106 protein-coding genes, 2 pseudogenes and 1 riboswitch (1 of these 109 running past the window's edge) are annotated in these 115,343 nt (G+C 54.2%); of the genes and pseudogenes, 47 read left to right on the top strand and 61 right to left on the bottom strand.

Features of this window, described 5'->3' with window-relative positions:
- Both hcp and hcr read left to right on the top strand, forming a co-directional pair.
- Nucleotides 1-1,168: the 3' portion of a hydroxylamine reductase gene (hcp, locus tag ABIB59_RS05100; RefSeq protein ID WP_103245785.1), read on the top strand. The gene continues 485 nt to the left of window position 1, outside the view; the window shows 1,168 of its 1,653 coding nt (coding positions 486-1,653); its start codon lies off the left edge, out of view; its stop codon occupies nt 1,166-1,168.
- Between the two features lie 10 nt (nt 1,169-1,178).
- The gene (hcr, locus tag ABIB59_RS05095) at nt 1,179-2,147 is read left to right on the top strand and encodes an NADH oxidoreductase (RefSeq protein ID WP_071196075.1); all 969 of its coding nucleotides are present in this window, start codon (nt 1,179-1,181) and stop codon (nt 2,145-2,147) included.
- Nucleotides 2,148-2,205: 58 nt separating this feature from the next.
- Here the strand turns inward: hcr and ABIB59_RS05090 are convergent, their stop codons facing one another.
- Entirely contained in the window at nt 2,206-2,637 is a 432-nt protein-coding gene (locus ABIB59_RS05090) for a DoxX family protein (protein ID WP_354034285.1), read from the bottom strand.
- A 152-nt stretch (nt 2,638-2,789) separates the two neighbouring features.
- Between ABIB59_RS05090 and poxB the strand changes: the two genes are divergently transcribed.
- The 4 genes from poxB (at nt 2,790) to ABIB59_RS05070 (ending at nt 8,220) form a co-directional block, all read left to right on the top strand.
- Entirely contained in the window at nt 2,790-4,508 is a 1,719-nt protein-coding gene (poxB, locus tag ABIB59_RS05085) for a ubiquinone-dependent pyruvate dehydrogenase (RefSeq protein ID WP_354034283.1), read from the top strand.
- A 153-nt stretch (nt 4,509-4,661) separates the two neighbouring features.
- Nucleotides 4,662-5,663, top strand: a complete 1,002-nt coding sequence (ltaE, locus tag ABIB59_RS05080; RefSeq protein ID WP_354034281.1) for a low-specificity L-threonine aldolase — start codon at nt 4,662-4,664, stop codon at nt 5,661-5,663.
- Between the two features lie 10 nt (nt 5,664-5,673).
- Entirely contained in the window at nt 5,674-7,110 is a 1,437-nt protein-coding gene (locus tag ABIB59_RS05075; RefSeq protein ID WP_354034279.1) for a DUF2867 domain-containing protein, read from the top strand.
- Between the two features lie 96 nt (nt 7,111-7,206).
- On the top strand, nt 7,207-8,220 hold the full coding sequence (locus ABIB59_RS05070) for a 3-beta-hydroxysteroid dehydrogenase (RefSeq protein WP_354034277.1): 1,014 nt from the start codon (nt 7,207-7,209) through the stop codon (nt 8,218-8,220).
- Nucleotides 8,221-8,242: 22 nt separating this feature from the next.
- On the opposite strand, the gene ABIB59_RS05065 is transcribed toward ABIB59_RS05070, so the two are convergent.
- Nucleotides 8,243-9,073 carry an N-acetylmuramoyl-L-alanine amidase gene (locus tag ABIB59_RS05065; RefSeq protein WP_354034275.1) on the bottom strand — a complete coding sequence of 277 codons (831 nt, stop codon included), beginning with the start codon at nt 9,071-9,073 and terminating at the stop codon, nt 8,243-8,245.
- Nucleotides 9,070-9,393: a heavy metal-binding domain-containing protein gene (locus ABIB59_RS05060; protein ID WP_354034273.1), complete on the bottom strand. Its 324-nt coding sequence runs from the start codon at nt 9,391-9,393 to the stop codon at nt 9,070-9,072. Before ABIB59_RS05060 ends, ABIB59_RS05065 begins: the two co-directional genes overlap by 4 nt.
- 103 nt (nt 9,394-9,496) lie before the next feature.
- Here ABIB59_RS05060 and ABIB59_RS05055 point away from each other — a divergent pair, with 103 nt between their 5' ends.
- From ABIB59_RS05055 to artJ, 6 genes are all read left to right on the top strand, one after another.
- On the top strand, nt 9,497-10,012 hold the full coding sequence (locus tag ABIB59_RS05055) for a lipoprotein (RefSeq protein ID WP_317077418.1): 516 nt from the start codon (nt 9,497-9,499) through the stop codon (nt 10,010-10,012).
- Between the two features lie 220 nt (nt 10,013-10,232).
- Nucleotides 10,233-10,961 carry an arginine ABC transporter ATP-binding protein ArtP gene (gene artP, locus ABIB59_RS05050; RefSeq protein WP_039078509.1) on the top strand — a complete coding sequence of 243 codons (729 nt, stop codon included), beginning with the start codon at nt 10,233-10,235 and terminating at the stop codon, nt 10,959-10,961.
- A gap of 18 nt (nt 10,962-10,979) precedes the next feature.
- Nucleotides 10,980-11,711, top strand: coding sequence for an arginine ABC transporter substrate-binding protein ArtI (artI, locus tag ABIB59_RS05045; RefSeq protein ID WP_071196069.1), 732 nt, complete (start codon nt 10,980-10,982; stop codon nt 11,709-11,711).
- 6 nt (nt 11,712-11,717) lie between these two features.
- Complete coding sequence (artQ, locus tag ABIB59_RS05040; RefSeq protein WP_039078507.1) at nt 11,718-12,434, top strand: arginine ABC transporter permease ArtQ; 717 nt, start codon at nt 11,718-11,720, stop codon at nt 12,432-12,434.
- Entirely contained in the window at nt 12,434-13,102 is a 669-nt protein-coding gene (gene artM, locus ABIB59_RS05035; protein ID WP_039078506.1) for an arginine ABC transporter permease ArtM, read from the top strand. The genes artQ and artM overlap by 1 nt, the downstream gene beginning before the upstream one ends.
- A 188-nt stretch (nt 13,103-13,290) precedes the next feature.
- A complete protein-coding gene (gene artJ, locus ABIB59_RS05030) occupies nt 13,291-14,022 on the top strand; it encodes an arginine ABC transporter substrate-binding protein ArtJ (protein WP_039078505.1) in 732 nt (243 codons plus the stop codon).
- Nucleotides 14,023-14,069: 47 nt separating this feature from the next.
- On the opposite strand, the gene ABIB59_RS05025 is transcribed toward artJ, so the two are convergent.
- The gene (locus ABIB59_RS05025; RefSeq protein WP_110295651.1) at nt 14,070-15,551 is read right to left on the bottom strand and encodes a sensor histidine kinase; all 1,482 of its coding nucleotides are present in this window, start codon (nt 15,549-15,551) and stop codon (nt 14,070-14,072) included.
- Entirely contained in the window at nt 15,548-16,267 is a 720-nt protein-coding gene (locus ABIB59_RS05020; RefSeq protein WP_039078503.1) for a response regulator, read from the bottom strand. Before ABIB59_RS05020 ends, ABIB59_RS05025 begins: the two co-directional genes overlap by 4 nt.
- Before the next feature lie 190 nt (nt 16,268-16,457).
- Between ABIB59_RS05020 and ABIB59_RS05015 the strand changes: the two genes are divergently transcribed.
- Nucleotides 16,458-16,712, top strand: coding sequence for a hypothetical protein (locus ABIB59_RS05015; RefSeq protein WP_039078502.1), 255 nt, complete (start codon nt 16,458-16,460; stop codon nt 16,710-16,712).
- Between the two features lie 65 nt (nt 16,713-16,777).
- Here ABIB59_RS05015 and ABIB59_RS05010 read toward each other — a convergent pair whose 3' ends face one another.
- The 10 genes from ABIB59_RS05010 to nfsA all read right to left on the bottom strand — a co-directional run bounded on the left by ABIB59_RS05010 (nt 16,778) and on the right by nfsA (nt 26,053).
- Nucleotides 16,778-17,377 carry a hypothetical protein gene (locus tag ABIB59_RS05010; RefSeq protein ID WP_317077420.1) on the bottom strand — a complete coding sequence of 200 codons (600 nt, stop codon included), beginning with the start codon at nt 17,375-17,377 and terminating at the stop codon, nt 16,778-16,780.
- 27 nt (nt 17,378-17,404) lie between these two features.
- Entirely contained in the window at nt 17,405-18,541 is a 1,137-nt protein-coding gene (gene rlmC / locus ABIB59_RS05005) for a 23S rRNA (uracil(747)-C(5))-methyltransferase RlmC (protein WP_354034267.1), read from the bottom strand.
- Nucleotides 18,542-18,581: 40 nt separating this feature from the next.
- On the bottom strand, nt 18,582-19,055 hold the full coding sequence (locus ABIB59_RS05000; protein ID WP_039078499.1) for a YbjO family protein: 474 nt from the start codon (nt 19,053-19,055) through the stop codon (nt 18,582-18,584).
- Nucleotides 19,056-19,126: 71 nt separating this feature from the next.
- Nucleotides 19,127-19,975 carry a putrescine ABC transporter permease PotI gene (gene potI / locus ABIB59_RS04995; protein WP_071196065.1) on the bottom strand — a complete coding sequence of 283 codons (849 nt, stop codon included), beginning with the start codon at nt 19,973-19,975 and terminating at the stop codon, nt 19,127-19,129.
- Nucleotides 19,972-20,925, bottom strand: coding sequence for a putrescine ABC transporter permease PotH (potH, locus tag ABIB59_RS04990; protein ID WP_039078497.1), 954 nt, complete (start codon nt 20,923-20,925; stop codon nt 19,972-19,974). Before potH ends, potI begins: the two co-directional genes overlap by 4 nt.
- A gap of 9 nt (nt 20,926-20,934) precedes the next feature.
- A complete protein-coding gene (potG, locus tag ABIB59_RS04985) occupies nt 20,935-22,068 on the bottom strand; it encodes a putrescine ABC transporter ATP-binding subunit PotG (protein WP_039078496.1) in 1,134 nt (377 codons plus the stop codon).
- A gap of 139 nt (nt 22,069-22,207) precedes the next feature.
- The gene (gene potF / locus ABIB59_RS04980; RefSeq protein ID WP_039078495.1) at nt 22,208-23,317 is read right to left on the bottom strand and encodes a spermidine/putrescine ABC transporter substrate-binding protein PotF; all 1,110 of its coding nucleotides are present in this window, start codon (nt 23,315-23,317) and stop codon (nt 22,208-22,210) included.
- Between the two features lie 346 nt (nt 23,318-23,663).
- Nucleotides 23,664-24,143 carry a type III secretion system chaperone family protein gene (locus ABIB59_RS04975; RefSeq protein WP_039078494.1) on the bottom strand — a complete coding sequence of 160 codons (480 nt, stop codon included), beginning with the start codon at nt 24,141-24,143 and terminating at the stop codon, nt 23,664-23,666.
- An 86-nt stretch (nt 24,144-24,229) separates the two neighbouring features.
- Entirely contained in the window at nt 24,230-25,132 is a 903-nt protein-coding gene (gene rimK / locus ABIB59_RS04970) for a 30S ribosomal protein S6--L-glutamate ligase (protein WP_039078493.1), read from the bottom strand.
- Between the two features lie 198 nt (nt 25,133-25,330).
- Complete coding sequence (gene nfsA / locus ABIB59_RS04965; RefSeq protein WP_354034264.1) at nt 25,331-26,053, bottom strand: oxygen-insensitive NADPH nitroreductase; 723 nt, start codon at nt 26,051-26,053, stop codon at nt 25,331-25,333.
- Between the two features lie 172 nt (nt 26,054-26,225).
- Between nfsA and ABIB59_RS04960 the strand changes: the two genes are divergently transcribed.
- Nucleotides 26,226-26,489, top strand: coding sequence for a GrxA family glutaredoxin (locus tag ABIB59_RS04960; RefSeq protein WP_354034262.1), 264 nt, complete (start codon nt 26,226-26,228; stop codon nt 26,487-26,489).
- A gap of 28 nt (nt 26,490-26,517) precedes the next feature.
- On the opposite strand, the gene ABIB59_RS04955 is transcribed toward ABIB59_RS04960, so the two are convergent.
- Nucleotides 26,518-26,886: an inner membrane protein YbjM gene (locus tag ABIB59_RS04955; protein WP_071196063.1), complete on the bottom strand. Its 369-nt coding sequence runs from the start codon at nt 26,884-26,886 to the stop codon at nt 26,518-26,520.
- Nucleotides 26,887-27,163: 277 nt separating this feature from the next.
- On the opposite strand from ABIB59_RS04955, the gene ABIB59_RS04950 reads away from it, so the two are divergent.
- Nucleotides 27,164-28,849 carry an aspartate:alanine antiporter gene (locus ABIB59_RS04950; RefSeq protein ID WP_039078489.1) on the top strand — a complete coding sequence of 562 codons (1,686 nt, stop codon included), beginning with the start codon at nt 27,164-27,166 and terminating at the stop codon, nt 28,847-28,849.
- Between the two features lie 443 nt (nt 28,850-29,292).
- Here the strand turns inward: ABIB59_RS04950 and ABIB59_RS04945 are convergent, their stop codons facing one another.
- From ABIB59_RS04945 to ABIB59_RS04915, 7 genes and pseudogenes are all read right to left on the bottom strand, one after another.
- Nucleotides 29,293-29,928 carry an Ssp6 family T6SS pore-forming effector gene (locus tag ABIB59_RS04945; protein WP_108701748.1) on the bottom strand — a complete coding sequence of 212 codons (636 nt, stop codon included), beginning with the start codon at nt 29,926-29,928 and terminating at the stop codon, nt 29,293-29,295.
- Nucleotides 29,929-30,164: 236 nt separating this feature from the next.
- Nucleotides 30,165-30,383, bottom strand: coding sequence for a DNA-binding transcriptional regulator (locus ABIB59_RS04940; protein WP_354034259.1), 219 nt, complete (start codon nt 30,381-30,383; stop codon nt 30,165-30,167).
- Between the two features lie 66 nt (nt 30,384-30,449).
- Nucleotides 30,450-31,592 (bottom strand): phage late control D family protein, encoded by a 1,143-nt coding sequence (locus tag ABIB59_RS04935; RefSeq protein ID WP_354034257.1) that lies wholly within the window; start codon nt 31,590-31,592, stop codon nt 30,450-30,452.
- Entirely contained in the window at nt 31,592-32,071 is a 480-nt protein-coding gene (locus ABIB59_RS04930) for a phage tail protein (protein ID WP_354034255.1), read from the bottom strand. Before ABIB59_RS04930 ends, ABIB59_RS04935 begins: the two co-directional genes overlap by 1 nt.
- Nucleotides 32,072-32,075: 4 nt before the next feature.
- Nucleotides 32,076-32,303 (bottom strand): annotated as a pseudogene (locus ABIB59_RS04925) (hypothetical protein); the annotation flags it as partial.
- Nucleotides 32,282-32,374: pseudogene (locus ABIB59_RS04920) on the bottom strand (phage regulatory CII family protein); the annotation flags it as partial. The pseudogenes ABIB59_RS04920 and ABIB59_RS04925, both read right to left, overlap by 22 nt.
- Before the next feature lie 32 nt (nt 32,375-32,406).
- Entirely contained in the window at nt 32,407-32,628 is a 222-nt protein-coding gene (locus tag ABIB59_RS04915; protein WP_320910294.1) for a MerR family transcriptional regulator, read from the bottom strand.
- A gap of 95 nt (nt 32,629-32,723) precedes the next feature.
- Here ABIB59_RS04915 and ABIB59_RS04910 point away from each other — a divergent pair, with 95 nt between their 5' ends.
- The 5 genes from ABIB59_RS04910 (at nt 32,724) to ABIB59_RS04890 (ending at nt 37,122) form a co-directional block, all read left to right on the top strand.
- Entirely contained in the window at nt 32,724-33,320 is a 597-nt protein-coding gene (locus tag ABIB59_RS04910) for a phage repressor protein CI (protein WP_354034253.1), read from the top strand.
- Between the two features lie 77 nt (nt 33,321-33,397).
- Nucleotides 33,398-34,582, top strand: a complete 1,185-nt coding sequence (locus ABIB59_RS04905; protein ID WP_354034251.1) for a T6SS phospholipase effector Tle1-like catalytic domain-containing protein — start codon at nt 33,398-33,400, stop codon at nt 34,580-34,582.
- A 132-nt stretch (nt 34,583-34,714) separates the two neighbouring features.
- A complete protein-coding gene (locus ABIB59_RS04900) occupies nt 34,715-35,734 on the top strand; it encodes a phage integrase (protein WP_354034249.1) in 1,020 nt (339 codons plus the stop codon).
- Between the two features lie 165 nt (nt 35,735-35,899).
- Entirely contained in the window at nt 35,900-36,367 is a 468-nt protein-coding gene (locus ABIB59_RS04895; RefSeq protein WP_354034247.1) for a Panacea domain-containing protein, read from the top strand.
- A gap of 5 nt (nt 36,368-36,372) precedes the next feature.
- The gene (locus tag ABIB59_RS04890) at nt 36,373-37,122 is read left to right on the top strand and encodes a UU032 domain-containing protein (RefSeq protein ID WP_354034245.1); all 750 of its coding nucleotides are present in this window, start codon (nt 36,373-36,375) and stop codon (nt 37,120-37,122) included.
- Between the two features lie 163 nt (nt 37,123-37,285).
- Here the strand turns inward: ABIB59_RS04890 and ABIB59_RS04885 are convergent, their stop codons facing one another.
- The gene (locus tag ABIB59_RS04885; protein WP_039078488.1) at nt 37,286-37,828 is read right to left on the bottom strand and encodes a TetR/AcrR family transcriptional regulator; all 543 of its coding nucleotides are present in this window, start codon (nt 37,826-37,828) and stop codon (nt 37,286-37,288) included.
- 80 nt (nt 37,829-37,908) lie between these two features.
- On the opposite strand from ABIB59_RS04885, the gene ABIB59_RS04880 reads away from it, so the two are divergent.
- Complete coding sequence (locus ABIB59_RS04880) at nt 37,909-39,111, top strand: MFS transporter (protein ID WP_354034243.1); 1,203 nt, start codon at nt 37,909-37,911, stop codon at nt 39,109-39,111.
- Between the two features lie 99 nt (nt 39,112-39,210).
- Entirely contained in the window at nt 39,211-39,468 is a 258-nt protein-coding gene (locus tag ABIB59_RS04875) for a hypothetical protein (RefSeq protein WP_039078486.1), read from the top strand.
- A 36-nt stretch (nt 39,469-39,504) separates the two neighbouring features.
- On the opposite strand, the gene ABIB59_RS04870 is transcribed toward ABIB59_RS04875, so the two are convergent.
- The 4 genes from ABIB59_RS04870 to ABIB59_RS04855 all read right to left on the bottom strand — a co-directional run bounded on the left by ABIB59_RS04870 (nt 39,505) and on the right by ABIB59_RS04855 (nt 45,679).
- Nucleotides 39,505-42,573: an efflux RND transporter permease subunit gene (locus tag ABIB59_RS04870; protein WP_354034241.1), complete on the bottom strand. Its 3,069-nt coding sequence runs from the start codon at nt 42,571-42,573 to the stop codon at nt 39,505-39,507.
- A complete protein-coding gene (locus ABIB59_RS04865; RefSeq protein ID WP_125125059.1) occupies nt 42,570-43,721 on the bottom strand; it encodes an efflux RND transporter periplasmic adaptor subunit in 1,152 nt (383 codons plus the stop codon). The genes ABIB59_RS04870 and ABIB59_RS04865 overlap by 4 nt, the downstream gene beginning before the upstream one ends.
- A 90-nt stretch (nt 43,722-43,811) precedes the next feature.
- Entirely contained in the window at nt 43,812-44,987 is a 1,176-nt protein-coding gene (locus ABIB59_RS04860; RefSeq protein ID WP_039078483.1) for a sensor histidine kinase, read from the bottom strand.
- Nucleotides 44,984-45,679 carry a response regulator gene (locus tag ABIB59_RS04855; protein WP_079498308.1) on the bottom strand — a complete coding sequence of 232 codons (696 nt, stop codon included), beginning with the start codon at nt 45,677-45,679 and terminating at the stop codon, nt 44,984-44,986. The genes ABIB59_RS04860 and ABIB59_RS04855 overlap by 4 nt, the downstream gene beginning before the upstream one ends.
- A 277-nt stretch (nt 45,680-45,956) precedes the next feature.
- Here ABIB59_RS04855 and ABIB59_RS04850 point away from each other — a divergent pair, with 277 nt between their 5' ends.
- Together ABIB59_RS04850 and ABIB59_RS04845 are read left to right on the top strand one after the other, a co-directional pair.
- Entirely contained in the window at nt 45,957-46,745 is a 789-nt protein-coding gene (locus tag ABIB59_RS04850) for a MipA/OmpV family protein (RefSeq protein WP_420488976.1), read from the top strand.
- Between the two features lie 65 nt (nt 46,746-46,810).
- On the top strand, nt 46,811-47,146 hold the full coding sequence (locus tag ABIB59_RS04845; protein WP_354034238.1) for a helix-turn-helix transcriptional regulator: 336 nt from the start codon (nt 46,811-46,813) through the stop codon (nt 47,144-47,146).
- 146 nt (nt 47,147-47,292) lie between these two features.
- Here ABIB59_RS04845 and ABIB59_RS04840 read toward each other — a convergent pair whose 3' ends face one another.
- Together ABIB59_RS04840 and ABIB59_RS04835 are read right to left on the bottom strand one after the other, a co-directional pair.
- Nucleotides 47,293-48,075 carry a DsbA family protein gene (locus tag ABIB59_RS04840; RefSeq protein ID WP_354034236.1) on the bottom strand — a complete coding sequence of 261 codons (783 nt, stop codon included), beginning with the start codon at nt 48,073-48,075 and terminating at the stop codon, nt 47,293-47,295.
- A 253-nt stretch (nt 48,076-48,328) separates the two neighbouring features.
- Nucleotides 48,329-49,561 (bottom strand): MFS transporter, encoded by a 1,233-nt coding sequence (locus ABIB59_RS04835; RefSeq protein ID WP_354034234.1) that lies wholly within the window; start codon nt 49,559-49,561, stop codon nt 48,329-48,331.
- A gap of 279 nt (nt 49,562-49,840) precedes the next feature.
- Here ABIB59_RS04835 and ybjG point away from each other — a divergent pair, with 279 nt between their 5' ends.
- On the top strand, nt 49,841-50,449 hold the full coding sequence (gene ybjG, locus ABIB59_RS04830) for an undecaprenyl-diphosphate phosphatase (RefSeq protein ID WP_108701753.1): 609 nt from the start codon (nt 49,841-49,843) through the stop codon (nt 50,447-50,449).
- 65 nt (nt 50,450-50,514) lie between these two features.
- Nucleotides 50,515-51,273: a DNA-binding transcriptional repressor DeoR gene (gene deoR / locus ABIB59_RS04825; RefSeq protein ID WP_039078476.1), complete on the top strand. Its 759-nt coding sequence runs from the start codon at nt 50,515-50,517 to the stop codon at nt 51,271-51,273.
- A 31-nt stretch (nt 51,274-51,304) separates the two neighbouring features.
- Here the strand turns inward: deoR and dacC are convergent, their stop codons facing one another.
- Nucleotides 51,305-52,504, bottom strand: a complete 1,200-nt coding sequence (gene dacC / locus ABIB59_RS04820; protein WP_071196090.1) for a serine-type D-Ala-D-Ala carboxypeptidase — start codon at nt 52,502-52,504, stop codon at nt 51,305-51,307.
- A 229-nt stretch (nt 52,505-52,733) separates the two neighbouring features.
- Here dacC and ABIB59_RS04815 point away from each other — a divergent pair, with 229 nt between their 5' ends.
- Entirely contained in the window at nt 52,734-53,360 is a 627-nt protein-coding gene (locus tag ABIB59_RS04815; protein ID WP_039078475.1) for a glutathione S-transferase family protein, read from the top strand.
- Between the two features lie 20 nt (nt 53,361-53,380).
- Here the strand turns inward: ABIB59_RS04815 and ABIB59_RS04810 are convergent, their stop codons facing one another.
- The 9 genes from ABIB59_RS04810 to ABIB59_RS04770 all read right to left on the bottom strand — a co-directional run bounded on the left by ABIB59_RS04810 (nt 53,381) and on the right by ABIB59_RS04770 (nt 64,735).
- Nucleotides 53,381-54,496, bottom strand: coding sequence for a PQQ-dependent sugar dehydrogenase (locus ABIB59_RS04810; protein WP_354034231.1), 1,116 nt, complete (start codon nt 54,494-54,496; stop codon nt 53,381-53,383).
- Nucleotides 54,497-54,604: 108 nt separating this feature from the next.
- Nucleotides 54,605-54,988, bottom strand: coding sequence for a biofilm formation regulator BssR (locus ABIB59_RS04805; RefSeq protein WP_039077160.1), 384 nt, complete (start codon nt 54,986-54,988; stop codon nt 54,605-54,607).
- 124 nt (nt 54,989-55,112) lie between these two features.
- Nucleotides 55,113-56,912 (bottom strand): allophanate hydrolase, encoded by a 1,800-nt coding sequence (atzF, locus tag ABIB59_RS04800; protein ID WP_354034229.1) that lies wholly within the window; start codon nt 56,910-56,912, stop codon nt 55,113-55,115.
- The gene (uca, locus tag ABIB59_RS04795) at nt 56,909-60,511 is read right to left on the bottom strand and encodes an urea carboxylase (protein WP_354034227.1); all 3,603 of its coding nucleotides are present in this window, start codon (nt 60,509-60,511) and stop codon (nt 56,909-56,911) included. The genes atzF and uca overlap by 4 nt, the downstream gene beginning before the upstream one ends.
- Before the next feature lie 177 nt (nt 60,512-60,688).
- Nucleotides 60,689-61,324, bottom strand: a complete 636-nt coding sequence (locus tag ABIB59_RS04790) for an urea amidolyase associated protein UAAP2 (RefSeq protein WP_499014316.1) — start codon at nt 61,322-61,324, stop codon at nt 60,689-60,691.
- A gap of 8 nt (nt 61,325-61,332) precedes the next feature.
- Nucleotides 61,333-62,061 carry an urea amidolyase associated protein UAAP1 gene (locus ABIB59_RS04785; RefSeq protein WP_039077164.1) on the bottom strand — a complete coding sequence of 243 codons (729 nt, stop codon included), beginning with the start codon at nt 62,059-62,061 and terminating at the stop codon, nt 61,333-61,335.
- 4 nt (nt 62,062-62,065) lie between these two features.
- Nucleotides 62,066-62,842 (bottom strand): ABC transporter ATP-binding protein, encoded by a 777-nt coding sequence (locus tag ABIB59_RS04780; RefSeq protein ID WP_039077165.1) that lies wholly within the window; start codon nt 62,840-62,842, stop codon nt 62,066-62,068.
- Nucleotides 62,839-63,654 carry an ABC transporter permease gene (locus ABIB59_RS04775; RefSeq protein ID WP_039077166.1) on the bottom strand — a complete coding sequence of 272 codons (816 nt, stop codon included), beginning with the start codon at nt 63,652-63,654 and terminating at the stop codon, nt 62,839-62,841. The genes ABIB59_RS04780 and ABIB59_RS04775 overlap by 4 nt, the downstream gene beginning before the upstream one ends.
- Nucleotides 63,655-63,676: 22 nt before the next feature.
- Nucleotides 63,677-64,735, bottom strand: coding sequence for a putative urea ABC transporter substrate-binding protein (locus tag ABIB59_RS04770; protein ID WP_039077167.1), 1,059 nt, complete (start codon nt 64,733-64,735; stop codon nt 63,677-63,679).
- Between the two features lie 57 nt (nt 64,736-64,792).
- Nucleotides 64,793-64,891, bottom strand: a riboswitch (guanidine-I (ykkC/yxkD leader).
- Between the two features lie 223 nt (nt 64,892-65,114).
- Here ABIB59_RS04770 and ABIB59_RS04765 point away from each other — a divergent pair.
- The 3 genes from ABIB59_RS04765 to rimO all read left to right on the top strand — a co-directional run bounded on the left by ABIB59_RS04765 (nt 65,115) and on the right by rimO (nt 68,092).
- Complete coding sequence (locus ABIB59_RS04765; protein WP_317085957.1) at nt 65,115-65,738, top strand: glutathione S-transferase family protein; 624 nt, start codon at nt 65,115-65,117, stop codon at nt 65,736-65,738.
- Nucleotides 65,739-66,250: 512 nt separating this feature from the next.
- Entirely contained in the window at nt 66,251-66,610 is a 360-nt protein-coding gene (locus ABIB59_RS04760) for a hypothetical protein (protein ID WP_071196050.1), read from the top strand.
- A 156-nt stretch (nt 66,611-66,766) separates the two neighbouring features.
- A complete protein-coding gene (gene rimO, locus ABIB59_RS04755) occupies nt 66,767-68,092 on the top strand; it encodes a 30S ribosomal protein S12 methylthiotransferase RimO (RefSeq protein WP_039077169.1) in 1,326 nt (441 codons plus the stop codon).
- A 37-nt stretch (nt 68,093-68,129) separates the two neighbouring features.
- Here the strand turns inward: rimO and ABIB59_RS04750 are convergent, their stop codons facing one another.
- Both ABIB59_RS04750 and ABIB59_RS04745 read right to left on the bottom strand, forming a co-directional pair.
- Nucleotides 68,130-69,470: an MFS transporter gene (locus ABIB59_RS04750; protein WP_335256277.1), complete on the bottom strand. Its 1,341-nt coding sequence runs from the start codon at nt 69,468-69,470 to the stop codon at nt 68,130-68,132.
- Between the two features lie 39 nt (nt 69,471-69,509).
- Nucleotides 69,510-70,463 carry a 2-hydroxyacid dehydrogenase gene (locus ABIB59_RS04745; protein ID WP_317077478.1) on the bottom strand — a complete coding sequence of 318 codons (954 nt, stop codon included), beginning with the start codon at nt 70,461-70,463 and terminating at the stop codon, nt 69,510-69,512.
- Nucleotides 70,464-70,560: 97 nt separating this feature from the next.
- Between ABIB59_RS04745 and ABIB59_RS04740 the strand changes: the two genes are divergently transcribed.
- Nucleotides 70,561-71,448, top strand: coding sequence for a LysR family transcriptional regulator (locus ABIB59_RS04740; RefSeq protein ID WP_039077172.1), 888 nt, complete (start codon nt 70,561-70,563; stop codon nt 71,446-71,448).
- Here the strand turns inward: ABIB59_RS04740 and gsiD are convergent.
- Genes gsiD through iaaA form a run of 5 tightly spaced genes read right to left on the bottom strand, consistent with a single transcriptional unit; the run spans nt 71,438 to nt 77,714 of the window.
- Entirely contained in the window at nt 71,438-72,349 is a 912-nt protein-coding gene (gene gsiD, locus ABIB59_RS04735) for a glutathione ABC transporter permease GsiD (RefSeq protein ID WP_039077173.1), read from the bottom strand. The genes ABIB59_RS04740 and gsiD overlap by 11 nt on opposite strands.
- A gap of 2 nt (nt 72,350-72,351) precedes the next feature.
- Nucleotides 72,352-73,272: a glutathione ABC transporter permease GsiC gene (gene gsiC, locus ABIB59_RS04730; RefSeq protein WP_039077174.1), complete on the bottom strand. Its 921-nt coding sequence runs from the start codon at nt 73,270-73,272 to the stop codon at nt 72,352-72,354.
- Nucleotides 73,273-73,319: 47 nt separating this feature from the next.
- Nucleotides 73,320-74,858 carry a glutathione ABC transporter substrate-binding protein GsiB gene (gene gsiB, locus ABIB59_RS04725; protein ID WP_039077175.1) on the bottom strand — a complete coding sequence of 513 codons (1,539 nt, stop codon included), beginning with the start codon at nt 74,856-74,858 and terminating at the stop codon, nt 73,320-73,322.
- A gap of 32 nt (nt 74,859-74,890) precedes the next feature.
- Nucleotides 74,891-76,762 (bottom strand): glutathione ABC transporter ATP-binding protein GsiA, encoded by a 1,872-nt coding sequence (gene gsiA, locus ABIB59_RS04720; RefSeq protein WP_079498290.1) that lies wholly within the window; start codon nt 76,760-76,762, stop codon nt 74,891-74,893.
- 10 nt (nt 76,763-76,772) lie between these two features.
- Nucleotides 76,773-77,714 carry a beta-aspartyl-peptidase gene (iaaA, locus tag ABIB59_RS04715; protein WP_354034220.1) on the bottom strand — a complete coding sequence of 314 codons (942 nt, stop codon included), beginning with the start codon at nt 77,712-77,714 and terminating at the stop codon, nt 76,773-76,775.
- Between the two features lie 203 nt (nt 77,715-77,917).
- Here iaaA and moeA point away from each other — a divergent pair, with 203 nt between their 5' ends.
- Together moeA and moeB are read left to right on the top strand one after the other, a co-directional pair.
- On the top strand, nt 77,918-79,150 hold the full coding sequence (gene moeA, locus ABIB59_RS04710; RefSeq protein WP_110295672.1) for a molybdopterin molybdotransferase MoeA: 1,233 nt from the start codon (nt 77,918-77,920) through the stop codon (nt 79,148-79,150).
- A gap of 1 nt (nt 79,151) precedes the next feature.
- A complete protein-coding gene (moeB, locus tag ABIB59_RS04705; RefSeq protein ID WP_107222918.1) occupies nt 79,152-79,922 on the top strand; it encodes a molybdopterin-synthase adenylyltransferase MoeB in 771 nt (256 codons plus the stop codon).
- 644 nt (nt 79,923-80,566) lie between these two features.
- Here the strand turns inward: moeB and fsa are convergent.
- Complete coding sequence (fsa, locus tag ABIB59_RS04700) at nt 80,567-81,229, bottom strand: fructose-6-phosphate aldolase (RefSeq protein ID WP_354034218.1); 663 nt, start codon at nt 81,227-81,229, stop codon at nt 80,567-80,569.
- A gap of 134 nt (nt 81,230-81,363) precedes the next feature.
- On the opposite strand from fsa, the gene ABIB59_RS04695 reads away from it, so the two are divergent.
- From ABIB59_RS04695 to ABIB59_RS04680, 4 genes are all read left to right on the top strand, one after another.
- The gene (locus ABIB59_RS04695) at nt 81,364-82,263 is read left to right on the top strand and encodes a glycyl-radical enzyme activating protein (protein ID WP_354034216.1); all 900 of its coding nucleotides are present in this window, start codon (nt 81,364-81,366) and stop codon (nt 82,261-82,263) included.
- Nucleotides 82,264-82,267: 4 nt separating this feature from the next.
- Nucleotides 82,268-84,700 (top strand): formate C-acetyltransferase/glycerol dehydratase family glycyl radical enzyme, encoded by a 2,433-nt coding sequence (locus ABIB59_RS04690; RefSeq protein WP_354034214.1) that lies wholly within the window; start codon nt 82,268-82,270, stop codon nt 84,698-84,700.
- A 192-nt stretch (nt 84,701-84,892) separates the two neighbouring features.
- Entirely contained in the window at nt 84,893-85,705 is an 813-nt protein-coding gene (locus tag ABIB59_RS04685; protein ID WP_071195624.1) for a Cof-type HAD-IIB family hydrolase, read from the top strand.
- 167 nt (nt 85,706-85,872) lie between these two features.
- Nucleotides 85,873-87,129, top strand: coding sequence for a DUF1479 domain-containing protein (locus ABIB59_RS04680; protein ID WP_039077184.1), 1,257 nt, complete (start codon nt 85,873-85,875; stop codon nt 87,127-87,129).
- Here ABIB59_RS04680 and ABIB59_RS04675 read toward each other — a convergent pair.
- Nucleotides 87,126-88,199, bottom strand: coding sequence for a LacI family DNA-binding transcriptional regulator (locus ABIB59_RS04675; protein ID WP_354034212.1), 1,074 nt, complete (start codon nt 88,197-88,199; stop codon nt 87,126-87,128). The two genes, ABIB59_RS04680 and ABIB59_RS04675, sit on opposite strands and share 4 nt — an antisense overlap.
- Nucleotides 88,200-88,497: 298 nt before the next feature.
- On the opposite strand from ABIB59_RS04675, the gene ABIB59_RS04670 reads away from it, so the two are divergent.
- Nucleotides 88,498-89,802, top strand: coding sequence for an MFS transporter (locus ABIB59_RS04670; protein WP_039077185.1), 1,305 nt, complete (start codon nt 88,498-88,500; stop codon nt 89,800-89,802).
- A 15-nt stretch (nt 89,803-89,817) separates the two neighbouring features.
- Nucleotides 89,818-92,181, top strand: coding sequence for a glycoside hydrolase family 31 protein (locus ABIB59_RS04665; protein ID WP_354034209.1), 2,364 nt, complete (start codon nt 89,818-89,820; stop codon nt 92,179-92,181).
- A 58-nt stretch (nt 92,182-92,239) separates the two neighbouring features.
- Here the strand turns inward: ABIB59_RS04665 and ABIB59_RS04660 are convergent, their stop codons facing one another.
- Both ABIB59_RS04660 and ABIB59_RS04655 read right to left on the bottom strand, forming a co-directional pair.
- Nucleotides 92,240-94,231, bottom strand: coding sequence for a M48 family metalloprotease (locus tag ABIB59_RS04660; RefSeq protein WP_354034208.1), 1,992 nt, complete (start codon nt 94,229-94,231; stop codon nt 92,240-92,242).
- A gap of 155 nt (nt 94,232-94,386) precedes the next feature.
- Entirely contained in the window at nt 94,387-95,979 is a 1,593-nt protein-coding gene (locus ABIB59_RS04655; RefSeq protein ID WP_354034206.1) for an ABC-F family ATPase, read from the bottom strand.
- A 216-nt stretch (nt 95,980-96,195) separates the two neighbouring features.
- Between ABIB59_RS04655 and ldtB the strand changes: the two genes are divergently transcribed.
- Nucleotides 96,196-97,116, top strand: coding sequence for a L,D-transpeptidase (gene ldtB / locus ABIB59_RS04650; RefSeq protein ID WP_039077189.1), 921 nt, complete (start codon nt 96,196-96,198; stop codon nt 97,114-97,116).
- A gap of 44 nt (nt 97,117-97,160) precedes the next feature.
- Here ldtB and ABIB59_RS04645 read toward each other — a convergent pair whose 3' ends face one another.
- The 9 genes from ABIB59_RS04645 to mntR form a co-directional block, all read right to left on the bottom strand.
- Nucleotides 97,161-97,877, bottom strand: coding sequence for a GntR family transcriptional regulator (locus ABIB59_RS04645; RefSeq protein WP_039077190.1), 717 nt, complete (start codon nt 97,875-97,877; stop codon nt 97,161-97,163).
- A gap of 15 nt (nt 97,878-97,892) precedes the next feature.
- Complete coding sequence (locus tag ABIB59_RS04640) at nt 97,893-99,215, bottom strand: PTS sugar transporter subunit IIC (protein ID WP_071195620.1); 1,323 nt, start codon at nt 99,213-99,215, stop codon at nt 97,893-97,895.
- Between the two features lie 41 nt (nt 99,216-99,256).
- A complete protein-coding gene (locus tag ABIB59_RS04635; RefSeq protein ID WP_110295679.1) occupies nt 99,257-100,633 on the bottom strand; it encodes a glycoside hydrolase family 1 protein in 1,377 nt (458 codons plus the stop codon).
- Between the two features lie 177 nt (nt 100,634-100,810).
- Complete coding sequence (locus tag ABIB59_RS04630) at nt 100,811-101,851, bottom strand: aldo/keto reductase (RefSeq protein ID WP_039077193.1); 1,041 nt, start codon at nt 101,849-101,851, stop codon at nt 100,811-100,813.
- Between the two features lie 103 nt (nt 101,852-101,954).
- Nucleotides 101,955-103,478: an efflux transporter outer membrane subunit gene (locus ABIB59_RS04625; RefSeq protein ID WP_039077194.1), complete on the bottom strand. Its 1,524-nt coding sequence runs from the start codon at nt 103,476-103,478 to the stop codon at nt 101,955-101,957.
- Nucleotide 103,479: 1 nt separating this feature from the next.
- Nucleotides 103,480-105,051, bottom strand: a complete 1,572-nt coding sequence (locus ABIB59_RS04620; protein WP_071195617.1) for a DHA2 family efflux MFS transporter permease subunit — start codon at nt 105,049-105,051, stop codon at nt 103,480-103,482.
- Nucleotides 105,048-106,151, bottom strand: a complete 1,104-nt coding sequence (locus ABIB59_RS04615) for an HlyD family secretion protein (RefSeq protein ID WP_103245799.1) — start codon at nt 106,149-106,151, stop codon at nt 105,048-105,050. Before ABIB59_RS04615 ends, ABIB59_RS04620 begins: the two co-directional genes overlap by 4 nt.
- A 100-nt stretch (nt 106,152-106,251) precedes the next feature.
- A complete protein-coding gene (locus ABIB59_RS04610; protein ID WP_354034204.1) occupies nt 106,252-107,361 on the bottom strand; it encodes an anion transporter in 1,110 nt (369 codons plus the stop codon).
- The gene (gene mntR, locus ABIB59_RS04605) at nt 107,358-107,828 is read right to left on the bottom strand and encodes a manganese-binding transcriptional regulator MntR (RefSeq protein ID WP_039077198.1); all 471 of its coding nucleotides are present in this window, start codon (nt 107,826-107,828) and stop codon (nt 107,358-107,360) included. Before mntR ends, ABIB59_RS04610 begins: the two co-directional genes overlap by 4 nt.
- Before the next feature lie 192 nt (nt 107,829-108,020).
- On the opposite strand from mntR, the gene mntS reads away from it, so the two are divergent.
- Nucleotides 108,021-108,149, top strand: a complete 129-nt coding sequence (gene mntS / locus ABIB59_RS04600) for a manganase accumulation protein MntS (protein WP_039077199.1) — start codon at nt 108,021-108,023, stop codon at nt 108,147-108,149.
- 277 nt (nt 108,150-108,426) lie between these two features.
- Nucleotides 108,427-110,010 (top strand): phosphoethanolamine transferase, encoded by a 1,584-nt coding sequence (locus tag ABIB59_RS04595; RefSeq protein WP_039077200.1) that lies wholly within the window; start codon nt 108,427-108,429, stop codon nt 110,008-110,010.
- A 66-nt stretch (nt 110,011-110,076) separates the two neighbouring features.
- Here the strand turns inward: ABIB59_RS04595 and ompX are convergent, their stop codons facing one another.
- Nucleotides 110,077-110,589 (bottom strand): outer membrane protein OmpX, encoded by a 513-nt coding sequence (gene ompX, locus ABIB59_RS04590; RefSeq protein ID WP_039077201.1) that lies wholly within the window; start codon nt 110,587-110,589, stop codon nt 110,077-110,079.
- Nucleotides 110,590-110,942: 353 nt separating this feature from the next.
- On the opposite strand from ompX, the gene rhtA reads away from it, so the two are divergent.
- From rhtA to glnQ, 5 genes are all read left to right on the top strand, one after another.
- Entirely contained in the window at nt 110,943-111,830 is an 888-nt protein-coding gene (gene rhtA / locus ABIB59_RS04585) for a threonine/homoserine exporter RhtA (protein ID WP_317085949.1), read from the top strand.
- 297 nt (nt 111,831-112,127) lie between these two features.
- Entirely contained in the window at nt 112,128-112,631 is a 504-nt protein-coding gene (gene dps / locus ABIB59_RS04580; RefSeq protein WP_039077203.1) for a DNA starvation/stationary phase protection protein Dps, read from the top strand.
- 374 nt (nt 112,632-113,005) lie between these two features.
- Nucleotides 113,006-113,749, top strand: a complete 744-nt coding sequence (gene glnH / locus ABIB59_RS04575) for a glutamine ABC transporter substrate-binding protein GlnH (protein WP_039077204.1) — start codon at nt 113,006-113,008, stop codon at nt 113,747-113,749.
- A 137-nt stretch (nt 113,750-113,886) separates the two neighbouring features.
- Nucleotides 113,887-114,546 (top strand): glutamine ABC transporter permease GlnP, encoded by a 660-nt coding sequence (gene glnP / locus ABIB59_RS04570; RefSeq protein WP_354034202.1) that lies wholly within the window; start codon nt 113,887-113,889, stop codon nt 114,544-114,546.
- A complete protein-coding gene (gene glnQ, locus ABIB59_RS04565) occupies nt 114,543-115,265 on the top strand; it encodes a glutamine ABC transporter ATP-binding protein GlnQ (RefSeq protein WP_039077206.1) in 723 nt (240 codons plus the stop codon). Before glnP ends, glnQ begins: the two co-directional genes overlap by 4 nt.
- Nucleotides 115,266-115,343: the final 78 nt, after the last annotated feature.

Raw genomic sequence — 115,343 nt, 5'->3', positions numbered from 1 at the left:
CGCAGCCTATATGGAGCATGCCCACGTACTCGGCCAGTACGACAACGAGATTTACGCCCAGTACCATAAAATTATGGCGTGGCTGGGTACCTGGCCTGCTGATATGAATGCCCTGCTCAACTGCTCGATGGAAATCGGTCAGATGAACTTTAAAGTGATGAGCATCCTGGATGCGGGCGAAACCAGCGCCTACGGTCACCCGACGCCGACTCAGGTCAACGTAAAAGCGGTTGCCGGTAAATGCATCCTGATTTCCGGTCACGATCTGAAAGACCTGCATAACCTGCTGCAGCAGACCGAAGGCACGGGTGTTAACGTCTATACCCATGGCGAAATGCTGCCAGCCCACGGCTACCCGGAACTGCGTAAATATAAACATCTGGTAGGTAACTACGGCAGCGGCTGGCAGAACCAGCAGGTTGAATTTGCCCGCTTCCCGGGCCCCATCGTAATGACATCTAACTGCATCATCGACCCGACTGTCGGTTCCTATGATGACCGTATCTGGACGCGCAGCATCGTCGGCTGGCCGGGTGTCAATCATCTGGAAGGCGATGACTTCACCCGCGTTATCGATCAGGCACAACAACTGGCAGGCTTCCCGTACAGCGAAATCGAGCACCTGATCACCGTTGGTTTTGGCCGTCAGACGCTGCTCGGGGCAGCCGATACCCTGATTGATTTGGTGAGCCGTGAAAAACTGCGTCACATCTTCCTGCTTGGCGGCTGTGATGGCGCGCGTGGTGAACGTAACTACTTTACCGACTTCGCCACCAGCGTACCGGATGACTGCCTGATCCTGACCCTGGCGTGCGGTAAATACCGCTTTAACAAGCTGGACTTCGGCAATATCGAAGGCCTGCCGCGTCTGGTGGATGCCGGTCAGTGTAACGACGCCTACTCGGCCATTATTCTTGCCGTCACGCTGGCGGAAAAACTGGGCTGTGGCGTGAACGACCTGCCGCTGTCACTGGTGCTTTCCTGGTTTGAACAGAAAGCGATTGTGATTCTGCTGACTCTCCTCTCACTCGGCGTCACCAATATAGTGACCGGCCCAACGGCGCCTGGCTTCCTGACGCCAGATCTGCTGGCAGTACTGAATGAGAAATTCGGTCTGCGTTCAATCACGACCGTAGAGCAGGATATGCAGCAGTTACTGGGCGCGTAAGGAGTAGAGAATGACGATGCCAACCCCGCAGTGTCCGTGGCGTATGCAGGTTCACCACATCCAACAAGAAACACCGGATGTCTGGACGCTGTCGCTGTTATGCCACGATTATTACCCGTACCGCGCAGGACAATATGCGCTGGTCAGTATTCGCAACAGCGCTGAGCAGATGCGTGCCTATACGATCTCCTCCACGCCGGGCGTCAGCGAATACATCACGCTGACCATCCGTCGTCTTGATGGCGGTCTGGGCTCAGAGTGGCTGACGCGAGACGTCAAACGCGGCGATTATCTCTGGCTGTCTGATGCGCAAGGGGAGTTCACCTGCGATAACAAAGCCAGTGATAAATTACTCTTGCTGGCGGCGGGCTGTGGGGTAACACCGATCATGTCGATGCGCCGCTGGCTGGCAAAATACCGTCCACAGGTTGATGTGCAGGTTATTTTTAGCGTGCGCTCACCCCAGGATGTGATTTTTGCCGATGAGTGGAAAAACTACCCGGTTACCCTGGTGGCGGAAAACAACGCCACGGCTGGCTTCCTTGCCGGTCGCCTGACGCAAGAGATCCTGCGCAGCGTCCCGGACCTTGCTGCCCGTACCGTCATGACCTGTGGGCCAGCGCCTTATATGGACCAGGTTGAGAAAGACGTTAAAGCTCTGGGTGTGACGCAGTTCTTTAATGAGAAGTTCTTCACCCCGGTGGCAGAAGCGGCAACCAGCGGTCTGACATTCACCAAACTACAGCCGGCGAAAACGTTCTACGGTCCGGTTGGCACTACGTTGCTGGAAGCATTCGAAAGTAACAAGGTGCCGGTCAATGCGGCCTGTCGTGCGGGTGTCTGCGGGTCTTGCAAAACGAAAGTGATGTCCGGTAAGTACAGCGTCACCAGCACCATGACATTAACACCACAGGAAATTGCTGAGGGTTATGTTCTGGCCTGCTCCTGCCACCCGGAAAGCGATCTGGTACTGGCATAACCGCCAGTCCCCTATTAAGCAAAAGCCCTTCCTTTTCAGGAAGGGCTTTTTTTAAACCTTAACGCCACTCGGCTGGCGCAACGGAGTAACGCCCCGCGCCCAGGAAGGCCAGTGCCAGTGCGGCAACAAAGAAATAGACCAGGCTTTCGATCGCCCATGCGCCCGTCTTATCCAACATTGCCGTGTTGTTAATACCCACCATCAACCAGGCAACGACCATTGTGAATGCCAGCACCAGCGCTGCCGGACGGACCAGAATGCCCAGAATGATCAGGGCCGGGCAAACCACTTCGCCAATCAGCACACCGTAAGCGATAAAGCCAGGCAATCCTTTCGCCACCAGCATGCCCGCGATGCCATCAATACCGCCGATGAGCTTGTGCAATCCGTGGAACAACATCAATCCACCGACAGTCAAACGCAGCAATAAACGACCAAAGTCTTCGTGCGCTAACATCTTATTAACAGAACCTAACAGAGATTTAACCATTTGAAATGATTCCTATTTTTATTCGACTGTATGCAGATTATTCCTAATCCAAAAATAAATAAAGCCCTAACTAATAAGGGGCAATTTACGCACAAATAATGACATTTCATCGACTACGCTTGTAGACGGAACAATAAGATGGAGGCGTAACGATGAAACAGACTGTAGCCGCTTATATCGCCAGAACACTTGAGCAGGCAGGGGTGAAACGCATCTGGGGTGTAACCGGAGATTCGTTAAACGGATTAAGCGACAGCCTTAACCGCATGGGCACCATTGACTGGATGTCCACGCGCCATGAAGAAGTTGCTGCATTTGCGGCGGGCGCGGAAGCGCAACTCACCGGTGAGCTGGCCGTCTGTGCTGGCTCCTGCGGGCCTGGCAACCTGCATCTGATTAACGGGCTGTTCGACTGCCATCGCAACCACGTACCTGTGCTGGCGATTGCCGCTCACATTCCTTCAAGCGAAATCGGCAGCGGCTACTTTCAGGAGACCCATCCGCAGGAGTTGTTCCGCGAATGCAGCCACTATTGTGAGCTGGTTTCGACCCCCGAACAGATCCCGCAGGTGCTGGCCATCGCCATGCGCAAAGCCATACTTAACCGTGGTGTTTCCGTTGTCGTCATACCCGGAGATGTGGCGTTGAAACCGGCACCAGAGAGCGCCAGCAGCCACTGGTATCCGGCCCCACAACCAGTGGTAGTACCCGCTGAGGAAGAGTTGAAAAAACTGGCGCAGTTGCTGCGCTACTCCAGCAACATCGCCCTGATGTGCGGCAGTGGCTGTGCGGGCGCACATAGTGCGTTGATCGAGTTTGCCGGTAAGTTGAAAGCGCCTGTCGTGCATGCCATGCGCGGTAAAGAGCATGTAGAGTATGACAACCCGTACGATGTTGGCATGACCGGGTTGATTGGCTTCTCGTCGGGTTTTCACACCATGATGAATGCCGATACGTTAATCCTGCTCGGTACCCAGTTCCCCTATCGGGCGTTTTATCCCACGGATGCCAAAATCATTCAAATTGATATCAATCCAGGCAGCATTGGCGCCCACAGCAAGGTAGATATGGCGCTGGTGGGTGATATCAATGCCACCCTCACCGCCCTGCTTCCGCTGCTGGAAGAAAAAACCGATCGCCGTTTTCTGGACAAAGCGCTGGAGCACTATCGCGATGCGCGTAAGGGGCTGGACGATCTGGCAAAACCCAGTGAGAAAGCCATCCACCCGCAATATCTGGCGCAACAGATCAGCCATTTCGCCAGCGACGACGCCATCTTCACATGCGATGTAGGCACACCGACCGTCTGGGCTGCACGTTATCTGAAAATGAACGGTAAGCGCCGCCTGCTGGGGTCGTTCAACCACGGTTCGATGGCCAATGCGATGCCCCAGGCACTGGGGGCGAAAGCAACCCACCCACAACGGCAGGTTGTGGCGATGTGCGGCGATGGTGGTTTCAGCATGCTGATGGGGGATTTTCTCTCGGTGGTGCAAATGAAGCTGCCTGTCAAAATCATCGTTTTTAACAATAGCGTGCTTGGCTTTGTGGCGATGGAGATGAAAGCTGGCGGGTATCTCACCGATGGCACGGAACTGCACGATACCAATTTTGCCCGCATTGCCGAAGCATGCGGGATTACCGGTATCCGGGTGGAAAAATCCGCCGATGTGGATGAGGCTCTCCAACGGGCTTTCTCCATTGATGGCCCGGTGCTGGTGGATGTGGTGGTCGCCAAAGAAGAGCTGGCCATCCCACCGCAGATCAAACTGGAACAGGCCAAAGGCTTTAGCCTTTATATGCTGCGCGCCATTATCAACGGACGTGGCGATGAGGTGATGGAACTGGCGAAAACGAACTGGCTCAGGTAAAACATCCTTTTTGCCTCAACACAAAATCCTTCATGATGCATCAGGATGGCACATCGTCTAACCCCAGACGCGGAGATAATAATGCGACGGGGGTTAGCGGGCGCAGCCTGCACAGAGGCAGCCTGAGGGATGACGTGTAAATAAGGAAGTGCCATGATCGATTTACGCAGTGATACCGTCACCCGCCCGGGGCGCGCCATGCTGGAACATATGCTGGCAGCGCCCGTCGGGGATGATGTTTACGGGGATGACCCGACCGTCAATGAACTGCAGCATTACGCGGCTGCGCTGGGCGGTAAGGAAGCCGCGCTGTTTCTGCCTACAGGTACCCAGGCAAACCTGGTAGCATTGCTCAGCCACTGCGAGCGCGGCGAAGAGTACATTGTCGGCCAGGCCGCACATAATTACCTGTACGAAGCCGGCGGCGCTGCCGTTCTGGGCAGTATCCAGCCGCAGCCTATCGACGCCGCACCGGATGGCAGCCTGCCGCTCGATAAAGTGGCCATGAAAATCAAGCCGGACGATATCCACTTTGCCCGCACCCGCCTGTTAAGCCTGGAAAACACCCACAACGGTAAAGTCCTGCCGCGCGACTACCTGCGACAGGCGTGGGAGTTCACCCGCCAGCGCAACCTTGCGCTGCACGTTGATGGCGCGCGTATTTTCAATGCCGTGGTGGAATATGGCTGTACGTTGCGCAACATCACCCAATACTGCGACTCGTTTACTATTTGCCTCTCTAAAGGTCTTGGCACGCCCGTCGGGTCACTGCTGGTGGGAAGCAAGGATTACATCAGGCGCGCTACCCGCTGGCGTAAAATGACCGGTGGCGGCATGCGTCAGGCGGGAATACTGGCGGCAGCCGGTCTCTATGCGCTTGAGCACAATGTCCAGCGGCTGAAAGACGATCATGATAACGCGGCCTGGCTGGCGGCACAGTTGCGTGAAATTGGCGCCGACGTGATGCGCAATGACACCAATATGTTGTTTGTCCGCGTAGGGGAAGAAAACGCGGCGGCGCTCGGAGCCTTTATGCGTGAGCGCGATGTGCTGATTAACGCTTCGCCGATTGTGCGCCTGGTGACCCATCTGGACGTCAGCCGCGATCAGCTTGCCGATGTTGTTTCTCACTGGCAGGCGTTTTTGCAGCGTTAAGGAGCAGGGTGTGCCGCAACGAACTCTGGTGCTCGGGGCCAGTGGCTACATTGGTCAGCACCTGATCCAGGCGTTAAGTCAGCAGGGGCATGAGATTCTCGCTGTGGCACGCCATCTTACTCGCCTGCAAAAACAGCAGTTGCCGGGGGTAAGTTGCCATGAAACGGATCTTATCTGGCCAGACAATCTCCCGGCGCTGTTTGAGGGGATCGATACCCTCTACTTCCTGGTGCATAGCATGGGCGAGAGCGGCGACTTTATCGCCCAGGAGCGACAAATTGCCCTCAACGTGCGCGATACGCTGCGGCAATGTCCGGTCCGGCAGGTGATTTTTCTCAGCTCACTGCAGGCCAAAGGATCCAGTGACTCCAGCCACCTGATTGCCCGCCAGCTCACCGGCGATATCCTGCGCGACGCGGATGTTCCTGTTACGGAATTGCGCGCCGGGATTATTGTTGGCGCAGGCTCGGCCGCGTTTGAAGTGATGCGCGATATGGTTTATAACCTGCCAGTGCTGACGCCGCCGCTGTGGGTGCGTTCACGAACCACGCCCATTGCGCTGGAGAATCTGCTCCACTACCTGCTGGAGTTACGCCATCATCCGTCGCAAGAGCACCGCGTTTTTGAGGCTGCCGGCCCGGAAACGCTGAGTTACCAGCAACAGTTTGAACACTTTATGGCGGTCAGTGGCGTTACCCGTCCGTTGATCCCTGTCCCTCTGCCCACCCGGCTTATCTCGGTCTGGTTTTTACAGGTCATCACGTCCGTGCCACCGACTATTGCGCGCGCGCTGATTCAGGGGTTAAAGCACGATCTGCTGGCTGACGATGGCCCCCTTCGCCAGCTCATCCCCCAGCCACTGATCACTTTCGACGAAGCGGTTCGTCGTACACTTCGCGAAGAAGAGAAATTGGTGAATTCCAGCGACTGGGGATATTCCCCGCAGGCATTTGCACGCTGGCGTCCGCAATACGGCTATTTCCCCAAACAGGCGGGCTTTACCGTTGAAACCGCCGCCAGCCTGGAGGCGCTGTGGGCGGTGGTTAACCAGATCGGCGGTAAAGAGCGTTACTTTTTTGGCAATGTTCTCTGGCAAACCCGTGCCGCGCTGGATCATCTGATCGGCCATCGTCTGGCGAAAGGCCGTCCGCAGCGTCCGTTTTTGCAGCCAGGCGACCAGGTTGATAGCTGGAAAGTGATCATCGCCGAGCCGCAAGAGCAATTAGCACTGCTGTTCGGGATGAAAGCGCCGGGGCTGGGTCGCCTGAGCTTTACCCTCACCGACAAAGGTCAATACCGTCTGCTGGATGTGCGCGCCTGGTGGCATCCGCACGGTATGCCAGGGCTGCTCTACTGGCTGCTGATGATCCCCGCGCATCTGTTTATTTTTCGGGGCATGGCGCGGCGAATTGCGCGACTGGCAGAACAAAACGCAGAAAAAAAGTAAATTCAGACATTATTCTTTCATGTTTCCCATTGCATACCGCCCTGTTTCACGGAAGAATGCGCACGCAATGATTGCGGGTCACTATAGTGGATTGCTATGAAGGTTCTGGTCACAGGCGCAACCAGCGGTTTAGGCCGAAACGCCGTCGAATATTTGCGTCAAAAAGGCATTAGCGTACGCGCAACGGGCCGCAACAAAGCCATGGGCGAGTTGCTGACAAAAATGGGCGCTGAGTTTATTCACGCCGATCTGACCGAGCTGGTCTCTTCGCAGGCCAAAGTGATGCTCGCCGGGGTGGATACCCTGTGGCACTGTTCCAGTTTTACCTCTCCCTGGGGTACACAGGCAGCCTTTGACCTGGCGAACGTCCGGGCAACCCGCCGCCTCGGCGAATGGGCCGTGGCCTGGGGCGTGCGTAACTTCATTCATATTTCATCGCCATCACTCTATTTCGATTATCACCACCATCACGACATTCGTGAGGATTTCCGTCCGGCGCGCTTAGCTAACGAGTTCGCCCGTAGTAAAGCCGCCAGCGAAGAGGTGATTCAACTGCTTGCGCAGGCCAACCCCAATACCCGTTTTACAGTTTTACGCCCGCAGAGTCTGTTCGGCCCGCACGATAAAGTCTTTATCCCCCGCCTGGCGCAGATGATGCACCACTACCGCAGCATCTTACTGCCGCGCGGTGGGCAAGCACTGGTCGATATGACCTACTATGAAAACGCGGTGCATGCGATGTGGCTGGCAAGCCAGCCCGTTTGTGATGCGCTGCCGTCCGGGCGAGCGTACAACATCACTAACGGCGAGCCGCGCACTCTGCGTAGCATCGTGCAAAAATTAATTGACGATTTGGGGATGGACTGCCGCATCCGCTCGGTGCCTTATGCGATGCTGGATATGATCGCACGCAGCATGGAACGTTTCGGCGACAAATCAGCGAAAGAGCCTTCGTTCACCCATTATGGGGTATCCAAGCTGAATTTCGATTTCACGCTGGATATCCAAAGAGCGAAGAACGAGCTGGGGTATGAACCTATTGTCTCTGTCGATGAGGGCATTGCCCGCACGGCTTACTGGCTGCGGGATCACGGGAAGTTGCCGCGCTAAACGGCCCTTCCCTCAAGCGTCCTCATCCCTGACCATATTTTTCCAGCAGCGCCTCGGCAATCGCCTGGCTTTCCGCATCGGCCATGCCATTCCATAATGCCGGGCGGAAATGCATCTGGAAGGCCATAATCACCCTTTTCTGCTGGGCGGCGCTCATCTCCGGTTTGACCTCATAACCGTAGCGCGCCAGCAGATCGAGCAGTGAGGCCGTCTCTACCGCTTCATACGGCGCGCGACCATTCAGATAGAATGCCACACGCGCGGCATCGGGCCATGCCCCTACCCCCTGTGACGCCAGTTCACGCCACGGGAAAAGTGGCCCCGGATCATCTTTGCGCTGCGGGGCGATATCCGAATGCGCCACCACGTTCTGTGGCTGGATGTGATAACGACTGACAATGTCTTTCATCAGCGGAACCAGCGCGGCAATCTGTTCAGGCTCAAAGGGGGTAAATCGCTTCACCCCTGCCACGTTTTGCCAGCCACGGTTTTCCAGCTCAATACCGATAGAGGTATCATTGATTCGCGTAGCGTTGCGCCAGTAGCTGATCCCCGCATGCCAGGCCAGCTCACTTTCCGGCACCAGTTGCCAGATACGCGGCTTACCATGATGGACAGGCGGGTGCGCCGGAATCAAATAGTGCGAACTCACCTGCTTATCGGTGAGCGTCGCCAGCGAAACATCAAAGTCATCCGCCGTGTAGTGCACCACCAGTACTTTGATACGCGGATACGCCGCCTGCGCCTGACGGCGGGTATCAAGCTGAAAACCGTCTTTATCGACGATCCCCTTCTCACCCGCACAACCCACCAGAAGTAGCGCTAACAACAGTAAGGATAAAAAGCGGCTCATCTGCGTGTTTTCACCGCCGTACCGCTCACGCTCACCATCAGCATGCTGCTGTCTTTGCCCACCGTTTCATAATCGATATCGATACCCACGACGGCATTCGCGCCCAGCGCTTTTGCCTGCTCGCCCATCTCGCGAAACGCAATTTCACGCGCCTTGCGCAGCTCTTTTTCATACGCGCCTGAACGGCCCCCCACGATGTCGCGAATACCGGCGAAAAAGTCGCGAAAAATATTGGCCCCCAGAATCGCTTCGCCGGTGACGACGCCGCAGTATTCGACAATCGGCTGGCCTTCGAGGGTGGGTGTTGTTGAAAATTGCATCAGCGTCTCCTTTTGATACTCAGTGCGTTATAAAGCACATTATCGGAGCAATACACTATTCTTGAAAGGTGGTTATATCCGAAGAGAAAATAAGGAAATCAATATGCGCTACTCTGCTTTGACTCTCGTTTTACCGTGCGCGCTGCTGCTCAGCGCCTGTACCACGGTTACACCAGCGTTTAAGGATATCGGAACCCGCAGCGGCCCTTGTATCGAAGGCGGCCCCGATACTGTTGCACAACAATTTTACGATTATCGCATTGAGCACCGCAGTAATGATTTTTCCGCACTGCGTCCGTACCTGAGCGACGATCTGGCGGCTTCGCTCACCGCGGCCAGTAAAGATAATCGCAATACCACGCTCCTGAAATCCGATCCCTTCTCCAGCAGAACCGTCATGCCGGAGAAAGCAAGCGTTGCCAGTGCCTCAACGATCCCGAACACCGATGCGCGAAACATTCCACTGCGGGTCACCCTGACTCAGGGCTCCCAAAGCTGGCAGGATGAAGTGCTGATGATCCGTGAAGGTCGGTGCTGGGCTGTGGATGATGTGCGCTACCTCGGTGGCGCGGCGCATGCTCCGGCCGGGACATTGCGCCAGTCTGTTGAGCATCGCTGACAAGATGCCCATGAAAGTGGGAAATATGCATTAATCCCCGCAAAATGTCTGGCATTCCAGCGTGAATGCCGACATTTATGCCTGCTTCCATCACGCCCCGGTATTTTGTGCTAACTTTATGTGTGAACGCGGTTTATATTTAAGTTTTAACGCACAAATATTGCATAACTATTCTGCGAACGTTACTATTTGCGGCCTCAATTGCTATTAGATTGCCTCGATGAGTATAAAATTAAACGGCATTAACTGCTTCTATGGTGCGCACCAGGCGCTCTTTGACATTACGCTTGACTGCCCGCAGGGTGAAACACTTGTGCTGCTTGGCCCGAGTGGCGCGGGTAAGAGCTCATTATTACGCGTATTGAACCTGCTTGAGATGCCGCGCTCCGGTCAGTTAAGCATCGCAGGCAATCACTTCGATTTTGCCAAAGCCCCTTCTGACAAAGCGATTCGCGATTTGCGTCAGAACGTGGGTATGGTGTTTCAGCAATACAATCTTTGGCCGCACTTAACGGTAGCCCAGAACCTGATTGAAGCCCCGTGCCGCGTGCTGGGTCTGAGTAAAGATGAGGCGCTCGCCCGTGCGGACAAACTGCTGGAACGTTTACGTCTTAAGCCCTACAGCGATCGTTATCCGCTGCATCTTTCCGGCGGCCAACAGCAGCGTGTGGCGATTGCCCGCGCTCTGATGATGGAGCCACAGGTTCTGCTGTTTGATGAACCGACAGCCGCGCTGGATCCGGAAATTACCGCGCAAATCGTCAGCATCATTCGTGAACTGGCAGAAACCGGTATTACGCAGGTTATCGTGACCCATGAAGTGGAAGTGGCGCGCAAAACCGCCAGCCGCGTGGTCTATATGGAAAACGGTCATATTATCGAACAAGGGGATGCGAGCTGCTTTGCTTCGCCGCAGACCGACGCGTTTAAATATTATTTATCTCACTGAGTTCTCGGGGAAATGACAATGAAAAAAGTATTGATCGCCGCGCTACTTGCAAGCGTCAGCCTGTCTGCTTCCGCAGCACAGACTATCCGTTTCGCCACCGAAGCAAGCTACCCTCCGTTTGAATCTACCGACGCCAACAACAAAATCGTTGGTTTCGATGTGGACCTGGCAAACGCGCTGTGTAAAGAGATTGATGCCACCTGTACCTTCACCAACCAGGCGTTCGATAGCCTGATCCCCAGCCTGAAATTCCGTCGTTTCGACGCGGTAATGGCCGGTATGGACATCACCCCGGAGCGTGAGAAACAGGTTCTGTTTACCACTCCATACTATGACAACTCAGCGCTGTTCGTGGGTCAAACCGGTAAGTACACCAGCATCGATGCCCTGAAAGGCAAGAAAGTGGGCGTGCAGAACGGCACTACTCACCAGAAATTCATCAACGATAAGCACCCGGAAATCACCACCGTTCCGTACGACAGCTATCAGAATGCCAAGCTGGATCTGCAGAATGGCCGTATCGATGCCGTATTTGGTGACACCGCAGTTGTCACAGAATGGCTGAAATCGAACGATAAACTGGCCGCCGTTGGCGACAAAGTGACCGATAAAGAGTACTTCGGCACGGGCCTGGGTATCGCCGTTCGTCAGGGCAACACCGAGTTGCAGCAGAAATTCAACACTGCGCTGGAAAAAGTGAAGAAAGATGGCACCTACGAAACCATCTACAACAAATGGTTCCAGAAGTAATCCTTGATGAATGAAATTTTTCCATTAGCAAGCGCCGCCGGGATGACCGTCGGCCTTGCCGTTTGCGCACTGATCATCGGCCTGGTTCTGGCGATGATCTTTGCGGTATGGGAGTCAGCCAAATGGCGTCCCGTTGCGTGGGCTGGCTCGGCGCTGGTCACTATTTTGCGCGGCTTACCAGAAATTCTGGTCGTGCTGTTTATCTATTTCGGCTCATCACAGCTACTGTTAATTCTTTCTGACGGTTTCACCCTCAATCTGGGGTTCGTGCAACTCCCGATACAGGTGCAGATCGAGAACTTTGATGTCAGCCCGTTCTTCTGCGGCGTGATCGCCCTGTCATTGCTGTACTCCGCCTACGCGTCACAGACCTTACGTGGCGCGTTAAAAGCGGTACCGCAAGGTCAGTGGGAATCGGGCCAGGCGCTGGGGCTGTCAAAAAGCGCCATTTTCTTCCGTCTGGTCATGCCGCAAATGTGGCGTCACGCGTTGCCGGGCCTTGGCAACCAGTGGCTGGTACTGTTGAAAGATACCGCGCTGGTATCGCTTATCAGCGTTAATGACCTGATGTTGCAAACCAAAAGTATCGCCACCCGTACCCAGGAGCCATTTACCTGGTACATTGTGGCGGCAGCGATTTATCTGGTGGTCACTCTGCTCAGTCAGTGGATCCTTAAGCGTATCGATCTGCGCGCCACACGCTTTGAACGGAGACCAGACTGATGCTTGAGTACTTACCCGAGCTGCTGAAAGGCCTGCACACCAGCCTGACGCTCACCGTGGCATCGCTGATTGCCGCGTTGGTTCTGTCGTTGCTCTTTACCATTGTGCTGACGCTAAAGACGCCCGTTCTGTCATGGATAGTCCGTGGCTATATCACGCTGTTTACCGGTACCCCGCTGCTGGTGCAGATCTTCCTGATTTACTACGGTCCGGGCCAGTTCCCGGTGCTGCAGGAATATCCGGTTATCTGGCACCTACTGTCGGAACCCTGGCTGTGTGCCTTGCTGGCGCTCTCCCTGAACAGCGCGGCCTATACCACGCTGCTGTTTTACGGGGCGATCCGCGCCATTCCGCAAGGTCAGTGGCAGTCCTGTAGCGCGCTGGGGATGAGCAAGAAAGACACGCTGGCGATTCTGTTGCCGTATGCATTCAAACGCGCCTTATCGTCCTATTCGAACGAAGTGGTGCTGGTGTTCAAGAGTACATCGCTGGCCTATACCATTACGCTGATGGAAGTGATGGGGCACGGCCAGTTGCTGTACGGACGCACCTACGATGTGATGGTATTTGGTGCTGCCGGGGCGATTTATCTTATCGTTAACGGCCTGCTGACCCTGATGATGCGTCTGATTGAGCGTAAAGCGCTGGCCTTTGAGCGTCGCAACTAAAACCACACAAAATGCATAAATAGTAAACAAGAGAGCGAGCAACTTATTAATTGCTCGCTTTTTTTATGTGAAAAATAAAATAACTAATCAAATATATTGCATATAAATTCATTAAATGGCATTGTTAGCCCCATGCCTCAGACACGGCAACCGCAAAACAATAAGATTGACAGACAGGAGCTCCAAAAATGAAAAAACTGATTCTGGCCGCATTACTTGCCTCTTTCGCTGCTGGCGCAACCGCCGCGGATAAAATTAATTTCGGTGTCTCTGCTACCTACCCGCCGTTTGAATCCATGGATGCGAATAACAAGATTGTGGGCTTTGATATCGACCTGGCAAACGCGCTCTGTACCCAGATGAAAGCAGAGTGTACTTTCACCAACCATGCCTTTGACAGCCTGATCCCGTCCCTGAAATTCAAAAAATATGACGCGGTTATCTCCGGCATGGATATCACGCCTGAGCGCAGCAAACAGGTCTCCTTCACCGAGCCGTACTACGCCAACTCCGCCGTGGTTATCGCCAAAAAAGATGCGTATAAAACCTTCGATGACCTGAAAGGCAAACGTATCGGTATGGAAAACGGCACCACGCACCAGAAATACCTGCAGGACAAACACCCGGAAGTGAAAACCGTAGCTTATGACAGCTACCAGAACGCGATTATCGACCTGAAAAATGGCCGTATCGATGGCGTGTTCGGTGATACCGCGGTGGTCAACGAGTGGCTGAAAACCAACCCGCAACTGGGTGTTGCGACTCCGAAAGTGACCGATCCGCAGTATTTCGGCACAGGCCTTGGTATCGCGGTACGCCCGGATAACAAAGCCCTGCTGGAAAAACTGAACGCGGCCCTGGCAGCCATCAAAGCTGACGGCACTTACCAGAAAATCAGCGATCAGTGGTTCCCGCAGTAAGCGGAATTGAAGAGAAAAAGCCGCGTGACGCGGCTTTTTTTATGCTCTCACGCTCCCTGAAACGGCAGCGTAAAGCGGAAACACGACCCCGGTTGCGCATCCACCAGCCGGATATCGCCACCGTGCAATTGCAGCATACGCCGGACAATCATCAGCCCCAGCCCGCCGCGCGACTCTCCCGCACTGGCCTTGTCCAGCACCGACGGGCGCTGGAACAACGTAGCCCGCAGCGCACCCGGTACACCGGACCCGTTGTCCTCAACCTCAACCATAAGCTGGTCATCCTGCTGACGGGCGCGCAGATAAATCTTCCCACCGTTGGGCGTATGACGCACCGCATTATCCAGCAAATTGGTGAGCACCCGTTCCATCATCGACAAATCGGCATACACCAGCGGCAGGTTGGTGGGCAACTCCAGCAGTAATCGGATGTCGCGCGTTTCCGCCATCAGATCGAATTTTTGTGCCACATCCTGCAAAAGTTCCGCCATTGAGAAGGGTTCCGGCTGCGGTTTGATGCCACCATGTTCCAGCCGCGCCAGTTCAAAGAGCTGTTGAGACAGGTGCCGGACTTTGTTTCCCTGGCGCAAGGCGATGCTCAGATAATGCTTCGACTCTTCCGGCGTTAAATGCCCGGCCTTCACCGAAAGGGTTTCCAGGTAGCCGAGTAATGAGGTCAGCGGGGTACGTAAATCGTGCGAAATATTGGCGACAAACTCCCGTCGCTGTCGGTCATTGTCTGCCAATTGATCCCACTGGCTGGCTATCTGCCGGGAAAGCTCAATAAAGGCGTTTTCCAGGACCGCGACTTCATTTCCTGCCTCAGGATCCGGCGCACGCAACGCCAGTTGCTTGATGGCGCTGATGCTATCCTGCTCCAGCCCCTGCACCTCGCGGGTCAACTTTTTCACCGGACGCGTCACCCACCACCAGGTAAGACCGCCTGCCAGTGCGCCAAACACCGCCACTAACAGCAACGACCACAGCAATGCGCTCCACAGCGCTTTTTGCCAGGCAGTATCCGCCAGCGCGTTCAGGTTCTCACCCTGCAAAATAATGTAGAGATAACCCCGCAACTGACCATCGAGGCGAATCGGCGACACGCTAAAGACTTTTTGTTTGTCGACACTGCGCGGATCGTCGCCGTAGACTGGCCAGGCCGCGCCGGATAGAAAGTGCTGCAACGGGGCGACATCGATATGCTCGCGACGAAGATGCCCAGGCGGCGCGGCATCGGCCAGCAAGTCGCCTTCCGGGGAGATCATATACAGCTCGACGCTGGGGTTGAGCGTCATCAGGCGGTCAAACAGCGATTTCAGCGTCTGGCGATTCACTTTGCCCTGGGAATCAAGCAGCGGCTCACTGCTGGCAATTTGCTGAGCAAGACCCGCAGAAAGCCGTTGCACCATCGCATCGCCGTAGCGGGTGCTACTGTAGAGCTGAACGCTGCAGGCTGCGGCGGCGCAGAGCAGGAGCAGCACGGTGAAGAGCAGCGTCAGGCGCTGAGTCAGACTTAAACGACGCATCATTCCCCCTCAGGCTCCGAAACGGCAAATTTATAGCCTTTCCCCCAGACGGTCAGAATAATTTCCGGTGCGGCGGCATCCTTTTCAATCTTCATACGCAGACGGTTGATATGGGTATTAACCGTGTGCTCATAGCCTTCATGCTGATATCCCCACACCTGATCGAGCAGCGCCAGGCGCGAGAAAACCTCGCCGGGGTGACGGGCAAACCAGTAGAGCAGATCGAACTCGCGCGGCGTCAGATCAATCAACTCGCCGCGCAGGCGCACCTCGCGGGGAAGCGGGTCGATGGTTAAACCGTGACAGGCAATACTGCCCATATCAAGACGCAGGTTGCGTCCCATCGCCTCCTGGCGACGAAACAGCGCCTTCACCCTCGCCACCAGTTCCAGTATCGAAAATGGCTTCGCCAGATAATCATCCGCCCCCATTTCCAGCCCCAGAACCCGATGTGTCTCACTGGTTCGGGCGCTGATGATAATGACCGGCAGATAGCGGGTCATCTGGCGGATGCGGCGGCAAATCTCCAGCCCATCGACATTCGGCAGCATCAGATCGAGGATCACCGCATCCCAGTCGGTCTTTTCAAGCTGGGCGAGCGCACGCGCCCCATCCTCTTCATGAACAATCTGGTAGCCCTCGTCCTGCAAATTAAGCCGCAGCAGGCCAGCAATATCCCGATCATCTTCGACCAGCAGTATTTTTTTTGCGGTTTCCATAGCCCGTTCCGGTTGCCTTTCTCTTTATTAGCTTACCCAATAGTCGCGCATTGAGTTATCACAAATAATTTATATTTCCGTGAGGAAGTCGTGACCGGTCCAGGCGTAAGCTGCGGCCTGTCACCCACACTTTCCGGAGTCAGGCAAGAGAGTCAGGTGACACCCCCTCTCACCTTGCAAGGAAACCACGATGAAAAAGATGATCCTCACCCTCGCCACCCTCTGTGCCTTTGGGGTGGCTAACGCCCATGCCGCCGACGCGATGAGCCAGGACGGTATGAAAAAGCAGGACGACAGCACCATGATGAAGAAAAAGGCGCCGATGAAACATGACGGGATGACAAAAAAAGAGAGCACGATGAAGCACGGCGACATGGCGAAAAAAGGGACCATGGGCAAAGACGACGACATGATGAAGAAAAAATCGGACGGCATGGACAAATAATCTCCCCGCCAGCACCCCGGGCAGTATTGCCGGGGTCACTGGCCGGGCTGCGCCCACTGTTTACCCTAATCCAGAACAATGTCTCTTTTTTGTTGCCGCTCTGGCGTCATGGGCTGCGCATTCAACGCCATGACCATATCACGCAGCGTGATGAGGGGAAAAAACGGGTTGTGGTCAAGATTTTCCAGTGTACGCCCGGCCCTTGTCGCCGCATCAGAGAGCACATCGAAAAGCTCTTCGTCATCGTCTAAAGCAAAAAGTGCCAGGCTGTCGTCCGCCCGCAGGGGGAAATTCAGCCGCACCAGGTCACGCCCGCCCCACGCCATCACGGTTTCCCAGACAGCGCGGATCACCCAGGCGTCCACATCCCGCCGAGGAAATGCGCGCGCAAACTGGCAAATGCTTTCGCCCTGACGCGCCTGCGCCAGTGCCAGGAGCCTTGCGCGCCGCTTGCGGCTGTCGACAATCCCGGAAACGCTCAACAGCACCACAAACAGCGCAACGGCAAAAATAAAAGGATTCCCCGTGCTCAAAAAGTCACGCAACAGGCGATAAGCGCCGTAAAGAACCCCAGCCAACAGCGCAAACAGAACGACGAACGCCACCACACCGGAACCCGGTGCGGCAGGTTTAAGAGGGAATAAGTAACGAGATGGCATACGCATGGTCAGTGTCCCTGATGAGCGAATGCCTTAAACCGTAGAACATTTCACCAGCAGTGTCAGCACTTCGTAATGCGCCGTGTGGGGGAACATATCAAACAGTTGTACACGCTCCAAGCGATAGCCCTCCAGCGCGTGTAAGTCTGCCGCCATCGTGCGGGCATTACAGCTTGAATAGACGATATACGGCGGCGCCATCCGGCTCAGATAATCGCAAAGCGCCTGGCCAATTCCACGACGCGGCGGGTTTACCAGCACCAGTTGTGGCGCATCCGTCTGGGCGGTCGCGAACCGGGTGGAGTCCAGCGCCTGAAAGTGCAAATCGGTCAGCCCCAGCTCAGCCGCGGACTGCTTCGCGCAGGCAATCGCCTCCGGGGCGATTTCGATACCGGTGAGCGTCATCTCCGGGGTTGCACAATGCAGACCAAAACCGCCGACACCGCAAAACAGATCCCACATATGGCGTACCGGCAGCGCCCTAACCCACTCACGCGCCGTAGCGTACAGCGCACTGGCGACAACCGGATTGGTTTGAAAGAAACTCTGCGGGCGGATCCACAACGGCACGCCGTTGAAATTTTCCGCCAACGCCTGCTGCTCAGTCAGGAAGATTTCCGTCTCCCCTTCCATAATTGCCATGTGCACCGGCTGGATATTGACTGAAATGACGCGAAGCTGCGGCAATTGCGCCTGTAACCACGGCAGCGCGGCACGAAGCTGCTCAAGCTTGGTCTGTGAACGCAGCACAAAACGCAGCATCATGCCGCCCGTGTGCTGGCTTTCGGTTAATAGCAGGTATTTCAGCTCACCGCGTTTACGCGCCACGTTGTAGGGCGTTAAGCCCGCACGGGCGATAAAAGGTTTAAGGACGGCGAAAACCGCCTGAAACGAGGCGGGATAAAGCGGGCAATCGGTCAAATCTTCGGGGGTACCGTCGCGATGCAACATGCCGAGCAGCGGTTTCTCCACGCTGCCGCTCACCACCATCTTGGCTTTATTACGAAACCCCTGTTCCGGGCCGCTAACCGGCGCGCACCATTCTGTCACCGGCAAATCCGCCAGCAAGGTGCGGAGATCGGTCATTTTTGCACAGAGTTGGTCGCCAGTCGGTTGTTTAATCCACTGACAGGAGTGACAGCGCCAGGCGTCAAAGAGTGCGCACTGCATAATAAAACCTTCTTAATTGCGGGGCGGCGATTGTACCCCGTTATTGCAGACGGAAAAAGCGTCGGCTGGGAGAAGGGACAAACAACAGGAAGAGTACCAGCAGGTCGGGCATTTTCTGCATCATTAGCGTACGGAAAATCTCACGTTTTGATTCGCCGGCAATACTGAACAGCTCAGGATATCCATACCCCAGCGATGCCGCCCACAGATAACCGGTGGCAATAATTTGCGTCAACAGATACAGCCAGCGCGCCCAGTTTCGCCCCTTCACCACGGAAAAAGCACAGAGGATTTCAACAAAGACCAGCACCAGGCTGCCGAAGAAAATCAGCGTCAGGCTCCAGGTTTGCGCGCTGCGTACCACGAAGTCGATCATTCCCCGTATGCCCAGCACATTGCAGAGCATGAAGACATCCACACAGCGGATAAGAATAATGGCGATAGCCGCCACTTGTACCAGTGCGGGTACATTCGGACGGGCGTGAGACTGATGCGCTTTAGTAAAGAATCCCAATGTGCAATATTCCCTGTGAAAAATGCCGCGACAAGCGCGGCATCCGTGACACAACGTTTAAGATTCTAGAATCATTGTCCCCGTCTTGCACGCTGGATATCGCGCACTCGCTGCTTTTCCGCGCGCGCCATCAGATACCAGGCGATTAAACCAACAATCCCCACGACACCCAGTATCAGGCTCGCCAGGGCGTTGATCTCCGGGTTCACCCCCATACGTACGCTCGAGAAGACCAGCATCGGCAGCGTTGTCGCCCCCGGGCCGGAAACGAAGCTGGCGATAACCAGATCGTCAAGAGAGAGGGTAAACGCCAGCAGCCAGCCAGAGATAATCGCTGGCATGATCATCGGTAGCGTAATAACAAAGAACACTTTCAGCGGCGTCGCGCCAAGATCCATCGCCGCCTCCTCAATTGACCTGTCGAGTTCACGCAGACGTGAGGAGATAACCACCGCGACATAAGCCGTACAAAAGGTCACATGCGCCAGCCAGATGGTGAGCATGCCGCGATCCGACGGCCAGCCAATCGCATGACCAAGGGCAACAAACAGCAGCAACAGCGACAGCCCGGTGATCACATCCGGCATCACCAACGGCGCGGTAATCATAAACGCAAAACCGTTGGCGCCACGGAAACGGCCAAAGCGCACCATCACCACTGCCGCAATCGTACCGAGGATCGCCGCCATCGTCGCGGCGCAGGCGGCAATGGTCAGACTCAGTCCCACCGCGCTCATCATGGCGTCATCATGGAACAACTCGCTATACCAGCGCGTTGACCAGCCGGCCCACACCGTCACCAGCTTGGAGCTGTTGAAGGAATAGATGACCAGCATCAGCATCGGCGCATAGAGGAACGTGAACCCCAGCACCAGAATCAAAATACGCCACGGGGAACGCACTACCGGCAAGTTATTCATGCGTTGTCTCCCATCTGTTTCTGCTGATGTTTATGGAACCACATGATTGGCACGATCAGCAGCAGCAGCATAATAATCGCCACCGCCGAGGCCACCGGCCAGTCGCGGTTATTAAAGAACTCCTGCCACAGGACGCGACCAATCATGATGCTGTCCGGGCCACCGAGCAGTTCCGGGATCACGAACTCACCCACCGCCGGGATAAACACCAGCATGGAGCCTGCGATAATACCCCCTTTGGTCAACGGCACGATCACGCTAAAGAAGGTTTTCAGCGGGCGCGCGCCCAGATCCAGCGACGCTTCAACCAGCGAGTAGTCAATACGCGTCAGCGCGGTGTAGATAGGCAGCACCATAAACGGCAAATAGGCATAAACGATACCGATATACACCGCCAGGTTTGTGTGCAGAATCGTCAGCGGCTGATCGATAATCCCCAGCCACATCAGGAAATTATTCAGCACGCCGTTACTTTTCAGAATCCCCATCCAGGCATAGACGCGAATCAGGAAAGAGGTCCATGAAGGCAAAATAACCAGCAGCAGCAGAATATTACGCGTTGATGGCTTACTGTGCGCAACGGCCCAGGCCAGCGGATACCCCAGAACCAGACAGCAGATCGTCGACACCGCCGCGACCTGTAATGACTGGAGATACGCTTCAAAATAGAGCGGATCGTCGGTCAGTTGCAGGAAGTTATTGATGTTGAGCGAAATGGTGAGCTGATTATCGGCCCACTCCACCAGATCCGTATAGGGCGGGATCGCGCGCGCCATCTCTGCCAGACTGATTTTGAAGACAATCAGGAACGGCAGTAAAAACAGTAAGATCAACCAGATATAGGGCAGCGCAATAACGAACTTGCGCCCGTGCTTCATCTGAAAACGCGCCAACCACAGGTTAAAACCGCCCGGTTTTTCGACGCGGGTCGGTGGTTCAAGTGTACTCATCACCGCTCCTTAAACCGTCAGAACCACACAACTGTCGGCATCCCAGCACAGGCGAACTTCGTCGCCCCATGTCGGGGTACCTTTACGATAGCGGTGCTCGTTCTGCAACTGCGCACTGATCATTTGCCCGCTTTGCAGACGAACGTGGTAAATCGACAGATCGCCAAGGTAGGCAATATGCACCACCTCACCCACCGCGAAGTTATAACCGTCAGCAGGCGGCTCTTCGCAGAGCATGATTTTCTCCGGGCGCAGCGCAACATAGACCGGCACGTTATCCACAACTGAGGCATCCGGGTCCACTTTCAGCGGATGAACAAGCCCCGGCGAATCAATCACCAGACCGTCGTCCTCACGCGCTTTAAGCAGGCCTTCGAACACGTTAACCGAGCCGATAAATTCGGCGCTGTAGCGGGTGGTCGGGTGTTCATAAATCTCTTCAGGTTCGCCAATTTGCACAAACTTACCGCGGTTCATAATGGCGATACGTCCGGCCATGGTCATGGCTTCTTCCTGATCGTGGGTGACCATAACGCAGGTCACGCCAACGCGCTCCAGAATGTCCACCACTTCCAGTTGCATACGGTCACGCAGTTTCTTATCCAGCGCACCCATCGGCTCATCAAGCAGCAGGAGTTTCGGGCGTTTTGCCAGACTACGGGCCAATGCGACACGCTGACGCTGACCGCCAGAAAGCTGATGCGGTTTACGCTTCGCGAACTCCTGCATGTGCACAAGACTCAGCATCTCCGCAACACGGCTGGCGATTTCCGCTTTGGGCAGCCTGTCCTGCTTGAGGCCAAACGCGATGTTCTGTTCAACGGTCATATGCGGGAACAAGGCATAGGACTGAAACATCATATTGATAGGACGCAGATAAGGCGGCACATGCGCCAGATCGACACCATCGAGCATAATTTGCCCGGTCGTTGGCTGTTCAAAGCCTGCCAGCATTCGCAGCAGCGTTGATTTGCCGCAACCAGATGCACCCAGCAGCGCGAAGATTTCGCCTTTATAAATGGTCAGACTGACGTCATCAACGGCGTGCTGGCCGTCAAACGATTTGGTCAGATTGCGGATTTCAAGCAGAGGCGTTAAATCCTTACGGGTTTTCGCCTGTGGGCGGGGGATAGCGTCATTCACTCAAGTGCTCTCCGGCAAAAAAACTCAACCAGTACCAGCTAGTTGTCTACAAATGACCGGACAGAGGCCGATGACCTCTGTCCAGGTTTAGGGCAATTGCACCGCCCTGGTGCAACGCAATCACTGTTCAGGTGATTGATTATTTGCCGCTTTTTACTTTTGTCCACGCGCGGGTTCTTACGCGGTCAATTTTCGGATCCTGCACTTTAAGCGTATACAGTTTCGCGAAAACATCCGCCGGCGGATAAATTGCCGGGTTGTCACGTACTTCTGCGCTGATCAACGGTTTGGACTCTTTGTTACCGTTAGCATAGAAGACGTGGTCACTGATGTGCGCGATAACGTCAGGACGCATCAGGTAATTCAGGAACTGATACGCTTCGTCTTTGTTTTTCGCATCAACAGGCATGGCGAAGACATCGAAGAACGCCAGGGCGCCCTCTTTCGGAATGATGTAGTTAACATGCACGCCGTTCTTCGCTTCTTTAGCACGGTTAGCCGCCTGCCACACGTCGCCCGCCCAGCCGATGGCTACGCAGATGTCACCATTTGCCAGATCGTTAATGTACTGAGAGGAGTGGAAGTAGCGAATGTTCGGACGCAGTTTCAGCAGCAGATCGGTTGCCGGGCCGGAGTAATCGTCCGCTTTGGTGCTGTTCGGATCTTTACCCAGGTAGTTCAGCACGGTCGCGAAAATCTCTTCTGGCGCATCCAAGAAGGAGACGCCGCAGCTTTTCAGTTTTTCGAGGTTTTCCGGTTTCAGCACCAGATCCCAACTGTTGACCGGCACATCGCCCAATACCGCTTTGACTTTATCAACGTTATAGCCAATGCCGGTGGTGGCCCACAGGTACGGCACCGCGTATTTGTTGTCCGGGTCATGCTGAGCAACCATTTTCAGCACATCCGGGTCCATGTTCTTCCAGTTCGGCAGCTTGCTCTTATCGAGCGGCTGGAACACACCGGCGGTTAACTGGCGCTCAAGGAAACTTGCAGAAGGCACCACCAGGTCGAAACCGGTGCTGCCCGCCATCAATTTGCCTTCCAGCACTTCGTTGGAATCGAACACGTCGTAAACAACTTTAATCCCGGTCTCTTTTTCAAAGTTTGCGACCGTATCCGGCGCAATATAGTCAGACCAGTTATACACATGCAGCGTCTTTTGCTCTGCGGCGAGTGTGCTGGCAGAGACAGCCATTAATGCACCCGCAACAAGACCTGATAACCATTTTTTACTCAAAGCGGTCATATCTCATTCCTTCTGGAAAGTCCGTTACCATACGAACTAAGTGTACGCATTTAAGATATGCAAAATTCATGCATATTTTGTCAGTCTGCACTGGTCGAAGAGGAAAATTCTTTCGGCCGACGCCGCATGCTTTCAAAGCACCGCAAGAATAACTGTAGCCAGGGTTAGAGGCTATAGGGCAGATTAAAAAACGCCTTTTATCAATTTTTTATGCAGATTCTGTCTATGTGATAAGCCGAAACGGCGGGAATAGCGGTGAATAATTCTTTAAAAGAAGGTTAAAAGCAGAATTAAAACATTCATTATGCAGCCGCTCTGGCAGCGACTGCGCTAATGTCAGGCAGGTTTAGTGAAGAAAATTGTGTGCGTCTTCGCCAGCTTTGAGCTCTTCTTCTTCGGGAACAAACAGCATCTGATGGGCGCGGGCTTCAAGGATCACCATTGAAATTTGCTCTTCGCTCTGGCGCATGAACCATGCAAATTGTTCGAGCGTCACCCCGGCGCCTGAGGATAATGTCTGGCAAACGACCAGCTTAGGCAGGTTATCATCCTGAATATCAAGAAATGCTTTCACCGTCAAAGAACTGGCATTAATGGCGGAAAGATCGGCGGCCAGTGCCAGCAAGGCGGAAGGCTTCACTTCCGCCATCGCCGTAAACAGGACAACGTCGTTAATCAGATCGATTTTGGCGTCAAATACCCCGTCGAAATTCTGCATATGCGGCAGGTGTAACGCCTGGCAGGTATCGCATTCGAAGAAACTGATACCCAGTTCATCAAGCCATTGACGAAGCGTGTCCAGACCAGGTGCGACGAGTGAATTCATGCGCAAAACAACCTCTGACGAAAAAATGGGAGCCATAGCTTACGCAAAAAGCAGGCCGCATACCATTATGTAGCGCGGAAAATCGACTACCCGCCGGTTTTGAGGCAATAGCCGGGCGTGGCATGGCGCTCAATCCAGGCAATCATTTTACCCGCGATATCCACCCCTGTGGTCTTCTCAATACCTTCAAGCCCAGGCGACGCATTCACCTCCATCACCAGCGGCCCCCGGTTGGCACGAAGGATATCCACCCCGGCGACATCCAGACCGAGTGTCTGTGCGGCTTTAATCGCCATCTCCCGCTCACGCGGGGTGATTGTCGCCACGCTGGCCACGCCGCCACGATGCAGGTTGGAGCGAAAATCGCCCTCTTTCGCCTGCCGCTCAATCGCCGCGACAACCTCGTTGCCCACCACCAGGCAACGAACATCCCGTCCCTTCGCTTCCTCAATGTATTCCTGAACCAGAATATGGGCGTTCAGGCCGCGAAAAGCGTCAATCACACTTTCTGCCGCCTGCCGTGTTTCGGCAAGGACCACGCCGATCCCCTGTGTCCCTTCCACCAGTTTTACCACCAGCGGCGCGCCGCCGACCATGGCAATCAGATCACTGGTGTCATCCGGTGAATGGGCGATCCCCGTCACCGGCAGATCAATCCCCTGGCGGGCCAGGAGTTGCAGAGAACGCAATTTGTCACGCGCGCGCGTAATCGCCACCGACTCATTGAGCGGATAGCTGCCCAGCATTTCAAACTGGCGCAGCGCGGCGGTACCGTAAAAGGTAATCGCGGAACCAATTCGCGGGATCACCGCATCAAAATGGGGAAGTTGACGGCCTTTGTAATGGACCGAAGACGCCGCGGGGTCGATGTTCATATAACACGACAGCGGATCGAGAATTTCGACCAGATGCCCGCGCGCAATGGCAGCTTCGCGCAGGCGTTTGCATGAATAGAGCGTTCCGTCCCGGGACAATATGGCGATTTTCACCCTGCACCTCTCTGAATAGACTGGCAATACTCTACCTTTTTCACGTTGCCGGAAGGCGGCAAGTCAGTTAGCCCCGGCAGCAGAGATAACGCTATGACCAGGGCGCCCAGTGATATAGCAAACGCACTGGCAACGAGAAGCATGACGAGTAGAAAGCCTGCGTATCATACACGCAGCGAGACACAGGATGAACGGGAATTAGCGCACTGCCCACCCTTGTTTATGCAAATAGTCGAGGATGAACGGGCGGTTCTCTTTAATAATGGTGCGCCGGATATGATCGCTCCAGGTATCCTGACGGGTATTGCTGCCTCGCGACGTATAATACGCGGCAATTTGCGCATCATATTGTGCAAGGATGTCCGCATCGACAGGCTGATAGCTGTTTTCATGCACCACCAGCGCAGCGGGTAAACGCGGCTTCACCTGCGGATCGTCGGCAGGCCAGCCCAGACAGAGCCCAAAGAGTGGCAAAACATGCTGAGGCAGATGAAGCAATTCAGTCACCGCCTCAATGCTGTTACGGATCCCACCGATATACACACCGCCAAGGCCGAGTGATTCCGCAGCCGTCATGGCATTTTGCGCCATCATGGCCGTATCGACGACACCGAGAAGCAGTTGTTCCGCCAGCCCCAGTTGCGCCTGCGGGCAAATTTGCAGATGGCGATTAAAATCGGCGCAAAACACCCAAAATTCAGCGGCTTCAGCCACATGTTGTTGACCGCCGGTTAGCGTAACCAGTTGTTGGCGTAACGCCAGGTCGGTCACGCGAATAATTGAGCTGCACTGTAAGAAGCTGGAACTGGAGGCGGCCTGGGCACCGGCGATAATCGCTTTACGCTGCGCTGCGGTAATGGGTTCCTGGGTGAAATGGCGGATAGAGCGGTGGGCGCGGAGCAGATCGATAACTGGAGTCATGGTCGTTTTCCCTGGAAACAAACCCCCCATTATAGCGAACACTCAGGCCGGAAATGCTCGTCAAAATGTGTTGAAAGGTTGCGGAAATTAACATAACAGGCACAACCTGTTTTATGCGTGGGCGCAAAAGCCGCATTATATCCCTGCTTACCGTCTGGTTTAAGGAGGATTCATGTACACAGTGATATTTGGTCGCGCAGGTTGTCCGCAGTGCGCACGCGTAAAAGAGTTGGCTGAAAAAGTCAGCAAAACACAGGATAATTTTGAGTGGCGCTATGTTGATATCCATGCGGACGGCGTTACTCGCGCGGCACTGGAACAAGCCGCAGGCAAACCCATCGAAACGGTGCCGCAAATTTTTGTCGATCAAAAACACATTGGCAGCTTTACCGAGTTCGATAAGTTCGTTCGTAAACAGTTCGCTAGAATAAAGTAAACAGGCAACAACCGGGGCGACGCTGGCCTTAACGCGTCCCGTTGCCAAAGAAACTGCTGATAAACAGATAACAGAGCGCGCCCAGCGCACACCAGAATACCGCACTAAACAGCCACGCCAGCTCCTGCCACACAGAACGTACCGGGGTAAAAAACAGACGCATGACGACAAAGCAGAGCGGTGCGGCGAGGATCGCGCCAAACAGTGGCAACATCACTTTACGGCGACGTGAAAAAATACTGGCAACAGCGCCCGGTAACGTAAAAAATAGCAACCCCAGTTCAGGATGCCCGGACGCACGAAAGGCACCTTTCATATTCGTCACTTCTAAAAAACAGACGACAATGAAAAGTAAAAAACAACAAATGATGCCTGCAAGTCCGCGTTTATGTTTCAAACAATCCTCCTGACTTTTCTCTATCAAACTCTTCATCCGTTGCAATGAACGAACGGTCAGATAAAGCGTTATGGCACTCCCTGCCGAAAAACCCCCGCGCGAATAGATGATTCTTACTAGCCGTTGCAATTCAATACGATTAAACTAGCGGCCAGTTATTGTGTTGCCGGGAATAAAGACGCACTAGTGCGTTTTTCTAACTCAGATTCTTCGCAAAACAGTAGCCCAAATAACCCATTCTTTCAATAGCTTACAAGTAAACAAGAAGTTAGCCTCCGTGAATATAAACGTCGCAGATTTGTTAAACGGGAATTACATACTGTTATTATTTGTTGTTCTGGCGCTCGGACTCTGTCTGGGGAAATTACGCCTGGGTTCTGTACAACTCGGTAATTCCATTGGCGTTTTAGTGGTTTCCTTATTATTAGGTCAGCAACATTTCAGCATAAACACTGATGCCCTCAATTTAGGTTTTATGCTGTTTATTTTTTGCGTAGGAGTGGAAGCTGGGCCAAACTTTTTTTCTATTTTTTTCCGCGATGGCAAAAATTACCTGATGCTGGCGTTGGTATTAGTCGGCAGCGCATTGTTGATTGCCCTTGGGCTCGGCAAATTGTTCGGCTGGGATATTGGTCTGACAGCGGGGATGTTGGCAGGCGCAATGACGTCCACGCCTGTACTGGTGGGTGCCGGTGATACGCTACGTCATTCGGGTATGGATAGTACCCAGCTTTCACAAGCACTCGATCACTTAAGCCTCGGCTACGCCCTGACCTACCTTATTGGCCTGGTCAGTTTGATTGTCGGCGCTCGCTATATGCCGAAGTTGCAGCATCAGGATCTGCAGACCAGCGCCCAACAGATCGCCCGTGAGCGTGGGCTGGATACCGACACCAACCGGAAGGTCTATCTGCCGGTCATTCGCGCCTATCGCGTCGGCCCGGAGCTGGTGGCCTGGGCGGACGGCAAAAATCTGCGTGAGCTGGGTATTTATCGCCAGACGGGCTGTTATATCGAGCGTATTCGTCGTAACGGTATTCTCGCGAACCCGGACGGCGATGCGGTACTGCAAATGGGCGACGAAATCGCGCTGGTTGGTTATCCGGATGCGCATGCGCGTCTCGACCCCAGTTTCCGTAACGGAAAAGAGGTGTTCGACCGCGACCTGCTCGACATGCGCATTGTCACCGAAGAGGTGGTGGTGAAAAACCACAATGTGGTGGGGCGCCGTCTGGCTCAGATTAAGCTGACCGACCATGGCTGTTTCCTCAACCGCGTTATCCGCAGCCAGATTGAGATGCCAATTGACGACAACATCCTGCTCAATAAAGGGGATGTCTTGCAGGTGAGTGGTGATGCCCGTCGTGTGAAAGCCATCGCTGACCGCATCGGCTTTATCTCTATTCATAGTCAGGTCACGGACCTGCTCGCCTTCTGCGCTTTCTTTATTGTTGGCCTGATGATCGGCATGATCACTTTTCAGTTCAGCACCTTCAGCTTTGGTATTGGCAACGCGGCGGGCCTGCTGTTTGCCGGGATCATGCTCGGCTTTCTGCGCGCCAACCACCCGACTTTTGGCTACATCCCTCAGGGTGCGCTGAATATGGTGAAAGAGTTTGGTCTGATGGTCTTTATGGCAGGTGTCGGCTTAAGCGCCGGTAGCGGCATTGGTAACAGCCTGGGTGAAGTGGGCGGACAGATGCTGATCGCGGGCCTGATTGTCAGCCTGGTGCCTGTGATGATCTGTTTCCTGTTCGGTGCCTGGGTGCTGAAAATGAACCGCGCACTGCTGTTTGGCGCGCTGATGGGGGCACGTACCTGTGCGCCAGCGATGGAGATTATCAGCGATACCGCGCGCAGTAACATTCCGGCATTGGGTTACGCGGGCACCTATGCGATAGCGAACGTACTGCTTACGCTGGCGGGGACGCTGATAATCATTGTCTGGCCGGGCTTAGGATAACTCCTAACTTAAAAAAATAATTAACACCTGGAGAACTTTTTTTCTCAGCATTAGTCATAACTAGTGCCACTGCTTTTCTTTGATGTCCCCAATTTGTGGAGCCCATCAACCCCGCCATTTCGGTTCAAGGTTGATGGGTTTTTTGTTGCCTGTAAAAATAACCATTTAAAAACATCGTCTTATTGGCAGGTTTAAAGCTATATGGCGGCAAAATGGCGGCACATTTATTTTTTGGAGGACAACAGAAGATACACCGCGACTCTGGATATGATGAAAGCTAATCTCTCATCCGGGCGACCCAATATGTAATCACATACCCGGCGATCAACGAACCCACCATTCCTGCAAACTTAAGCCATCCGCTCTCAAACCAGTAAAGTGAACCCATAGCAAAAAGCACTGACAGAAACGTAATGGTTCCCTCAAGTGCATGTGAAGTCATTTTAACCAGAAATGATTTTACAGAGTTCATCCTCTACTCCTTTGCAAGTGAAAGGATGACCTTTAATAAACATCAGGTATGGCTCCATCTCTTTCTCAACTAAAAAATAAATCATATCAAGGTCTTCACGCTGAACAGCCATATAAACAGTAGGGTACTCATCCCTCATTCTGCGTGATGCTCTGGCCGCTTCCTCAATCAAGCCCTGAATCATAATAAGGTTAAGACTGGCAGAGGATGCGAACCTGATAAAATGCTGGTATGCCTTTTCGATCACAACCTTACGAATGATGATAGCTGCTGCCGTTTGGGCAACTGCTATCTGCCCCCCAACTTTTCCCGCTACGGCACCACCACCATAAAGCAGCTTATTATTAATAGCCTCTTTTCCCTTTGCTCCCAGCTTTTGATAAAAATCATTAATAATTATAGTGATAAGCCGCCTTAATGGCGTTTCAGGATTACCCATTCCCTTTATCATTCTGAAAAACCGTTCGTTCTCTTCCTCGTTGCGGTATTTATCCCCACGGTTGACAATTCCTGCGCCTTCCCATGTTCTGACCACCCCCAGACCAAAGCCCCTCGGCAAGCTGGACAAACTATCGGCAATACCATTAGCTATCTGCGAAATATCCATACAATCCCTTTGAGTTAACGATTTGCAGTGCAAAGAATAATCAACCGACTATTGATTTTCCAGTTAGCATTTTTCAGATTCTCCACATCAGGACATTACCCTACAGGCCGCACCAACTCTTGATATCCTATTTTTCGTTGCCTAAATTTTTTTATAATTAATAAATTACATTAAGGCTTAAGCCAGATGTCGGCATATTTGCAGCACAAAAAAACCCCGCAATTGCGGGGTCAAGGCTAAAGCCAGATTTGCTGTTGCCCGGAGGGGCCTGGATGCGGTGGCGCAAAATCTATTTTGGCTGGAGTCACAATAAAACGCTGTACAGATTCCATCGTCACAAAGGTGCAACTGCAATTGATATTCGTGCACTGATGGTAACGCTCTTTTGTGTTTTCACTTAGGTAGCGACTGGTTCGTGCATGTGCTGCATGCTGACACTTCGGGCAATGAAACATGACCACCTCATCATTCTCTATTTATGAACAAATCATACAATAAAGTTCTCAAATAGAGAATAAATATCACTCAAAGTTCGCATTTTCATACTCAATATCCGAAACCTTCACTTCCAGTTCCAGCCCCGTGATATAGCCGCTGTTGTTCAGTGAATGTGTCACCTTCGTAATGATCCACGCCTGCTCATCAATAACGCGCTTGAAGCCCGACACCCGCACAGGCATTTCCGGGCAAAGGTCGGCACGACCATAAGCCAGACTCACCGAAAATTCCGCCACTCCGCGTTGCAGTTTGTCCCATTTGGCCTGAGCCGCCCGCATCGCCTGGGCTTTGGTGGCAAAGACCGTCGTCAGCGCAAAAACATTATCGGCGGCACCGCTCATGTATTCCCCCTGGCGCGCTTCCGGCTCTTTCGGTTTCGCTTTCGGATGCTGTGGATCACCGGGTTTCGCGGGCTTCGGCTTGCGTTTGAGTTTGACCTTCTGCTTTTGCGGCTTCGGGTCTTTGGTATGCAGCCATTTTGCCGTGACGCCCGTGTACGCCCCACGGTCAGCAATCGTAAACTGGTGCCGGTCGCCCTCACTGCGGGTGATAGTGACCTGCGGGATCGGTTTGCCGCTGGCCGTCACGCCTTTACCGGCCCTGAGAAACAGCAGCCGCCCCATTTTTACCGACACCTCGCCGCCGTTACGTTCAGCCAGCCGCGTCAGGAATTTAATGTCGGATTCCTGCGACTGGTCGATGTGCGGAATTTTTATTCCGGCCAGCTCCGGCGAAACACCGGCCTCCAGTTTGTTGCGCGCGGCGATGGTTTCCACCAGTTTACCGAGCGTGGTGTCATGCCAGGACTCTTCACGCCGAGAATTAAGTGACCCGCGAAAATCCGCGCTACGTGCCCGGACAGTCACCACATCGGGCGCGCCCCGGTGCTCAATCTCATCAACGGTAAAACTGCCCTTACCCGTGAGCGCCTCGCCTTTCCAGCCGATAAACAGCGTCAGAACCGCCCCCCGTAACGGCAGTTCGAGCAGGCCGTCGGCGTCGTTTAGCTCGATATCAAGCTGGTCTGCCTCAAAGCCCCGGTTATCGGTGAGGGTCATGCTCATCAGCCGGTCGCTGATGTTGCCGGTAATATCCTTACTCTCAATTTTCAGCATATAGGCAGGCGTGCGCGTGCCGCCCGCATTGCCGGTCAGCATCGTCAGCATCAGCCCATCCCCACCATTGCCGTGAATTTCTGTGCCATACCGCCCGCCTGCCCCAGAAGGGATTCGGCCTGTTTTCCAATGTCGCCATACAGCGCGGCCAGTGATTCATCAACACGGGTCAGCTTTAACGTAAAGTCGATTTTCCGGGGCGTACCGTCACTGAAAAACACGCTGCCCGTGTCGCTCACGCTGTTAATGACATACATGCCATAGATAAGGCCGTTACCGTCCAGCAACGGCCAGGCGCGCCCCTCTTCCGCCATCAGGCGCAGCGTGGTGAGGGTCAGCTTTCCGCCGGTCAGTTCCGGGTAAAGCACCCCGGCAAGGCTGATACTTTCGTCACCGGGGCCGAGAAACTGAAAGGCATCCCGCTTACCAATGCGGGCGTTTGAGGGCCAGCGGTATTCCGTATCGCGTTGCAGGGTCTGATAGGGCAACGTCTGGCGCATAAACACAAACATTCCAAGTGCGAGCATCATCGTTTTATTCTCCGTCGTGCATCATGCTGGCGCGCGCACGGGCGCGCTTCTCACGTTCGTGGCGCTCCAGTTCCTCGCGTAGCTGGCCGGAAATATTACCCCCCGGCGCGCCGCCGCCCTGCAACGTGATGTTGTATTCACTTTTGCTCTGGTCGACGTAAGAGCGCCCCGCCGGGGCGGTGACGGGCTGATACGACTGATACCCCGGATACGCACGGGTAGCTTTGCCATATTGTGACGCAGTGCGAAAGCCCGACAGGCTTCACTGAAATGTGGATGTTTAGAAATGCGATAGTCAAACATAGTCAAACGCTCCGCCATATCTCAGAATGGAACTAGTTAATGGCTATATTGCAATCTGAGAGCGCATCTACAGTCAGCGCGACGATATTAATCATCACTTTCTCGCGTTTCTTGTCTTTGCGCAGACGGTGGCGAGGCAAACGACCATCAGCGAGCATGTCGTTAATGGTGTCTACAGGCAGTCCTGTTAGCTCGCTGTAGCGTTCAATTGTGACGTGAGGTGTATTCAGAGTGATTGAAATGTTAGGGGTCATGATGCAACATTTCCTATTGGCTTGTGGTGAGCCGGTAGTAATCGTGACAAGCACCCAAGTGGGAACAAAATTGATACTAGGATCGCATAAGAGACATGTCAGCATTAAAGTACCCAAATGAGATCAAAATAAATCCCAATCAGGGTGGCAAGGCTGCGATTGAGCGGTTGGTAGAGGCATATGGGTTTACAACACGGCAGGCCCTTGCTGATCACTTAAAAGTGTCAAAAAGTACACTGGCTAACAGATATATGCGCGATACCTTCCCCGCAGATTGGATAATTCAATGCGCCCTGGAAACAGGCACTTCACTCAATTGGTTAACCACCGGGCAAGGTACCAAGCTAAGTTCTCAAATAGCAACCACCGAGGAACTCGCGAAGTTTCGCCTGACCGCCGGAAAAATGGTTGAAGATGGTTCATATATTTTTGACACATCATTTCTTCCCGCTGGTCTTTCATCACCGATTGTAGTTCTCGAGAACTCTATTACTTACATATGTGAACAAAAATTTAACGACATATTGGACGGGCATTGGTTAATTAGCATTGATGGATCCTTTTCAGTCAGAAAAATTACTAAACTTCCAAAGAGCATGGTTAATGTTTCAACTGTTGATAATAATTTTGATTGCGCACTCACTGATATTGAATTTATTGCACATGCTCGAAGTACGATAGTTGCCAACTAAAATTTAACCAAGACGTTTAAACTATTCTCTGCGATTTAAGAGTAAGCGTCTTACCAAGCCATACCACGAGGATTAAAATGCCCAAAAATATAGTTATATGCTGTGATGGAACAGGCAATGAAGTTAATTCCGAGCTATCAAATATACTTAAACTTTATCAAATAATTAATAAAAACGCTTCTCAGAAAGTATACTACAACCCTGGAATAGGGACTAATGGCAAATATTTAAGATGGAATCTAGTAAAGCAAAAATTAAGTGGCTGGTTTAAACTTGCAACTGGTTATGGATTAGACAAGGATGTTTTGAATGCGTACATATTCCTTTGTACATATTACAATTCAGGGGATAAAATATGGCTTTTTGGTTTTAGTCGAGGGGCTTACACAGTTCGAGTCCTCGCCGCATTAATAAACGTAGTAGGTCTTCTTAAGAAAGATCAAATAAATCTTTCTGAATATGCGCTTGCTGCATATAAACGAGCAAGTAGAGACTCCGGCTCAGAAGATACACCACCGAGATTAGCGCTATCGAACGCATGGTATTTTTCAAAAGTTGCGGGTGCACGTAAACAAATTCAGATAGAATTCTTAGGAGTATGGGATACTGTTTCTTCTGTTCTTATACCTACATTATCCTTTCAATTGCTGAATTTTGAAAAACTCCTTTACACGCAAAAAAATATTATAGTTAAACACTTTCGTCATGCAATAGCTATTGATGAACGCCGACGTATGTTTCAGTTACATAAATGGACTGAACCACAAAAATTCAGAGTGAAGCCTTTTAGACCTGAGACTGATATTAACCAAGACATTAAACAGGTCTGGTTTGCTGGTGTTCACGGCGATATTGGAGGCGGATATTCTGAATCCGAAAGTAGCTTATCGAAATATCCTTTAGAATGGATGCTTAAGGAAGCAGAATCAATAGGCCTACTCATCATCAGACAAAACTTCAATCAAATAGTATATGGTAAAGAAAGAAAAGGTAGCAGCTTCAAATATGTTGCCCCCGACTCAAATGCTGAAATGCATAATTCATTAACTTTTGGATGGAAGATTTTAGAATACTTCCCCAAATCATCGAGTAAAATAGAAGACAAAAATTGTAAACCATCATTCCCGTGGTACCTACCGCTCGGTGAATCAAGAGTTATTCCTGAAGGTGCAATGATACATAGATCAGTGCAAATTCGAATGATTCATTCAGATTATAACCCAAAGAATCTTCCACAAAATTATTGCTTTATTGATTCTTAGTTCAGAATGTACATGCAACTCATGGCTTGTTTATCTGAATAATTTGATCATATGTATTAATTTTCAGAAACACACATTGACTACTGTTCATACATACAGTTAAATTTAACCCTAAGACATGAGGGCTTATTTATGGCAGTACGAAAACTCACCACTGGAAAATGGATTTGTGAATGTTATCCTGCGGGGCGTAGCGGTCGCAGTGTACGTAAGCAGTTCACCACCAAAGGCGAAGCTTTGGCGTTTGAACGCTACACGATGGACGAGACAGAGGCTAAGCCCTGGTTGGGTGAATCAGTAGATCGTCGAACTCTAAAAGATATCGTTGATCTCTGGTTCAAGCTGCACGGCACATCTTTGACCGCTGGCGAACATGTATACGACAAGCTGGTCCTGATGGTTGATGCACTCGGAAACCCTCTAGCTACTGATCTCAGCTCGAAATTATTCGCACATTACCGTGATAAACGCCTGACGGGTGAAATCTACTTTAGCGAGAAGTGGAAGAAAGGAGCCAGCCCAGTAACTATCAACCTTGAACAAAGCTACCTGAGCGGAGTTTTTAGTGAGCTGGCCCGTCTTGGAGAATGGACAGCCCCCAACCCTCTGGAAAACATGCGCAAATTCACCATTGCCGAAAAGGAAATGGCCTGGCTGACACATGAACAAATCACAGAGCTTCTTTACGACTGCCAACGTCAAAGCGCCCTACTCGCTCTGGTCGTTAAAATCTGCCTGAGCACCGGTGCACGCTGGCGGGAAGCTGTGAACCTCACGCGCTCCCAGGTCACAAAATACCGAATCACTTTCGTCAGGACCAAAGGCAAAAAAAACCGCAGCATTCCCATCAGCAGGGAGCTATACGAAGAAATTATAGCCTTGGATGAGTTCAGATTCTTTACTGACTGCTACTTTCAGTTTTTATCCGTGATGGATAAAACCTCTATCGTGCTTCCACGCGGGCAGCTTACCCACGTTCTGCGCCACACGTTTGCAGCGCACTTTATGATGTCGGGTGGAAACATTCTTGCCCTGCAAAAAATTCTGGGCCATCACGATATCAAAATGACGATGCGCTATGCTCACCTGGCACCTGATCACCTGGAAACGGCACTGCGTTTTAACCCGCTAGCTACTATGGCAACTACATAAATTGAAATCACTGCTTATCCACACCCAGCACGTTTTAGCACGTTTGAATCTCGATTTATTTAGCTGCGTATGCCACTATAAGTTAACTTGGTATTCAAAGATTCTTAGCGGGCGATTTCATTTATAAATTTGGCTACCTAGACACCAAGTTGAGAGGGATAAATAATGATAAATATCAACCAACTATGTGATTACATTATCACAAAAATCTCAGCTTCAGGCGAAACCATGTCTAATTTGAAGCTGCAAAAATTGGCGTATTATGCGGATGCTTGGTATCTGGCTTTTTTCGACGAAAAGTTAGTAGACGAGGGGTTTCAGGCTTGGATTCACGGCCCAGTAAGCCGTGCAATTTATAACCGATTCTCTTCTTCAAAATCACTGTATTCGGACATCACTATTGCCGATTGCACCCCAGGGTTCGACCTTTCATCGATTCCGGCCGCAGCCGCAGCCCACATTGATAGCGTTCTTGAAGTCTATGGTGCATTCACTGGTGCACAGCTTGAAGATATGACTCATAAAGAAGAACCATGGATTAAGGCTCGAGAGGGTTACAGGCCATCTGAACGTTGTGAAGAGATTATTGATCGCGACATTACCCGAGACTATTACCGTAGCCGATTGAACTAATCGCGATGAATAAAGCTTTGCGTCCGAGCCTAGGAACCACCCAGCCGACGGTTGTTCAAACCCCCAAAACGCCCTCTTCACCTGAAAAAAAATGGGCGTTTTCCTTCCGTTACTGGAAACAAATCGATAATTTTGGCCTTGACCGCACAGAAGCCAACTGGTTTGTTTCCTTAATGGAAAAATTGTCAGAACTTTCTCAGCGGGATGTCAAAGGTTTCATTACTAATAGTGCTGATAAAGATGCTTGGCGCTATCATCCTATCAACTGGAACCAAACAAATATTCCAATCCAACGTCGTGATTTAACTTGGATCGACGCAGATTACCTCGGTAACAACGAAGAATATCCATTACTTCAATTTCAAGTATCAAAGTCATTAGGCCGTGTTGTAGGTTTTTGGGATGAGCAGCAGATATTTAACATTGTGCTTTTGGATCCGCTTCACAATATTCAACCGACACAGTCTCACAACTATCGCGTTGACTATTGTGCACCGCTTGAAACTCCTTATTCGCTATTGCTCAGCAGAGTAGATGATATCAAACGTACATGCCGTTGCTCTGACCCTGCATGTAGTTTCAAACAACGCATTGAGCAATTTGAAGAAATCCCAGTACAAACTAATACGCTTATACACTATGTTAGCGATATGGACTGGGCGGAAACGCAACAATTCATCGCCGATGGCTTGATCTCTGACCCTACGGAAATTTTCTCCTGGGGACTAACAGCTCTCAAGGAACAATTAAAGTAAGGCATCCGCAAAGTGGCGACAAAGTGGCGGCAGCGGTTGGCAATGCCCCGTAATCGCCACCTTTCATCACCAAACTAACTTATTGATTATACTACAAGTTATTGTTTTTCCTGACCCATTTACATAAATGGGTTTTTTGTTGCCTTAAAACTGTCCCCTTCCCTCACTCACCCGCAATCCTGCCCACCATCGCGCGAATATCCGCACGGCTCAGCGGTTCCCGGTCCACCACAAAATGCAACGTCATCCCTTCGATAAAGGCATCCAGCGCACGGGCGGTTACCGGATCGAACCATCGCTCCAGCGTGGTCTGACTGGTGCGCATCCAGTTTTGCATTACGCTTTTCAGCATCGGTTTTTTGCTCATCAGGGCATAAAGCTGATACATCAGCTCCATATTGTGCGGTGTCGTCACCTGAGCACTGAAAATCAGCTCAGTCACGGCATCACAGGCGGTTGCGGCGCTATCAACCTGAGTAAAAAAGGCCGCATATTGCGCGGACATTTGCTGCGTAAAGCGGGTAAAAGCTTCATCCAGCAGCGCATCAATGCCGGTAAAATAGTAGGTCATAGAACCGAGCGGCACATCGGCACAACTGGCAATTTTTCGGTGGGTGACGGCATGAATACCGTGCTGCGCAATGGTCTCCAGCGTGGCATCCAGGATGCGTTCACGCCGCTGCGGGTCGTTCGGTCGTCGGCTCATAAATCCTCGCAATCAGATGTGTACAAATGTACACATGCTTGCTAGTGTTGTCCTCTCTTTTCCTTGCAGGATGCGACGTAATGCCAGTCACCTCACATCGTAATGCGCTAAAACACCGGCTCTGGGCGCTTTTCACCTTCTTCTTCATCCCGGGACTGTTGATGGCGTCGTGGGCGACCCGTACCCCGGCCATCCGCGACATCTTATCTGTCTCAACGGCGGAAATGGGTGCCGTGCTGTTTGGCCTCTCCGTAGGCTCCATGAGTGGCATCCTCTCATCCGGCTGGCTGGTGAAACGCTTTGGTACGCGCAAAGTCATTCGTGCCAGTATGGCTGCCGCCATCGCCGGCATGCTGGTGTTAAGTCTCGCCCTGTGGCTGGCTTCCCCGTTGCTGTTTGCCGTTGGACTAGCGTTTTTTGGCGGCAGTATGGGGGCAGGCGAAGTGGCGATAAATATTGAAGGCGCGGTGGTCGAGCGCGAAATGAACAAAACCGTTCTGCCGATGATGCACGGCTTCTACAGCCTCGGCACGCTGGCTGGCGCAGGGGTTGGTATGACCCTGACCGCATTGGGTACGCCGGCAACCTTGCACATTCTGCTGGCGGCCGTGGTCGCCATTACGCCTATCGTGTTGGCTATTTCTGCCATTCCCGAAGGGACGGGAAAAGACACGCCGGAAGATAAAGCACGTAACAAAGCGGGCCTGCCCTTTTATCGCGATATTCAACTGCTGCTGATTGGGGTGGTGGTGCTGGCAATGGCCTTTGCCGAAGGTTCTGCCAATGACTGGCTGCCGCTACTGATGGTCGACGGACACGGGTTTAACCCCACCTCCGGCTCGTTGATCTATGCCGGTTTTACCCTCGGCATGACGGTCGGGCGCTTTACCGGCGGCTGGTTTATCGACCGCTACAGCCGCGTCGCCGTGGTTCGCGCCAGCGCAATGATGGGCGCATTAGGTATTGGGCTGATTATTTTTATCGATAATGCATGGATTGCCGGAATGTCGGTGATCTTCTGGGGACTGGGTGCATCGCTGGGCTTCCCGCTGACCATTTCTGCCGCCAGCGATACCGGCCCCGATGCGCCAACCCGCGTCAGCGTAGTCGCCACTACGGGTTATCTGGCGTTTCTGGTGGGGCCGCCGCTGCTTGGTTTCTTAGGGGAACACTACGGATTGCGCAGCGCGATGCTGGTGGTGTTAGGCCTCGTGCTGGTTGCCGCACTGGTTGCTAAAGCGGTAGCAAAGCCGGAGCGCGACATGCAATCCGCAACCGAGTAATGCGCACACGCGGCAACACATTGCCGGGATCGATTACGCATACTTCGCCCCACTGCGTGGCTGGCGCTCTGCCAGCCACCGTCAACTATCGAGGCGAAAATGAAAATTCAACTGTTAACGGCACTGCTGTTTAGTACGCTCTCCATCGGCGCTCTGGCGCAAAACGTGACGGTCAATGTCCCGGACGGTTACAAAATCGAGTTAGTCCCCATCAACACCCCGACAGCGCAAACGACCTATGTTGCGCCGCAGGTCGTTGCCCCTGCGCCTGTGGTCCGCGTTGCACCTCGTGCCCGTCATCTGGCAAGCGTCGGTGAAGGGATGATCATCGAACATCAGATTGACGATCATCACTAACCCTTCAACAGAAATAACGCGCGCGCATTTTCTTATTTATTTCTGTTTAGTTGTCCTCTCTTCTCTGGCTAGCAGCAGGCTCAATGAAGCAGGTAATACCGTCAGTGTTACCAGCGTGGCCACGAGAAGCCCCCCGATAATGGCATAGGCCATCGGCCCCCAAAAAACCTGATGTGATATGGGGATCATCCCCAGTATTGCCGCGCAGGCCGTTAAAACAATGGGACGTGAACGATGTTCCGCTGCCGCAACGATAGCGTCGCGCGAAGCCATCCCCTGCGCCAGGTTACTGTCCACTTCGCTTATCAGGATGACCGCATTGCGAATAATCATCCCTGCCAGCGCGATCACGCCCAGCAATGCCACAAACCCCATCGGCGTACCTGTCGGCAGCATGGCTAATACGATGCCAGGCAAGCCAAAAGGCGCCATAAAGAGTGCCAGCAACATGCGGGAGAAACGCTGCAACTGAATCATTAACAGAACCAGCATGGCGATGAGCGTCACAGGTAACACCGCGAAAACGGAGCTATTTCCCTTCTCCGATTCCGCGACCGTGCCCCCTTCTTCGATGTGATATCCCGCGGGCAGTTGCGCGCGTAATGTATCGATATCCGCACGCAGAGCAGACGACACGGTCTGTGCATTAAGGCCCGGCGCCAGGTCTGTTTGCACGGTAATGAAAGGCAGCCGTTGGCGACGCCAGATAACCGGATCGTCAACGCCCCATACGGGCGTGGCGACTTCGCTAAGTGGAATTTTCTTTCCCGCCGAAGTTGTCAGCACCAGTGACGATAACGTGCTGATATCAAGACGCTCCTTATCGTTTGCACGTAGCACCACATCCACGAGGCGATCATTATCCCGCACGGTGGTGACGGTCCGACCAGACCAGACCGTATTAAGCGTTTGAGCAATATCCTCTGAAGAGACGCCTGCCGCCCGTGCAGCAGTCTGGTTAACATTAAAGGTGATCACTCTTTCCGGTTCGCCCGCGGTCAGGTTAACTTCGCGAGTGAAAGGCGATGCTCCCGTTTTAGCGGCAACACGGTTGGCGATTAAGCGCACCTGGGCATAGTCAGGCCCGCTCACGCGGTATTTTATCGGCCAGCCTACTGGCGGCCCTAATTCGAGGGGGGATACCCGCGTCGTCAGCTCGCCAAACTGGCTGGCTAACAGAGCCGCGAGTTGCCGTTGTAAACGGTCTCTTGCCGCTAAATCCTTCGCGACGATAACGAGTTGCGCAGTGTTTTCATTATCCAGCAAGACTTCCATCGGCAAATAAAAACGTACGGCGCCCGATCCGACATAGGTCGTGTAGTGATCAATATTTTCATTACCGCTTATCGCTTTTTCGAGACGCTCGGCCTGCCGTTCTGTTTCGGGTTGTGACGTATTCGCCGGGAGCGAGAGACTGACCAGCAGTTCGGGCCGATCCGATGCCGGGAAAAATTCCCCCTGCATGTAGGTCGCCCCAACGCCTGACAAAATAAGCGCCAGCAGGGCAATTCCGATTGTCCTCAACCGATAACGCAACACGCGATCCAGTAACGCACGATAGGCCTGAGAAAGCCTGCCTGCGCTCCCGCCATGATGCTTAATATGCGCAGGAAGCAACCAGGTGCCGGTCAATGGCGAGAACAGGATGGCGACGACCCAGGAGCAAAGTAGCGCAATCAGGACAACGGCAAACAGTGAGAAGCAATATTCACCGGCACTCGACGCCGCAAAGCCGACAGGAATAAACCCCGCTATCATCACCAGGGTGCCCGTCAACATGGGAAAAGCCGTGGTTTTGAACGCATAAGTGGCGGCGTTTTTACGCGAGTCGCCCACCTCAAGCCGCGCCACCATAGCTTCAACTGTTATCATCGCATCATCGACCAGAAGCCCGAGCGCAATAATGAGCGCGCCCAGAGAGATGCGCTGCAAGCCAATATTGGCCAGCATCATGCCGACAAATGTCATTGCCAGTACCAGAGGTATTGCCGCAGCAACGACCAGCCCGGCGCGCATACCGAGCGAGATAAATGAAACAGCCAGAACGATCAGAACGGCTTCGATAAGCACGCGGACAAAGCTGCTGACTGCATCGCTCACGACCACAGACTGATCGGCAACTTTTACCATTTCAATACCATGCGGTAACTGGTTTTTGACCTCCTCCATTCTGGCGTTAAGCGTCTTACCGAAAAGCAACATGTTGCCGGTTGAGGCCATCGAAATCGCAAGCCCTATCGCAGGCTGTCCGTTTACCCGAAAAACAGGGGTGGCGGGCTCGGCAATTTGACGCGTGACGGTCGCAATATCCGTCAGGGGAATGTACCGATCATTGATATGCAGTGTGACACCGCGAAGACTCTCTTCTGAGGTCAACGCACCGCTCACACGCAAGGCAACGTTATCGTTTCCGGTACGAATCGTTCCGGAGGGTTCAACGGCATTCTGGGCCTTTAATGCCTCGCTCACCTGCTGAACATCTAATCCCATACCGGCAAGTTGTCGGGGGGAAAAGGCGATAACCATCTGCTCCTGCTGTTCACCCAGAAGCGTAATCTTCCCGATATCTTTCACCGACATCAGATTACGCCGGACAGCTTCTACGCGATCGCGTAACTCCCGCGAAGTGAAACCGTCTGCAGTGAAAGCATAAATAGTGCCGAACGTATCATCAAATTCATCATTCACAGCAGGCCCTTGCACCCCCTCGGGTAACGAGGTTGCAATATCCTGCATTTTTTTACGCACCTGATACCAGATCCCCTGAACGTTCTGCGGTGGCGTGTCGTCTCGCAAGTTCACATAAATCACGCTACTGCCTGCCCGGGTTTCACTTTCTATATAATCAAGCCAGGGTGTCTCCTGCAGTTTTTTCTCCAGCACATCGGTCACCAGCCGGGTTGTATCCTCAATGTTGGCGCCGGGCCACTGCGCAGAGACCACCGCCGTTTTTATGGTAAATGCCGGATCTTCATTACGCGGGAGCTTTTGATAACAGAGGATCCCCGCCACGAGAATCAGCATCATAAACATGCTTACCAGTTGCTGATGTTCAAGCGCCCAGGCGGAAAGGTTGAAGCGTTGCTTTTTATCGGGAGCGTTCATGACTGGCGCTCCCCCGGAATAATTTTTTCGCCATCGCGTAACTTAGTCACCCCTGCGGTAATGACTTTATCGCCGGGATGCAGGCCAGATGAAACGAACGCGGAAGCAGCCGAGTAGCCTGATAAAGTGACCTCACGTAACTGCGCCTCTCCGTTATTACCAATAACAAAGATGGCGGGTTTATCGCCCGTGCGACTCAGCGCGGAGGCTGGGATCCTATAACCAGGCAATGTTGACGACGGTATTTCAATGGTCGCGCTTGCCCCTAACGCCATTGCGGGCTGGTCGTTAAGAGCGACCCTGACTTGCCAGGTTCGGGTTTGTGGGTCGGCCTGCGGGCTGATATCACGCAGTATGCCGGTGGTCTTTACGTCTGGATTCGACAGCAACGCGACCTGAAATACCCGCTCTTTCGCATCGGGTGCGGAAAGTTGCTGCGGGTCAGCAATATCAAATACCACATCGCGTGCCTCACTGGTCGCAAGGGTAAAGACCGTTTGTCCTGCACTGACGACCTGCCCTGCAGAAACACTGACGCGGGTAATCACGCCATCTGCAGGCGCAGTCAGTTTTGTCCAGGCAAGGTTATCCTGCGCATTGCGCAACGCGGCCATACTACTTTTAAGGCGTGAGGCCGCCGATTGCCAGTCAGCGCGCGCCGTATCAAGCTGAGTACGGGCGATAGCGCCGGAGGGCAACAATTTTTGCATGCGATTCAAATTCAGCAACGCGACTTGTTCGGCGGCTTTGGCGCTCTCCACATCGGCGCTGGCGCTGGCAAGTTCATTTGTGCCGGTCTGGTTTTCTAATGTGGCCAGCACTTGTCCCGCATGCACATGATCGCCGATATCAACGAGACGGCTCACCATGCGGCCACTCAGTCGGAAAGCGAGCAGGGTTTCATCGTGGGCACGTATTTCTCCGGTTCGCACATCGACCGGCAAAGAGGATAACGTCTGGATAACCACGTAGCGAACGGGCCGCGGCGGCGCAGCTTTGTGCGTATCCTTCTCGCCACAGCCGGTCAGTAAAAAAATGAACACCAGCGGGGCGATAAACGGCAAAAAAGAAAGAATAGAAAACTGACGCGCGGCATTAAAAAGATGATGCACACTTTGACGAAATAACACGGTGAGTTCTTCTGACATAACGCCACTCCTGATCGGTAATGGCGCCATTACATCTTTATGAAGTCGAGATTCTCTTCATTTTTCATCAAGGATTCATCAAGAATGCATTTATCTGTTGTCAGACGGCAGTGTTATTTCTATCAACAGACCGCCCTTTTCAGGTAAAGACGCGGCAATATTGCCACCGTGGGCAAGGCAAATAGCCCTGGCTATGGATAGCCCCAATCCACTGCCCCCGGAATGCCGCGCCCGCGATGCATCGGCCCGCGTGAAGCGCTCGAAAATGATCGGTAAGAAATCGGGGTCCACGCCAGGGCCGTCATCCGCAAAAGTGATGCTGAACACCTCAGCATCCCGACGAATGCCAATGTTTAGATGCCCACCCTGTCGGCCATAGCGCAAGGCATTTTCCATAATAATCGTGAAGGCCTGCCCCAGACGCAGCGCATCCCCATTGAAAAGCGCAGGTGCAGTATCAACAACATTAATACTCACGCCTGATGTATCCGCCTGTAGCTTTAGCCAGGCTGCACGCTCACGCAATAACTCCCCAAGGCAAAGAGGATGGCGATCGAGCGTCAACTGTCCGGCGTCCGCCAGTGAAAGTAAGTGTAATTCCCCGGTAAGACGGTTCAGGAGTAGCAACTGGTTCATCACCATACTCAGTTGCTCTTGCGTAGGGCTAAAGACGCCATCCAGCATCCCCTGCAGCCGACCTATGGCCGCCGTTAACGGGGAGCGAAGTTCATGCGCCATCGCCACATGCGAAGCGCGCAGTTCGCGTTCATACAGGGCAAGTTGCTGTGTCATGCTGTTAAAATCAACGGCGAAACGTATCATTTCCGCAGGCGCATCCTTGATAAGTTCCGCCTGGCTGCCGAATTGCCCTTGTGTGACTTTATCAGCCGCCTCTCGTAACCGGCTGAACTGAGAGGATAAGGGCCGCGCGTAGCGTAGCCCCATAATGACGATAAAAGGGATCATCACCAGAACAAGTACACCAACCATGATCCAGTCGGTCGAGGCAATGGAGGGGGTCGAGTAACTGATTCCCCACCACGTGTCGACAATGTAATGGAAGCGATCCGGGTTCACATGCGGGTTGTCTTTCAATGCGAGGAATTCGGCTCTGACACTGGCGGGCATATCATGCAAAGCCCAGTAATTCTGGACGGCATAACGTAGCCACATGCACAGCGCAATGATAATCACAGTCCCGATGGCAAGGGCAAGGATACGGGCGCAAATCCAGCGCCAAAGGGACTGATGAACGGGGCTTTTCATAGCTGCTGGAACCTGTATCCAATACCGCGCACGTTTGCCAGAACGCCAGTGACCCCAGCGCTCTCTAATTTTTTACGCAAATTATAAATATGTGTATCCACAACGCGCTCTAGCGCATCGCTGTCCGGAAGGCATTGTTCCAGCAGGAATTGCCGCGTAAAAGGGCGCGTGGGATGGCGCATTAGCGTCGTCAGCATGGAAAATTCAGAGGGCGTAAGATCCAGAACAATCGCCGGTTTTTCGCGATCGGTCACAATGGCGGTAATCGCCACCGTATTGACCGACAGATTTTGCCAGTTAAGTGTCTCTTCGGGTTTTTCAGCGCGCGCGGTGCGGCGCAATACAGCCTGGACTCGCGCAACGACTTCACCAGGAAAATAAGGCTTAACAACGAAATCGTCAGCGCCATAGCGCAATGCGCCAATACGTTCCGACGCCTCCCCCATTGCGGTGACCATAATGACCGGGACATCGCTGTCGCGCCGAATGGAAGCCAGTACTTCGGTGCCACTTATGCCCGGTAGCATAATATCCAACAGAATGAGATCGGGTTTAAGGCGTCGCGCCATTTCCAGCCCTTTAGTCCCGTTTTCTGCTATCAATACGTCAAAACTATCCCGACGGAGGTAGGCTTCCAGTACGTCGGCAGCATCCGTATCGTCTTCAATTATCAATATTTTTCGACAAACCATTTATGTACCCTGGTTTTTTTAGAGAACAGCAATTGCCGATCTGTTACGCCAATACATACAATACCCTTTTTATGACAGTCAATGCGCATTAATAAAATGACAAATGATATAAACCGCCCGGAGAAGATTAAATTCATCAGAGACAGCGCGCTAAAAAGCGGAACTTGACAGTATCTTAACAATTCCCTGACTGTTTATTGATAACAGCCCTTCATACTGAACTATCAGAAAACCATGCGCTGAAATAATACGCTTTTAATGATTCCGGAGATGCTCAATGTTCCCCCAAAAAACAGTACCGTTGATGGCAGGTTTACTCTTTACCTCGGTAACGTCATTTGCGAATGCGGATGACACTGCCGCTAATACAGACACGTTTACCATGGGGATTGCAGGGCAATACGCGCCGCGTTACAGCGGGTCAAATCATCAATTTTTCCAGGTCTTGCCCGTTATTCAGGGGCGAAAAGGCGCGTTTTTTGTTGATTCGGAAAAGGGTCTGGGATATGACCTGCAGGCCGACAACGGCCTGTATTTAGAACACTCGCTGGGTTATAGCCTGGGGCGTTCTGATCGTAATTCCAACTGGCGGGATGGCGCAAATGAATTAAAAGGAATGGGCAATATTAAAGCGGCCATGAATACTGCGCTGGCAGTTGGCTGGTCCATAGCGCCCTGGGTAAGCATTGAAGGAAAAGCCATTCTTCCTGTCACTGATAGCCAGGGGGTAGAATATCAGGCTTCCTTTACGCTTATTCCTTTGCAGAATGAAATCGATACTATCGCACTGCAGAATACAGCCATGTTCGGCGATCGCCGCTATATGCAAATTCATTATGGTGTCAGCCAAAAACAGAGCGATCGCACGGGATATCAAACATTTACCCCTGGCGGAGGTTTATACGGCATAAGCACAAATCTGCTGTGGAACCACCAAATTGACACGCATTGGGGAACAACCTTAAGTGCGGGTTATAACTGGCTGAATGATAATGTTGCAAATAGCCCTATTGTTTTCAGACGAAATACGTTCTCTTTTACCGGTGCCATCACCTATACATTCTAACTACACGTTTTCAAAAATGGAGAGTGAGGATAGACGAAAAAGAGATAATGGCGAGGCGCAGAAAAATGCCACAATTACAAGCAACGGTAATCATGGAAATAACAATGTGGATTGACGCCAATCTGGATAAAAACATCACCATAGCAATCGCTGCAAAAAGAGCGGGGTATTCTAAAAGGCACCTGCAAAGAATCTTCAAAGATCATACAGGGCTCAGCCTTGCTCGATACATCAGACAAAAAAAGATCATGGAAGCGACATCAGATCTACAAAAAACCAGTATGCCTATTATTGAAATAGCCTCTAAGTACGGATTTGACGATCAGCAAAGCTTCTCAAAGACTTTTAAGAAAATTCATAATGCGTCACCCGGGCAATGGCGAAAAAAGAATGGCGAATAACAGATAAATCCCCCCGAAAGTACTGAGACTACTTTTTCGATAAAAATAATTAACAGAGCGTTTTACGTTTAATACTTTTTTAATTCGTCACCACACCAATAACTGGCATTGCCGCCGGTAATGTTTACCGACGGCAATGTTGCGAATCAGTGGCTGGCTTTTTTAATCGCGGCCTGAATCTGTTCCGCGCTCGCCAGCCCAGGGAAGACGGTGATGTTCTCCGGGGTTGCGCCTTTAACCGGCATCACAATCAGCCCTGGCGTCCCGGTGAGTTCCAGCGTCTGCGCCAGCGTATTGGTGCTCTCAAGGATATTGCTGTAATCCGCCTGCGGCTTATCCGTGGCACCGGCAGCCTTCGCAGCAGCATTGATATCCTCGACGGTCAGTTGGCCTTCGTTATGCCCGGTATGGTAAATGCTGTTGTGATAGATGGTATACCCGGCAGCACCTTTCTGCTTCCAGACATCAAGACCGCGCAGCGCGGCTTTCTCTGAGTTCTCCCAGCGCGATGCGAAAATAGGCCACTCTTTGAAGATATAACGTACGTCCGGACTGGTCTTCATCACTTTCTCCAGCTCCGGGGCGAGTTTGCTGCAATAAATGCACTGATAATCGAAGAATTCGATAACCGCCACTTTCGCATCCTGTGGACCAATCACCGGCGTATCTTTGTCACGCAAGAGGGCTTCCTGGTTCTCCATCACCTTCTGGGTAAGCGCCATCTGTTGACGCTCCTGTTCTTGCTGCTGCAATTTCTGGCTGACCTGCACCAGCACCTCCGGATGGGCAACAAGGTAGTCGGCGGCGATTTTACCGATTTGCGCTTCCTGCTCAGGCGTGAATGCCGGCGCAGAGGCGGCCAGCACAGGGCTTAAATGGAAAAGAGTGTATGTGGTCACTAAAGAAATCAGCGTTTTTCTAAAGGTCATCGGTGGTGTCCCTAACGTTTTTTCTGAATAGTTTGCGAACAGGCAGGTGCGTCGTGCTCCGCAATATCGCCATCAAAGATACGCGTTTTCAGTAAAGGTGACACGCCGGAAGTGATAACAGATATGTCGATATAATCACAGGCAGAATAACGAGTGGCGCAGGCTTGCGCGATACCTGCTGCCCGCAGGCTAACGCGGGTAACGAAAGCACATCATTGCCGAATGACGCTCTCCCCTCACCCGCCGTGGAGCCTTAGCTTTCGAGCGAGTTCCCGACGCTTTTATCACGCAGGAAAATCACCATCAGCCCCAGCCAGAACAGGCCGTTGAGCAAATTAAAGAGGCTGAACAGGCCGTTGCCGCCGACCAGATACGCATGTTTACTGACTTCGATACCGACGGTGAAAATCAGCATTTGCAGCATGCCCATCGCCGCCGAAACCGCGCCTTTACTGACATCGCTGGCAAACAGTGTCAGGCGCACCAGCCCGGCGTTAGCCAGACCAATACCAAACGCGTACAGGCTCAAACCTGCCGTCATCCAGAGATATGAATGCGAAGAGGCTACCGTTGCAATGGCCGCGAGGATAAGCCCGGCAGCAATCGGCCAGCCGCCAAGAATAATCAGCGACCGCACGGTACGCCGCGAAGTCAGCCGCGCCAGCACAAGGTTGCCGACAATCAGCGCGCCAAAAATCGGCACCTGCAATAACCCATATTCATAGCTGCTGAGCTGTTCGCCACTGATAATAATAATCGGTGACTGGGCAATCCAGGCCAGCAACGGCAGGCTGACAAAGCCGGTTGCCAGCGCCCCGGCGACGAAGCGAACGTTTTTCATCACCAACGCATAGTCGTGCCACAGGGCTTTTAACGAAAGCGGTTCACCCAGCCGGGTGGCGGTTTCTGGCATCGCCCGTTGCAGCCCGACAAACGCCACCGCCGCCAGCGCGGCAAACAGTACAAACATCCCCTGCCAGGGCGCGGCATGAACCCAGGCTGCACCCACCAGCGGGCCGAGCAGCGGTGCGATAAGCGCCACGTTGGCCATCAGCGCGGTTATCTTAATGCACACCGCCTCTTCAAAAGATTCCTGAATGGCCGCATAGCCGACCGCGCCAATAAAGCACAGGCTGATCCCCTGCAAAAAGCGCAGCAGGGTGAACTGTTCAATGGTTTGCGCCAGCAGCGTGGCAAGACAGGTCACTACGAACCACACCACCCCGGTCAGCATAACCGGTCGACGGCCAATACGGTCCGACAGCGGCCCCAGCAGCCACTGTAAAAACATGCCGCCCGCAAGGTAGGCGGTCATTGATGTCGGCACCCACTCAATCCCTGCCTGATATTGCTCGACCACGATCAGCATACCGGGCTGAATCATATCGTTGGCGATATAGGTTGAGAATTCGTACAGGACCAGGCAAAGGGGAAATAACAGTGCCTGCCGTCCCAGGCGGCGACCAGTAAGTGTAGGGTTTTGCATGCCATCTCTTTTACGTGAAAAATCGCGCAGAGTGTAATCAAAGCAGTCGGTCGACGATAGTGAATTATGCCAGTCGCACCGTGGAAAGCACTTTTTTCAACCTTAAGGTTTACTTAATCATCCCTGCGTACCGTGTCACATCAATGCAATAATCGGCTTAAGAATCGTCTAACTCTCCGTGAAATAAGCGGAAACGACTTTACCGTTTATCGCGCCGCTTTTAAGGTGAGCGCTGTCATCAAACATTCACATCAGCCAGAGCCCGGAGTCATAAAGAGCATGTTGGAAAATCTGAATTACACGCTGTTCGCGATGATCAACGCCACACCGGATTCCCCCGCATGGATGATTGCCGCCGCACGGTTTATCGCCAACGATGTAATCAGCATCGTGCCGCTACTTGCCGTAGCACTATGGCTCTGGGGGCCGCGTAAACAGCTTAGCGCACAGCGCCAGTTAGTCATTAAAGTCACCATGGCGATGGCGATCAGCATGAGTCTTTCGCTGGTGTTGGGGCATCTGTTCCCTCATAACCGCCCGTTTGTCGATCATGTCGGTTACAACTTTCTGCCCCATTCGCCGGATTACTCGTTCCCGAGCGATCACGGTACGGTGATTTTTACGTTTGCCATTGCCTTCATTGCCTGGCATCGGGCCTGGTCCGGCGCGGTACTGATGCTGGTTGCGCTGGCGATTGCCTGGTCTCGCGTGTACGTGGGGGTACACTGGCCGCTCGATATGGTGGGCGGTCTGTTTGTTGGTCTGTGCGGTTGTCTGAGCGCGCAGATACTGTGGCAGATCTTCGGTCCGGCGCTGCACCGCACGCTACAGCATATTTACCGCCTCTGTTTTGCCTTTCCGATTCGCCGGGGCTGGGTACGTGACTAAGCCCGGCGGCAAAGGTAAGATGAACGCCCTGCTAAACGCGGGGCTTTCTTTTATTCAGGGGTATTATGGAAACAAGACGTGACGAACGGATAAGCCAGTTACTGTCGGCGCTCAAGCGCAGCGATAAGCTGCATCTGAAAGAGGCCGCTGCCCTTCTGGGTGTTTCAGAAATGACGATTCGCCGCGATCTCAGCGCCAACAGCGCGCCGGTTGTGCTACTGGGCGGCTATATCGTGCTTGAGCCGCGCACCGCCAGCCATTATCTGCTAAGCGATCAGAAAACCCGTCTGGTCGATGAAAAGCGCCGTGCGGCAGAATTAGCCGCGCAACTGGTGCAGCCACACCAAATGGTGTTTTTTGACTGCGGCACCACCACCCCCTGGATTATCGAAGCCATTCCGGCCGACCTGCCGTTCACCGGGGTGTGCTACTCCCTGAATACGTTCCTTGCCCTCCAGGAAAAGCCGCTGTGCCGTGCCATCCTGAGCGGCGGCGAATTTCATGCCAGTAATGCCATTTTTCAGCCGCTCAATTTCAAAGAGACACTGAGCTATCTGCGCCCGGATATGGCCTTTTATTCTGCCGCCGGGGTTCACATTGAGCAGGGGGTTACCTGCTTTAATCTGGAAGAGTTACCGCTAAAACACTGGGCGATGGCGAGCGCGCAATTTCATGTCCTGGTAGTTGATCACAGTAAGTTCGGCAAAGTGCGTCCGGCGTGCATGGGAGATTTGAGCCATTTTGACGCTATCGTCAGCGACTGTCGCCCGGACGAGGCGCTGGTTGAGTTCGCCAAAGCTGAGCAGATCAAACTGGTATTCTGACCGTGCCCCCACGGGGCACGGTGTGCTGTTATCAGGCGAACCAGCCAAACCACTGGTGGAATTTCATCAGCACAAAATCCCACATCCGGCCAAAGAATCCGGCCTCTTCAACTGCTTCCATCACAATCAGCGGGCGCTTCTCAATGGTCTGTCCGTTAAGCTGAAAATCAATGGTGCCGACAACCTGCCCCTGTTTAAGCGGCGCGGTAAGCTGCGGTTCGCTTAAGGTATAAGAGGCTTTCAGGTTTTTCAGTTGCCCTTTCGGGATGGTGACCGAACCGGCCTCCCCCGCGCCCAGTTTTGCCTCGCTTTGCGCGCCAAACCAGACGCGTTGATTTACAAAGGTGGCGTCTGGCTTGATAGGCGTGACCGTTTCGAAGAAGCGGAAGCCCCAGGTCAACAGCTTTTCCGACTCGTTAAAACGGATGCGGTCGGTTTTCGCCCCCAGCACCACAGAAATCAGGCGCATGTCGCCCATTGTTGCCGACGCCACCAGGTTGTACCCAGCGCCATCCGTTGTCCCGGTTTTCATCCCGTCAACGTTCATGCTGGTACTCCACAGCAGACGGTTGCGGTTCGGCTGACGAATTTTGTTGAAGGTGAACTCTTTCTCTTTGTGGATAGCGTACTCGTCCGGCACATCGTGAATCAGCGCCTTTCCGAGCAACGCCATATCGCGGGCGGTACTGAACTGCCCCGGCGCGTCCAGCCCGTGGACGGTCTTGAAGGTGGTGTTGGTCAGGCCGAGCTTTTGCGAGTAGCTGTTCATCAGGCTGACGAAAGAATCCTGGCTGCCCGCCACGAAATCGGCAATGGCGATGCTGGCGTCATTGCCAGACTGAATAATGACCCCTTTGTTGAGGTCAGCCACCGAGACCTGATCCCCCGGCTTGAGGAACATCAGTGAAGAGCCCCGTAACGCCGGGTTTCCGGTAGCCCAGGCATCTTTACCTACCGTCACGATGTCGGTCAGGTGAATCTTCCCTGCCTTCAACGCCTGGCCGACAACGTAGCTGGTCATCAATTTGGTGAGGCTGGCAGGGTCCAGTTTCTCATCGGCATTCCCTTCTGCCAGCACCTTACCGCTGGCGTAATCCATGAGGATCCATGCGCGGGCATCAACAGGCGGAGCCTCCGGCGCTTGTTCCACTGCATACAGAGAAGGTGAAAAGAGAACGATCAATGCGGCTCCCGCCGCCAGGCCGCGTGGAAATAAAGAAAAATGCGTCATATAGGCCACCCAGGTATCCATTCTGAAATCAACGTCGCACCACCGTGCAGCAACAAGCCGTGAGTAATAGCGCATAACAAGCGTGAATAAAAGCACTGGAAAGTAAAGTTTATGCAATAACATATTGTTGTGCTCTGGCGCGTGGATAATTTTGTAAATCGTTGCCAGAACGTTAACTTTATCTCAACATGGAAGGCCTCAGACTGGGTGGTAAACACAAGGGGGTAACATGATTACGCTATGGGGCAGGAATAACTCCTCCAACGTCAAAAAAGTGCGCTGGATACTTGAAGAGCTTGAACTGCCGTACGAACACATTCTCGCGGGCGGCGCGTTTGGCCTGAACCGCGAAGCCGAATTTCTGGCAATGAATCCCAACGGTCTGGTGCCATTGCTGCGCGATGACGAAACTGACGTTGTGCTGTGGGAATCCAATACCATTGTTCGCTACCTGGCCGCGCAGTATGGTCAACGCCGCCTGTGGAACGATGAACCCGCGGTGCGCGCACAGGGGGAAAAGTGGATGGACTGGGCGCTGTCCACGCTGGCGCCGAAACACGGTATTTTGCTGGTGGGACTGGTGCGCACCCCCGTCGAAAAACGCGACAATGCGGCTATTGAAGCGGGTATCAATGCCTGTGAAGCGCTCTTTGCCCTGCTTGACGACGCCCTGGCCCAACAGCCGTGGCTCTCCGGCGCGGAGTTCGGCCCCGGTGATATTGCCGTCGCGCCCTTTATCTACAACCTCTACAACATCGGGCTAAGCTGGACGCCACGCCCACATCTTGAACGCTGGTACCAGACGCTGACGCAGCGCCCGGCGTTTCGTGACGTGGTGATGATTCCGGTAACCTGATAAGCCTGCCCGGTGCCCCCTTACCGCGCCGGGCTGACTTTTAGCAGTTCACCGTCTGACGCATCGGTCAGCACATACAGATAACCATCCGGCCCGACGCGGACATCGCGAATGCGCGCCTTGCGGTCTTTAAGGATGCGTCCATCTTCGGTCACGGTGTTGCCGTTTACGCTCATCACAATGACATCTTCATCTTTCAGCGCACCGATAAAGAGTTTATTTTTCCACTCGGGAAAGACATCGGAGTTATAGAACGCCATGCCGCTGATAGCCGGCGATTTTTTCCAGTAGAAAATGGGCTGTTCGGTCCCCTCGACCCTCCCCCCTTTCGCCTCGGGAATGGGTAATCCGCTGTAATTTATCCCCCAGGTCGCCAGCGGCCAGCCGTAATTTTTTCCTTTCCCGGCAATATTGATTTCATCACCACCGCGCGGACCATGCTCATGCATCCACAGGGTGTGACTCCACGGATTCATCGCCATCCCCTGTGGGTTACGAAGCCCGTATGCCCAGATTTCAGGCCGTGCTCCGGCTTTCCCAACGAAGGGGTTATCCGGCGGGACTTTACCCTGGTCGGTCAGACGAACCAGTTTGCCCTGTAATTTGTCGAGGTCTTGTGCAGTGGGGCGTTGGTTATTTTCCCCCAGCGCAATCCACAGGTAGCCTTTACCGTCAAACACCATGCGTCCGCCAAAGTGATTGCCGGTCGACAATTTGGGCTGCTGGCGAAAAACCACCTGGAAAGCCTCAAGGTGTTTTGCATCATCACTAAGGCGGCCATACCCCACGACTGTGCCCGCTTTGCCGTCCTGCCCGGCTTCGGCGTAGCTCAGCCAGACCCGTCGAGACTTAGCAAAGTCCGGGGCCAGCACCACATCCAACAGACCTCCCTGCCCGTTAGCCCAGACCTTCGGAATACCGGTTATCGGGTCAGAAAGGCCGTTCCCCGGCTGCCATTGTCGCAACTGACCGCCGCGCATCGTTATCAGCATGCCCTGATCGCCTGGCAAAAAAGCCAGAGACCAGGGGTGGTCGAGTTTGGTTTGTAACACCTCAACCTTCACGGGCGCGGGGGCTGCGATGACAGAGGCTGAAAGGAATATCGCAGGAATAATAAACGCGACGGAACGATGCATGACCCACTCCTTTATTCATGGTTTGCATAAAGGTTAGCCAGCACGGCCAGGCGAAAGGGGATTTTTACAAAAGCTTAAAAAGAAAGGGGGGAGTGGCCTCCCCCGCGTTTAGATTTCGGCAAGCGATACATGTTCGGAAAGATACTTGATACTGAAATTCAGCACGTTAAAGGCTCTTTCCAGTTTTTCGACGTTCACCGCTATATAGGTTGGGCAATCCTGGCGCCCGCTTAACAGGCACACTGCCACAGAGGAGATAGCCTCCTCCGCGCGATATAGCGCCCCTCGGGTATCGGCATCCTGCAATGTGTTCAGTTGCACACCGTTATCGCGTATTTCCCTGGCAAGATCGAAGAAGTGCTCGCGTAATTGATCGTTTTCGCTGACTGACATATACCCTTTCGCTTTTCGCATCTGGATATAGGTCGCAAGATCAGCTCTGGCATCGACCAGTTTGTCCAACAGACATTGTGTAAGTTCGTCAACGGTCATACGTTCCCCCCCTTGTCAGCCATCAGGCACAACTTATAGTATGGCTGTTTTTTGAGCGAAAGCATGCGCAACTTCAATTATTAAACGCAGACGAAACTTCTTTACACTTTAGGGCTGCTTAACATTATCCCCGACTGGCAAGCCACGCACGCCAGCCGCCATATTCCGTGATGTCCGTTGCGCCCTCTAATCCATTATTTTCACAAATGAATCCGGTCAGCCACTGCCCCTCTTCGAGCTCCACTTTGCCTAACCCGAGCGGTGCCGGGATCCCCGCCAGAAATGATCCCAATTCACTGGACGGCAGCGTCCACACCTCAACGGCAATGGCCCTGCCGCCTTCGCTAACGCGAACCATCCCCGGACGCTTGCCATCCGCCAGCGCATACAGGCGGTAAGCAGGTGCACTTAGCGTCGCCTCCACCAGATGTCCCTGACGCTGGCGCAACTGATAATTGAGCGCCAGACCGTCAAGATGTGCACCGCAGACCACCACGTTTACCCGATCATTTACCGCAGCATGCGTGGGGGCATCAGCCTCGATGGTCGTGCCCCCAGGCAGGCTCAGCGGATTCACACGCTGCAAGGCATCCGCCACGCTCAGCAGATACTGATCGGTAAAGGCGCGGCCAAACAGGGTCACGCCCGAGGGGAGTCCATTGGACATAAACCCGACCGGAACCGCGACGGCCGCGTAATCGAGCAGGTTCATGAAATTGGTGTAGTACCCGAGATCAGAATTGCGCTTCACCGGTTCATCGCGCAGTTCAGCCAGCGTTACCGGACGCGGGTAGGTCGGCGTCAGTACGCAATCCAGCGCATCGAGCAAGGCATCGCATTGCCGTTTATAGCTCTGCAACCGATACAGACCGTCAAACGCGCTAACCGCATCGGTGGTCGGGGCTTTTTGCAGAACATCGCGGATAACCGGCAGGACCGCATCCGGCTGCTGCTCAATCAAATGGCCTGCCACATGGTAGCGCTCTGCCACCCAGGGTCCTTCATAAAGCAATTTTGCCGCCGCCAGAAACGGCGTGAAATCAAGCGCGACCGGTATTCCCCCCAGCGCCTCCAGTTGCGCTTTGGCGTGATAAAAGAGCGCTTCACTCTCGGCACAGCCCAGGAACTCCAGCTTATCCGGCACGCCAAAACGAAACCCGGCCTGCGGCACGCCAAACGCCTGTTTGCTGTTCCACAGTGGGTTATGGCGGCTGTAGTCGTCATCCGGGTCCTGGATTGCGGTCAGCGCCAGCAGGGTACTGGCCTCGGCGGCCGTGGCGGTAAAGAAGGTGACGCAATCCAGGGTTCGGCACGCTGGCACGACGCCCGCCGTTGAAATCAGCCCTTTGGTGGCTTTCAGCCCCACCAGATTGTTCAGCGACGCGGGGACGCGCCCGCTTCCTGCGGTGTCAGTACCTAAGGAAAAACTGGCGACGCCCAGCGCCACCGCCAGCGATGACCCGGCGCTGGAGCCACCCGACGGATACTCAGGATGAACGCTGTTGCGACAGGCGCCATAAGGCGAACGGGTGCCGTTCAGTCCGGTGGCAAACTGATCGAGGTTGGTTTTACCCAACGGAATCGCCCCCAGGGCAATCAACTGGCGCACCAGGGTGGCATCCTGCCCGGCCATATAAGCAAATGCCGGGCAGGCCGCCGTGGTGGGAACGCCTGCGAGATCGATATTGTCTTTGATGGCGAACGGAATGCCGTACAGCGGCAGATCCTCCGGCTGATGTTGCTCCAGCGCCGACAGATACGGTTCCAGTTCGGCTTCATTCAGAATATGAATGAACAGATGAAATTCCGGGTTGAGCGCCATCGCCCGCTCGCGCAATTGCATGATAAGCGCACGCGGCGTTATCTCACCGCTGCGGTAGCGTTTCGCCAGCGTATCGAGGCGCAAATCAAAGGTCTGTGTCATTGTGCTTTCTCCATCACCACTACGCATTGCCCGGCGCGCACGGAGCTTCCCGGCTGCACCCGAACCTGACTGACCACGCCGTCATGCGGCGCAGTTAACGGAATTTCCATCTTCATCGACTCAAGCACCACCAGCGTCTGGCCCTCTTTCACCACAGAGCCCACTTCCACATTGACCTGCCAGAGGTTGCCGGAAACCGGGCTGTCGACGCCGCTTTCCCCGGCACTGAGCGGGGCATCGTCCCCCTCGTCGGCAATCACATCGCTGCTGTCGAAATGGGCCTGGCCGCTGGCAATCCAGCGATCGCGCTCAGCGGCAAACGCCTGCTGTTGATGGGTGCGGTTCGCCGCAATGCTCTGCGCTTCATCGGCCAGGAACTGTTGATATTCCGCCAGGCGCAGGATAGTCTGTTCGATGCGCAGCGGGTAGCGGCCAAGCGGGAAGTCCCGACGGATGGTGAGCAGTTCATCGGCAGAGACCGGGTAAAAGCGAATCTGATCGAAAAAGCGCAGCAGCCACGGCTTACCGCCAAAATCAGCGACCGCACGATAGCGATTCCACATTTGTAGGGTGCGGCCCACAAACTGATATCCCCCCGGCCCTTCCATGCCATACACACAGAGGTATGCGCCGCCAATGCCGACGGAGTTTTCCGCCGTCCAGGTACGCGCCGGGTTGTATTTGGTGGTCACCAGACGGTGACGCGGGTCGAGTGGTGTCGCCACCGGCGCGCCAAGGTAAACATCTCCCAGCCCCATCACCAGATAACGGGCATCAAAGACGGTTTTGTAGACCTCGTCGATATTTTCCAGATCGTTAATCCGGCGGATAAATTCGAGATTACTCGGGCACCATGGCGCGTCGCGGCGCACGGTGGTCATGTATTTTTCAATCGCCTTCTGACAGGCCGGGTCATCCCAGGAGAGCGGCAGCCAGACCACCCGCGACGGCACATCCAGATCTTCGCGCTGGCACACATCGGCCCATAGATCGTGAATAATCGCCAGCAAACGGCTCAGCGCCAGGGTTTCCGGCTGATAATGCACCTGCAATGAACGGATCCCCGGCGTCAGATCGATAACCCCCTCCAGCGCGCGGGATTCCAGCGCCTGCATCAGGGCGTGACCGCGAAAACGCAGCACCAGGTCGAGTTCCGGTTCGCCTATTTCCAGCAGCAGATGGGTATCGCCTGAAAGACGCGCCACCAGCCGCTTATCCGCTTCTCCGGTCTCCAGCACCACCGGGGAAGCCAGCGCGGCAGGATGCCAGTTGACGGCGACAGGTTGCAGTGTTTCCACTTCCTGGCGGCTGGCCTGTGCCAGCCGCCGCGCCGTTGCCACGTCCACCGGGATGAAACGCACCTTGTCCCCCGCTTTCAGTTGCCCAAGCTGGTGCAAATCCGCTTCGATAACGGTCACCGGGCAGACAAAACCGCCGAGGCTTGGGCCATCCGGGCCGAGGATAACTGGCATATCCCCGGTGAAATCCACCGCGCCAATGGCATACGGGTTGTCATGAATATTGGACGGGTGCAGCCCCGCCTCGCCGCCGCTCTCGCGCACCCACTCCGGCTTCGGCCCAATCAGGCGGATCCCGGTTCGGCTTGAGTTGAAGTGCACTTCCCAGTCGGTGGCAAAAAAGGTGTTGATATACGCGCCGGTGAAATATTCCGGTGCCCCATGCGGCCCATAGATCACGCGCAGTTCACGCACGGCAGGCAGTGTGGTCTGCAACGCCTGCGCGAGCACAACACCGCTTGCGCGGTTCGTCAGCGGGTTGAGATGCAGCACATCGCCGGTACGCAGCGCGCGCCCGGCGTGACCGCCAAACTGCCCGAGGGTAAAGGTGCTTTTGCTGCCAAGATAATCCGGCACATTAATGCCACCGCGCAGGCAAAGATAGCTGCGCACCCCGGCACCGCTCACTTCCCCCAGACGCAGGGTGCTGCCCGCGGAGATCGTAAACACGGTATGCATCGCAAGCGCTGTACCGTCGAGCGTTACCCCGATACTCGCCCCGGTCACTACCGCCACGGCGTCGGTATTAAATTTCAGCGTCGGACCGCTGAGCGTGATTTCCAGCGCAGCATCGGTTGCCGCATTCCCCAATAACGCATTGCCCAGACGCAGCGCGCGATCATCCATCGGGCCGGACGGCGGCACACCCACCGCCCAGTAGCCCTGGCGGCCAGGGTAATCCTGCACCGTGGTTTGAGTTCCGGCGCTCACCACCTCAAGGGTAGTGGCCTGGTAGCGCAACCCTTCCAGGCAGCGCGTCCAGGGCTCGCCCTCCGCAAACGGGGCAAAGGCTAAAATCTGGCGCAGGTACTGGCGGTTGGTCTCTACGCCATACAGACGGGTTTCGCCCAGCGCGGCATCCAGGCAGGCAATCGCCTGCGCACGCGTGGGCTGCCAGGTGATGATTTTCGCCAGCATCGGATCAAAAAACGGCGGCACTTCGCAGCCCGCTTCCACCCAAGTGTCAATGCGCAGCGTGCGGCGATCGTCGGACGGCAACGCCACGTCGGTCAGTAGCCCCGGCGACGGCTGGAACTGGCGGCCCGGATCTTCGGCATAAACGCGCGCCTGCACGGCATGTCCCTGCGGCGTGAGCCCTGCAACCAGCTCGGTCAGCGGCGGCAGATCGCCAGCGGCCAGTTCAATCATCCAGCGCACCAGATCCACGCCCCAGACCTGCTCGGTAACACCATGCTCCACCTGCAAACGGGTGTTCACTTCCAGGAAGTAAAAGCGTTTTGCGTCACTGTCATAGACAAATTCAACGGTCCCGGCGCTGCGGTAATTCACCGCTTTACCCAGTTTGATGGCCGCTGAGCACAGCGCCGCTTCCATGCCATCCGGCAGGTTCGGCGCGGGGGTCTCTTCCAGCACTTTCTGGTTACGGCGTTGTACCGAGCAGTCGCGCACGCCAAGGGAAACCACCTCACCCTTACCGTCGCCAAAAATTTGCACTTCCAGATGACGCGCGCGCTCGATGTACTTCTCAATAAACACACCCGCGTCGCTAAAGTTGTTTTTGCCCAGCCGCACTACCGCGTCAAAGGCATCGGCCAGTTCATCGGCGCTATAGCACACCCGCATTCCGATACCGCCGCCGCCCGCGGTGCTTTTCAGCATCACCGGGAACCCCACCTGCGCGGTAGCGTGCTGCGCTTCATCGAGGTTTGCCAGCAGCTCTGTGCCTTCCAGCATCGGTACGCCATGCGCTTTCGCCAGCGCGCGGGCCGTATGTTTTAAGCCAAAGACCCGCAGTTGTTCCGGCGTCGGGCCCACAAATGCTATTCCTGCGGCTTCGCAGGCTTCGGCAAAGGCGGCGTTCTCAGAAAGAAAACCGTAGCCGGGATGAATCGCCTGTGCGCCGCTCTGGCGGGCCGCATCAATAATTTTTTCGCTGACCAGATAGGTCTGTGCCGCCGGGCCGTCGCCCAGGCTAATGGCTTCATCGGCATCACGAATATGCAGACTGCTGGCGTCGGCCTCAGACCAGACGGCAACGCCGGTGACATTGAGTGTGCGCAAGGTGCGCAGGATACGGCAGGCGATCGCGCCACGGTTAGCGATAAGGAGTTTCGTAAACATAGTCAGGACTCAATCGTGGCGGGTCGTCCCGCCGAAATTCGGCTCGCCTTATGGCCGTCCATAAGGGGCTGGTCGTTTACGGACGCGGTGGTGTCTGGCGCGTCTGACTGAGCGGTAAACGGTTCGCACGCACGTCAAACAGGCGGTAAATAAAAAGGCGCAGACGCGCACCCCGGCTCAGTTCCATACCAGCACCTCCGCCGGGGTCGGGTTCCAGCCATTGCACGGGTTGTTCAACTGTGGGCAGTTGGAGATGAGCACGATGACGTTGCATTCGGCGCGCAGTTCAACGTATTTGCCAGGCGCAGAGATGCCATCTTCGAAGGTCAGTCCGCCCTCCGGGGTCACCGGAACGTTCATAAAGAAGTTGATGTTGGCGCCAATGTCGCGCTTATGCAGACGTCCATCGTGCAGGCAGGCGCAGAGGAAGTTATCGCGGCAGCTATGCATATGGCGTTTATCCAGCGCATAACGCACGGTGTTGCTCTCCTGGGCGCACGCGCCGCCGAGGGTGTCATGGCGGCCACAGGTATCGGCGACAATGGTCAGCAACGGGTTACCCATATTGGACCACAGCACGCTGCCGGTGGTCAGATACGCATTGCCCTGGCGGCGCAACGTGCGCTGCGGATCGTAGCGTTCCCGGGCGTTGTCGGCGTTATAAAACAGCGTATCCACGGCCTGGTTCCCTTCCAGGTCGAGCAAACGCAGGGTCTGGCCCTTTTTCACTTCAAACAGGTACGGCTCCCCTGCCGGGATCACATGGCGAAAAACGGCCTCGTCGGGGTGCTTCTGGCTGGTGATATTCATCATGCGGCTCCTTACAGGGCAAATAAACGGGTGTTGGTGAAGGCACGCGTGTTTTCCGGGCGCGTCATCAAAGCCTCAATGGCGGCGTTTTCGTCTGCCGCCTGTCGCCAGGCCAGTTGTACCGGGCGCGGCGCATAATCTGCGGCGGGGTCCATCGGGTGTTGCAGCGCGGTGAGCACCACCAGCACATCCATTGGCGCAAACAGTTCAACGTAGCTGCCAGCCTTCGACGCACCGCTGTGGAAGGTAAAAGCGCCGTGCTCATCCACCGTGACTTTGCTAAAGAAGTTCACCACCATCAGCAGGTCTTCAAGGTTCAAATCCCATTTGCCCATCTCAACGAGCAGGTTGTCGGCGCCGTTGCGGAAAAAACCGTTACGCAAATCCTGATAACGCCCCTGACCATATTTCTCCTTCACTTCTGCCGCATTCAGCACGCCGCCAAACGGGTCATGCCAGCCGCAGGTATCCGCGATAATCCCCGCCAGCACACGCCCCATATCGGAGTAAAAACAGTGGCCTGCCGTCAGGCGCGCGGTGTGCTGGCCTTTTAAGGTATCGGGCAGGTTCAGACGTTCGCTCTTTTCATGCGGGTTAAGCATCATCAGGCTGACGTTTGCCCCACCTTCGATGTCGGTCATGCGCAGGATCTGCCCGCGCTTGAGAATAAAGGAGAGACTGCCGCCGCCTGGCAGCGTCTCTTCACGCAGAACAGATGTTTCTTTATCTAATAAAGTCATTAAGTTAACTCCTTAATGCGTAGACGTTATCGGGCTGCGGGTCGGTCATTTCCGCCAGACGCGCTTCATTGAGCGGAATGTCATAAGTAATGCGCGCGCCGTAGGCATTGGGTTCGTGCGGGTCGATACGCACCTTGTCGAACACCAGCAGCCGGGTGCCGAGGTTAAAGCCCTCGGAGAGATCGTGGGTGACCATAAAAACCGTCATCCGGGTTTCGCCCCACAGTTGCAGCAACAGGGCGTGCATATCTTTGCGAATGCCGGGGTCGAGTGCGCCAAAGGGCTCATCAAGCAGCAACACGCGCGGTTGCATAATGAACGCCTGGGCAATAGCAAGGCGCTGTTGCATACCGCCGGAGAGCTGGGCCGGGTATTTATCCAGCGCCTGTCCAAGGCCCACTTTTTGCAGCATCCACACGGCGCGCTCCCGCGCCTCACGTTTGCTGGCGCCAAACAGACGCCCGAGGAAGCGCGCATTCGGCAACTCAAGACCAATGGTGACGTTATCGAGCACGTTTAAATGGGGAAAGACGGAGTAACGCTGGAAGACCACGCCACGGCTGCGGTCCGGCTCAGCCTGCAACGGCTTGCCATCAAGCAAAATGGTGCCGCGACTCGGCGCTTCCTGGCCCAGCAACAGACGCAGAAAAGTCGATTTCCCGCAGCCGGATGCCCCCACCATTGAGCAAAACTCCCCGGCATTGACCCGCAGGTTGAGGCGTTCGAGCACCACATGGGCGCCATATTCCTGCCAGATATTGTTGATTTCGATAAAACTCATGCCTTCCCTCCTTCCGCCCAGGGAAAACAGGTTTTATGCAACTGGCGCAGGCCGAGGTCCATCAGCCATGCCAGCAACGTTATCCACACCACGTAGGGGATGATGACGTCCATCGCCATATAGCGGCGCACCAGAAAAATGCGATACCCCAGCCCTGCCGTTGAGGAGATGGCCTCTGCCGAGATAAGGAACAGCCAGGCCGATCCCAACAGCAGGCGCAACGAGGTCAACAGGCGGGAGAGAAGCTGCGGCAGTACTACCCGCAGCACCAGCGTCCAGCTTGATGCGCCCAGCGTTTGCGCCTTGATCAGGATTTCCGGCGGAATTTCGCAGGCGCGATGCTCAAGGTCGCGGGCGAGCATCGGGGTGATACCAATCACAATCAGCATCACTTTTGACAACTCATCCAGCCCGAAGACAATGAACAGCACCGGCAGGATCGCCAGCGGCGGGATCATCGACAGCACGGTCATCAGCGGCGAGAGCGAGGCGCGCCACATCGGAAAGACCCCGGCGGTAATGCCCAGGCACAGACCAATCAGCGAGGCAATCGCCAGCCCGGTCAACAGACGCGCCAGGCTCACCAGCGTATCCATCCAGAAGAGGTAGTCGCCGCTGCGTTTATCCGGGGTGAACGCCATTCGCGACATTGCGTCCAGCATCTGCTGCATGCCAGGCAGCAGCTTATCCTGCGGGTTGGCCTCCAGCCGCACCGCAGAGCCCAGAAAGTACGCCGCCAGCAAAATGACAAAAGGCAGCAGAACAAGCGTCAGACGCATGCCCCGGGTCGGATGGCGGTTAATGTGTCGCATGGCGTGAGTTCCTGTCATTCGCTCAAAGCTTGCCGTCGGCGGCCATCTTCACGAAGCTGTCGTCAAAGCGCAGCTTCACGTTGGCGGCATCCCCGGCAGAAACGTTGCCCGGAAAGGCCATGCCGATGAAATCCGCACTTTGCGCGCCGTCACCCAGCAACCCTTTTTCAAAGGAGAATGCCGCAACGCGCTGCATGGTTTTCGCCAGATCCGGGGAGCTGATAAACGCCAGATTATCGGCCGGGGTGTAGAAGAGATGGGTGGTTTTAAGCTGCGCCTGATAGCCCGCCAGATCGGTGCCGGACGCCGCCGCCATGGCGCTCAGCGCCTCTTTATTCTGCGCCTTCATCTGCGCCATCATTTCGTACCATGCGCCAGTCAGGGCTTTGCCCAGCGCCGGGTTATCTTTCAGGGTCTGGGTGTTGACCACCATCATGTCGATAAGCTCGCCAGGTACCTGCGAGGAGCTAAAGACTTCGGTGGTTTTCGGCGTGCCTTTGATAACCGACAGTTGCGGGTTCCAGGCAACAGCCGCCTGCACTTTCGGGGTGGCGAAGGCAGAAACGATATCGGCATCGGAGGTGTTCACCACGGTGACATCTTTTTCTGCCAGACCGGCTTTCTCCAGGCCGCGCACCAGCAAATAGTGGGAAACGGACAGTTCAGGCAGGTAGATCTGCTGGCCTTTCAGATCTTTGAGGGTTTTGCCCTCGCCTTTCATCACCACGCCGTCGTTGCCTTCGGAGTAGCTGCCGAGAATAAGCGCGGTGCTATCCACGCCGCCCGCCGCCGGTATGGTCAGCGCATCCATGTTGGTCATGGTGCAGCCATCAAACTGGCCCGCGGTATACTGGTTAATAGATTCGATATAGTCGTTGAGTTGTACGATATTGATTTTAATACCGTATTTGTCGGCCCATTTATCAATGATTTTGCTGTTACTGATGGTGCCCCACGGCATCCAGCCTGCGTAGATGGTCCAGCAGACATTGAACTCTTTCTTCACGGCGGCAAAGGTTGGGAGAGTGGTCAGCATGACCAGCGACAGCACGAGAGAGCGGAGTAATGGAGATTTCTTCATTATTGACCTCTGATTGGTACAAAAAAAGGGGGCAGCGCGACACCCACTGGTGCTGCTGTCTCCCGGGTTTTTGTCCCGCCGTGTAACCTCTCAGAGGTCGCCAGCTCTTGGACCAGACATCCGCCTTAGCGAACCGGAACCCTAGCCAGCTATTTATCAAATTGTGTGTTGCACTGCGTTAGCGTTATTGCAAGCACTATGCCAGGTTGCGATTAATGACATTTCAGTAACTTAGCGATAACTCAGGGCAAACGTACCCATTTTGGTGAACCAGAATGAGGCAGCGCACCATACTGGTGCTCAAGGGCCCTGTAGCCAGGTGATACGCTGCTGGTGTATTGTTTTTAAACGATTAATCTCGCAAAAGGCGATTCGCGTCATGCTGAAAATATTGGGTAAAACGTCTTCAATTAACGTGCGTAAAGTGTTGTGGACCTGCGAAGAAGCGGGGCTGGCGTATTCACAGGAAGACTATGGCAGCGGCTTTGCCTCGACGCAGACGGATACCTTCCGGGCCATGAACCCAAATGCGATGGTGCCGGTACTCCTTGATGATGACTTTATCCTGTGGGAATCCAACTCCATTTGCCGCTATCTGGCGCGTAAAGCGGGCCGCGACGATCTGCTTCCTGGCGAACCGCGAGCTTGCGCGAATGTGGAGCGCTGGATGGACTGGCAGGCCACCGACTTTAATAGCGCATGGCGCTACGTTTTCCCGGCACTGGTGCGTAAAAACCCTGACTACAACGATCAGAATGCGATTGCCGCCGGTATCAAGGAGTGGAATCACTGCGTCGGTATTCTCGACCAACAGTTGCAACGCACGGGCGCCTGGGCCGCCGGGGAGACGTTCACTCTTGCCGATATCGTGCTGGGATTGTCGGTGAACCGCTGGAAGATGACGCCCTTTGAACACCCGGATTTCCCGGCAGTGGAGGCATGGTTTGAGCGCTTAAATCTGCGCCCTGCTTTCCTGCGCTATGGAAATAACGGTACCCCGTGATGCAACGCTTTCTATGTAGAGATATATAGAGAGTAGAGAAAATCCCCATGAGCATGAAATCCGGGATCTGCTCATGGGGGCATGCAAATGCATGATGCTTTACGCCGCCACTGTTTCACACGGGCGTTCACACAGGCGCAGCGGCACAAATCATACTCTGTATGATTTTTATACTATGTTGACGGTCATCACAACGCACATTTAGCCAAAATTTAGCGATAAATATGGCAGACAAGATATCATTAGCAAGCTATTATTTAGCTCGTAAATCATTATGTTTCTGCGTAATTCCGTGTTGTCTCTATGCCGTTCGTCCGAGCGGCTTTTTTTTGGTTTTTATATTTACACGCAAACACCGGAGCCTTCTCGGTGTAAATTCAATCCGCGGAGATATCCTTTAGAGGTATTTTCCCCGGCCCGATTTCGTACCCCGAAATACCCCGTTAACGGTTTATGAAGAACCACGAAGTGCGTGTTATGTTAATGCCATACACCGTATTACAAGGGTCGCTATGAACACGTTTCCGCTGCCAGTCGCTATTCATAAGCACAATGCAGATTCCGCCGTACAGCTTCAGCATTATCTTGAGCAAAACCGACAAAATCCGGCGCTTATCCCTATTCTGAACATGGACTTAACCTTCATCAGCCCGCATGCGCGCTCAACCAACGATTTCGTTATCAGCAGGGTTGAGCATCTACACGACAATACATACGTCCTTTATTATCAAATTAACTACTTCATCTTTAATTTATGCCAGGACATGAATATTGAAGATGTTTATGAAACCAGTATCAGCTTCAATGTCGTTCAGGATTATTTAGCGTTTACCGTTATTCATGCTGACCGGGATACGGTTGATGAATTTTGATAGCGGCAATTTTCGTCGTATTAAATTATAACGAAGCCGTTGCCAGGCAGGTAGTCGTTTTTTCACCCTGCCCGGCCGAGAATCCTCTATAAATCTCCCGGCGTTATCTGTACAATCCCTGCCCTGAGCATCCCTTAACTGATTATTTTTTGAACTATGAGCAATGTGACCCTGCAGCCGAAAATCGGCTTTGTTTCTCTCGGTTGCCCGAAAAACCTCGTTGACTCCGAGCGCATCCTCACCGAACTGCGCACCGAAGGCTATGACGTGGTACCGAGCTACAACGACGCCGATATGGTTATCGTCAACACCTGCGGCTTTATCGACAGCGCGGTACAAGAGTCGCTGGAAGCCATTGGCGAAGCCCTTAATGAAAACGGCAAAGTGATTGTCACCGGCTGTCTGGGCGCCAAAGTCGATCAGATTCGTGAAGTCCATCCAAAAGTGCTGGAAATCACCGGTCCGCATAGCTACGAGCAGGTGCTTGAGCATGTGCACCACTATGTGCCGAAACCGAAGCACAACCCGTTCCTGAGCCTGGTGCCGGAACAGGGCGTCAAACTGACCCCTCGTCATTACGCGTATCTGAAAATTTCCGAAGGCTGCAACCATCGCTGCACCTTCTGCATCATTCCCTCGATGCGTGGCGATCTGGTAAGCCGTCCTATTGGCGACGTTTTAAGTGAAGCCAAACGTCTGGTGGATGCGGGTGTGAAAGAGCTGCTCGTTATCTCCCAGGACACCTCCGCCTATGGCGTGGACGTGAAGCACCGTATGGGCTTCCACAATGGCGAACCGGTAAAAACCAGCATGGTTGGCCTGTGCGAACAACTGGCGAAACTGGGTATCTGGACGCGTCTGCACTACGTCTACCCTTACCCGCACGTTGATGATGTCATTCCGCTGATGGCAGAGGGCAAAATCCTGCCGTATCTGGATATTCCGTTGCAGCACGCCAGCCCGCGTATCCTGAAACTGATGAAACGTCCTGGCTCCGTGGATCGTCAACTGGCGCGCATCAAGCAGTGGCGCGAAATCTGCCCGGAACTGACCCTGCGCTCGACCTTCATTGTCGGCTTCCCTGGCGAAACCGAAGAAGATTTCCAGATGCTGCTCGATTTCCTCAAAGAAGCGCGTCTGGACCGCGTTGGCTGCTTCAAATACAGCCCGGTAGACGGTGCGACCGCCAACGAACTGGCCGATCAGGTGCCGGAAGAGATCAAAGAAGAGCGCTGGAACCGCTTTATGCAGCTCCAGCAGCAGATTTCCGCAGAGCGTCTGCAGGAAAAAGTGGGCCGCGAAATTCTGGTCATTATCGATGAAGTCGATGAAGAAGGGGCAATTGGCCGCAGCATGGCGGATGCACCGGAAATCGACGGCGCGGTCTATCTGAACGGGGAAACGAAAGTGAAACCGGGCGATATCATCCGCGTGAAAGTCGAAAACGCCGACGAGTACGATCTGTGGGGTAGCCGCGTCTAACCCTGTCGCCGCCTGTTTCCAGGCGGCGTCTTTCTCTTTATGCCGCGTCAACACGTTCAAAGCGTGTCGCAATCACTACGTAACTCACCACCGCCAGCACACCGTGCGCCGCCACAAACCACAACGCGTTATTAAACGAGCCGGTCACCGTCACCACATAACCGATCACCAATGGTGTCACGATCCCGGCAATATTACCGATGCCGTTAAACACGCCGCCGCACAGGCCAATCATGGTTTTCGGCGCAACATCGGACAATACCGCCCAGCCCACGGCCGCGAAGCCTTTACCGAAGAACGCCATTGCCATCAGGAAAATTACCGCGCTGTTACTGTCGACGAAATTGGCGAATACCAACATGGTGGACAGCCCCATTCCCAGCACAAAGGGTGTTTTACGGGCACGGGAAGGATGCATGCCACGGCTAATCAGAATATCAGACAGATAGCCCCCCAGCAGACCGCCGGTAAAGCCACAGATGGCAGGCAGTGCGGCAACCCACCCCGCCTGCATGATGGTCATACCGCGCCCCTGAATCAGGTAGATGGGGAACCAGGTAATAAAAAAGTAGGTCAGCGCGGTAATACAATACTGCCCCAGGTAAATGGCCCACAGGTTGCGGTTGGTAAACAGACATTTGGCATCGCGCAGCGAGGTTTTCTTCGCCTTTGCCGCCCCTTCACTGTCCAGATCCACCAGCGCCCCGCCCTCGCGCATCAGGTTTTTCTCTTCTTCTGTCAGACGCGGGTCTTTATGCGGCTCCTTATACCAGGCAAACCAGACGGTCGCCAGCACCAGCCCCACTCCCCCCATCCACAGGAACACATGCTCCCAGCCCCATGCATGGGTCAGCCAGGCCATGATCGGCGTGAAGACCACTACCGCCATGTATTGCCCGGAGTTAAACAGCGCCGAGGCCACGCCACGCTCACGCGTCGGGAACCAACTGGAGACGATACGGGAGTTTGCCGGGAATGCGGGGGATTCCACCAGGCCCAGCATAAAGCGCATCAGAAACAGGGTCATTGCCGCCAGACTACCGGTCATCCCGATCCAGCCCACGGTACCCTGTAACATAGTGAACGCGGACCACAGCACCAGACTCATGCCGTAGACTTTTTTGGCACCAAAGCGGTCCAGTAGCCAGCCGCCGGGGATCTGCCCCAGCGCGTAGGCCCAGGCGAAAGCGGAGAAGATCATCCCCAACATCATCGGGTCGAGGCCCAGCTCTTTCACCACCGAGGTGCCAGCAATTGACATGGTCGCACGGTCGGCATAGTTGATAACGGTGATGATGAAAATCAACCCCAGCACCCAATAGCGGTGATGTCCGACCCGTTTGACCTGCTCCAGCGAGACATCCATTTGTTTGCTCATAGTTTTCTCACTTTTATTTGTAGGGTTCAGAAACGATGGCTATACCCGGTGTGGCGGCACGTTGCCGCTAAAACAGGCCGCCAGATTCGCCAGCACAATGTTGCCCATCTCCAGGCGAGTCTGAACGGTCGCGCTGGCGCGGTGCGGCTGCAGGGTGACGTTATTGAGGGTGAAAAAGCCTTCCGGTACGTGCGGCTCATGGGCAAACACATCCAGCCCGGCTCCGGCAATACGCTTGTGGGTCAGGGCATCAAGCAGCGCTGCTTCATCCACCAGCTTGCCGCGCGCCACATTGATGAAATAGCCCTCTGGCCCCAGCGCCTCCAGCACCGACTCACTGATGATCACCTCACCGCTATCGGCAGAGGCGGCAAGCACCAGAACATCCACTTCTTGCGCCAGCGCCTGAATATCAGCAATAAAGGTGTAATCAAGGGCGGCAATCGGCGCGAGGTCGGTATAGAGAATACGGGCGTCAAAGGCGGCGACCCGTCTGGCAATGGCCTGGCCAACACGCCCCATGCCGATAATCCCCACCGTCGTACCAGTGACTTTGCGCGCCAGCGGCAGGTTGGTTTGCGGCCAGCGCCCCGCACGGACGACCTGCTCACCTTCGCTCATTTGTCGCAGGGTGGAAATCAACAGGCCGAGCGCCATATCCGCCACGTCATCGGTCAGCACGCCGGGTGTAGTGGTGACATAGATACCGTGCTTTGCGGCATACGCCAGGTCGACGGCATCTGTGCCGATACCGCTGATGGCGATAATTTTAAGCGCCGGCAGAGATTCCATTATCTTCCGGGAAAGCCCTTTTGCGCCGCCGGTCACCACGCCTTCAATCAGTGGGCCAATATCTGCCAGCATTTTTTGCGGCTCGCTCGCCTGGTAAAGACGATGCACTTCGTAATCGCGCCGTAATATTTCATCAATTGGGGCTGGCACCGCCTGGGTTAATAAAATGTGTGTTTTTTGTTGAGCAATATTATTCGTCATATCTATCATCCGTCGCGTAGTTAATAACCAGATGATGGACAGGGCAATAATTCATGTCTAATATAAATCCGGTATTCATTAATATAAGAATTGAATTATGGATTTACATCAGTTGCGTTGTTTCATCGCCGTTGCTGAAGAATTGAACTTCGGACGCGCCGCAGCCCGCCTGCATATGACCCAGCCGCCGCTCAGCCGCCAGATACAGCTTCTGGAGAAGAGTCTGGGCGGAGCGTTGTTTGAAAGGAATAACCGTCACGTGCAGCTTACCCATATGGGTCAACATTTGCTGACGGAGTCACGATTAATACTGAAATTAGCAGACCGACTTGAATCCTCCGTTCAGCAATGTGCATCCGGCGAAATCGGCACGTTATCTATGGGATTTACGGCGGTATTTGCCTGGAGTTTTATTCCGCAGTTGCTTAAAGCGCTGTCGGTGAAATTACCGGGGGTGGATTTCCGTCTATTTGAGCAGGTCTCGCACAAACAAATTAGCTCTGTCGAAAATAACAGTATTGACGTTGGTTTTGTGCGCCATGTCCCACCCAACCCGCTGCTGGCGTATCAGCCTCTACAGGGGGAGACATTTGTCGCCGCCTTTCACTGTGATCACCCGCTGGCACGCAAGCGAAAAATTCCCCTCAGCGCCTTTAACAATGAGCCCTTTTTTCTCTACAGCCCGGATGAAGCGCGCCACTTTTACGACCGCATTACCGACCTGTTCGTCTTTAACGACATCACGCCGGATTTTAAATATCAGTTGGCCCAGACCCACACGATCCTCGGAATGGTGAATGCCGGGCTGGGATGCGCCATCGTGCCTGCATCATCGCGCGCGCTGGGCATGGCCAATGTCACCTTTATGAACATCGAAGGGGTCAATATTCAGGCACACAACTTCCTGGTGTACTCAAAGGCCAATCCAAACCCGGTGCTTCCCGCGTTTCTCAAGGCCCTGAGTGAGGTATTAATTACCCTTTGATTTTGGGATCCAGCGCGTCCCGGAGCCCGTCGCCCAGCAGGTTAAACGCGAGCACGGTCAGGAAAATCGCCAGGGAGGGGAACAGCGCCACATGGGGAGCAATCACCATATCCGCGCGTGCTTCATTGAGCATGGCGCCCCACTCCGGTGTGGGCGGTTGCGCCCCCAGGCCAAGGAAGGAGAGGCTCGCCGCCGAAATGATCGATGTGCCAATACGCATCGTGAAATAGACGACGATCGACGACACCGTACCCGGCAGAATATGGCTAAACAGAATGGTCATATCGCTTGCGCCAATACTGCGCGCCGACTCGACAAAGGTCTGATGTTTAAGGACCAGAGTATTGCCGCGCACCAGCCGGGCGAAAGCCGGAACAGAGAAAACCGCCACGGCAATGATGACATTCGCCATACCGCTGCCCATCACCGCTACCACGGCAATCGCCAGCAAAATACCGGGAAAAGCGAACAGCACATCGCAAATGCGCATGATGATGCGATCCCACCAGCCTTCGTAATACCCGGCCAGCAAACCCAGCACGGTACCAATCAGCGCGCCAATCAGTACCGCCAGCACCCCGGCGGCAAGCGAAATTCGCGCCCCCAACAGCACGCGGCTAAAGATATCACGGCCCAGGGAATCCACGCCAAACCAGTGCAATGGCGATGGTCCGTCATTAAGGCGGTCGTAATCGAAATAGTTTTCGGCATCGAAGGGGGCAATCCAGGGGGCGACGATAGCCAACAAAATCAGAATCAGCACAAACAACCCGGCGGTCATCGCCAGGGGCTGACGACGAAAACGCCGCCAGAACTCATGCCACGGGGTACGCACCTGGTCCGGTTTCAGCCCAGGCATGGCGTTTAAAATCGCCGCTCGACGCCAGTTTAACAATCGCATCCTTACTTGTACCTGATAGCGGGGTTAATGGCGGCGTACAGCACATCCACCACTAAATTGATAAGAATAAACTCCAGCGAGAAGAGCAGAACTTCCGCCTGGATAACCGGGTAATCGCGCATATCAACGGAGTCCACCAGCAAACGCCCGAGGCCGGGCCAGTTGAACACTTTCTCGACGACAATCGAGCCGCCAAGCAAAAAGCCGAACTGTAGCCCCATCATGGTGATCACCGGGATCAGCGCATTGCGCAGGCCATGCTTGAGTATGACCCATTTTTCGCTGAGCCCTTTGGCGCGCGCGGTACGCATGTAGTCTTCATTGAGCACATCGACAAAGGACGCGCGGGTAAAGCGCGCCATTACCGCGGCCACGGCGGCCCCCAGCGTTATCGACGGCAAAATATAGTGCCGCCAGCTATCGGCCCCGACCGTCGGCAACCAGCCCAGCTCCACGGAGAAGACCTGCATCAGTAGCATGCCCAGCGCAAAAGCCGGAAAGGAGATCCCGGTCACCGCCAGCGCCATGCCGAGCCTGTCCGGCCAGCGGTTGCGCCATACCGCGGCGGCAATCCCCGCCACCAGGCCAAACAGCATCGCCCAGGTCATACTGGCGATGGTCAACCAGAACGTCGGGAAAAAGCGGCTGGCGATCTCTTCCACTACCGGACGGCGGGAAGCCATCGAGATACCGAAATCACCCTGCAGCACATTAACAATGTAGTGCCCGAACTGGATATAGAGCGGCCTGTCGAGACCTAACTGCTGGCGTACCAGCCCAATCACCTGCTCATCGGCCTCCGGCCCGGCGATCAACCGTGCCGGATCGCCCGGTAAGAGGTGAACAAATAAAAACACCAGCACCGCCACGATCAGTAGCGTCGGGATAAGACCCAGAAGGCGTTTCAAAACATAATTCAGCATCGTCTCTTCCGTCACTCCCCTCTCGCGAAGAGAGGGGACATGCGCTCTTATTTCAAGTCGGCCTCGTCAAAGCTAAAGCCGGTGTCCGGCATGATGTAGAACCCTGTCAGGTTCTTGTTGTGAGCGGAAACCAGCTTCTCCACCACCAGGGGCACCCAGGGGGACTCTTTCCAGATGATATCCTGCGCATCCTTGTAGAGTCTGGTTTTTTCCTCATTATTGGTGGTTTTCAGCGCGTCGGCCAGGTCTTTATCCACCTGCGGGTTGCTGTAGAACGCCGTGTTGAAGAGGGTTGGCGGCCAGTTCTGCGAGGCGAACAGCGGCGACAACGCCCAGTCGGCTTCCCCGGTCGACGCCGACCAGCCCGTGTAGAACATCCTCACGCCGCTCTCTTTCTGCCCTTTCGCTTCCACTTCCGCCGCACGCTGTCCGGCATCCATCGCCGTCACCTGCGCTTTGATACCCACCTGCGCCAGTTGCTGCTGGGTAAACTGCAGCACTTTTTGCGCGGTACTGTGGTTATGCGATGACCACAGCGTGGTGCTGAACCCGTTTGGATAGCCAGCCTCTTTCAACAGTTCGCGGGCTTTTGCCGGATCGTAAGGCCACGGCTGGTAGGTTTGCGCATTCGCCAGTGACGGTGGAACAATGCCGGTTGCCGGTGTTGCATACCCGGCAAACGCCACTTTCACCAGCGCCTGACGGTTAATGGCGTAGTTGATGGCTTCACGTACTTTCGGGTTGTCGAACGGCTTTTGCGTTACGTTCATGCTGATGTAGCGCTGCATGATCGAGGGGCTGGCCACCAGCTCCAGTTTGCTGTTTTTCTGCAGCACCGCCGCCTGCTCATAGGGAATCGGGAAAGCGAACTGCGCTTCGCCCGTCTGCAACATCGCCGCTCGGGTATTATTGTCGACCACCGGACGCCAGGTGATGGTGTCCAGTTTCGGCAGCCCTTTTTGCCAGTATCCGGCGAATTTCTTCACCTTCACAAAGTCGGTCTGGTTCCAGGTGTCCAGTTCATAAGGACCTGTCCCCACCGGGTGAAAACCAATGTCCTTACCGTATTTTTCCAGCGCGGCAGGCGAGATCATCGCCGTCGCCGGGTGGGCCAGGATATTGATAAAGGCCGAGAACGGCTGTTTCAGGGTGATTTTGACCGTTGTCGCATCCACCGCATCGGTTTTGGCGATGTTTTTATAGAGGTTGTAGCGCTTGAGCGCATTTTCCGGATTACTCGCGCGATCGAGGTTCGCCTTCACCGCCTGGGCGTTAAAGTCGGTGCCATCCTGGAATTTCACACCCTGACGCAGCTTGATGGTATATACCAGCCCGTCATCCGACACCGTATAGCTTTCGGCGAGCACATTATGCAGCTTCATGTCTTTATCAAGGCCAAACAGCCCCTGATAGAATGACTTAGCGACAGCCTGCGACAATGTGTCATTGGCATTGTAGGGGTCGAGAGTGGTGAAATTTGACGCCACTGCGACCACAACATCTTTGGCAGCCAGTGCTGGCGCGGCGCTCAGCGCGATGGCAACTGCGAACGCAATCTGCCATTTACGTGGTAAAGGTTGTGTCATGTTGTTCTCCTGAGTGTCCCTGCCTGTTTCTGTCAAAAACGTGATTGTGTGCTGCCCGGTGTCGAACGGGCGACGAAATGACCCGGGCCGATGTTATGTAACTGCACACGCTGTACCGTCTCGCCGCGTTTATGGATGTTGCTGGGGATTTCATCCGACAACAACACCCGTTGCGCCCTCGGGTGAGACGGGTCGGCCACCGGAACGGCGGCCATAAGTTTACGGGTGTAAGGGTGCTGCGGGTTCTCAAACACGGCGCGACGTGGGCCAATTTCCACAATCTGACCGAGATACATCACCGCCACACGGTGGCTGATTCGCTCCACAACCGCCATGTCATGAGAGATAAACAGAAACGCAATCCCCATCTCCCGTTGTAAATCGAGTAACAAATTAATGATTTGCGCACGGATCGAGACATCCAGTGCCGAAACCGATTCGTCTGCCACCACCACGCGCGGGTTTAAGGCCAGCGCTCTGGCAATACAGATACGCTGGCGCTGACCGCCGGAAAACTCATGGGGATAACGCCACGCATGTTCCGGTTTCAGCCCGACACGTTCCAGTAACCACAGCACGCGCCGCTGGGCATCTTCTTCATTCATTACGCCATGCACCCGCAGCGGCTCCATAATGGAATAGCCCACGGTCTGCCGGGGGTCGAGGGAGGCGTAGGGATCCTGAAAAATAAACTGAATGTCCCGACGCAGTGGCTGCAACTTACTGTCGGGAAGCGTATCGATACGCTCGCCTTTAAAGGTAATCACCCCGCTCTGGCTTTCCACCAGCCGCAGCAGCGCCCGCCCGGTCGTCGATTTGCCGCAGCCGGACTCGCCCACCAGCGATAACGTTTCGCCGGGCCACAGGTCGAAGCTCACCCCTTCCACCGCATGCACTTCTCGGGTGACGCGATTTAACACCCCGCTGCGCAGCGGGAAGCGCGCCACCAGGTCGCGAACCTGCAGAATCGGCTCGCCCGCCACCACGGTGTCCTGCTCGGTTTCCGGCTCCTGATTTTCAGGATGTTGTAACGAAACCAGCGGAAAACGACGCGGCAGATCGCTGCCGTTCATCGCGCCAAGGCGCGGCACCGCCGCCAGCAAGGCTTTCGTGTAAATATGCTGCGGTGCGCTAAAAATCTCTTCTACGGTGCCGGTTTCCACCGCTTCGCCCTGATACATCACCAGCACGCGGTCAGCAATATCCGCCACAACCCCCATATCGTGGGTGATAAAAATCACTCCCATCGCCATCTCTTTTTGCAGCACGGCGATAAGTTGCAGAATCTGCGCCTGGATAGTGACATCCAGCGCCGTGGTCGGCTCATCGGCAATCAGCACCGCCGGACGGCAGGAGAGCGCCATTGCAATCATCACCCGCTGGCGCATGCCGCCGGAAAGCTGATGCGGATAACGAGACAAAATGGCCTGTGATTCAGGGATGCGCACCAGGTCCAGCATTCGCCGGGCTTCCGCTATCGCCTCTTCTTTGCCCAACCCCTGATGCAGACGGATGGATTCGGCAATTTGCTCACCCACCGGAAAGACCGGATTCAGTGAGGTCATAGGCTCCTGAAAAATCATAGCAATGTCGGCCCCACGCACGCCGCGCAGGCGAGAGGCGTTGAGCGTCGCCAGATCGACACGCTCCCGGTTACGGCGCAACAGGCGCATATGATCGCAACTCACCTCGCCGCCGGATTGTTCCAGCAGGCGCAGTAGCGACATGGCGGTGACCGACTTACCGGACCCCGACTCCCCGACAATCGCCAGCGTTTCACCGCGTTTGAGGGTAAACGACAGGTTACGCACAGCCTGGGTGAGCTGTTTGTCATGGCGAAACGCGACATTCAGATTGCTGACATCCAGCACCACATCGGCGTCTGTTTCATACCCGTGCGACACCCTACTCTCCTTATTCACGATAAATCCCTACGCTTGGCGCATCTCCGGCATAGCCCCAGGCGCGATACATCCCTTCACTGTTAAAAGGCAGTGCAATGTTACCTTCACGATCGACGGCAATCAGGCCGCCGCTACCGCCCAGCGCAGGCAGTTTTTCCATTACCACCGCCTCACAGGCTTCATGCAGGCTTAAACCGCCGTAATCCATTAACGCGGCGATATCATAGGCAGCCAGCGTGCGAATAAACACTTCCCCGGTTCCGGTGCAGGAGACCGCCACGCTGGCGTTGTTGGCATAACATCCCGCGCCGGGCAGCGGGCTGTCCCCTACCCGACCCGGTAATTTATTGGTCATGCCGCCTGTCGAAGTCGCCGCCGCCAGGTTTCCCTGCTTATCCAGCGCCACCGCACCGACGGTGCCCATTTTTTTCGTTTCATCCAGCGGCGCACCGCCATGATCCAGCACGGTCTGCCCCTCGGCACGGGCGGCAAGAAGCTGCTCGTAACGCTCCGGCGTCGAGAAAAGCTCGGGCAACACCGGCTCCATCCCTTCGGCAAAGGCGAAGTTCTCCGCCCCTTCCCCCACCAGCAACACATGGGGGCTGCGCTCCATCACCAGACGCGCCGCCAGCACCGGGTTACGTAAGCGGCTTACACCGGCGACGGCCCCCGCGCGCAGTGAATACCCGTCCATCACGCAGGCATCCAGCTCATGGGTTTCATCGCGGGTAAAAACAGAACCAATGCCCGCGTTAAACAGCGGACACTCTTCGAGTAAGCGCACGGCCTCGGTCACCACGTCCAGCGCGCTTTCACCAGCATTGAGCATCTTCTGGCCGGTTTCGACAATGGCCGATAGTGCGGCAATGTACTGCCGTTCTTTTTCCGGGCTCAGTTGCGCGCGGAAGATGGCCCCAGCGCCACCGTGAATTGCAATTACCGCTTTGGTCATTTTTTTATCGCCCGGTCAGGATAGCTTGCTGCTTTTTCTATAAATATCATTATCGTCGTCACAGCTTCATACAATTTTTGAATATAGAAAGTCGATCCTGCGATGTAAAGCAGGCATCTCACTATGGCTCTTGAGGAGTACATGCAGTCAGGCCTCATTTTCTGCCATAATGGCTCCTTTCACGCGTGGTGCTGGAGTAAATTATGGAATATACCGCAGGCTTGATCCCGCTGGATTCAGCCCTGGCGCAAATGCTGTCCCGCGTTTCGCCACTCACCGAGAGCGAAACCCTACCGTTGCTGAGCTGTTTTGGTCGCGTTGTGGCGCAGGATGTGATTTCGCCGCTGAATGTGCCGGGCTTTGACAATGCCGCCATGGACGGTTATGCCGTACGCCTGGCCGATATCGAAAAAGGTGAACCGCTGCCGGTTGCCGGAAAAGCGTTCGCCGGGCAGCCCTTTCACGGCGAGTGGCCTACAGGCACCTGCGTGCGCATCATGACCGGTGCCCCTGTGCCGGCTGGCTGCGAAGCCGTAGTGATGCAAGAAGAGACTGAGCAAACCGACGCGGGCGTGCGCTTTACCGGTAAGGTTAAAGCCGGGCAAAACATCCGCCTGTTGGGTGAAGATATTCGCGCGGGCGCCGCCGTGTTCAGCGCCGGGAAGAAACTGACCGCCGCCGAACTTCCGGTGCTCGCCTCACTGGGCATTGCCGAGGTGCCAGTCGTCCGTAAAATCCGCGTGGCGCTCTTTTCCACCGGCGATGAGCTGCAACTGCCTGGTCAGCCGCTGGCGGACGGACAAATCTACGATACCAATCGCCTGACGGTTCACCTGATGCTGGAACAACTGGGCTGTGAGGTCATCAACCTTGGTATCGTGCGTGACGATCCGGCCACACTGCGCGAAACTTTTATCACGGCTGACCAGCAGGCCGACGTGGTGATAAGCTCCGGCGGCGTGTCGGTGGGGGAAGCGGATTACACCAAAACTATCCTGGATGAGCTGGGTGAAATCACCTTCTGGAAGCTTGCTATCAAACCTGGCAAACCGTTCGCCTTCGGCCATCTCAAAAATAGCTGGTTCTGTGGCTTACCCGGTAACCCGGTCTCTGCCGCTCTGACCTTCTACCAGTTAGTACTGCCGCTGCTGGCGAAGCTGAGCGGTAATACCGCCAGCCCACTGCCGCTACGCCTGCGCGCCCGCGCGGCAACCCGCCTTAAGAAAACACCGGGTCGCCTTGATTTCCAGCGCGGCATCCTCAGCCGTGATAGCGACGGAGAGCTGATTGTCAGCACCACCGGCCCGCAAGGTTCACATATTTTCAGCTCCTTTAGTCAGGGCAACTGCTTTGTGGTGCTGGAGCGTGAGCGCGGTCATGTGGAGGCCGGTGAATGGGTCGAGGTTGAAACCTTTAACCATCTCTTCGGAGGCTAAGATGGCAGACGAGTTGAGCGATGAAGAGATGCTGCGCTATAACCGGCAGATTATTCTGCGCGGCTTCGATTTTGATGGCCAGGAGCGGTTAAAAGCATCACGCGTGCTGGTGGTGGGATTAGGCGGTCTTGGCTGCGCAGCCGCACAATATCTGGCTGCGGCGGGGGTTGGTCAGATGACGCTGCTGGATTTCGATACCGTGGCGCTCTCCAATCTTCAGCGACAGACGTTGCACAGCGACGCGACAATTGGCGAGCCAAAGGTGGAATCCGCCAAAGCTGCCCTGGCGCGAATCAACCCGCATGTTCAGCTCGACACCCTTAACGCTCTGCTGGATGAAAGCGCCCTGTCAGCGCAGATTGCCGCCCACGACCTGGTGCTGGATTGCACGGATAATGTCGCCATTCGCAATCAGCTCAACGCCGGGTGTTTTGCGCAGAGTATTCCGCTGGTCTCCGGTGCCGCCATTCGTATGGAGGGGCAAATCAGTGTCTTTACCTGGGGGGACGGCGAGCCCTGCTACCGCTGTCTGAGCCGTCTGTTTGGTGAAAACGCGCTGACCTGTGTCGAAGCAGGCGTGATGGCGCCGCTGGTGGGGGTGATGGGTTCATTACAGGCGCTGGAAGCGATTAAAGTGCTGACGCGCTTTGGCGTGCCCGCCGCCGGAAAAATCGTGATGTATGACGCGATGACCTGCCAGTTCCGGGAAATGAAGTTGCTGCGCAACCCCCAGTGTGAGGTGTGCGGAGGTAAACAGCAAAAGGCAACGTAAGTTGCCTTTTTAGTGTTTGCTCCCTCTCCCGTGGGAGAGGACCGGGGTGAGGGCATCAGACCGCACAGGGTAAATTGCCCGGTAGATGCTGTAAACGTCTTCAACCTTGTTAGCCACGGCTAACTCGTTTTCCCACATAGCAACCATAGCGACATCTTTGTCCCCCCCTGGCGCAGAGCGTACAGCGAGGGGGTTAAGTCCCCGCTGAAATCGGTGAGACGAAGACCTGATGACAAGGTCAGGCCGCCAGGGATGGCGGTCTGAGGTTTGTCGAGACAGGACGTCGAGTCAAACCGACCGCAGGCAGCGGGGCGGGAGGCGAACGCAGTGCGAAGCACCGATTTCTTTGCGGGGCCGCGGGGATTGTAAAGGGGAACGCGGTGTTCCCCTTTACCCGTTCACGTGTTCGGGAGGTCCATTTCGCCATGAACATAAGGTGAACGGAACCCACCTCCCGAGCCGCATTTTCCCCCTCACCCTGGCCCTCTCCCCAACGAGGAGAGGGGACCGTTCGTGCTCGCGTTTTTTGTTGGGATTCCTCAGCCCCGGGGGAGAGGGAGAAAACCGGTGGTAGCCCGGATCAGGCGCTTACGCCGCCATCCGGGAAAGACATTGATGTGGAACCCTGTGTAGCCCCCACAGGGTTAAATCGATGTCCGGCCAAACGCCGCTTGCCAGTCCTGCTCAAACTTCGTGACAGCAGCCTCTACCGCGGGCGCGGCGATAAACTGTTGCGCCACATCCAGCGGAAGCGTAATCGACTCACAGCCTGCCAGCAGACACGCCAGCGCCTGGCGTGGTGTCTTAAAGCTGGCCGCCAGCACCTTCGCCCCTGGCGCATGCAGGCTCAACAAACGCTGTAAATCATTTACCGTCTGAACTCCGTCACCGCCCTGCGCATCCACGCGGTTCACATACGGCGCGACATACTCTGCCCCCGCGAGTGCGGATAACAACCCCTGCCCGGCGCCGTATACCGCCGTGCCAAGCGTTGGAATGCCTTCCGCTTTCAGACATTTAATGGCTGCCAGCCCCTCCGCCGTCACCGGCACTTTCACCACCAGGTCGGGAATAATGGCACGCAGCTTATGAGCATCCGCCACCATCCCCTCAGCGGTGTTCGCCATTACCTGGGCAAACAGGCGGCCTTTGCCATCCAGCGCGTCGTACAGTTGCGGCAGCAACACCTCAACAGGCGTTTTGCCTGCCGCCACAATACTCGGATTGGTGGTCACGCCCGCCAGCGGAAAAATGCGCGCCAGCCGTTTTACCGCCGCCACGTCTGATGTATCGAGATACAGTTCCATTCTTTCACCCTCAAAATGTGAGATTCAGCATGCTTTAAAACTAACACGCACCAACCTGCCCAAGAGTTGACCTTTATCAATATAACTTTCATTCGAAAGTAATTTAATCTTCATACGCAAGATGAGGGCAACCTATGATTTTCAATATTCAACGCTATTCCACCCATGATGGCCCCGGTATTCGCACCGTCGTCTTTCTAAAGGGCTGTTCATTAGGCTGCCGCTGGTGTCAGAACCCGGAGAGCCGCGCCCGCGAACGCGAAGTGCTGTTCGACGCCAGACTGTGCCTGGAAGGCTGCGATCTTTGCCAGCAGGTGGCCCCGAAAGCCATTAGCCGGGCGCTTAACGGCCTGCTTATTGCCCGTGAAAATCTAACGGATAGCGACCTTAACGCTCTGACCGACTGCTGCCCAACGCAGGCACTGACCGTCTGCGGGGAAGATAAATCTGTCGAGGACATCATGGCGACAGTGTTGCGTGATAAAGCCTTTTATACCCGCAGCGGCGGCGGTATTACCCTTTCCGGCGGCGAGCCGTTTATGCACCCGGAACTGGCTTTCTCCCTTTTTAAAGCCAGCCACGAACACGGGATCCACACTGCCGTTGAAACCTGCCTGCATGTGCCATGGCGCTACATTGAGCCCTCTCTGCCCTATGTGGATCTGTTTCTCGCCGACCTGAAACATGTGGATAGCGGCGCGTTTAAACAGTGGACCGACGGCAGCGCCAGACGCGTGCTGGACAACCTGAAACGACTGGCGCAAGCCGGTAAGCAGATGACCATTCGCGTACCGTTGATTCCCGGCTTCAATGCCGATGAAAAATCCATTTCCGATATCACCAATTTTGCCGCCGACGAACTGAACGTCCGCGAGATCCACTTTTTGCCCTATCACACGCTGGGCATGAATAAATACACCTTACTCAGTCAACCCTACACCGCCCCTGACAAGCCGCTTGATGCACCGGCGTTACTGGCATTCGCCCAGAACTACGCCTGCGAGAAAGGGCTGACAGCGATATTACGAGGATAATCTCATGACGACGTTACAACTCTCGACCCTGACCGACCGTATTAAGGCGCATAAGAACGCACTGGTGCACATTGTAAAACCTCCGGTGTGTACCGAGCGTGCGCAGCACTACACCGAGATGTATCAGCAGCACATGGATAAGCCCATTCCGGTACGCCGCGCGCTGGCGCTGGCCCATCATCTGGCGGCGCGTACCATCTGGATCAAGCACGACGAGCTGATCATCGGCAACCAGGCAAGCGAAGTGCGCGCCGCGCCGATCTTCCCGGAATATACCGTCAGTTGGATTGAAAAAGAGATCGATGACCTGGCAGATCGTCCAGGGGCTGGCTTTGCGGTAAGCGAAGAAAATAAACAGGTGCTGCACGCCATTTGCCCGTGGTGGCGTGGCCAGACCGTGCAGGATCGCTGCTACGGTATGTTTACCGATGAGCAAAAAGCGCTGCTGGAAACCGGCATCATCAAGGCCGAAGGCAATATGACCTCGGGCGATGCGCATCTGGCGGTGAATTTCCCGCTACTGCTGGAAAAAGGGCTGGACGGCCTGCGCCATAAAGTGGATGAACGCCGTTCACGTATTAACCTTACCGTTCTGGAAGATTTGCACGGTGAGCAGTTCCTGAAAGCGATTGATATCGTGCTGGATGCCGTCAGCCTGCACATTGAGCGTTTCGCCAACCTCGCCCGTCAAATGGCCCGTGCAGAAACCCGCACCAGTCGCCGCGATGAACTGCTGGCGATGGCGGAAAACTGCGATGTGATAGCCCATGAGCCGCCGAAAACCTTCTGGCAGGCACTGCAACTGTGCTACTTCATTCAGTTGATCCTGCAAATCGAATCTAACGGCCATTCTGTCTCCTTTGGCCGTATGGATCAGTATCTGTATCCGTACTATCGCCGCGATGTGGAGCTGGACCAGTCGCTTTCCCGCGAGCAGGCCATTGAAATGCTGCACGGCTGCTGGCTGAAATTGCTGGAAGTGAACAAAATCCGCTCCGGCTCGCACTCCAAAGCCTCTGCGGGCAGCCCGCTGTATCAGAACGTCACCATTGGCGGTCAGAAACTGGTCAACAATGCGCCGATGGATGCCGTGAACCCGCTCTCTTACGCGATTCTGGAATCCTGTGGCCGCCTGCGCTCAACCCAGCCGAACCTCAGCGTGCGCTACCACGCGGGCATGAGTAACGACTTCCTCGACGCCTGCGTACAGGTGATCCGCTGCGGCTTCGGGATGCCGGCGTTTAACAACGATGAAATCGTGATCCCTGAGTTCATTAAGCTTGGCGTCGAACCACAGGATGCGTATGACTATGCGGCGATCGGCTGTATCGAAACCGCCGTCGGTGGCAAATGGGGGTATCGCTGCACCGGGATGAGTTTTATCAACTTTGCCCGCGTGATGCTGGCAGCGCTGGAAGGCGGTCGCGATGCCACCAGCGGCAAAGTGTTCCTGCCGCAGGCACATGCGTTGTCGAAAGGCAACTTCACCCACTTCGACGAGGTGATGGCCGACTGGGATACGCAGATTCGCTACTACACCCGGAAATCGATTGAGATTGAGTATGTTGTCGACACCATGCTCGAAGAGAATGTCCACGATATTCTCTGTTCCGCGCTGGTGGATGACTGTATCGAGCGGGCGAAAAGCATTAAACAGGGTGGCGCGAAATATGACTGGGTGTCCGGCCTGCAGGTGGGCATCGCCAACCTCGGCAATAGCCTGGCGGCGGTGAAAAAACTGGTCTTCGAACAGGGAGCCATCGGGCAACAGCAGCTTGCGGAGGCGCTGGCCGCTGATTTCGACGGTCTGACGCATGAGCAGTTGCGCCAGCGTTTGATTAACAACGCGCCGAAGTATGGCAATGATGATGATAGCGTGGATACGCTGCTGGTACGCGCTTACCAGACCTATATCGATGAACTGAAAAATTACCATAATCCACGTTTCGGAAGCGGCCCGATTGGCGGCAACTATTACGCCGGGACATCGTCTATTTCCGCCAACGTGCCATTTGGTGCGGCAACCATGGCGACGCCGGACGGACGTAAAGCCAAAACGCCGCTCGCCGAAGGGGCCAGCCCGGCATCAGGCACTGACCATCTCGGCCCGACAGCGGTGATCGGTTCAGTGGGGAAACTGCCGACAGCGGCGATCCTCGGCGGCGTGTTGCTTAATCAGAAGCTGAACCCGTCAACGCTTGAGAATGACAGTGACAGGCAGAAACTGATGTTGCTGTTGCGCACGTTCTTTGAGGATCATAAGGGCTGGCATATTCAGTACAATATTGTGTCCCGTGAGACGTTGCTGGAAGCGAAGAAACACCCGGATCAATATCGCGACCTGGTGGTGCGTGTAGCAGGCTATTCTGCATTCTTTACCGCGCTGTCACCGGATGCGCAGGATGATATTATCGCACGCACTGAACATACGCTTTAACCCTGGCATGACCTCTGCGGTCTGGTGCCCTCACCCCGGCCCTCTCCCACGGGAGAGGGTGCAAACACCAAAAACGGCAACCAGGGGGGTTGCCGTTTTGCTTTCACCTTGCTTTCGAATGAAATAAATTTGTGCTTCAGGTCACACTGTTATTACAATGTTACGAGTGGTACCCAGACCAGGAGCTTATGTATGACTGTAAAAGTTATCGTCACTGATATGGACGGAACTTTTCTTGACGACGCCAAACAATACGACCGCGATCGTTTTATGGCACAGTTTGCCCAACTCAGGCAGCGTGATATTGAATTTGTCGTCGCCAGCGGCAATCAGTATTACCAGCTCATCTCCTTTTTCCCGGAACTGAAAGATCAGATCTCTTTTGTCGCCGAAAACGGCGCGCTGGTCTTTGAACACGGTCAGCAACTGTTTCACGGTGAACTTACCCGTCATGAAGCCCAGGTCGTTATCGGCGAGTTACTGAAAGACAAAGCGCTGAATTTCGTCGCCTGTGGGCTGGAAAGCGCCTGGGTCAGCGAAAACGCGCCGGATAGCTTTATCGACCTGATGGCAAAGCACTATCATCGTCTGCAACGCATCAGCGACTACCACCAGATTAACGATACCCTGTTCAAATTCTCGCTCAATTTACCGGACAGTGACATCCCGCAACTAATTGATAAACTGCATGTTTCGCTGGATGGCATCATGAAGCCTGTGACCAGCGGCTTTGGTTTTGTCGACCTGATTATTCCCGGTCTGCACAAAGCCAACGGCATTACCCGTCTGCTGAAACGCTGGCAGTTGTCGCCGCAAGAGTGTGTAACGATTGGCGATAGCGGCAACGACGCCGAAATGTTGCGCATGACGGCGTTTTCGTTCGCCATGGGTAACGCCAGCGACGCCATCAAAGCCATTGCCCGTCATCGCACCGATGACAACAACCACCAGGGCGCGCTGAATGTGATTCAGGCGGTACTGGACGGTGCTCCCCCGTTCCAGTGATTTTCCCGGCCGGAGTCGTCGCTCCGGCCTTTCCCCTTCTCTCTTTCCCTGCCCTTCTTTCAGCTTTGTGCTCTGCATCAAGTTTTTAAACTTGCATTAACTTATTTTTAACTTAAATTATCACTTGTAAGCTTAATTACTTTCGAATGAAAGATTGCGAGGCCATTATGACGTTCACCAGCGAAACTTTACCCGTCGACCATAAAGCGGCTATCCGGCAAATGAAGCAGGAATTGCGCCAGCAAATCGGTGACGTAAAAGCCGTATTCAATCAACTCCACGCGCGGATTAGCCAGCGCGTCGCAGAGATCAACGCGTTAAAGGCGCAGGGCGAGGATGTCTGGCCGGTGATCCCCTTTGAAGCGGTAAAACAGGGGCGGGTAAGCGAGCAACAGCGTGCGCTGATTAAACAACGCGGTTGTGCGGTGATCAAAGGGCATTTCCCCCGCGAGCGGGCGCTCGGCTGGGACCGCGACATGATGGCCTACCTTGAGCAAAACCACTTTGATGATGTCTACAAAGGGCCAGGCGATAACTTCTTTGGATCTCTCGATGCCTCTCGCCCGGAAATTTACCCTATCTACTGGTCGCAGTCACAAATGCAGGCACGCCAGAGCGACGAAATGGCTGCCGTGCAGTCGTTCCTCAACCGCCTGTGGCGCTTTGAAAGCGAAGGGACAACGTGGTTTGACCCGGATGTCAGCGTGATTTACCCGGACCGTATTCGTCGCCGTCCGCCGGGAACGACGTCAAAAGGTTTAGGTGCCCATACCGATTCCGGCGCCCTGGAACGCTGGCTGCTTCCGGCGTATCAACGGGTCTTTGCCAACGTCTTTAACGGCAAACTGGACGAATACGATCCGTGGGATGCCGCGCATCGTACCGAGGTGGAAGAATATACCGTCGAGAACACCACCAAATGTTCAGTGTTCCGTACCTTCCAGGGCTGGACGGCGCTCTCCGATATGATCCCAGGCCAGGGGTTGTTGCATGTCGTGCCGATCCCGGAGGCAATGGCCTATATTCTGCTACGCCCACTGCTGGATGATGTGCCAGAAGATGAGTTGTGCGGTGTGGCTCCGGGTAAGGTGCTTCCCATTTCGGAGAAATGGCACCCGCTGCTGATAGAGGCGTTAACCTCCATCCCGGCGCTGGAAGCGGGCGACTCCGTCTGGTGGCATTGCGATGTGATTCACTCCGTCGCCCCGGTAAACGATCAACAGGGCTGGGGTAACGTGATGTATATCCCCGCCGCCCCCCTGTGCGAGAAAAACCTCGCCTGGGCGCGTAAAGCAAAAGTCGCGCTGGAAAATGGCGTATCGCCAGGTGATTTTCCGCGAGAAGATTATGAAGCAAACTGGGAGGGGCGCTTCACGCTGGCCGATTTAAACGCCTATGGAAAACGGGCGCTGGGCATAGACTAAACGTCATACAGCCCTTCTCGCTCCACGGCGGTACGTCGTTGTCCCGGACGTATCCGCCGTACTGACTCCCTCACTACCAGCATGCCATTAATCAGCAGCGAGCCAATTGCCGCCTGCGGGCGAATCAGCCGTTGCTGCAACATGTGAACGGCCTCAGTACCAAGTTCATCGCGCGGCACATGGACCGCCGTCAGCGGTACGTCCTGAATGGCGGCCAGGTTGAAGGCATCAATGCTCATCACCGAGACATCCTGCGGAACGCGTAAGCCGCGTTGTTGCAGCGCCCGCACGGTCCCTTCCGCCATAAAATCTCCCCCGACTAAAAACGCGGTCGGCGGGTTTTTATGTGCGGGACTGTCGAGCCACTCTGCAACCCGCTGCTGGGCTTCTCTGGCGCTAAAACTGGGAACAGTGATCAGATCGCGCTTACTCTGAAAACGTAGATTTCGCTGTTGCCAGGCTTCTTTAATGCCCGCCAGCCGCAGATCCATGGTGTAGCGGCGCAGACACATCACGACCACCATATCGCGATGACCGGAGTCAAACAGATAGTCAGCGGCAAACTCACCGATTGCCCGGTGATCCGGGGCCACCGTCGGCAGGCGCATCCGCTTATCGCGGCAGTTAATCAGTACGCAAGGTTTGGCAAAATCCGCGGCCAGTTCGTGAATATGCGGATCGTCAATCCCCAACAAAATTGCCGCCTGGGTTTCCGGCTCATTCATTCGTGAAATAAATACATTAGCATCGCTATCCAGCTCCTCCAGCGGGCAGTAACGCAGCCGCACCTCATGAGAATCCAGCGCCTTACTGATGCTTTGAATCACGCGGTAATAAAAGATATCGGAGCGCTCATCGAACGCCCGCTGTGGTGCAAAGATCACCAGGTTATTGAGCAGCAACCTCCCGGCGGCAATCCCCTCCATTACCCCTAACTCACGCGCACATTCCAGTACCAGGCGTCTGGCCGTTTCGCTGGTATTGGCCTTACCCGCCAGCACACGGGACACGGTGCTGGTCGACAGGTTGGTGCGCTGGGCGATTTCAGTGATTTTTAGCTTTTTATCCATTTTGTGATCTTGCTCCGTTTCCTCGATGGGAAAATTTTCATGAAGCATAAGCCTCATGAATACTGGTTCGGAAAGCATATTGCCCTTTTCTTTGGCGAATTGATGAGAATCCTTGCACAAAATCCACTATGGCTGACCTTTTTTCTCCCCTAACGTAAAGATGTCGTACAACTTCCATACTAGTTGTCGGCGTATTTCAGGCTAAAGCAGAAAAAAATCCCCATGCGGTCCAGATCGGTATAACAAATTTCGAATGGCCCGCAACGACTTCCCTACAGAACGGTGCGTGGAGAAAAAAATGAGCCAGGGAATCAACAATAATGAAGTGGTGGCAAGCAAAAGCCGCCGGATAGTCAAAAACTTACGCTGGTGGGTGCTGGTCCTGTTTTTACTGGGCGTCACGGTGAACTACATCACCCGTAACTCGCTCGGCATTCTTGCCCCCGAACTGAAAACCAGTATGGGCATTACGACCGAGCAGTACTCATGGATTGTGGGCGCTTTTCAGTTAGCCTATACCGTTTTCCAGCCATTATGCGGTTGGTTGATTGACGTGATTGGCCTGAAAGTGGGCTTTATGGTCTGTGCCATCATCTGGGCGCTGGCCTGTATTTTCCACGCCGGGGCGAGCAGTTGGTTGCAACTGGCTATTTTGCGTTTCACGATGGGGGCATCCGAAGCGGCCGCCACGCCAGCGAATGCCAAAACCCTGGGCGAGTGGTTCCCGAAATCGGAGCGCCCGGTTGCCGCAGGTTGGGCTGGCGTTGGTTTCTCGATTGGCGCCATGCTGGCACCGCCAATTATCTATTTTGCCCATGCCTCTTTTGGCTGGCAGGGCGCGTTTATGTTTACCGGTGTTCTGGCGCTGGTGTGGGTGCTGCTGTGGTGGGCGTTTTACTATAACCCGGAAAAACACCCGAACCTGAGCAAAGAGGAACTGGCCTATATCAAGCAGGACAACGAGGCGCCTGCGGTCAAACTGCCCTTCTTTTCCGCGCTGAAAACCGTCGCCAAAAACAAACGCTTTTACGGTATCGCCATCCCGGCGTTTATGGCGGAACCCGCCTGGGCCGTGCTGAGCTTTTGGGTGCCCCTGTATCTGGCGAAAGAGCATGGGATGGACCTTAAGCAAATCGCCATGTTTGCCTGGCTCCCCTTCCTTGCCGCCGATCTGGGCAGCGTGGCAAGCGGCTATCTCACCAAACTGTATACCCGCTGGTTCGGCTGCTCTCGGGTGAACTCGGTGGTGGCAAGCTCCGTCACCGGTGCGTTTCTGATGATCTCGCTGGGCATCGTCGCAATTACCCGCGATCCCTATATCACTATCGTGCTGATCTCGATTGGCGGTTTCGGTCACCAGATCATCTCCTGCATGCTGAGCGCGCTGGTGGTGGAATCCTTTGATAAGGGCCAGATGGCTACCGTTAATGGTATGCGCGGCTCGGCGGCATGGATCGCCAGTTTCCTCTTCTCTCTGCTGATTGGCGTTACCGCTGACAAAATCGGTTTCAATCCGCTGTTTATCGCAATGGGCTTTTTTGACCTGATTGGGGCCATTTTCCTGGTGTCATTTATTGCTGAACGTCGCGCAAAACGCGTCTGATAATGGATGTCTGATATGAAAACGTTGAAAAACTGGACCTTACAAAAACAGGCGGCTCACCATATTGAACTGTTGGTGGATGGGCAGCATACGCTGTGCCTGTATGTGCTGGAAAAAACGCTGTTCCGCGTGCTGTTAAAACGGAAAGGTGAGCTGGCGCTGGACAGAACCTGGAGTATTGCCCCCACGCAGGATGTGCCATGGGAAGGCCGTCACCGTGAAGATATCAGTGGCTTTACCTGCCCGGACTGGACGCTTGAGCAACACGACCAGCAGTTGGTTCTCGCCACCGAAGCGTTACGGGTCACCGTGCACCAGCCGCTGTGGCTGGAATGGCACTATCGTAATGAGGCCGGAGAGTGGCAATGGCTGGCAGGCGATCGTCCTACCAGCGCCTATCAACTTAATGCCCATGGCGACGGTGTGGCGCATTATCTGAGCCGTAAAAAAGATGAGCGGTTTTATGGTCTGGGCGAGAAAGCAGGTAATTTGCAGCGTAACGGCAAACGTTATGAAATGCGCAATCTGGACGCGATGGGCTATAACGCGGTCAGTACCGATCCTCTCTACAAACATATTCCGTTTACCCTCACCCGCCGGGACGACATCAGTTACGGTCTGTTTTATGACAACCTGAGCAGTTGCTGGCTGGATTTGGGTAATGAAATCGATAATTACCATACCGCCTATCGCCGCTGGCAGGCCGAAGCGGGCGATATCGATTATTACCTGTTTACCGGCACGCGGGCGCTGGATGTCACCAAAGCGTTTGTCCGCCTGACCGGGAAAACCCTGTTTGGGCCGAAGTGGAGTCTGGGCTACAGCGGATCCACTATGCATTACACCGATGCGCCGGATGCGCAAAACCAGCTAATGAACTTTATTCGCCTGTGTTCTGAGCATGCGATTCCCTGCGATTCGTTCCAGCTCTCTTCGGGCTATACCTCCATTAATGGTAAGCGCTACGTCTTTAACTGGAACTACGACAAGGTGCCGCAGCCAAAAGTCATGAGCCAGGCCTTCCACGATGCGGGCCTGAAACTGGCGGCCAATATCAAGCCGTGCCTGCTGCAGGACCATCCACGCTATAACGAAGTGGCAGAGAAAGGGCTGTTTATTCGCGATTCAGAAAAGGATGCGCCAGAACGTTCGAGCTTCTGGGACGATGAAGGGTCGCACCTCGACTTTACGAATCCGCAGACCGTCAAATGGTGGCAGCAAGGCGTGACCACGCAACTGCTGGAGATGGGCATCGACTCTACGTGGAACGATAACAACGAGTTTGAAGTGTGGGATGGCGAAGCCCGCTGCTACGGTTTTGGCCGCGAGATTGCCATCAAACATATTCGCCCGGTGATGCCGCTGCTGATGATGCGCGCCTCGCTGGAAGCACAGCAACGATTCGCCCCGGATAAACGTCCGTACCTGATCTCCCGCTCTGGCTGCGCCGGGATGCAGCGCTACGTACAAACCTGGAGCGGTGATAACCGGACCAATTGGGATACGCTGCGCTTTAACACCCGAATGGGGCTTGGGATGAGTCTGTCCGGGCTGTATAACGTGGGGCACGATGTGGGCGGCTTCTCCGGGGATAAACCGGATGCTGAACTGTTTGTTCGCTGGGTACAAAACGGCGTGATGCACCCTCGTTTCACCATCCATTCATGGAATGACGATCATACGGTGAATGAGCCGTGGATGTATCCGGGGGTGACGCCGGCCATTCGCAGCGCCATCGAACTGCGTTACCGTCTGTTGCCCTATTTTTATACCCTGTTGTGGCAGGCGCATGCGGATGACGAACCGATGCTGCGCCCGACTTTCCTCGATCACGAGCATGACACGCAGACGTTTGAAGAGTGCGACGATTTCCTGCTGGGCCGCGATATTCTGGTGGCCAGCGTGGTCGAAGAAGGTCAGCGCGAACGCCGTGTCTGGCTGCCTGCGAACGAGACCGGCTGGTATGATTTTTACACTCACGAGTGGTTCTGCGGCGGGCAGTGGATTGTGCGCGACGCGCCGCTGGAAAAACTGCCATTGCTGGTCCGCGCCGGCGCGGGATTGCCGCTCAGCGCGCGAATCAGGCATGTTAGCGCGACGGCGGATGATACCCGTGAGCTGAAACTGTTTCCGGTGAAAGGAACGGGGCGCTCAGACGGGTTGCTGTTTGAAGATGATGGTGAGAGCTGGGGTTATCAGAACGGGAATGCTCTGTGGCTGGAATGGACAATGGCCTGCGACGCGGACTCTATCAATCTGACGATCGCCGCAACCGGTGATTACCGTCCGGCATGGCCGTCGCTTAAGGTATCGTTACCGGCAGGCGAAGGACGTAAGCTTCTGATCAACGGCGAAGCGCGGAGCGAGTGGGTGCTGTAGTCCCCTCACCCGGCCCTCTCCCAAAAGGGAGAGGGTGAATACCGCTCCGGGCAAATAATTAACCCGCAAGGCTTTCGTTATCTGCCTGTAGCTGTTTTAGCTCATCCCGCGCATGCACTGCGTAGAGGTACTGCGCAATTCGCTCAGCAACCTCCGCGCCGTCCAGCTTCTGTTTGCCGTTTTCATCGCTCTGAATAAGTTTGCCGGCCAGTAAAATGGTCACGGCACGCTTGCCTGGGTCAAAGCGAATGGTGCGCATAAAGCGTTTGGTCGTGATATCGGGTTCATACCCGTCGCGAAGATAGAGCTCTACCGTTACCGTTTCCGATGACTGGCGAACGAGCAAGGAGTCAATGTTATGTAGCGGCAATGGTTTCGCAATAAAACAACTGGTAATACTCTCCTCGTTTAAGGAGAAGAGTGGATGCGCAGCCTGTTTTATCTGTTTATATCCGGCAAGTATCAGCAGCAATCCGGGTAAAAGCAGGATACAGCCAAGAAGCGGGAAAAAGGGCTCGCTATGGGATAAAGATAAAAAGAGCATCGTCAGCCCACCCAAACCAAACAGACCACCTAATACGAGCGAAAACCACGCCCCTGCCTTATTCCCCCAAAAATCGAGGGTCGTCTGAGACTGCTGGACATGGGACTCAAGCGCCTCCCGATAAGCGGCTTTTTGTTGGTGAATTTCGGCTTCAACCTTTTGCGCCAGCGGCAGACATAACTCCGTAATATCGTTAAACATGGCGCTGAACATCAGCCATCCGTCTTGCGTGACCGGACGAGCCGCGCGCTCAAAAAGAGTGGGATGCAGTGCGACGCCGAGATTCTCAATGCGTGCCCGTGTAGCAGGATGGCTGTCCATGGGATGCTCAAGCGCCGTCTCCAGCCCCGCCTCTACTTTTAACGGCTGGCCGTTTTGCTGTTCGGCGATAAGGTTTTCAACCCAGCCAACCAGAGAAACGTCACCGCTCACCGCCGCATCTGCATTTTTATCTACATACTCGCTCAGGGCAGTAATGCGCAGCAACGCGCTGGACAGGGCGGGCGCAGATGCCGCACGCGCGCCTGCTTCATCAGCCGCATATTCACGAATGCGGCTCCAGTGGCTCACGGTTTCATGAAAACGGTCAAGAAACCACGCCCCCATATCCAGTGACGGGATAAGCACAACCTTGTCCACCCACGAGCCAACCTGCGCCCCATTCGCTATCTCATGCAGGCTGGTTATCATGCCAGCGTAGAGCGGCGCGAAACGCAGGCTGTACTGGGTATCATTGCCGGTGAAGTGCCCCAGTTCATGGCCGATCACCGCCGCTATTTCTTCTTTATCCATCAGCGCGGCGTAACCCAGGGGCAGGTACAGTGTATTCCCGGTCAGGCGCGCCCCCTGTTCCAGTTGAATAGCGTTAGCCGTGACGTAAAAGCAGTCAAAATAACCGATAACAATATTGTCCGGTACAATAAGCGCGGCGCGCTGCGCCAACGTTTCGACCCATGACCAAAGCGCAGGCGCATCGTCGCGCAGAACATTCACACCGTAAATATGTGAATCATCCTGCTGGAAAATAGCGAAACATTTTTTGATAGAGAGAATGCCTTTAAACAGCATCCAGAGAATACTCAAAAGCGTAAACAGGGCGATTAGGACTATTTTTATTCCCCCGCCGTTCAATCGAAAATTATCGGTAAACCATGCTATTTCCGACAGTGCTATACAGACTATGGCCAGCCCACAAAATACCATTTCCCCTACCATTAAAAATGGCAACAGTCGTCGGCAACGGGTAAATTTCGCAATTAATATATCCTGCGACTTTCGGGAAGCGCGCGCGCTGAAATGACACAACGCCATAGCATAGCCAATTGTAACGGCTGCAAGGACAGCAAAGACAATACCAAGGCAAGTCATGCCGTAACGAAAAATAACGGTATTATCCTGGAAATAAAAAGCCAACTTCGCCAGGCCGCTCACCCGCGAATATTGCCATAAACCATAAATAAAAATAATGACTGGAATAATAAATGTTCTGCCAATATGCCTTTCCACGATAAACGCTCCTTGTGTTTATTGCAGACGTGCATCCCGCACGTTAAAAAAGTCTACCGTATTCTCTTAATAAGGAAATAGAACTAAAATTTGGTTTACACGGAATCAGAAAAAATAAAAACGCTTTCTTCCGGATGGAAGAAAGCGTAAAGAAATTATTCGATGCCTTTACTGCGCAGATAATCTTCGTAATTGCCCGTAAAGTCGATGACTTTCTCCGGCGTAATTTCGATGACGCGGGTCGCCAGCGAGCTCACAAATTCACGGTCATGAGAGACGAAAATCAGCGTGCCCTGATACATCTCCAGCGCCATGTTCAACGATTCGATAGATTCCATATCCAGGTGGTTGGTCGGTTCGTCCATCACCAGAATATTGGGTTTTTCCATCATTAGCTTGCCGAACAACATGCGGCCTTTCTCACCACCGGACAGCACCTTCGCGGGCTTTTTGATGTCGTCCTGGCTGAACAGCAGACGCCCCAGAATGCTGCGTACCGCTTGCTCATCATCGCCCTCTTGTTTCCACTGGCTCATCCAGTCAAACACGGTGAGGTCGTTTTCGAACTCGTATTCGTGGTCCTGCGCGTAGTAACCAATCTGCGCATTTTCCGACCATTTCACGGTGCCCTTGTCCGCTTCCAGTTCACCCACCAGCGTTTTCAGCATGGTGGATTTACCCACGCCGTTCGCACCGAGGATCGCGAGCTTCTCACCCACTTCCAGCAGCAGGTTAACACCTTTAAACAGCGGGCCTTCATCAAACCCTTTAGCGAGGGCTTCCACTTCCAGCGCGTTACGGAACAGTTTCTTGTCCTGCTCGAAACGGATGAACGGGTTCTGACGGCTGGAGGCTTTAACCTCTTCCAGTTTGATTTTATCAATCTGGCGCGCACGTGATGTAGCCTGGCGAGATTTAGAGGCGTTGGCGCTAAAGCGGCTAACAAACGACTGCAGATCGGCAATTTGCGCTTTCTTCTTGGCGTTATCCGCCAGCAGACGTTCACGCGCCTGGGTTGCCGCCGTCATATATTCGTCGTAGTTGCCCGGATAAACGCGCAGTTCGCCGTAATCCAGGTCAGCCATATGGGTGCAGACCATATTCAGGAAGTGACGGTCATGCGAAATGATGATCATGGTGCTGTTACGTTCGTTCAGCACCTGCTCCAGCCAGCGAATAGTATCGATGTCCAGGTTGTTCGTCGGTTCGTCGAGCAGCAGGATGTCCGGATTGGAAAACAGTGCCTGTGCCAACAGGACACGCAGTTTCCAGCCGGGAGCCACTTCGCTCATCGGACCGTAATGTTGCTCAACCGGGATCCCGACGCCGAGCAGCAGTTCGCCTGCGCGCGCCTCGGCGGAGTAACCGTCCATCTCGCCATATTGCGTTTCAAGATCGGCGACTTTGTAGCCGTCCTCTTCGCTCATTTCGGCCAGACCGTAGATACGGTCGCGCTCCTGCTTCACTTCCCACAGCTCACCATGACCCATGATCACGGTGTCGAGGACAGTGTACTCTTCGAAGGCGAACTGATCCTGACGCAGCTTACCGATGCGTTCATTCGGATCGAGGGAGACATTCCCCAGCGTCGGCTCTAAATCGCCGCCAAGGATTTTCATAAAGGTGGATTTACCGCTCCCGTTGGCGCCGATCAGGCCGTAACGGTTGCCGCCGCCAAATTTGACGGAAATGTTTTCAAACAGCGGCTTGCTGCCGAACTGCATGGTGACGTTGCTGGTGACTAACACGGAATTATCCTGAAATGTGTGACAAACACCCTATTATGCCACAATTCCGAATTAGATTCCTGCCCGGAAACGAAGGGCTAAAATGAAACCAACGGGAAAAAAGTGTGATTTCGTACACATCTCAATTCCCTGTGCGCGGGAATGCACATATAATGCGCTCCCATCTATTAGAAAGAACCATTAACCTAACGGCCTGTGGCACGAATCTCGCACACCATGAATATGAAATTAACAACGCTTTTAGCGGCGGCGTTTGCCGTCGTGGGCTTTTGCAAAACCGCGTCTGCTGTAACTTATCCGCTTCCGACCGATGGCAGCCGAGTGATCGGTCAAAACCAGGTCGTAACCATCCCAGAGAACAACAGCCAGCCGCTGGAGTACTTTGCCGCGCAATATCAGATGGGTCTTTCCAATATGCTGGAAGCGAACCCGGGTATTGATGCCTATCTGCCGAAAGGCGGTACGGTGATGAACGTGCCTCAGCAGCTTATTCTGCCGGATACCGTCCATGAAGGTATCGTTATCAACAGCGCCGAAATGCGTTTGTACTATTACCCGGCAGGGACCAAAACCGTTATCGTTCTGCCGATCGGTATCGGCCAGTTGGGTAAAGACACCCCGATTGCCTGGACCACTAAAGTAGAACGTAAGAAAGCCGGTCCGACCTGGACCCCAACGGCGAAAATGCACGCTGAATATGCCGCCGCAGGTCAACCGCTGCCGCCAGTCGTCCCGGCGGGTCCGGATAACCCGATGGGTCTGTACGCACTGTACATTGGCCGCCTGTATGCGATCCACGGGACCAACGCCAACTTCGGTATCGGTCTGCGCGTAAGCCACGGTTGTGTGCGTCTGCGTAACGACGACATCAAATTCCTGTTCGAAAACGTACCGGTCGGCACGCGCGTACAGTTTATTGATGAGCCGGTAAAAGCCACCACCGAGCCGGATGGCAGCCGCTACATCGAAGTACATAACCCGCTGTCCACCACCGAAGCGCAGTTCAACGGCGGCGAAATCGTGCCGATCGCGCTGACCAAGAGTGTACAGAGCGTTACCAGCCAGTCTGACGTTGACCAGAACATCGTAGACCAGGCAATCCAGAACCGCTCCGGTATGCCGGTTCGTGTGAACTGATCCTTGCGCAAGCATGAAAAAAGCGGGTTTAAACCCGCTTTTTTTTATCCGTTATTTACCACAATAATGCCGCCATGATCGTAGCGGTAACGGCAATGGGCATACTCCAGCGGCGTGCCGTCCTCCAGATAAATCACCTGCTCCACTTCCAGCACCGGGTCCGTCTCGTCACAGTTCAGATATTCACGGTCCTCAACGCCAGGTTTCAGCGCGCGCACGATGCGATAAGACCCCATAATCTTGAGCGCCAGATCGTCCTGCACATAGCGAAACACCGAACTTTCCAGATGTCCACGGTTAAGCCCTGGCACCAGGTTTACCGGCATCAGGGTAAATTCCAGCGACACCGGCTCCCCTTCCAGCAGGCGTAAGCGATTAAAGTCGTAGACCGGCTCGTCTGGCCCCAGCAGTAGCGAGTCCTGCTCTTTTTCCGTCGGGAAACGCAGCTCAAATTTGATGATTTTACTGGTGACCTGGCCAACGTTTTCCCAGGTCTTGGTCGCACCGTAATAGTCGCTGCCCGGTAAATCCCAGCGGGAGAGTTGCATAAAATTCTTGCGTACAAAGGTGCCCAATCCTTTACGGGTATAGACCAGCCCTTCGACAATCAACTGACGCATCGCCTGCTGGATGGTCATGCGGCTGGTATTGAATTCCGCCGCAAGGGCAAACTGATCGGGCAATGGCTCATTGGACGAGTACTGCTGACTCAGGATCCGTTGTTTAATTTCGCGCGCAATAGAAATGTATTTCGACGCCATTGCCTTTCCTTCTTGTTATTCAGCTATCCCATTGTTTCTTAAGGCCACTCTCTCGGCTATTTTGAGGAAAGGCAGGTAGAAGAATACACCAAAGATGATGATTATCAACTGAACCACCACCGCCCGCCAGTCTCCCGCGGTCGCCAGCCAGGCGCTTAAAATGGGCGGTGTCGTCCACGGGATCATCACCACACAACGCGACATCCACCCCAGCGTGGTACACAGCCAGGCAAAGTAAATGCCGATGGCGGGCAGCAAAACAAAGGGGATCATCAGCGGCAGGTTAAAAACAATCGGCAGACCGAAGATAACCGGTTCGTTTATATTAAACAGCCCCGGTGAAATCGACAGCCGCGCCACCTGTTTCGCCGATTTCTGACGCGAGAAAATGAATATGGCCAGCAACAGGGAAATCGTACTGCCCGTCCCGCCAATCATGCCGAAGGTCGGCACAAAGATATTATTGATGATATGTGGAATCGGCTGACCATTGGCAAAGGCCAGCATATTCTCATTGGTGTTGATAAGCAGGAACGGTTCCAGAATCACCCCATTTACCACCGACTGATGAATCCCCAGGGTAAACAGGAAGTTGCCGAAGCTATAAATAAAAATGGTTCCTGGCAGGCTGGTATTAATCAGCCGCAGCGGTTGCTGGATAAGCGTAGTGATCAGATGAATTAAGTCGGTATGAAGTACATTAGCCAGTACGGCGGCGATCACCGCGAACGTCGACAGAGTGATAATAGTCGGAATCAGAGCGGAAAAGGATTTACCCACCGCCGGTGGTACATTTTCACCCAGTGAAATATTCAGCTTTTCGATGCTGGCGATGCGGATAAATAACTCCGTCGACAGTAAACCGATAATCACCCCGGCGAAAATGCCGGTGGAGCCGATATTGGCAAAAGAGAGCATCTGGCTGACGGTAACGGTCGCTTTCGCCCCGTCCGGCACCACCTCCAGATGCATCGGCATCATCATAATGTAGCTGGAGAGCGCGATAACCACCGCCGAAACCGGGTTATCAAAGTTGCGATTGCGCGCCAGCGACCAGGCGGTCATGGGGGCAATCAATAGTGCTGCAATGTTCAACGTACCGTTGATGACCGCTTCCCCCCAGACCTTGAAGCGCACTAACGTCTCGCCCTCCAGGATCCACGGGAACACCACGTTATTGACCAGAACCGCCAGGCCGGCAAGGATAAAGATCGGCATCACGGCGGCAAAGGCGTCCCTTAAGGAACGCAGATGAACCTGGTTGGCCAGGCGGGCGGAAAAATCGACGAACTTATCCACAAAAGACTGCATGTTCGCTGTTGTTTTTGTTTCAGGCATCATGGTCTCCCTTCGTTCGGCATCAAACGGTACGCTGCTGTTTACAATTCGCGGCCGTTGCTGTGTATCACCTGTTTTAACCAGGCGTAGCTCCGTTTCGGCACGCGTTTAAGATCTTTTAGGTCATGGTTTTCGCGATTGACGTAGACCACGCCATAACGCTTACGCATATCACCCTGTGAGCTGAGAATGTCGATAAGCCCCCAGCCGAGATAGCCCACCACCTGCGCGCCATCTTCAAACATGGCGTCTTTCATCGCCTGAAGGTGATCACGGTGATAGGCAATGCGGTAATCGTCATTAATAGGATTCACCCCGTCCCAGGTTTCAATCACGCCGATACCGTTTTCAATGGGGAAAACCGGCAAACGCCAGTCGTTGTAGTAGCGGGTGATAATGGCGCGAAAACCGAGGGGGTCGATTTGCCAGTTCCATTCGGTGGCGTGCAAATACGGATTAGGCACATCGCCCTGTTGCAGGTAATAGTTCACCGGCGCATCTGGTGCGATCGCATCGCTGTTAAGCGCCTTGCTGGCGTAATAGCTAAACGCCGTATAGTCGCTTTTCACACGGGCAATGAGCGCCAGATCCTCAGCACGATAGATATCGCTAAAGCCTTCGCGCTCAACCACCGCCATCACCGCCGGGCTATAGCCCTGGCCGGCAAACACCCGCAGGAGATTCTGGTTGAGAAACTCGTCGTATTGCTGGGCACAAAAAACATCACGCGGTTTACAGGTCGCAGGATAGACAAGCTGATGGGCCAGCATACCGCCCATCAGTTTGCCGGGTTTGGTCTCATGCAGGTACTGGGTTAGCTGTACGTGGGCCATCATCACGTGGTGCTGAATTTGGTACAGCTCACGCAACGTTTTGTCGCCACGCAAATAGCCGCTAACCCGAAACGCTTCCGGCATATGGTAGATATTCTGCTCGTTGAACGTCAGCCACCAGGTTACGCGATCGCCAAAGCAGTCGATCATCTTCTGCCCATAACGGACAAACGCGTCCAGCACGTGACGATCGGTAAAACCATTGTATTTTTCCGCCAGCGCCAGCGGCATATCGAAGTGGTACAGGCAGATCATCGGTTCGATACCGCGAGCGAGCAGATCGTTGATAAAGCGATCGTAGAAGGCGATACCTTCCTCGTTGAATGCGCCGTCACCGTCCGGGCAGACACGGCTCCAGGATATCTGAAAGCGGTAGCAGTTCATGCCCAAATCGCGCATGTAATCAAAATCTTCCTGATAACGATGGTAGGAATCGGTCGCGACTTTCCAGTCAGAAGCAAACTCGCTGGCTTCGCGAATGTCGTAAACCGATGGCCCTTTTCCACCTTCATTCCATGCCCCTTCGGTCTGCATACTGGAAACGGAATTTCCCCATAAAAAGCCTGGCGGCAGCGTTTTACTCATCTGGACATCTCCCTCATCATATGACTAGTCATTTCGTGTATATGACTAGTCATATAGTCAAAGGTGAAAAGTCAGGCAAAACGAAAGGATCGTTTTTGTGAGCGGGATTGAGAAATTAGGTGGGAAGAAAAATCCCCGGTCAGCGACATGCCGCCGGGGAAAAATCACAATGCGGGGTTACTTGTGGGCTAACTGGTTACGACGATATTCACCCTGGCGTTCGAGCATCCAGCCGGGATATTCGCGTGGCAACGCACTCACTGCATCAAGCTGGCGCAGCTCCTCTTCCGTTAAGCGAATATGGGTCGCGGCGATATTGTCCTCAAGCTGATCCGGGCGTTTAGCGCCGATGATCACGCTGCTTACTACCGGCTGGTGAAGTAGCCAGGCCAGCGCTATCTGTGCGACAGAAACACCTTTTGCCTCGGCGATAACGCGCATCACGTCGATGCAGTCAAACGCGCGGTCTTTGTTCACCGGCGGGAAGTCAAACGCCAGACGACGACTGCCCTCTTCGCCCTTGCCATCGCGGCTGTATTTACCACTAAGCAGGCCGCCCGCCAGCGGGCTCCAGACCATCAGGCCCACATTTTCGCTTTGCAGCATCGGCGCCAGTTCACGCTCCAGGTCACGCCCGGCAATAGTGTAATAGGCCTGCAAGGACGCGAAACGCGCCAGCCCGAGCCGTTCAGATATGCCCAGTGCTTTGGCAATCTGCCACGCCGCCCAGTTGGATACGCCGATATAGCGGACATGCCCATGTTGTACGAGGTTATCCAGCGCGTAGAGCATCTCTTCCATGGGCGTCGCCGGGTCAAAGCCGTGCAACTGATAGAGATCGATATGATCGAGCTGCATCCGTTTCAGGCTCTCTTTCACGCTGCCAATAATGTGATAGCGGGAACTGCCGCGCGAGTTCACCCCCGCCGTGCCGGTTTCGCCGAACACTTTGGTCGCCACCACCACATTTTCACGCGGCACCTTGAGGTTTTTCAGTGCCTGACCGGTGATTTGCTCGGAGCGACCTTCGGAATAGACGTTAGCGGTATCGATAAAGTTGATGCCTGCGTCCAGCGCGCTGCCGACCAGCTTGTCCGCCTGCGCCTGATCCAGTTGCCCAATTTTGCCCCACATGCCGCCCTCACCACCGAACGTCATGGTGCCGAGGCACAGTTCAGAAACAAACAGACCGGTATTGCCGAGTTTTTGATAACGCATTTGGCGTCTCCTCACACTGTTGGTTGACGCAGATAGTTATACGCAATACGGCGTGCTGTGGAATGTGGCGATCCTGTCTGTTTCTTGCCCAATCCTCTAAACCTTATCCGCGCGGGGCATCGCCAAAGACAGAATATTCCGGCAAACGCACCTGCTGATAAGGCTCCCAGCCGCCGCCAAGCGCTTTATACAGCGCCACTAAATCCAGACTGCTCTGCACCCGCGCCTGCGCACGTTGCTGCTCCGCCTGCGCCAGTTGACGTTGGGCATCAAGCACATCGATAAAGCTGGCAATACCTTGCCGATAACTGTCGCTGGCCAGCGTAAAGGCGTTATGCAGCGCATCAAGGGTTTTATCGAGCCCGGCCTCGCGCTGCTGATCGGCGCGATAGCTAACCAGCGCATTTTCCACATCCCCCAGCGCTTCCAGCACCGTCTGGCGGTAATTGAGCACCGCCGCCCCCTGCTGCGCGCGGGCCAGTTTCACGCTGGAGACCAGCCGCCCGCCCTGAAAGATAGGGATAGAAATCTGCGGGCCGAAACTGTAGAAGTGGCTGCTCCAGTCTGTGAGCCAGTCGGTCTCACTGTTACGCAAGCCAAACTGCCCGCTCAGCGTCAGGCTCGGGAAAAGCTGCGCGACAGAGACGCCAATTTGCGCCGTCGCGGCGTGTAATGACGCTTCTGCCTCACGAATATCCGGGCGTCTGCGGGCAAGCGTCGACGGAATGCCGGTTGAGACCAGCGCAGGCAGCTTCGGCAATGGCTGCACATTCCTGAGTTCGCTATCCAGCGCACCTGGCGGTTTGCCGAGCAAAATCGCCAGCGCATTCATGGCCTGACGCTCCTGGGCCTGATACTGCGGTAGTTGCGCTTCCAGGCTACCCACCTGGGCCCGGGCATTTTCAACGTCCATTTGCGGAGACAACCCACTACGCTGGCGGTTATCCGTCAGGGTATAGGTTTGCTGCGCCGTCTCGATTTGCGTCTGCAAAGTGGAGATAACGCTTTGCGCGCCGCGCAGTTGCAGCCACGCACGCGCCACTTCCGCCTCCAGCGACACCAGCGCATCGTTCCGCTGCTCAATCGCCTGCTGCTGCTGCGCCTGCGCCCCTTCAACCTGACGGCGTACTTTACCCCACAGATCCAACTCCCACTGCGCGTCGAAACTGCCCTGATAAAGGTTCACCGGCTGCGTTAACGCCCCCAGCGCCCCGGCGATTTGCGGGTCAACATTATCCAGTTGGCCGTAAACATCGTGGGATTTCAGCTCCCCTTCCAGCCCCAGTTGCTGGCGCGTGGCTTTGACGCTGCCGTTGACCGCCGGTAAAAATGCGCCGCCAGCCTGATTAATCTGTTCACGCGCCCCTGCGATACGTAGCACCGTTTGTTGCAACGAGAGATTCCCGGCGATAGCACGCTCAATCAGGCTATTAAGTTGCGGTGACTGAAAGGTGGTCCACCAACGCGGGTTAACCGCCTGCGACACGGTCTGCGAGGCCACGGTTTTATCGCCCGGATCGTTCCAGTGCGTTGGGGTTTGCGGCGACGGCTGCTGGTAATCCGGACCCACGCTACAGCCTGCCAGCCAAAGAGAAAGAAATGTCAGTGAAACACCACGCCTGGACATATTAATGTGCTCCTGCGCTGCCTTCGCTCTTAATCGGCGATAGCAGTAAACAAAAAGGAATCAATAACAGTGCGACAATACTGAGCAGTGTGAACACGTCGATATAGGCCAGAAAACGCGACTGCGCGATCATCGTTTTATACATCTGCCCCATCGCTGTATTCATCGGGTCACCCACCAGTGCAGTGAAATTGCGGATCGCCTGCGCTGATTCGCGCACCGCCAGTTGAAATTGTTCATTAAGCGGCGACATGTTATAGGCCAGATGCGCACTGTGCGCCTGCGACCGTTCGGTTATCGCCGCCGTGGAAAGCGAAATGCCCACCGATCCCGCGACATTGCGGAACATCGTGAACAGCGCGGCCGCATCGGCATTAAGCTGGCGAGGAATGGTAATAAAAGCAATGGTGGTCAGCGGTACAAACAGGAAGCCCAGGCCTATCGATTGCGCGCTGCGAAACAGCATCAGGGTTTCAAAATCGATATCCGGCGTCAGCGTCCGCGACCACCAGAACGAGGCCGCGAGGCAGAAAAAGCCAAAGGCGATAATCCAGCGCGTTTGCACGATGGGCATCAGTTTGAGCACCAGCGGGATAGTCAGCACAATAAGTACCGCGCCCGGTGACAGTACCAGCCCGGACCAGGTAGCGGTGTAGCCCAGATCCTGCTGCGCCAGTTGTGGGATCACCACGGAGCTGCCATAGAGGATCATCGCCATACCCGCCATCAACAGACTGGAGACAGCAAAGTTTTTATCGGCCATACAGCGCAAATCCACCACCGGCTTTTTGGCATATAGCAGCCAGTAAATCGCGCCGACAATGCCGACTGCCGTCAGTACGGCAAAAATGCGGGTAAAATCAGAGGCGAACCAGTCTTCATCTTCCCCACGGTCCAGCATCACCTGCAGGCAACCGAGTCCGAGGGCGATAAGGCCGATCCCCGGCCAGTCGATGGTCAATTTTTTGTCCGATTTACGCTCCCACGGCGGGTCTTCCAGTAGCTGATAAATCGCGAGTACCGTGACAATACCTACCGGGATATTGATAAAAAAGACCCAGCGCCAGGAGTAGTTATCGGTGATCCAGCCGCCCAATGTTGGCCCCATTACGGGGGCAACAATGATGGCAATCGAAGAGAGGCCAAACGCTTTGCCGCGATCCTCAGGCTTGAAGTAATCCAGCAACACCGACTGTTGCGTTGGCTGCAAGCCGCCGCCAAAAAAGCCCTGCAGCACGCGAAAAAGAATGATTTGCCACAGTTCCGTCGCGATACCGCACAAGAAGGAGCAAATCGTGAACATCACGATGCAAATCAGGAAAAACTGCTTGCGACCGAACACGCGGCTGAGAAACGCCGAAATGGGTAGCACGATACCATTGGCCACCAGATAACTGGTCAGTACCCAGGTGGATTCGTCGTAACTGGCGGAAAGCGAACCGGCAACATGCGGCAGTGCGACGTTAACGATGGTGGTATCGAGGATCTCCATAAAGACCGCCAGCGTCACCACCCAGGCGACGGCCCATGGATTACTGGCCGGTCGCCAGTTTTCATGGCTAACGTCTGTCATTCCACGGTTACCTTCGGTTCAACTGACAGACCCAGTGGCAGCGGACGGTTCGTATCCAGCCCTTTATCAATGACGATTTTCACCGGTACGCGCTGGACGATTTTGACAAAGTTACCGGTAGCGTTCTCGGACGGGAAAGCAGAGAACTTCGAGCCGCTCCCCTGCTGAATACTGTCAACGTGCCCTTCCAGCTCCAGATCCGGCCAGGCATCGACCTTCACCGTCACTTTATTGCCCGGACGCATGCGTTCAAGCTGCGATTCTTTGAAATTCGCCGTCACCCAGATTTGCGGTGAGACCAGCGAAAACAGCGCCGTACCCGCCTGCACCAGGGTGCCGGTTTGTACATTACGTTTGGTGACAAACCCGTCGAACGGCGCACGGACCTCAGTCCAGGAGAGATTCAGCTCGGCGGTTTCAAGCTGTGCTTTCGCCTGATCCACCTGACGCTGACGGGCCTCGACATTGGTCTCCTGCTGGCGAATCTGCAACTGCACCTGATCCGCCACTTCCAGTTGCGCCTGCGCGCTCGCCAGTTGTGCCTGCGCGCTGCGTAACTGCGCATTGGCGCTGTCGATATTTTGTTGTGTCGTGGCGCGAGGATCGACACCGCGCTGGCGTTTATAGGCAGCCTGCGCGTTAGCTAAATCCGCCTGCGCCTTCAACACCTGCGCCCGCGCTTCGTCGCGCTGGGCCGGGTACTGCACTTTTGACAAATCCAGTTGTGCCTGCGCCTGGTGGAGCTGCGCCGTTGCCAGCCCAAGTTGCGCCTGCGCCTGATCGCGCTGCGCCGTGGCGTCACGGGGATCAATCACCACCAGCAGATCGCCCTTTTTCACCTGCTGGTTATCTTTTACACGCAGCTCAGTGACGTAGCCCGCCACCTTCGGCGCAATGGTGACCGCATCGCCGTCGGTGAACGCATCGTCTGTCGTCTCTTCATTGCGTGTTAGTAACCACCACACCAGCGCGACGACAACCATCACAATCACCACAATGCCGAGGATAATGAGGGGCTTTTTACCGGGGCGTTTGCGGTTTTGCGTCTCTTCTGTTTGAGTTTCCTGCCCGTTCTCAGGGGCGGTTGAATGTTCTGCCATAGTACGCAACAGTCCTGTCAGTGAACGGCGTCACAGTTACGCCGTTCACTAAACTTAGGCGGTAGCTATACATTTGCCAGGATAAACTGACAAATCAGCACTATCTGACCAGGAATAGTCCGTAGCCAACCAGCGCGGCCCACAGCAGCATGGGAAGGGAATAAACGTGGAAGCGCCACCAGATGCGGCGGTCATTCGCCATACGCAGCGCAATCAGATTCGCCAGCGAGCCGGGCAACAGGCCAAATCCACCGACATTGACCGCCCAGGCCAGCAGGGTGTCTGGCGGCACATAATTGAGCAGTAAAATGGTCGCGGGCACATTACTGATAAACTGCGACAGACCAATCGCCGTCAGCCACAGACCGGACGGCGAAAGCTGGCTGGTACTGGCGAGCAAATGGTGCAATGCGGGCAACTGGATCAGTAAATGCACGTCGATAAACATGGCGATAAATACCAGCAGCAACGTCCAGTCCACGCTTAACACAACGCGTCTTGCGAGCAATAAGAAGCCCACGCCCACCACCACCAGTCCCCACAGCTCCTGCTTTAGCTCCAGCGCCGTAATAAAGACCAGGTAAAAGCCCAGGCAACTCCAGACCAGCCTGGGTTTCCAGTCCGGGTTTTTAACGCCGCTATGGTAATTAAGCGTCTTACCGGTAAAACAGAACCAGCACAGCACCAGCAGCGTCACCATCATCGCCAGCGCCAGGGGTGTCATCTGCCAGATAAAGGCCGGGAATGACATCCCGGAACGTCCCCAAATCAGAATATTTTGCGGGTTGCCAATGGGAGTTAACAACGAACCCGCGTTCACCGCCAGCGCCTCAAAAATGATCAACCGATTGACCGGGATTTCGCACAGTTTTTTTAAGGTGATGGTAAGCGGCACCACGATAAACAGCGCCACGTCATTGGTCAGGAAGGTGGAAAGGAGTGCCGCCGCCAGAACCATAAACATGGCCAGTTGCCGCTCGGTACGAAAACGCCGCACCATACGACGCCCCAGCACATCAAAATAGCCGCTCAGTTCCACACCTTTCGTCAGCAGCATCAAACCGCTGAGGGTAATAATGGTGTGCCAGTCAATGGCACCGGGCCAGGTGGCAGGCGCAAAAGGAACGGCAAAGCAGAGACCCAAACCAATAACCAGCAGGAGGTGCAAAAAGCGATCGCGCAGTAACGCGCGAAAGAATGGAAGGTTCATTCAGACGGCAACCCTTGTTGCAAAGTGAACAGACGAAAACGCTCAAGCGTTTCTTCACTGACGTGGTGTTCCATTCCTTCCGCGTCACGGCGTGCAATCTCCGGGCTCACACCGAGCACCAGTAAAAAGCTTTCAACAATTTGATGGCGTTCGCGGCTGGCCTGGGCGAGTCTCTCCCCTTCCGGCGTCAGAAATACCCCGCGCCAGGGAATTTGCTCAATCAGCCCTACCGTCGCCAGACGTTTTAACATTTTTGCTACCGTTGGCTGAGAGACACCCAGCCGCGCGGCCATATCCACCTGGCGAGCTTCGCCCACTTCGCGGATTAAATCTGAAATCAATTCAACATAATCGTCGATCAGCTCGCGGCGATGCGCTTCGCGCACCTGACGAAAGCCTTCCACGTGCTCTTCAACATTTACCAGCGTCACTTTTTTTATTGTTTGCTTACCTGCGCGACGGTTCATTGTGCTTCCTCTGGGGGGTGACGCGATACCCGCATCATATAAGAGAAGGCACATTGTAAACCATAGGTGAACCAGCACAAAAAATTAACGTCTTAGCCATAGCTATAAAATATAGCCTGTGCTATATCTGTATGTAATACGTTCAACCGGGCATGGATGGTCGGGAGCGAACAAGTCAGTAAGGAGGTCAATATGAACGAATTTCAGAGGTGCATGAGCGTGTTTACTCACTCCCCGTTTAAAGTTCGTCTGCTGCTGCTGAACATGCTGTGTGATATGTTTAACGGCAAGCCACAGAAAGACGATAAAACTTCTCATTAATGCGGCGTCGCGGTACGCCGCTTCATTTTTCCGTCACATTCTCCCGTTATCATCGGATTGCCCGCACATAATTTTCACTTATTTGTTTGATTTGCAACCGCCCTCCCAAAACGACACGGTAGCAGGTGTTGACCTTCAGCACGGCTAACTTTATCTTTGCGCAGCCCTGCACAAATTGCGGCTCGCAGAAGCGGACCTCTTCCCCTCTCCACGCACTGTCCGGCAGGTTTTGACCCTTTCGCCAGGGTGAGCACATGGCGTTTTCGTGAAGTAATCTATGAGCATAATCCTTAAAGAATCCGTTGCCTTCCGCAGCCAGACGATCAATCCGTGGACAGGTTTCTACTTTCTCCAGTCAATGTTGATTAATTTTGCTCTTGGTTATGAATTTAGTGTCCTGTACGCCGTGGTCTTTACCTGTGCTCTGTGCGTACTGTGGCGGCATGCGCCCCGGGCGCAAAAAATTGTCATCGGTATTACCTCGCTTGTCGCCGCCAGCTATTTCCCGTTTGGCCAGGCCTATGGCGCACCGAACTTTAATACCCTGCTGGCCCTGCACTCGACCAATATGGAAGAGTCGACGGAAATTCTGACTATTTTCCCGTGGCACCACTACGCTATCGGCGCGTTTATCTTTGCGATGGGTATTGTGTCAATGCGTCGCCGGGTAACGCAGCCGTCAACCCCGTGGCTGAAATGGGATACGCTCGGCGTGGTATTTTGCGTTGCGTCCTATTTTATTGGCCCGGTACAAAACCACTTCCGCGGCTTTGAGTTCAGGCTCATTGATACCGGCGTTCCGGTGCTGCGCTTCGTGCGCGATGTGGCAGTGAACAACTACGAAGTGGTGAAAGAGCAGGAAAACATGGCGCAGCTCGCCAGCATGAAGGACACCTGGACCGTCCTTGGCGTCAAACCAAAGTATCACACCTATGTGGTGGTGATTGGCGAGAGTGTACGCCGTGACGCGGCGGGCGCCTTTGGCGGCCACTGGAACAACACGCCGTTCGAAAGCCAGGCCAATGGCACATTCTTTATGGATTACATCTCTGCCAGCGGCTCGACACAGAAATCGCTGGGCCTGACGCTCAACCGTGTGGTCGATGATAAGCCGCAGTATCAGGATAACTTTGTCACCCTCGCAAACCGTGCGGGCTTCCAGACCTGGTGGTTCTCCAATCAGGGGCAAATTGGCGAGTACGACACCGCCATTGCCAGTATCGCGAAACGCGCGGATGAAGTGCAGTTCCTGAAAAGCGGTGATTTCGAAGCGGATAAAAACACCCGTGATGACGATCTGCTTAAGCTGACTAATCAGGTACTGGCAACCAAACGCAACCAGCCGCAGTTAATTGTGCTGCATCTGATGGGCTCACACCCTTCAACCTGCGAGCGCTCCGGCGGTAAATACAGCGAGTTCGTCCAGTCAAAAGAGACCTCTTGCTATCTCTATTCCATCACCGCAACGGATGAACTGCTGGGTAAACTCTACTCCCAACTGGTCGCCACGAATGACAGTTTCTCAATGGTCTACTTCTCTGACCATGGTCTGACATTCAGAGAGCGTGGGACGGATGTGCAATATCTGGCGCATGACGACCTGTTTAAACAAAACTTCCAGGTGCCGTTTATGGTGCTGTCGAGCGATGACACAAAGCATCGGGTGATTAAAGCGCGCCGTTCTGCGAACGATTTCCTGAGCTTCTTCTCGCAGTGGACGGGGATTACCACACAAGAGATTAAAAATTCTTACCCGTTCATGTCCGAGCAAAAAGCCGGGCCAGTCTACATTACCAACTTTAAGTTACAGAAAATTGACTACGACCGCCTGGCGACCGATGTTTTCGATACGCACCGCTAAACGAATTTCTAAATAGCAGGCAAAAAAAATCCGCCCCTTGAGGCGGATTTTTTATTGCCAGCCGAATTAGAAACGGTAGCCGACGCCTGCGATCCAGGTGCCTACGTCAACGCTACGAATGCGAGACTGCTCGTAGGAGAAGTCCAGTGCAACGTTTTCCATCGGGTTGAACTGCAGACCCGCGCCGTAGGAGAAACCGTAGTCGCTGGTATCGGAAGTTTTAGCAGTGTCAACGGTCTGCTGGAATTTGCCGTAGCCAACACCTACAACACCGTAGATGCTTGCCCAGTCGTTCAGACGGTAAGCCGGACCTGCAGTGATACCGTAGTACTGGCCTTTGTTATAGACGCCATCTTCAGTGCGATCTTTTTCAGTGTACGTGAAGGAGCCAATAACACCCAGCGGGTTGTTGTCCTGCTCGTAGCGGTATTTCAGGTTGAAGCCGTTTGCTTTGTTCGCTACACCCTGAGCGTCGCTCTGTGCGTAACCACCGGTAACAGTGGAAGTAGCTGCAAAAGCGGAACCTGCGGATACCGCCAGAACAGCGGCCAGTGCTGAAAGACATGCAATTTTTTTCATAACCACCTCAAATGTGCTTCAAGTAAATCCTAAGTTTTAAATATATCAAAAATTGTTAAGAAACTCTTTGGGATAAACGATGTCTAATGGCCCATTTCATGTAACAGAACATTTCATAAGCTTACTAACTCTTTCATTAAACGGTCATTTTTCCGCAGGACATGCCATTATGAAGCGTGTTACCCGGCATGTTCATCCAGATTATTCCTAATCGGACAGGTTAATTAACCATCAACTGTCATCTATTTTACGTATTTTTAGCCGCTGTTTTTCAACAAAGTCTCAACCAGCCGGGGCTATTTCAAGTAGACTGCAGGTTTTACTTTGATTGACATAATTTGACAGGAGAAAGGATGCCTGGGTCGTCTCGTAAGATACCGGTTTGGTTATCTGTGGTGGTGTTGCTCATTGCGATGTGTTCGATACAGGGGGGCGCATCACTGGCAAAATCGCTATTTCCGATAGTGGGCGCACCGGGAATGACCGCGCTCCGTCTGGCACTGGGTACGCTGATTCTGGTGGTTATCTTTAAACCCTGGCGTCTGCGTTTTACCCGCGAACAGCGCCTGCCCCTTCTGGCCTATGGTTTATCGCTGGGGGCGATGAACTACATGTTTTATCTCTCTATTCAGACTATACCTCTGGGTATTGCGGTTGCGCTGGAGTTCGTCGGCCCCCTGTCCGTTGCTCTTTTTGGCTCCCGTCGCCCCATTGATTTTCTGTGGGTCATTCTGGCGGTGCTCGGTCTGTGGTATTTATTACCGCTTGGTAACAATGTTTCCCATGTCGATTTAACCGGCGCGGCATATGCGCTTGGCGCAGGCGCATGCTGGGCTGTATATATTATTTCTGGTCATAAGGCCGGGGAAGAACATGGTCCGGCAACCGTTGCACTGGGTTCATTAATAGCCGCGCTGGTTTTTGTACCTTTAGGCACTTTCCAGTCCGGCGCTCTATTATGGCAATGGTCTGTGCTACCGCTGGGAATAGCGGTAGCAATATTATCGACCGCACTGCCTTATTCGCTGGAAATGATTGCCCTTACCCGGTTACCGACGCGCACCTTTGGGACGCTGATGAGCATGGAACCCGCCCTGGCGGCAGTATCAGGCATGATCTTCTTGAGTGAAACGCTTTCCCTTCAACAGGTTGCCGCGCTGATGTGCATTGTGATTGCCTCAATAGGCTCAACCATGACGCTACGCAGAGAAGTAAAAGTCGAGAAGGTGGAGATAGGGTAATAATTATTATTCAGCATGGTTATCGTATCATGCTGAATAAGCATTCACGCCAATAAAAGCTGTTTCATTGCGATAAATTGTCACACTTCAATATATATTCTTACATCCCAAAGCCACGCTCCCGATAATTTATACCCGTCGTCAATGGCGAAATAATAATTATTACTATCCTGTATAGAAGTATGTTTATCGCTGCTATTGAACCGATAGGTATATCCAAAACAGCAATCAAAAATCTGGTGCTATACTTAGTTTCGATAATTACCTGGGACACAAACATCAAGAGGATATGAGATTATGAGTACCGCTAAACTGGTTAAAACGAAAGCGTCTAATCTGCTTTATACCCGTAACGATGTATCAGACAGCGATAAAAAAGCGACTATCGAGTTGCTTAATCGCCAGGTGATCCAGTTCATTGACCTGTCACTGATCACAAAACAGGCCCACTGGAATATGCGCGGTGCTAACTTCATCGCCGTCCATGAAATGCTCGACGGCTTCCGTACTGCCCTTGTTGATCACCTTGATACCATGGCAGAGCGTGCCGTGCAGTTAGGTGGTGTCGCACTGGGCACAACGCAGGTCATCAACAGCAAAACGGCACTGAAAAGTTACCCGCTGGACATTCACAGCGTCCAGGATCACCTGAAAGAACTGGCTGACCGTTATGCCATCGTCGCGAACGATGTACGCAAAGCCATCAGCGAAGCAAAAGATGAAGATACCGCAGATATCTTTACCGCTGCTTCACGCGACCTGGATAAATTCCTGTGGTTTATCGAATCCAACATCGAATAAGCCCTGTCGCTAACATAAATACTTCAGATGACCCCTTTGCCGCCCCGGCAAAGGGGTTTGCACTTTTATGGTGCATCATTTTGTTCTTCCCCACCCGAAAGACCGCCAGACTGTTATCATCACTTCACAAAATTGTTAAGAAAAGATTGTTAAATGGTGCATTCCTGCGCTAAATAATCGTGTTTTCTGTGCAGAAGTTAATACGCACCAATATGAAGCCCCAAAATGGTGCATAACGTCACTTGCGCTTCGTTCAGGGCACAGATTCAGAAGATCGCCTCTTTACAAAACAACAGGTTGTAAACCTGGCATGATTTTTTCATACTGCGTACGTTCTCGCAGGGGATCGCCCCGTGGATATAAAAGGAAAAACTATGAAGTCTGTATTCAAACTTTCCCTGGCTACACTCGCTCTCGCCTTTGCTGTTTCTTCCCAGGCTGCAAACAAACTGGTTGTCGCGACCGACACCGCATTCGTTCCTTTCGAATTCAAGCAGGGTGACAAATACGTTGGTTTCGACGTTGATCTGTGGGCCGCTATCGCGAAAGAACTGAAACTGGATTACGAGTTAAAGCCGATGGATTTCAGCGGCATCATCCCGGCTCTGCAAACTAAAAACGTTGACCTGGCGCTGGCTGGTATCACCATCACCGAAGAACGTAAGAAAGCGGTTGAGTTCTCTGATGGCTACTACAAAAGCGGCCTGATGGTGATGGTTAAAGCCAATAACAACGACGTAAAAAGCGTAAAAGATCTCGACGGTAAAGTGGTTGCCGTGAAGAGCGGTACCGGTTCTGTTGATTACGCGAAAGCGAATATCAAAACCAAAGACCTGCGTCAGTTCCCGAACATCGACAACGCATACATGGAACTGGGTACCAACCGTGCTGATGCGGTCCTGCACGATACTCCGAACATTCTCTATTTCATCAAAACCGCGGGTAACGGTCAGTTCAAAGCGGTAGGTGATTCACTGGAAGCACAGCAGTACGGTATCGCGTTCCCGAAAGGTAGCGACGAGCTGCGTGAAAAAGTGAACGGCGCGCTGAAAACGCTGCGCGATAACGGTACTTACAACGAAATCTATAAAAAATGGTTCGGTACCGAGCCTAAATAATATTTTGTTCTGTGCGGTAGTGTTGCCCGGCAGCGCTAAGCTTACCGGGCCTACGTAAGCAGACTTATCACCCGTAGGCCGGGAAACCGGCACTATGGGTGTTTGTATATTTCCACCACGGTTTACAGGAATTCATCATGCAGTTTGACTGGAGTGCCATTTGGCCTGCCATTCCGCTTCTGATTGAAGGCGCAAAAATGACGCTTTGGATCTCGGTCCTCGGCTTATTTGGCGGCTTGATTATTGGACTGGCGGCAGGTTTCGCACGCACCTTTGGCGGCTGGATCGCCAACCACATCGCACTCGTTTTTATTGAGATTATTCGCGGTACCCCGATTGTTGTTCAGGTGATGTTTATCTACTTCGCCCTGCCCATGGCATTCAACGATTTGCGTATCGACCCCTTTAGCGCCGCCGTTATCACCATCATGATTAACTCGGGCGCGTATATCGCGGAAATCACCCGTGGTGCGGTACTGTCTATTCATAAAGGTTTTCGTGAAGCAGGCCTGGCGCTGGGGCTGTCTAAGGGCGAAACCATCCGCCACGTTATCCTGCCACTGGCGCTACGTCGTATGCTGCCACCGCTGGGTAACCAGTGGATCATCAGCATTAAAGATACTTCTCTGTTTATTGTTATCGGCGTCGCCGAGCTGACCCGTCAGGGCCAGGAGATCATCGCCGGCAACTTCCGCGCCCTGGAAATCTGGAGTGCCGTTGCGGTTGTTTATCTGATCATCACCCTGGTGCTGAGCTTTATTTTGCGTCGTCTTGAAAGAAGGATGAAAATCCTGTGATTGAATTTAAAAATGTCTCCAAGCACTTTGGTCAAACCCAGGTGCTGCATAACATCGACCTGAACATTACCCAGGGCGAAGTGGTGGTGATTATCGGGCCGTCGGGCTCAGGTAAATCTACCCTGCTGCGCTGCATCAACAAGCTCGAAGAGATCACCAGCGGTGAGTTGATTGTTGATGGCCTGAAAGTGAACGATCCCAAAGTTGACGAGCGTCTGATCCGTCAGGAAGCCGGGATGGTGTTCCAGCAGTTTTATCTGTTCCCACACCTGACCGCGCTGGAAAACGTTATGTTTGGTCCGCTGCGCGTGCGCGGTGCGAAAAAAGACGAAGCCGAGAAACTGGCAAAAGAGCTGCTGGCGAAAGTCGGCCTTGCCGAGCGTGCGCATCACTATCCGTCTGAGTTGTCCGGCGGCCAACAGCAACGTGTGGCTATCGCCCGCGCGCTGGCGGTAAAACCAAAGATGATGCTGTTTGATGAACCGACATCCGCACTCGACCCGGAGCTGCGCCATGAGGTCCTGAAAGTCATGCAGGATCTGGCCGAAGAAGGCATGACGATGGTTATCGTGACGCACGAAATCGGTTTTGCCGAGAAAGTGGCCTCTCGTCTGATCTTCATTGATAAAGGCCGTATTGCCGAAGACGGCAATCCGCAGACGCTTATCGAGAACCCGCCAAGCCCGCGCTTGCAGGAATTTTTGCAGCACGTCTCCTGAGTTGTCGCTACCCTCTTCCCGTCGGGAAGAGGGTTATCTCCCCTTCTCCCCGGATTTATCTCATTTCCTTCGACGCGT

Source organism: Citrobacter sp. UYEF32 (genome assembly GCF_040546205.1).
GTDB lineage: Bacteria > Pseudomonadota > Gammaproteobacteria > Enterobacterales > Enterobacteriaceae > Phytobacter > Phytobacter diazotrophicus.
The sequence above is the reverse complement of the archived record's forward strand: the minus strand, read 5'-3'. Positions and strand labels throughout refer to the sequence as shown.

Excerpts from the sequence above, each read along its gene's own strand:
- hcr (WP_071196075.1), top strand. The coding sequence starts at position 1,179 with ATGACGATGCCAACCCCGCAGTGTCCGTGGCGTATGCAGGTTCACCAC.
- ABIB59_RS05090 (WP_354034285.1), bottom strand. The coding sequence starts at position 2,637 with ATGGTTAAATCTCTGTTAGGTTCTGTTAATAAGATGTTAGCGCACGAA.
- poxB (WP_354034283.1), top strand. The coding sequence starts at position 2,790 with ATGAAACAGACTGTAGCCGCTTATATCGCCAGAACACTTGAGCAGGCA.
- ltaE (WP_354034281.1), top strand. The coding sequence starts at position 4,662 with ATGATCGATTTACGCAGTGATACCGTCACCCGCCCGGGGCGCGCCATG.
- ABIB59_RS05070 (WP_354034277.1), top strand. The coding sequence starts at position 7,207 with ATGAAGGTTCTGGTCACAGGCGCAACCAGCGGTTTAGGCCGAAACGCC.
- ABIB59_RS05065 (WP_354034275.1), bottom strand. The coding sequence starts at position 9,073 with ATGAGCCGCTTTTTATCCTTACTGTTGTTAGCGCTACTTCTGGTGGGT.
- ABIB59_RS05060 (WP_354034273.1), bottom strand. The coding sequence starts at position 9,393 with ATGCAATTTTCAACAACACCCACCCTCGAAGGCCAGCCGATTGTCGAA.
- ABIB59_RS05055 (WP_317077418.1), top strand. The coding sequence starts at position 9,497 with ATGCGCTACTCTGCTTTGACTCTCGTTTTACCGTGCGCGCTGCTGCTC.
- artP (WP_039078509.1), top strand. The coding sequence starts at position 10,233 with ATGAGTATAAAATTAAACGGCATTAACTGCTTCTATGGTGCGCACCAG.
- artI (WP_071196069.1), top strand. The coding sequence starts at position 10,980 with ATGAAAAAAGTATTGATCGCCGCGCTACTTGCAAGCGTCAGCCTGTCT.
- artQ (WP_039078507.1), top strand. The coding sequence starts at position 11,718 with ATGAATGAAATTTTTCCATTAGCAAGCGCCGCCGGGATGACCGTCGGC.
- artM (WP_039078506.1), top strand. The coding sequence starts at position 12,434 with ATGCTTGAGTACTTACCCGAGCTGCTGAAAGGCCTGCACACCAGCCTG.
- artJ (WP_039078505.1), top strand. The coding sequence starts at position 13,291 with ATGAAAAAACTGATTCTGGCCGCATTACTTGCCTCTTTCGCTGCTGGC.
- ABIB59_RS05025 (WP_110295651.1), bottom strand. The coding sequence starts at position 15,551 with ATGATGCGTCGTTTAAGTCTGACTCAGCGCCTGACGCTGCTCTTCACC.
- ABIB59_RS05020 (WP_039078503.1), bottom strand. The coding sequence starts at position 16,267 with ATGGAAACCGCAAAAAAAATACTGCTGGTCGAAGATGATCGGGATATT.
- ABIB59_RS05015 (WP_039078502.1), top strand. The coding sequence starts at position 16,458 with ATGAAAAAGATGATCCTCACCCTCGCCACCCTCTGTGCCTTTGGGGTG.
- ABIB59_RS05010 (WP_317077420.1), bottom strand. The coding sequence starts at position 17,377 with ATGCGTATGCCATCTCGTTACTTATTCCCTCTTAAACCTGCCGCACCG.
- rlmC (WP_354034267.1), bottom strand. The coding sequence starts at position 18,541 with ATGCAGTGCGCACTCTTTGACGCCTGGCGCTGTCACTCCTGTCAGTGG.
- potI (WP_071196065.1), bottom strand. The coding sequence starts at position 19,975 with ATGAATAACTTGCCGGTAGTGCGTTCCCCGTGGCGTATTTTGATTCTG.
- potH (WP_039078497.1), bottom strand. The coding sequence starts at position 20,925 with ATGAGTACACTTGAACCACCGACCCGCGTCGAAAAACCGGGCGGTTTT.
- potF (WP_039078495.1), bottom strand. The coding sequence starts at position 23,317 with ATGACCGCTTTGAGTAAAAAATGGTTATCAGGTCTTGTTGCGGGTGCA.
- ABIB59_RS04975 (WP_039078494.1), bottom strand. The coding sequence starts at position 24,143 with ATGAATTCACTCGTCGCACCTGGTCTGGACACGCTTCGTCAATGGCTT.
- nfsA (WP_354034264.1), bottom strand. The coding sequence starts at position 26,053 with ATGACTCCAGTTATCGATCTGCTCCGCGCCCACCGCTCTATCCGCCAT.
- ABIB59_RS04960 (WP_354034262.1), top strand. The coding sequence starts at position 26,226 with ATGTACACAGTGATATTTGGTCGCGCAGGTTGTCCGCAGTGCGCACGC.
- ABIB59_RS04945 (WP_108701748.1), bottom strand. The coding sequence starts at position 29,928 with ATGGATATTTCGCAGATAGCTAATGGTATTGCCGATAGTTTGTCCAGC.
- ABIB59_RS04940 (WP_354034259.1), bottom strand. The coding sequence starts at position 30,383 with ATGTTTCATTGCCCGAAGTGTCAGCATGCAGCACATGCACGAACCAGT.
- ABIB59_RS04935 (WP_354034257.1), bottom strand. The coding sequence starts at position 31,592 with ATGCTGACGATGCTGACCGGCAATGCGGGCGGCACGCGCACGCCTGCC.
- ABIB59_RS04930 (WP_354034255.1), bottom strand. The coding sequence starts at position 32,071 with ATGATGCTCGCACTTGGAATGTTTGTGTTTATGCGCCAGACGTTGCCC.
- ABIB59_RS04915 (WP_320910294.1), bottom strand. The coding sequence starts at position 32,628 with ATGACCCCTAACATTTCAATCACTCTGAATACACCTCACGTCACAATT.
- ABIB59_RS04910 (WP_354034253.1), top strand. The coding sequence starts at position 32,724 with ATGTCAGCATTAAAGTACCCAAATGAGATCAAAATAAATCCCAATCAG.
- ABIB59_RS04905 (WP_354034251.1), top strand. The coding sequence starts at position 33,398 with ATGCCCAAAAATATAGTTATATGCTGTGATGGAACAGGCAATGAAGTT.
- ABIB59_RS04900 (WP_354034249.1), top strand. The coding sequence starts at position 34,715 with ATGGCAGTACGAAAACTCACCACTGGAAAATGGATTTGTGAATGTTAT.
- ABIB59_RS04895 (WP_354034247.1), top strand. The coding sequence starts at position 35,900 with ATGATAAATATCAACCAACTATGTGATTACATTATCACAAAAATCTCA.
- ABIB59_RS04890 (WP_354034245.1), top strand. The coding sequence starts at position 36,373 with ATGAATAAAGCTTTGCGTCCGAGCCTAGGAACCACCCAGCCGACGGTT.
- ABIB59_RS04885 (WP_039078488.1), bottom strand. The coding sequence starts at position 37,828 with ATGAGCCGACGACCGAACGACCCGCAGCGGCGTGAACGCATCCTGGAT.
- ABIB59_RS04880 (WP_354034243.1), top strand. The coding sequence starts at position 37,909 with ATGCCAGTCACCTCACATCGTAATGCGCTAAAACACCGGCTCTGGGCG.
- ABIB59_RS04875 (WP_039078486.1), top strand. The coding sequence starts at position 39,211 with ATGAAAATTCAACTGTTAACGGCACTGCTGTTTAGTACGCTCTCCATC.
- ABIB59_RS04870 (WP_354034241.1), bottom strand. The coding sequence starts at position 42,573 with ATGAACGCTCCCGATAAAAAGCAACGCTTCAACCTTTCCGCCTGGGCG.
- ABIB59_RS04865 (WP_125125059.1), bottom strand. The coding sequence starts at position 43,721 with ATGTCAGAAGAACTCACCGTGTTATTTCGTCAAAGTGTGCATCATCTT.
- ABIB59_RS04860 (WP_039078483.1), bottom strand. The coding sequence starts at position 44,987 with ATGAAAAGCCCCGTTCATCAGTCCCTTTGGCGCTGGATTTGCGCCCGT.
- ABIB59_RS04855 (WP_079498308.1), bottom strand. The coding sequence starts at position 45,679 with ATGGTTTGTCGAAAAATATTGATAATTGAAGACGATACGGATGCTGCC.
- ABIB59_RS04850 (WP_420488976.1), top strand. The coding sequence starts at position 45,957 with ATGTTCCCCCAAAAAACAGTACCGTTGATGGCAGGTTTACTCTTTACC.
- ABIB59_RS04845 (WP_354034238.1), top strand. The coding sequence starts at position 46,811 with ATGCCACAATTACAAGCAACGGTAATCATGGAAATAACAATGTGGATT.
- ABIB59_RS04840 (WP_354034236.1), bottom strand. The coding sequence starts at position 48,075 with ATGACCTTTAGAAAAACGCTGATTTCTTTAGTGACCACATACACTCTT.
- ABIB59_RS04835 (WP_354034234.1), bottom strand. The coding sequence starts at position 49,561 with ATGCAAAACCCTACACTTACTGGTCGCCGCCTGGGACGGCAGGCACTG.
- ybjG (WP_108701753.1), top strand. The coding sequence starts at position 49,841 with ATGTTGGAAAATCTGAATTACACGCTGTTCGCGATGATCAACGCCACA.
- deoR (WP_039078476.1), top strand. The coding sequence starts at position 50,515 with ATGGAAACAAGACGTGACGAACGGATAAGCCAGTTACTGTCGGCGCTC.
- dacC (WP_071196090.1), bottom strand. The coding sequence starts at position 52,504 with ATGACGCATTTTTCTTTATTTCCACGCGGCCTGGCGGCGGGAGCCGCA.
- ABIB59_RS04815 (WP_039078475.1), top strand. The coding sequence starts at position 52,734 with ATGATTACGCTATGGGGCAGGAATAACTCCTCCAACGTCAAAAAAGTG.
- ABIB59_RS04810 (WP_354034231.1), bottom strand. The coding sequence starts at position 54,496 with ATGCATCGTTCCGTCGCGTTTATTATTCCTGCGATATTCCTTTCAGCC.
- ABIB59_RS04805 (WP_039077160.1), bottom strand. The coding sequence starts at position 54,988 with ATGACCGTTGACGAACTTACACAATGTCTGTTGGACAAACTGGTCGAT.
- atzF (WP_354034229.1), bottom strand. The coding sequence starts at position 56,912 with ATGACACAGACCTTTGATTTGCGCCTCGATACGCTGGCGAAACGCTAC.
- uca (WP_354034227.1), bottom strand. The coding sequence starts at position 60,511 with ATGTTTACGAAACTCCTTATCGCTAACCGTGGCGCGATCGCCTGCCGT.
- ABIB59_RS04790 (WP_499014316.1), bottom strand. The coding sequence starts at position 61,324 with ATGATGAATATCACCAGCCAGAAGCACCCCGACGAGGCCGTTTTTCGC.
- ABIB59_RS04785 (WP_039077164.1), bottom strand. The coding sequence starts at position 62,061 with ATGACTTTATTAGATAAAGAAACATCTGTTCTGCGTGAAGAGACGCTG.
- ABIB59_RS04780 (WP_039077165.1), bottom strand. The coding sequence starts at position 62,842 with ATGAGTTTTATCGAAATCAACAATATCTGGCAGGAATATGGCGCCCAT.
- ABIB59_RS04775 (WP_039077166.1), bottom strand. The coding sequence starts at position 63,654 with ATGCGACACATTAACCGCCATCCGACCCGGGGCATGCGTCTGACGCTT.
- ABIB59_RS04770 (WP_039077167.1), bottom strand. The coding sequence starts at position 64,735 with ATGAAGAAATCTCCATTACTCCGCTCTCTCGTGCTGTCGCTGGTCATG.
- ABIB59_RS04765 (WP_317085957.1), top strand. The coding sequence starts at position 65,115 with ATGCTGAAAATATTGGGTAAAACGTCTTCAATTAACGTGCGTAAAGTG.
- ABIB59_RS04760 (WP_071196050.1), top strand. The coding sequence starts at position 66,251 with ATGAACACGTTTCCGCTGCCAGTCGCTATTCATAAGCACAATGCAGAT.
- rimO (WP_039077169.1), top strand. The coding sequence starts at position 66,767 with ATGAGCAATGTGACCCTGCAGCCGAAAATCGGCTTTGTTTCTCTCGGT.
- ABIB59_RS04750 (WP_335256277.1), bottom strand. The coding sequence starts at position 69,470 with ATGAGCAAACAAATGGATGTCTCGCTGGAGCAGGTCAAACGGGTCGGA.
- ABIB59_RS04745 (WP_317077478.1), bottom strand. The coding sequence starts at position 70,463 with ATGACGAATAATATTGCTCAACAAAAAACACACATTTTATTAACCCAG.
- ABIB59_RS04740 (WP_039077172.1), top strand. The coding sequence starts at position 70,561 with ATGGATTTACATCAGTTGCGTTGTTTCATCGCCGTTGCTGAAGAATTG.
- gsiD (WP_039077173.1), bottom strand. The coding sequence starts at position 72,349 with ATGCGATTGTTAAACTGGCGTCGAGCGGCGATTTTAAACGCCATGCCT.
- gsiC (WP_039077174.1), bottom strand. The coding sequence starts at position 73,272 with ATGCTGAATTATGTTTTGAAACGCCTTCTGGGTCTTATCCCGACGCTA.
- gsiB (WP_039077175.1), bottom strand. The coding sequence starts at position 74,858 with ATGACACAACCTTTACCACGTAAATGGCAGATTGCGTTCGCAGTTGCC.
- iaaA (WP_354034220.1), bottom strand. The coding sequence starts at position 77,714 with ATGACCAAAGCGGTAATTGCAATTCACGGTGGCGCTGGGGCCATCTTC.
- moeA (WP_110295672.1), top strand. The coding sequence starts at position 77,918 with ATGGAATATACCGCAGGCTTGATCCCGCTGGATTCAGCCCTGGCGCAA.
- moeB (WP_107222918.1), top strand. The coding sequence starts at position 79,152 with ATGGCAGACGAGTTGAGCGATGAAGAGATGCTGCGCTATAACCGGCAG.
- fsa (WP_354034218.1), bottom strand. The coding sequence starts at position 81,229 with ATGGAACTGTATCTCGATACATCAGACGTGGCGGCGGTAAAACGGCTG.
- ABIB59_RS04695 (WP_354034216.1), top strand. The coding sequence starts at position 81,364 with ATGATTTTCAATATTCAACGCTATTCCACCCATGATGGCCCCGGTATT.
- ABIB59_RS04690 (WP_354034214.1), top strand. The coding sequence starts at position 82,268 with ATGACGACGTTACAACTCTCGACCCTGACCGACCGTATTAAGGCGCAT.
- ABIB59_RS04685 (WP_071195624.1), top strand. The coding sequence starts at position 84,893 with ATGACTGTAAAAGTTATCGTCACTGATATGGACGGAACTTTTCTTGAC.
- ABIB59_RS04680 (WP_039077184.1), top strand. The coding sequence starts at position 85,873 with ATGACGTTCACCAGCGAAACTTTACCCGTCGACCATAAAGCGGCTATC.
- ABIB59_RS04675 (WP_354034212.1), bottom strand. The coding sequence starts at position 88,199 with ATGGATAAAAAGCTAAAAATCACTGAAATCGCCCAGCGCACCAACCTG.
- ABIB59_RS04670 (WP_039077185.1), top strand. The coding sequence starts at position 88,498 with ATGAGCCAGGGAATCAACAATAATGAAGTGGTGGCAAGCAAAAGCCGC.
- ABIB59_RS04665 (WP_354034209.1), top strand. The coding sequence starts at position 89,818 with ATGAAAACGTTGAAAAACTGGACCTTACAAAAACAGGCGGCTCACCAT.
- ldtB (WP_039077189.1), top strand. The coding sequence starts at position 96,196 with ATGAATATGAAATTAACAACGCTTTTAGCGGCGGCGTTTGCCGTCGTG.
- ABIB59_RS04645 (WP_039077190.1), bottom strand. The coding sequence starts at position 97,877 with ATGGCGTCGAAATACATTTCTATTGCGCGCGAAATTAAACAACGGATC.
- ABIB59_RS04640 (WP_071195620.1), bottom strand. The coding sequence starts at position 99,215 with ATGCCTGAAACAAAAACAACAGCGAACATGCAGTCTTTTGTGGATAAG.
- ABIB59_RS04635 (WP_110295679.1), bottom strand. The coding sequence starts at position 100,633 with ATGAGTAAAACGCTGCCGCCAGGCTTTTTATGGGGAAATTCCGTTTCC.
- ABIB59_RS04630 (WP_039077193.1), bottom strand. The coding sequence starts at position 101,851 with ATGCGTTATCAAAAACTCGGCAATACCGGTCTGTTTGTTTCTGAACTG.
- ABIB59_RS04625 (WP_039077194.1), bottom strand. The coding sequence starts at position 103,478 with ATGTCCAGGCGTGGTGTTTCACTGACATTTCTTTCTCTTTGGCTGGCA.
- ABIB59_RS04620 (WP_071195617.1), bottom strand. The coding sequence starts at position 105,051 with ATGACAGACGTTAGCCATGAAAACTGGCGACCGGCCAGTAATCCATGG.
- ABIB59_RS04615 (WP_103245799.1), bottom strand. The coding sequence starts at position 106,151 with ATGGCAGAACATTCAACCGCCCCTGAGAACGGGCAGGAAACTCAAACA.
- ABIB59_RS04610 (WP_354034204.1), bottom strand. The coding sequence starts at position 107,361 with ATGAACCTTCCATTCTTTCGCGCGTTACTGCGCGATCGCTTTTTGCAC.
- mntR (WP_039077198.1), bottom strand. The coding sequence starts at position 107,828 with ATGAACCGTCGCGCAGGTAAGCAAACAATAAAAAAAGTGACGCTGGTA.
- mntS (WP_039077199.1), top strand. The coding sequence starts at position 108,021 with ATGAACGAATTTCAGAGGTGCATGAGCGTGTTTACTCACTCCCCGTTT.
- ABIB59_RS04595 (WP_039077200.1), top strand. The coding sequence starts at position 108,427 with ATGAGCATAATCCTTAAAGAATCCGTTGCCTTCCGCAGCCAGACGATC.
- ompX (WP_039077201.1), bottom strand. The coding sequence starts at position 110,589 with ATGAAAAAAATTGCATGTCTTTCAGCACTGGCCGCTGTTCTGGCGGTA.
- rhtA (WP_317085949.1), top strand. The coding sequence starts at position 110,943 with ATGCCTGGGTCGTCTCGTAAGATACCGGTTTGGTTATCTGTGGTGGTG.
- dps (WP_039077203.1), top strand. The coding sequence starts at position 112,128 with ATGAGTACCGCTAAACTGGTTAAAACGAAAGCGTCTAATCTGCTTTAT.
- glnH (WP_039077204.1), top strand. The coding sequence starts at position 113,006 with ATGAAGTCTGTATTCAAACTTTCCCTGGCTACACTCGCTCTCGCCTTT.
- glnP (WP_354034202.1), top strand. The coding sequence starts at position 113,887 with ATGCAGTTTGACTGGAGTGCCATTTGGCCTGCCATTCCGCTTCTGATT.